General features: G+C 63.7%; 99 protein-coding genes and 1 tRNA gene (1 of these 100 running past the window's edge). 23 read left to right on the top strand and 77 right to left on the bottom strand.

The window, feature by feature from the left end:
• From BKG76_RS07600 to pafA, 3 genes are all read right to left on the bottom strand, one after another.
• Positions 1-624: the 5' portion of a helix-turn-helix transcriptional regulator gene (locus tag BKG76_RS07600; RefSeq protein WP_070937098.1), read on the bottom strand. 402 nt of this gene lie to the left of the window's left edge; 624 of the gene's 1,026 nt are visible here — the first part of the coding sequence; it begins with the start codon at positions 622-624; its stop codon lies beyond the left edge, outside the window.
• Positions 625-711: 87 nt separating this feature from the next.
• Positions 712-1,599, bottom strand: a complete 888-nt coding sequence (locus tag BKG76_RS07595; RefSeq protein ID WP_070937152.1) for a hypothetical protein — start codon at positions 1,597-1,599, stop codon at positions 712-714.
• Positions 1,600-1,734: 135 nt separating this feature from the next.
• Positions 1,735-3,093, bottom strand: coding sequence for a Pup--protein ligase (pafA, locus tag BKG76_RS07590; protein WP_109420644.1), 1,359 nt, complete (start codon positions 3,091-3,093; stop codon positions 1,735-1,737).
• A 166-nt stretch (positions 3,094-3,259) separates the two neighbouring features.
• Between pafA and BKG76_RS07585 the strand changes: the two genes are divergently transcribed.
• The 3 genes from BKG76_RS07585 to BKG76_RS07575 all read left to right on the top strand — a co-directional run bounded on the left by BKG76_RS07585 (position 3,260) and on the right by BKG76_RS07575 (position 7,373).
• Positions 3,260-4,504, top strand: a complete 1,245-nt coding sequence (locus BKG76_RS07585) for a glycosyltransferase (RefSeq protein WP_070937096.1) — start codon at positions 3,260-3,262, stop codon at positions 4,502-4,504.
• A gap of 27 nt (positions 4,505-4,531) precedes the next feature.
• Positions 4,532-6,007 (top strand): amidase, encoded by a 1,476-nt coding sequence (locus BKG76_RS07580; protein WP_070937095.1) that lies wholly within the window; start codon positions 4,532-4,534, stop codon positions 6,005-6,007.
• A 139-nt stretch (positions 6,008-6,146) separates the two neighbouring features.
• Positions 6,147-7,373, top strand: coding sequence for an ankyrin repeat domain-containing protein (locus BKG76_RS07575; RefSeq protein WP_070937094.1), 1,227 nt, complete (start codon positions 6,147-6,149; stop codon positions 7,371-7,373).
• Here the strand turns inward: BKG76_RS07575 and BKG76_RS07570 are convergent.
• The 10 genes from BKG76_RS07570 to dop form a co-directional block, all read right to left on the bottom strand.
• Positions 7,370-8,179, bottom strand: coding sequence for an ABC transporter ATP-binding protein (locus tag BKG76_RS07570; protein WP_070937093.1), 810 nt, complete (start codon positions 8,177-8,179; stop codon positions 7,370-7,372). The genes BKG76_RS07575 and BKG76_RS07570 overlap by 4 nt on opposite strands.
• On the bottom strand, positions 8,163-9,191 hold the full coding sequence (locus tag BKG76_RS07565) for a taurine ABC transporter substrate-binding protein (RefSeq protein WP_070937092.1): 1,029 nt from the start codon (positions 9,189-9,191) through the stop codon (positions 8,163-8,165). Before BKG76_RS07565 ends, BKG76_RS07570 begins: the two co-directional genes overlap by 17 nt.
• Complete coding sequence (locus BKG76_RS07560) at positions 9,188-10,045, bottom strand: ABC transporter permease (protein WP_070937091.1); 858 nt, start codon at positions 10,043-10,045, stop codon at positions 9,188-9,190. The genes BKG76_RS07565 and BKG76_RS07560 overlap by 4 nt, the downstream gene beginning before the upstream one ends.
• A 125-nt stretch (positions 10,046-10,170) precedes the next feature.
• Positions 10,171-11,358: a hypothetical protein gene (locus BKG76_RS07555; protein WP_070937090.1), complete on the bottom strand. Its 1,188-nt coding sequence runs from the start codon at positions 11,356-11,358 to the stop codon at positions 10,171-10,173.
• Positions 11,355-11,714, bottom strand: a complete 360-nt coding sequence (locus BKG76_RS07550) for a hypothetical protein (protein ID WP_070937089.1) — start codon at positions 11,712-11,714, stop codon at positions 11,355-11,357. The genes BKG76_RS07555 and BKG76_RS07550 overlap by 4 nt, the downstream gene beginning before the upstream one ends.
• Positions 11,715-11,790: 76 nt before the next feature.
• Positions 11,791-12,435, bottom strand: coding sequence for a phosphatase PAP2 family protein (locus BKG76_RS07545; protein ID WP_131815804.1), 645 nt, complete (start codon positions 12,433-12,435; stop codon positions 11,791-11,793).
• 5 nt (positions 12,436-12,440) lie between these two features.
• On the bottom strand, positions 12,441-13,265 hold the full coding sequence (prcA, locus tag BKG76_RS07540) for a proteasome subunit alpha (protein WP_070937087.1): 825 nt from the start codon (positions 13,263-13,265) through the stop codon (positions 12,441-12,443).
• Positions 13,262-14,131: a proteasome subunit beta gene (gene prcB, locus BKG76_RS07535; protein ID WP_070937086.1), complete on the bottom strand. Its 870-nt coding sequence runs from the start codon at positions 14,129-14,131 to the stop codon at positions 13,262-13,264. Before prcB ends, prcA begins: the two co-directional genes overlap by 4 nt.
• Entirely contained in the window at positions 14,128-14,322 is a 195-nt protein-coding gene (locus BKG76_RS07530; RefSeq protein WP_030095612.1) for a ubiquitin-like protein Pup, read from the bottom strand. The genes prcB and BKG76_RS07530 overlap by 4 nt, the downstream gene beginning before the upstream one ends.
• 90 nt (positions 14,323-14,412) lie before the next feature.
• The gene (dop, locus tag BKG76_RS07525) at positions 14,413-15,909 is read right to left on the bottom strand and encodes a depupylase/deamidase Dop (RefSeq protein WP_070937085.1); all 1,497 of its coding nucleotides are present in this window, start codon (positions 15,907-15,909) and stop codon (positions 14,413-14,415) included.
• A gap of 92 nt (positions 15,910-16,001) precedes the next feature.
• On the opposite strand from dop, the gene BKG76_RS07520 reads away from it, so the two are divergent.
• Complete coding sequence (locus BKG76_RS07520) at positions 16,002-16,826, top strand: class I SAM-dependent methyltransferase (protein ID WP_070937084.1); 825 nt, start codon at positions 16,002-16,004, stop codon at positions 16,824-16,826.
• Between the two features lie 98 nt (positions 16,827-16,924).
• Here BKG76_RS07520 and BKG76_RS07515 read toward each other — a convergent pair whose 3' ends face one another.
• The 6 genes from BKG76_RS07515 to BKG76_RS07490 all read right to left on the bottom strand — a co-directional run bounded on the left by BKG76_RS07515 (position 16,925) and on the right by BKG76_RS07490 (position 22,761).
• A complete protein-coding gene (locus BKG76_RS07515; protein WP_070937083.1) occupies positions 16,925-17,983 on the bottom strand; it encodes an aminotransferase class I/II-fold pyridoxal phosphate-dependent enzyme in 1,059 nt (352 codons plus the stop codon).
• Entirely contained in the window at positions 17,962-18,975 is a 1,014-nt protein-coding gene (locus BKG76_RS07510) for a 3-oxoacyl-ACP synthase III family protein (protein WP_070937082.1), read from the bottom strand. Before BKG76_RS07510 ends, BKG76_RS07515 begins: the two co-directional genes overlap by 22 nt.
• Complete coding sequence (locus BKG76_RS07505) at positions 18,972-19,631, bottom strand: SRPBCC family protein (protein ID WP_191987159.1); 660 nt, start codon at positions 19,629-19,631, stop codon at positions 18,972-18,974. The genes BKG76_RS07510 and BKG76_RS07505 overlap by 4 nt, the downstream gene beginning before the upstream one ends.
• On the bottom strand, positions 19,618-21,318 hold the full coding sequence (locus tag BKG76_RS07500) for a thiamine pyrophosphate-binding protein (RefSeq protein ID WP_070937151.1): 1,701 nt from the start codon (positions 21,316-21,318) through the stop codon (positions 19,618-19,620). The genes BKG76_RS07505 and BKG76_RS07500 overlap by 14 nt, the downstream gene beginning before the upstream one ends.
• 217 nt (positions 21,319-21,535) lie before the next feature.
• On the bottom strand, positions 21,536-22,282 hold the full coding sequence (locus BKG76_RS07495; RefSeq protein ID WP_070937080.1) for an anti-sigma factor family protein: 747 nt from the start codon (positions 22,280-22,282) through the stop codon (positions 21,536-21,538).
• Positions 22,279-22,761 (bottom strand): sigma-70 family RNA polymerase sigma factor, encoded by a 483-nt coding sequence (locus BKG76_RS07490; protein ID WP_005061267.1) that lies wholly within the window; start codon positions 22,759-22,761, stop codon positions 22,279-22,281. Before BKG76_RS07490 ends, BKG76_RS07495 begins: the two co-directional genes overlap by 4 nt.
• Before the next feature lie 282 nt (positions 22,762-23,043).
• On the opposite strand from BKG76_RS07490, the gene BKG76_RS07485 reads away from it, so the two are divergent.
• A complete protein-coding gene (locus BKG76_RS07485) occupies positions 23,044-24,192 on the top strand; it encodes a hypothetical protein (protein ID WP_070937150.1) in 1,149 nt (382 codons plus the stop codon).
• Here the strand turns inward: BKG76_RS07485 and BKG76_RS07480 are convergent.
• Complete coding sequence (locus tag BKG76_RS07480) at positions 24,189-24,794, bottom strand: maleylpyruvate isomerase family mycothiol-dependent enzyme (RefSeq protein WP_070937079.1); 606 nt, start codon at positions 24,792-24,794, stop codon at positions 24,189-24,191. The genes BKG76_RS07485 and BKG76_RS07480 overlap by 4 nt on opposite strands.
• Positions 24,795-24,924: 130 nt before the next feature.
• Between BKG76_RS07480 and BKG76_RS07475 the strand changes: the two genes are divergently transcribed.
• Positions 24,925-25,794 (top strand): class I SAM-dependent methyltransferase, encoded by an 870-nt coding sequence (locus BKG76_RS07475; RefSeq protein ID WP_070937078.1) that lies wholly within the window; start codon positions 24,925-24,927, stop codon positions 25,792-25,794.
• A gap of 4 nt (positions 25,795-25,798) precedes the next feature.
• Here BKG76_RS07475 and arc read toward each other — a convergent pair whose 3' ends face one another.
• A complete protein-coding gene (gene arc, locus BKG76_RS07470; RefSeq protein WP_070937149.1) occupies positions 25,799-27,607 on the bottom strand; it encodes a proteasome ATPase in 1,809 nt (602 codons plus the stop codon).
• 163 nt (positions 27,608-27,770) lie between these two features.
• Between arc and BKG76_RS07465 the strand changes: the two genes are divergently transcribed.
• Complete coding sequence (locus BKG76_RS07465) at positions 27,771-28,298, top strand: hypothetical protein (protein WP_109420651.1); 528 nt, start codon at positions 27,771-27,773, stop codon at positions 28,296-28,298.
• Positions 28,299-28,405: 107 nt separating this feature from the next.
• Positions 28,406-28,990, top strand: coding sequence for a hypothetical protein (locus BKG76_RS07460; RefSeq protein ID WP_070937076.1), 585 nt, complete (start codon positions 28,406-28,408; stop codon positions 28,988-28,990).
• Between the two features lie 11 nt (positions 28,991-29,001).
• Here the strand turns inward: BKG76_RS07460 and BKG76_RS07455 are convergent, their stop codons facing one another.
• Positions 29,002-29,838, bottom strand: coding sequence for a tRNA (adenine-N1)-methyltransferase (locus BKG76_RS07455; RefSeq protein WP_070937075.1), 837 nt, complete (start codon positions 29,836-29,838; stop codon positions 29,002-29,004).
• A gap of 303 nt (positions 29,839-30,141) precedes the next feature.
• Between BKG76_RS07455 and BKG76_RS07450 the strand changes: the two genes are divergently transcribed.
• The gene (locus BKG76_RS07450) at positions 30,142-31,485 is read left to right on the top strand and encodes a DEAD/DEAH box helicase (protein ID WP_070937074.1); all 1,344 of its coding nucleotides are present in this window, start codon (positions 30,142-30,144) and stop codon (positions 31,483-31,485) included.
• Positions 31,486-31,507: 22 nt separating this feature from the next.
• On the opposite strand, the gene BKG76_RS07445 is transcribed toward BKG76_RS07450, so the two are convergent.
• Both BKG76_RS07445 and BKG76_RS07440 read right to left on the bottom strand, forming a co-directional pair.
• Positions 31,508-32,428, bottom strand: coding sequence for an acyl-ACP desaturase (locus BKG76_RS07445; protein ID WP_070937148.1), 921 nt, complete (start codon positions 32,426-32,428; stop codon positions 31,508-31,510).
• A 95-nt stretch (positions 32,429-32,523) separates the two neighbouring features.
• Positions 32,524-34,491: a CocE/NonD family hydrolase gene (locus BKG76_RS07440; protein ID WP_070937073.1), complete on the bottom strand. Its 1,968-nt coding sequence runs from the start codon at positions 34,489-34,491 to the stop codon at positions 32,524-32,526.
• A gap of 171 nt (positions 34,492-34,662) precedes the next feature.
• On the opposite strand from BKG76_RS07440, the gene BKG76_RS07435 reads away from it, so the two are divergent.
• Together BKG76_RS07435 and BKG76_RS07430 are read left to right on the top strand one after the other, a co-directional pair.
• The gene (locus BKG76_RS07435; protein ID WP_070937072.1) at positions 34,663-35,544 is read left to right on the top strand and encodes a RecB family exonuclease; all 882 of its coding nucleotides are present in this window, start codon (positions 34,663-34,665) and stop codon (positions 35,542-35,544) included.
• Entirely contained in the window at positions 35,541-36,344 is an 804-nt protein-coding gene (locus tag BKG76_RS07430; RefSeq protein WP_070937071.1) for a thioesterase family protein, read from the top strand. The genes BKG76_RS07435 and BKG76_RS07430 overlap by 4 nt, the downstream gene beginning before the upstream one ends.
• Before the next feature lie 9 nt (positions 36,345-36,353).
• On the opposite strand, the gene BKG76_RS07425 is transcribed toward BKG76_RS07430, so the two are convergent.
• Both BKG76_RS07425 and BKG76_RS07420 read right to left on the bottom strand, forming a co-directional pair.
• Positions 36,354-37,004 carry an MOSC domain-containing protein gene (locus BKG76_RS07425; protein WP_109420642.1) on the bottom strand — a complete coding sequence of 217 codons (651 nt, stop codon included), beginning with the start codon at positions 37,002-37,004 and terminating at the stop codon, positions 36,354-36,356.
• A gap of 36 nt (positions 37,005-37,040) precedes the next feature.
• Positions 37,041-37,691: a TetR/AcrR family transcriptional regulator gene (locus tag BKG76_RS07420; RefSeq protein ID WP_070937069.1), complete on the bottom strand. Its 651-nt coding sequence runs from the start codon at positions 37,689-37,691 to the stop codon at positions 37,041-37,043.
• Positions 37,692-37,835: 144 nt separating this feature from the next.
• Between BKG76_RS07420 and BKG76_RS07415 the strand changes: the two genes are divergently transcribed.
• Both BKG76_RS07415 and BKG76_RS07410 read left to right on the top strand, forming a co-directional pair.
• Complete coding sequence (locus tag BKG76_RS07415; protein WP_070937068.1) at positions 37,836-39,236, top strand: cytochrome P450; 1,401 nt, start codon at positions 37,836-37,838, stop codon at positions 39,234-39,236.
• Positions 39,237-39,280: 44 nt separating this feature from the next.
• Positions 39,281-39,958: a nuclear transport factor 2 family protein gene (locus tag BKG76_RS07410; RefSeq protein WP_070937067.1), complete on the top strand. Its 678-nt coding sequence runs from the start codon at positions 39,281-39,283 to the stop codon at positions 39,956-39,958.
• A 10-nt stretch (positions 39,959-39,968) separates the two neighbouring features.
• Here BKG76_RS07410 and BKG76_RS07405 read toward each other — a convergent pair whose 3' ends face one another.
• The 21 genes from BKG76_RS07405 to metH form a co-directional block, all read right to left on the bottom strand.
• Positions 39,969-40,637, bottom strand: coding sequence for an ABC transporter permease (locus BKG76_RS07405; RefSeq protein ID WP_070937066.1), 669 nt, complete (start codon positions 40,635-40,637; stop codon positions 39,969-39,971).
• A 111-nt stretch (positions 40,638-40,748) separates the two neighbouring features.
• Entirely contained in the window at positions 40,749-41,993 is a 1,245-nt protein-coding gene (locus BKG76_RS07400) for a fatty acid desaturase family protein (RefSeq protein WP_070937065.1), read from the bottom strand.
• 185 nt (positions 41,994-42,178) lie between these two features.
• Positions 42,179-43,795, bottom strand: a complete 1,617-nt coding sequence (gene nuoN, locus BKG76_RS07395) for an NADH-quinone oxidoreductase subunit NuoN (RefSeq protein ID WP_070937064.1) — start codon at positions 43,793-43,795, stop codon at positions 42,179-42,181.
• Complete coding sequence (locus BKG76_RS07390) at positions 43,792-45,390, bottom strand: NADH-quinone oxidoreductase subunit M (RefSeq protein WP_207543754.1); 1,599 nt, start codon at positions 45,388-45,390, stop codon at positions 43,792-43,794. Before BKG76_RS07390 ends, nuoN begins: the two co-directional genes overlap by 4 nt.
• Positions 45,384-47,249: an NADH-quinone oxidoreductase subunit L gene (gene nuoL, locus BKG76_RS07385; protein ID WP_109420641.1), complete on the bottom strand. Its 1,866-nt coding sequence runs from the start codon at positions 47,247-47,249 to the stop codon at positions 45,384-45,386. The genes BKG76_RS07390 and nuoL overlap by 7 nt, the downstream gene beginning before the upstream one ends.
• Before the next feature lie 13 nt (positions 47,250-47,262).
• Positions 47,263-47,562, bottom strand: coding sequence for an NADH-quinone oxidoreductase subunit NuoK (nuoK, locus tag BKG76_RS07380; RefSeq protein ID WP_070937062.1), 300 nt, complete (start codon positions 47,560-47,562; stop codon positions 47,263-47,265).
• On the bottom strand, positions 47,559-48,287 hold the full coding sequence (locus BKG76_RS07375) for an NADH-quinone oxidoreductase subunit J (protein ID WP_070937146.1): 729 nt from the start codon (positions 48,285-48,287) through the stop codon (positions 47,559-47,561). Before BKG76_RS07375 ends, nuoK begins: the two co-directional genes overlap by 4 nt.
• Before the next feature lie 29 nt (positions 48,288-48,316).
• Positions 48,317-48,853, bottom strand: coding sequence for an NADH-quinone oxidoreductase subunit NuoI (nuoI, locus tag BKG76_RS07370; RefSeq protein WP_109420639.1), 537 nt, complete (start codon positions 48,851-48,853; stop codon positions 48,317-48,319).
• The gene (gene nuoH, locus BKG76_RS07365; protein ID WP_070937061.1) at positions 48,846-50,111 is read right to left on the bottom strand and encodes an NADH-quinone oxidoreductase subunit NuoH; all 1,266 of its coding nucleotides are present in this window, start codon (positions 50,109-50,111) and stop codon (positions 48,846-48,848) included. Before nuoH ends, nuoI begins: the two co-directional genes overlap by 8 nt.
• Positions 50,108-52,492 carry an NADH-quinone oxidoreductase subunit G gene (locus BKG76_RS07360; RefSeq protein ID WP_070937060.1) on the bottom strand — a complete coding sequence of 795 codons (2,385 nt, stop codon included), beginning with the start codon at positions 52,490-52,492 and terminating at the stop codon, positions 50,108-50,110. The genes nuoH and BKG76_RS07360 overlap by 4 nt, the downstream gene beginning before the upstream one ends.
• Entirely contained in the window at positions 52,489-53,802 is a 1,314-nt protein-coding gene (nuoF, locus tag BKG76_RS07355) for an NADH-quinone oxidoreductase subunit NuoF (RefSeq protein WP_070937059.1), read from the bottom strand. The genes BKG76_RS07360 and nuoF overlap by 4 nt, the downstream gene beginning before the upstream one ends.
• Entirely contained in the window at positions 53,799-54,542 is a 744-nt protein-coding gene (gene nuoE / locus BKG76_RS07350; protein WP_070937058.1) for an NADH-quinone oxidoreductase subunit NuoE, read from the bottom strand. The genes nuoF and nuoE overlap by 4 nt, the downstream gene beginning before the upstream one ends.
• Complete coding sequence (gene nuoD / locus BKG76_RS07345; protein ID WP_070937057.1) at positions 54,539-55,837, bottom strand: NADH dehydrogenase (quinone) subunit D; 1,299 nt, start codon at positions 55,835-55,837, stop codon at positions 54,539-54,541. The genes nuoE and nuoD overlap by 4 nt, the downstream gene beginning before the upstream one ends.
• Positions 55,837-56,523 (bottom strand): NADH-quinone oxidoreductase subunit C, encoded by a 687-nt coding sequence (locus BKG76_RS07340; protein WP_083337962.1) that lies wholly within the window; start codon positions 56,521-56,523, stop codon positions 55,837-55,839. The genes nuoD and BKG76_RS07340 overlap by 1 nt, the downstream gene beginning before the upstream one ends.
• Positions 56,520-57,074 (bottom strand): NuoB/complex I 20 kDa subunit family protein, encoded by a 555-nt coding sequence (locus BKG76_RS07335; protein WP_005061196.1) that lies wholly within the window; start codon positions 57,072-57,074, stop codon positions 56,520-56,522. The genes BKG76_RS07340 and BKG76_RS07335 overlap by 4 nt, the downstream gene beginning before the upstream one ends.
• A gap of 70 nt (positions 57,075-57,144) precedes the next feature.
• A complete protein-coding gene (locus BKG76_RS07330) occupies positions 57,145-57,531 on the bottom strand; it encodes an NADH-quinone oxidoreductase subunit A (protein WP_043077533.1) in 387 nt (128 codons plus the stop codon).
• 228 nt (positions 57,532-57,759) lie between these two features.
• Positions 57,760-58,155 carry a response regulator gene (locus BKG76_RS07325; protein WP_070937056.1) on the bottom strand — a complete coding sequence of 132 codons (396 nt, stop codon included), beginning with the start codon at positions 58,153-58,155 and terminating at the stop codon, positions 57,760-57,762.
• Between the two features lie 25 nt (positions 58,156-58,180).
• Positions 58,181-59,062: an ATP phosphoribosyltransferase gene (gene hisG, locus BKG76_RS07320; protein WP_070937055.1), complete on the bottom strand. Its 882-nt coding sequence runs from the start codon at positions 59,060-59,062 to the stop codon at positions 58,181-58,183.
• 1 nt (position 59,063) lies between these two features.
• Positions 59,064-59,345: a phosphoribosyl-ATP diphosphatase gene (locus BKG76_RS07315; RefSeq protein WP_176126497.1), complete on the bottom strand. Its 282-nt coding sequence runs from the start codon at positions 59,343-59,345 to the stop codon at positions 59,064-59,066.
• A 16-nt stretch (positions 59,346-59,361) separates the two neighbouring features.
• Positions 59,362-60,045, bottom strand: coding sequence for an HAD family hydrolase (locus tag BKG76_RS07310; RefSeq protein WP_070937053.1), 684 nt, complete (start codon positions 60,043-60,045; stop codon positions 59,362-59,364).
• Between the two features lie 46 nt (positions 60,046-60,091).
• A complete protein-coding gene (gene metH, locus BKG76_RS07305; protein ID WP_407937646.1) occupies positions 60,092-63,853 on the bottom strand; it encodes a methionine synthase in 3,762 nt (1,253 codons plus the stop codon).
• A gap of 243 nt (positions 63,854-64,096) precedes the next feature.
• Here metH and BKG76_RS07300 point away from each other — a divergent pair, with 243 nt between their 5' ends.
• Complete coding sequence (locus BKG76_RS07300) at positions 64,097-64,978, top strand: PAC2 family protein (RefSeq protein ID WP_070937052.1); 882 nt, start codon at positions 64,097-64,099, stop codon at positions 64,976-64,978.
• Positions 64,979-65,056: 78 nt separating this feature from the next.
• On the opposite strand, the gene BKG76_RS07295 is transcribed toward BKG76_RS07300, so the two are convergent.
• The 6 genes from BKG76_RS07295 to BKG76_RS07270 all read right to left on the bottom strand — a co-directional run bounded on the left by BKG76_RS07295 (position 65,057) and on the right by BKG76_RS07270 (position 80,559).
• Entirely contained in the window at positions 65,057-65,638 is a 582-nt protein-coding gene (locus BKG76_RS07295) for a hypothetical protein (RefSeq protein ID WP_070937051.1), read from the bottom strand.
• Positions 65,635-66,252: a hypothetical protein gene (locus BKG76_RS07290; protein ID WP_131815803.1), complete on the bottom strand. Its 618-nt coding sequence runs from the start codon at positions 66,250-66,252 to the stop codon at positions 65,635-65,637. Before BKG76_RS07290 ends, BKG76_RS07295 begins: the two co-directional genes overlap by 4 nt.
• A 29-nt stretch (positions 66,253-66,281) precedes the next feature.
• Complete coding sequence (locus BKG76_RS07285; protein WP_070937049.1) at positions 66,282-67,436, bottom strand: alpha-hydroxy-acid oxidizing protein; 1,155 nt, start codon at positions 67,434-67,436, stop codon at positions 66,282-66,284.
• A 70-nt stretch (positions 67,437-67,506) separates the two neighbouring features.
• The gene (locus BKG76_RS07280; RefSeq protein ID WP_070937048.1) at positions 67,507-71,004 is read right to left on the bottom strand and encodes a non-ribosomal peptide synthetase; all 3,498 of its coding nucleotides are present in this window, start codon (positions 71,002-71,004) and stop codon (positions 67,507-67,509) included.
• Between the two features lie 43 nt (positions 71,005-71,047).
• The gene (locus tag BKG76_RS07275) at positions 71,048-75,595 is read right to left on the bottom strand and encodes a non-ribosomal peptide synthetase (RefSeq protein ID WP_070937142.1); all 4,548 of its coding nucleotides are present in this window, start codon (positions 75,593-75,595) and stop codon (positions 71,048-71,050) included.
• On the bottom strand, positions 75,592-80,559 hold the full coding sequence (locus BKG76_RS07270) for a non-ribosomal peptide synthetase (protein WP_070937047.1): 4,968 nt from the start codon (positions 80,557-80,559) through the stop codon (positions 75,592-75,594). The genes BKG76_RS07275 and BKG76_RS07270 overlap by 4 nt, the downstream gene beginning before the upstream one ends.
• A gap of 229 nt (positions 80,560-80,788) precedes the next feature.
• Between BKG76_RS07270 and BKG76_RS07265 the strand changes: the two genes are divergently transcribed.
• Genes BKG76_RS07265 through nbtC form a run of 3 tightly spaced genes read left to right on the top strand, consistent with a single transcriptional unit; the run spans position 80,789 to position 85,960 of the window.
• Positions 80,789-81,553 (top strand): thioesterase II family protein, encoded by a 765-nt coding sequence (locus BKG76_RS07265; RefSeq protein WP_070937046.1) that lies wholly within the window; start codon positions 80,789-80,791, stop codon positions 81,551-81,553.
• A complete protein-coding gene (locus BKG76_RS07260; protein ID WP_070937045.1) occupies positions 81,550-82,875 on the top strand; it encodes a beta-ketoacyl [acyl carrier protein] synthase domain-containing protein in 1,326 nt (441 codons plus the stop codon). Before BKG76_RS07265 ends, BKG76_RS07260 begins: the two co-directional genes overlap by 4 nt.
• 31 nt (positions 82,876-82,906) lie before the next feature.
• Positions 82,907-85,960 carry a nocobactin polyketide synthase NbtC gene (gene nbtC / locus BKG76_RS07255; protein WP_070937044.1) on the top strand — a complete coding sequence of 1,018 codons (3,054 nt, stop codon included), beginning with the start codon at positions 82,907-82,909 and terminating at the stop codon, positions 85,958-85,960.
• Here the strand turns inward: nbtC and BKG76_RS07250 are convergent.
• The 7 genes from BKG76_RS07250 to BKG76_RS07220 form a co-directional block, all read right to left on the bottom strand.
• Positions 85,941-87,890, bottom strand: a complete 1,950-nt coding sequence (locus BKG76_RS07250) for a copper-translocating P-type ATPase (RefSeq protein ID WP_070937141.1) — start codon at positions 87,888-87,890, stop codon at positions 85,941-85,943. The genes nbtC and BKG76_RS07250 overlap by 20 nt on opposite strands.
• Before the next feature lie 169 nt (positions 87,891-88,059).
• Positions 88,060-88,395, bottom strand: a complete 336-nt coding sequence (locus BKG76_RS07245) for a hypothetical protein (RefSeq protein ID WP_070937140.1) — start codon at positions 88,393-88,395, stop codon at positions 88,060-88,062.
• Between the two features lie 8 nt (positions 88,396-88,403).
• Positions 88,404-88,760 carry a hypothetical protein gene (locus BKG76_RS07240; protein WP_407937647.1) on the bottom strand — a complete coding sequence of 119 codons (357 nt, stop codon included), beginning with the start codon at positions 88,758-88,760 and terminating at the stop codon, positions 88,404-88,406.
• 105 nt (positions 88,761-88,865) lie between these two features.
• The gene (locus BKG76_RS07235; protein ID WP_070937042.1) at positions 88,866-89,303 is read right to left on the bottom strand and encodes a hypothetical protein; all 438 of its coding nucleotides are present in this window, start codon (positions 89,301-89,303) and stop codon (positions 88,866-88,868) included.
• A 75-nt stretch (positions 89,304-89,378) separates the two neighbouring features.
• Positions 89,379-90,260: an SDR family oxidoreductase gene (locus tag BKG76_RS07230; protein ID WP_070937041.1), complete on the bottom strand. Its 882-nt coding sequence runs from the start codon at positions 90,258-90,260 to the stop codon at positions 89,379-89,381.
• Positions 90,261-90,269: 9 nt separating this feature from the next.
• Complete coding sequence (gene mshC / locus BKG76_RS07225) at positions 90,270-91,520, bottom strand: cysteine--1-D-myo-inosityl 2-amino-2-deoxy-alpha-D-glucopyranoside ligase (protein ID WP_070937040.1); 1,251 nt, start codon at positions 91,518-91,520, stop codon at positions 90,270-90,272.
• Between the two features lie 20 nt (positions 91,521-91,540).
• A complete protein-coding gene (locus tag BKG76_RS07220) occupies positions 91,541-92,317 on the bottom strand; it encodes a 3'(2'),5'-bisphosphate nucleotidase CysQ (protein ID WP_070937039.1) in 777 nt (258 codons plus the stop codon).
• Between the two features lie 55 nt (positions 92,318-92,372).
• On the opposite strand from BKG76_RS07220, the gene BKG76_RS07215 reads away from it, so the two are divergent.
• Positions 92,373-93,221 (top strand): LLM class flavin-dependent oxidoreductase, encoded by an 849-nt coding sequence (locus BKG76_RS07215; RefSeq protein ID WP_070937038.1) that lies wholly within the window; start codon positions 92,373-92,375, stop codon positions 93,219-93,221.
• 3 nt (positions 93,222-93,224) lie between these two features.
• Here BKG76_RS07215 and BKG76_RS07210 read toward each other — a convergent pair whose 3' ends face one another.
• From BKG76_RS07210 to BKG76_RS07180, 7 genes are all read right to left on the bottom strand, one after another.
• Entirely contained in the window at positions 93,225-93,557 is a 333-nt protein-coding gene (locus BKG76_RS07210) for a DUF732 domain-containing protein (RefSeq protein WP_070937037.1), read from the bottom strand.
• Between the two features lie 92 nt (positions 93,558-93,649).
• Positions 93,650-94,573: an LppU/SCO3897 family protein gene (locus BKG76_RS07205; protein ID WP_070937036.1), complete on the bottom strand. Its 924-nt coding sequence runs from the start codon at positions 94,571-94,573 to the stop codon at positions 93,650-93,652.
• Positions 94,574-94,645: 72 nt separating this feature from the next.
• On the bottom strand, positions 94,646-95,476 hold the full coding sequence (locus tag BKG76_RS07200; RefSeq protein ID WP_070937035.1) for an SCO1664 family protein: 831 nt from the start codon (positions 95,474-95,476) through the stop codon (positions 94,646-94,648).
• Positions 95,460-96,047, bottom strand: coding sequence for a DUF3090 domain-containing protein (locus BKG76_RS07195; RefSeq protein WP_070937034.1), 588 nt, complete (start codon positions 96,045-96,047; stop codon positions 95,460-95,462). Before BKG76_RS07195 ends, BKG76_RS07200 begins: the two co-directional genes overlap by 17 nt.
• A gap of 19 nt (positions 96,048-96,066) precedes the next feature.
• The gene (locus tag BKG76_RS07190; protein ID WP_070937032.1) at positions 96,067-96,759 is read right to left on the bottom strand and encodes a histidine phosphatase family protein; all 693 of its coding nucleotides are present in this window, start codon (positions 96,757-96,759) and stop codon (positions 96,067-96,069) included.
• Positions 96,756-97,586 (bottom strand): undecaprenyl-diphosphate phosphatase, encoded by an 831-nt coding sequence (locus BKG76_RS07185; protein WP_070937030.1) that lies wholly within the window; start codon positions 97,584-97,586, stop codon positions 96,756-96,758. The genes BKG76_RS07190 and BKG76_RS07185 overlap by 4 nt, the downstream gene beginning before the upstream one ends.
• 56 nt (positions 97,587-97,642) lie before the next feature.
• Positions 97,643-97,957: a hypothetical protein gene (locus tag BKG76_RS07180; protein ID WP_070937028.1), complete on the bottom strand. Its 315-nt coding sequence runs from the start codon at positions 97,955-97,957 to the stop codon at positions 97,643-97,645.
• Between the two features lie 89 nt (positions 97,958-98,046).
• On the opposite strand from BKG76_RS07180, the gene BKG76_RS07175 reads away from it, so the two are divergent.
• From BKG76_RS07175 to BKG76_RS07165, 3 genes are read left to right on the top strand one after another with little or no spacing between them, the layout of a single operon-like run.
• The gene (locus BKG76_RS07175; RefSeq protein ID WP_083337959.1) at positions 98,047-99,114 is read left to right on the top strand and encodes a YncE family protein; all 1,068 of its coding nucleotides are present in this window, start codon (positions 98,047-98,049) and stop codon (positions 99,112-99,114) included.
• Positions 99,111-99,371 (top strand): DUF5703 family protein, encoded by a 261-nt coding sequence (locus tag BKG76_RS07170; protein ID WP_070937026.1) that lies wholly within the window; start codon positions 99,111-99,113, stop codon positions 99,369-99,371. Before BKG76_RS07175 ends, BKG76_RS07170 begins: the two co-directional genes overlap by 4 nt.
• A complete protein-coding gene (locus BKG76_RS07165; RefSeq protein WP_070937025.1) occupies positions 99,371-100,432 on the top strand; it encodes a quinone-dependent dihydroorotate dehydrogenase in 1,062 nt (353 codons plus the stop codon). Before BKG76_RS07170 ends, BKG76_RS07165 begins: the two co-directional genes overlap by 1 nt.
• A gap of 13 nt (positions 100,433-100,445) precedes the next feature.
• On the opposite strand, the gene BKG76_RS07160 is transcribed toward BKG76_RS07165, so the two are convergent.
• Both BKG76_RS07160 and BKG76_RS07155 read right to left on the bottom strand, forming a co-directional pair.
• Positions 100,446-100,967 (bottom strand): YbhB/YbcL family Raf kinase inhibitor-like protein, encoded by a 522-nt coding sequence (locus tag BKG76_RS07160; RefSeq protein ID WP_070937023.1) that lies wholly within the window; start codon positions 100,965-100,967, stop codon positions 100,446-100,448.
• A gap of 21 nt (positions 100,968-100,988) precedes the next feature.
• Positions 100,989-102,317, bottom strand: a complete 1,329-nt coding sequence (locus BKG76_RS07155; RefSeq protein WP_207543756.1) for a M20/M25/M40 family metallo-hydrolase — start codon at positions 102,315-102,317, stop codon at positions 100,989-100,991.
• Positions 102,318-102,453: 136 nt separating this feature from the next.
• Between BKG76_RS07155 and BKG76_RS07150 the strand changes: the two genes are divergently transcribed.
• Positions 102,454-102,539: transfer RNA gene (locus BKG76_RS07150), tRNA-Leu, on the top strand.
• Positions 102,540-103,115: 576 nt separating this feature from the next.
• On the opposite strand, the gene BKG76_RS07145 is transcribed toward BKG76_RS07150, so the two are convergent.
• The 8 genes from BKG76_RS07145 to BKG76_RS07110 form a co-directional block, all read right to left on the bottom strand.
• Positions 103,116-103,427, bottom strand: coding sequence for a hypothetical protein (locus BKG76_RS07145; RefSeq protein ID WP_070937019.1), 312 nt, complete (start codon positions 103,425-103,427; stop codon positions 103,116-103,118).
• 287 nt (positions 103,428-103,714) lie between these two features.
• Complete coding sequence (locus tag BKG76_RS07140) at positions 103,715-105,076, bottom strand: flavin monoamine oxidase family protein (protein WP_070937018.1); 1,362 nt, start codon at positions 105,074-105,076, stop codon at positions 103,715-103,717.
• A gap of 757 nt (positions 105,077-105,833) precedes the next feature.
• Positions 105,834-107,444 carry a GMC oxidoreductase gene (locus tag BKG76_RS07135; protein WP_070937016.1) on the bottom strand — a complete coding sequence of 537 codons (1,611 nt, stop codon included), beginning with the start codon at positions 107,442-107,444 and terminating at the stop codon, positions 105,834-105,836.
• Between the two features lie 37 nt (positions 107,445-107,481).
• On the bottom strand, positions 107,482-108,531 hold the full coding sequence (locus tag BKG76_RS07130; RefSeq protein WP_236737544.1) for an alkane 1-monooxygenase: 1,050 nt from the start codon (positions 108,529-108,531) through the stop codon (positions 107,482-107,484).
• 1,135 nt (positions 108,532-109,666) lie between these two features.
• The gene (gene gdhA / locus BKG76_RS07125; protein WP_070937014.1) at positions 109,667-111,019 is read right to left on the bottom strand and encodes an NADP-specific glutamate dehydrogenase; all 1,353 of its coding nucleotides are present in this window, start codon (positions 111,017-111,019) and stop codon (positions 109,667-109,669) included.
• Between the two features lie 832 nt (positions 111,020-111,851).
• A complete protein-coding gene (locus BKG76_RS07120; protein WP_070937137.1) occupies positions 111,852-112,148 on the bottom strand; it encodes a hypothetical protein in 297 nt (98 codons plus the stop codon).
• A gap of 27 nt (positions 112,149-112,175) precedes the next feature.
• Positions 112,176-112,529, bottom strand: coding sequence for a heme-binding protein (locus BKG76_RS07115; RefSeq protein WP_070937013.1), 354 nt, complete (start codon positions 112,527-112,529; stop codon positions 112,176-112,178).
• 138 nt (positions 112,530-112,667) lie between these two features.
• Complete coding sequence (locus BKG76_RS07110) at positions 112,668-113,429, bottom strand: YoaK family protein (protein WP_070937136.1); 762 nt, start codon at positions 113,427-113,429, stop codon at positions 112,668-112,670.
• A 1,757-nt stretch (positions 113,430-115,186) separates the two neighbouring features.
• Between BKG76_RS07110 and BKG76_RS24290 the strand changes: the two genes are divergently transcribed.
• On the top strand, positions 115,187-115,343 hold a 157-nt coding region (locus BKG76_RS24290), incomplete at its 3' end, for an FAD-dependent oxidoreductase (RefSeq protein ID WP_131815802.1).

The raw sequence follows: 115,343 nt of genomic DNA, 5'->3' as shown, positions 1-115,343 counted from the left end.
GCGGGTGGCGTCGCGGTCCCGATCGTGTCCGACGAGATACCAGCGGCCACGATCGGTGACCACGCCCCATGGCTCGACGGTGCGCGTGACATACGGCTCGGTACGCGAAGGCCGGTGCCCGAACTGCACCGCCTGACCGGAATCGATGGCGGACAGCAGAATTCGCAGCACAGATTCCGATCCGCGCCCACCCGGCATGGCGGCCGGCGCTGCCACCGAAACGTTCTCGGCGGCCGGGTCGACGTCCACACCGGCGGCGCGCAGTTTCATCAGCGCGCCCTGCGCTGCGGTGACCAGCTCGGGTGACTGCCACAGCTGGGTGGCCACTGCCACGGCCGCGGACTCATCTGCGGTGAGGGTGATGTCGGGCAGCCCGTAGGCGTCGCGACGGATGCGGTAGCCCTCGGTGGCGTCGAAGGAGGACACCTTTCCCGTCTCCAGCGGGATGCCCAGGTCACGCAGCTCGTTCTTATCGCGCTCGAACATCCGACTGAAGGCCTCGTCGCTCGGCGAGTCCGAGTAACCGGCCACCGACGTGCGGATTCGTTCGGCGGTGACGTAGGTGCGGGTGGACAGCAGGCAGATCACCAGGTTCATCAACCGCTCGACTTTGGAGATCGCCACGGCGGAAAGCTTAGAGGACGGTGGGGTGTTTCCTGCCAGCACTTTAGGGGGTGTTGCGAAAGTTTGTTCGATGCTTCGAGATCTGCGTTATGCGGCGAAAGGCCGCGTGGGTCGCCGCATTTTGTCGATCTCGATTTGGCAGCCCCGGCTGCGCAGCGCCGCCGCCACCCGCGCGATCCACGCGTCGGGCGGTTCCTCGGCGATCACGCGGATGACAATCCAGCCGCGCTCCTCGAGCATTCGTAGCCGCGCCAGGTCCCTGACGTATTGGCGGCGATCCTTGCGGTGGCGGTCGCCGTCGTATTCGACGGCCACGTGATACCGCGGCCAGCCAATGTCCAGGAACGCGATGGGCGTGTATCCGTCGAGCACCGGAACCTGGGTCTGGGCGCGAGGCAGCCCAGCATCGTGCAACTGGAGACGGATCAGGCTCTCCCGGGGTGATTGGGCGCCAGCGTCGATCAATGGCAGCAGTTCTCGCAGCTGCCGCATGCCGCGCACCTTCGGATAGCGCTCGGCGAGCACTATCACGGCGTCACACGCGAAGTCTTGGTTTCGCATCAGCGCATCCAGGCACCCGAGGGCACGGGCACGAGGCTGGTAGCGGCCCAGGTCGAAGGCGGTGCGCACCCGGTTCGTCACCGGCAGCCCCGATATCCAGGTGATCTCGTCGGCGTCGACGCGCTCATTCCTGGTGATCAATCCGTCCTGCGGCCGCGATGTCACACCGACCAATTCGATGGACACATCGTGATCGACCCAGCCGACGCCGTGCAGGGCGGAGGCCGCCAATCCTGCGATCGCGCTCCTTCGTCCGGTCGCCAGCCATGCCGCCACAGTCCGGTCCCGCAGGGTCATCTCCGCAGATTTTGGAAGGTAGACACCGCGAAAAATGGGCCGGTAATAGCGCCGGAGCTCGTGGCGGCTGGGCCGACCTGTCGACACCGCCTCGCTACCGATGAACACCTCAGCCATGCGTGTCAGCCATGCGTGCATGCTGCACGCCCCCACCGACACCCATCGAGATCGACGTTTTGCCGCGAAAGTACGAGTAGACGCCGACAAAAAGCGGATCTCGACGAATGCGGAAGCACCGCGGGAAAGCGGCCGCTACATGCTGGCGATGAGGCGTTCCACCCGCTCGTCGACGGACCGGAACGGGTCCTTACACAGCACCGTGCGCTGCGCCTGGTCGTTGAGCTTGAGGTGCACCCAGTCGACCGTGAAATCACGGCCGGCCTCCTGGGCCGCGGTGATGAAGTCACCACGCAGCTTGGCGCGAGTGGTCTGCGGGGGCTGGTCGACGGCGGCCTTGATCTCCTCGTCGGTGGTGACCCGGGCAGCCAGACCCTTGCGCTGCAGCAGATCGAACACACCCCGGCCGCGCTTGATGTCGTGATAGGCCAAGTCCAGTTGGGCGATCTTCGGGTCGGACAGCTCCATGTTGTAGCGGTCCTGGTAGCGCTGGAACAGCTTGCGCTTGATCACCCAGTCGATCTCGGTGTCCACCTTCGAGAAATCTTGGCTCTCAACGGCATCGAGCGTGCGGCCCCATAGCTCGACGACCTGCTCGACCTGTTCGTTGGGTTCGCGGGTGTTCAGGTGCTCGACGGCGCGCGCGTGGTACTCGCGCTGAATGTCCAGCGCGCTGGCCTGACGGCCCCCGGCAAGCCGGACGGGACGACGTCCGGTGAGGTCGTGGCTGACCTCGCGGATCGCCCTGATCGGGTTGTCCAAGGAGAAGTCACGGAACGCGACGCCGCTTTCGATCATCTCCAGCACCAGCGCCGCGGTGCCCACCTTGAGCATGGTGGTTGCCTCGGACATGTTGGAGTCGCCGACGATGACGTGCAGGCGCCGGTACTTCTCGGCATCGGCATGCGGTTCGTCGCGGGTGTTGATGATGGGACGGCTGCGGGTGGTTGCCGAGGAGACACCCTCCCAAATATGTTCGGCGCGTTGCGATAAGCAGAAGGTCGCAGCTTTGGGGGTTTGCAACACTTTGCCCGCGCCACAGATCAGCTGGCGGGTGACCAGGAACGGCAGCAGCACATCGGAGATCCGGGAGAACTCCCCCGCCCGCACGATGAGGTAGTTCTCGTGGCAGCCGTACGAGTTGCCGGCGGAGTCGGTGTTGTTCTTGAACAGATAGATGTCGCCGCCAATGCCCTCGTCGGACAGGCGCTGCTCGGCATCGATGAGCAGGTCCTCCAGGACGCGCTCGCCGGCGCGGTCGTGGGTGACCAGCTGCACCAGACTGTCGCATTCGGCGGTGGCGTACTCCGGATGGCTGCCCACGTCGAGGTAGAGCCGGGCGCCGTTACGCAGGAAGACGTTGGAACTGCGGCCCCAGGACACCACGCGGCGGAACAGGTAACGCGCGACCTCATCCGGGCTCAGTCGTCGGTGGCCATGGAATGTGCACGTAACGCCGAACTCCGTCTCGATACCCATAATTCGACGTTGCACAGCATCGAGCCTACTTGGTGAGGCCACCGGCAGCGGGGAGGCTGGGCATTCTCGACACCTTCTGTCTGGGTATCTCAGCAGCATCAGCGGCGATCCGATACGGTTCGGGACGGGTTGGGCCCGGGTTTCCGCATGCCGTACTGGCACACAACGACAGGTTTCGACGATGCATATAGCGCTGTTCACCGATCTTCACCCCGAGAGCCTGGGTGGCGCGCAGATCTCGGTGGCCCGGCAGCGTCACGGCCTGGAGCGGCTGGGACACAAGGTGACGGTGTTCACCGCACCCCTGGCGCACACCGTCGATCCCGACCCGAATGTCGTGGAGGTCAAGCCGGTGCCCTTCGTCGCCGAGGCCATGCGCAAGCTCGGCAAGCACGACGACTTCACCTTCGTGTGGCCGGGCGCCGCGAACCGGGAGCTGATCGATCGGGAACTGCGTGCGCGCGGACCCATCGACATCATCCACAGCCAGGGCGACCTGGGCGTCTGCATCGCTGGCGTGGAGGCCGCGCGCCGCAACGGCATCCCGGTGGTACAGACCAAGCACACCCGCTATGACGTGTATTTCGAGAAGGCCAGCCCCAACCCCCTGCTGCTGGCCTGGATCTTCAGCCAGATGCAGGAGCGTCACCTGCCCAAGGATTTCCACCTGACGACGGTGCAGGAATCCGCCGCGTCGCGGCGGGCGTGGCAGCTGATGATGGCGCAGGCGCAGGCGGTGGACCACGAGATCACCCCGACGACGCATTTTGCGCAGGCTCTCACCGATCGCGGTCTGCGTCGGCCCATTTCCGTGGTGTCGAACGGTGTCGACGACGAGCTCGTCGACATCGCCCGTGAAGCCGCGGACGACAAGCCCACCGATGACGAGCCGCTGCGGCTCATCTGGTGCGGGCGCCTGTCCCCCGAAAAGCGGGTGCTGGAGGCCGTGAAGGCGGCCACGCAGGTCAAGAACTGCGTCATGGACATCTACGGTGACGGGCACCTCGAAGGCGCCATCAAGAAGTACGTGGATTCACACGGAGCCTCCAACCGGATCCGGCTGCGTGGCCGGGTCAGCCAGGACAGCTGCCTGGCGGCGATGGGAGCCAGCAGTGCGCTGCTGTTCACCTCATACGGTTTCGACACACAGGGATTGGTTCTGCTGGAGGCGATCTCGATGTCGACTCCGGTGATCTTCTGCGACGAGATCCTGGGTGAATCGGTACCCGAGGGCGGCGGCCTGGTTACCGAGAACGAATCCGTCGAGGCCATCGCGAAGGCCATCCGCGCCCTGGCCGATGACCGCGGCAAGCTGCGGCAGATGACCGAGGTTGTCGCCGCGCACCACGACGAGCCGCGGCAGTCGCTGCAGACCGAGAAGATCGTCGCGATCTACAACGATGTGTTGAAGAAGGCCAACGCCTGACCCCCTGATGCCGCATAGGCTGATCGGGTGGATTTCTCCGACTACTCCCAATACGACGCCACCGGCCTGGCCGAGCTGGTCGCCACCAAACAGGTCACCCCGGCCGAGCTGCTCGCCGCCGCCCGCGCCCGCGCGGTGGAGGTCAACGACAAGGTCAACGCGATAGTCCGAACCATCCCCGAGGCCGATCAGCGGGTCGAGGGCGAGCTGACCGGGCCGTTCGCCGGTGTGCCGTTTCTCATCAAGGATCTGGGCCAGGACTACCGGGGCCTGCCGACGGCCGGAGGATGTCGGGCGTTGTCCACGCTGCCCGCCGCGGAGCACTCCACCATCGTGCGGCGCTGGCTCGACGCCGGCCTGGTGATCTTCGGCAAGACCAACACTCCCGAGTTCGGAGCCAAGGGCATCACCGAGCCGGAACTGTTTGGGGCGAGCCGCAATCCGTGGGATCTTAGCCGCACCCCGGGCGGCTCCTCGGGCGGCTCCGCTGCCGCGGTCGCGGCCGGAATCGTGCCCGTCGCGGGCGCCAGCGATGGCGGCGGGTCGATCCGTATCCCCGCGGGATGCTGCGGCCTGGTCGGACTCAAGCCCGGTCGCGGTATCACCCCCATGGGCCCCACGGCCGGTGAACCCATGCATGGCGCGGCGGTCAACGGCACCGTCTCGCGAACCGTCCGCGATACGGCCGCCATGCTCGACATCATCGCCGGACCCGAGCCCACCTCGCCGTATTTGCCGGCGATACCGAAGGACTCGTACGCGTCCCAGGTGGGCCGCGATCCCGGCAAGCTCCGGATCGGGGTACGCGTCCCGACGGTCATCACCCCCAGCCCCGATCCCGCCGCAGTGGCCGCGGTCGATGCCGCGGTGCGCATCCTGACGCATCTGGGCCATGAGGTGGTAGAGGTGAGCGCCCCCTATGACGATGGCCAGCTGGCTCGCGATTTCCTGTTGACGTGGTTTGTGCATGCCGCCTACGAGGTGGATCACACCAAGAAGCTGACGGGTGCGGGTGATGAGGGATTCGAGCGCGACACCCTGCTCATCGCGGCACTGGGGCGCACCACCAGCGGGCCCGATTATGTTGCGGCCGTAGAACGCCGGCACGATTATGTGCGCGAGATGGCGACATTCTTCGGCGACTACGACCTGCTGCTCACGCCGACGCTCGCCAAGTCTCCGCCACGTATCGGCGAGTTCAACCTCCCCGCACCGCTGGCCGCCGTGTCAGATCTGCTGCTGCGCACCAAGACCGCCCGCGTGCTCAAATACGCGAACATCATCGACAGCATGATCAACGACAACCTCGGCTGGGTTCCCTATACCCAGTTGGCGAATCTGACTGGGCGCCCGGCGATTTCATTGCCGCTGCATCAAACCCCGAAGGGCCTGCCGCTCGGTGTGCAGTTCGTGGCCCCGCTCGGCGGCGAATCCCTGCTCATTCGGCTGGCCGCCCAGCTCGAAGCGACCGAACCGTGGGCACACCGGCGCCCGACCCTCTAGCGCGGTAGTGTGGGTGCCGGGCGTGCAGGAGCGCCCGGTGTCCGCCCGAAGAGGCTCAGCCTCCCTGCCTTCCTTGAACTGGTTACCGACCTCTTCTCGCCCGGCCTCGCGGACATCGGGTTCACGAGAGGAGGCCGTCATGGCCAGCACCCTTCCCACCAATCCGTCCCTTGATCGCATTCGCGATGACGCACGTGGACTGCAGCGCGCGCTACGCGCCGCGGATCCCGACGCGCTGGACATGGTGCGCCAACACCACCCGCGCCCCGATATCACCTTGGCGAGTGGACGGTTCGCGCTGCACGATGCCCAGCTGACGATGGCCCGCCGGTACGGATTCACCGGCTGGCCGGCACTTGTGCACTATCTGGAGCTGGCCGCCGACCTGAGCACCGATCCGAGTGCGGTGAACGAAGCCAACCTCGATTCGGCCGACCGGTTTTGTGCCCTCGCCTCGCTGCGGTACGACCACGACGATGAGCCGCCGCGCTGGCAGGCGGCGGCCGATCTCGTCGCCGCGGATCCGGCGCTGGTGGACAGGCACGTGTGGGCGGCGGCCACCGCCGCCGACCCCGCCGCGGTCGCGCGGCACCTGTCCGCGCAACCGGCGCTGGCAACGGCCAGTGGCGGTCCGTACCAATGGTTTCCGCTGATGTACCTGTGCTACAGCCGTGCACCGTTGGACCGCACCGTCGATGACACGTTGACCGCCGCCCGCCTGCTCCTGGACACCGGCGCCGACCCCAACTCGGGGTACCTGTGGTGCGGGATGTCCACCCCGTTCACCGCGTTGACGGGGGTGTTCGGCGAGGGAGAGCAGGGGCCGGGACGCCAGCCCCGCCACCCGTTCGCCGGGGCGCTGGCCGCCCTGCTGCTGCAGCGCGGTGCACACCCGGTGGATCAGCAGACCCTCTACAACCGGATGTTCCGCCCCGACGATTCACATCTGAAACTGCTGTTCGCCCACGGATTGGCCGATGCCGGCGTGAGCCCCTGGGAGCGCCGCCTGGGCGAGGCCATGGAGACCCGTGAGCAGATGTGGCGACGGCAGATCGATTGGGCGGCCGCCCATGGATTCTCCGATCGCCTGGAGCTGCTGGCCCGGCACGGAATCGACATCACGGGAGCAACTCTCGTGCCCCGCTCCTTCCCCACCGATGTCAATGCCCGCGACGAGGACGGCGCGACACCGCTGCACGAGGCGGCCTGGGCGGGCGATCTGGCGCTGATACGCCGATTGCTGGCGGCCGGAGCCGATCCCGCGATCACCGACACGCGTTTCGGGTCGACACCACTGGGGTGGGCAGAGCATGCCTATCAATCCGACGCTGCCGCGCTGCTGCGGACGTATCCGCACACGAGCTAGGCGGCCGCGGCCTTCACCGCCCGGCCCACCTCGGTACGCAGTTCGGCATATTCGGGAGAACGGCGTAGATCATCGGGGTCGATACCGGTCCTGGGGAGCTCCACCGGGATATCCAATGCCACCTGGCCGGGTCGACGAGTCAGCACCACGATGCGCGACCCGAGAAAGGCGGCTTCGTCCGCGCTGTGTGTGACGAACACCGTGGTGCGACCCGACTCGGCGCTGACCTGGCGGACGTCCTCCTGCAGACGCTCACGGGTGAGCGCGTCGAGCGCCGCGAACGGCTCGTCCAAGAGAAATAGCGGGGTCTCGGCAGCGAGTGCCCGAGCGATCGCCACCCGCTGCTGTTGACCGCCACTGATCTCCCAAATGCGCCGGCCCGCAGTGCCTTCCAGTCCGACACGGGCGAGCAATTGGTCTCGGCGTTGCGCCCACCGTTCGCGCGGCACTTTCGCGTATTTCAGGGCGAGCTCGACGTTGCCTCCCACCGTGCGCCAGGGAAACAGCCGTGGCTGCTGGAACACAACCCCCGACGTAATGCCCGGGGTCGGCGCTCCACCGGCCACCGACACAGCCCCTTCGCTCGGTGATTCGAATCCGGCCAGCAGCCGCAACAGGGTGCTCTTGCCGCATCCGGATGCCCCCACCAGCACCAGGAAGGTCCCCGGCTCGACGGTCAGGTCCACCGGGCCCAGCGCCGTCGTCCTCGCCGCACCGCTGCCGTAACTGTGGGTGACGCCACTGATCCGAATTGATCCGGTATCTCGTTCCTGGACAGCGGTTGTCACATCATCGACCGATGACATCGGGCAGGCCCTTCGTGTAGACAGCATTCTCGAACGTCGAAAGCGGCGCCGCGGCGGGGATCTGTTTCTGATCGGCCAAGAACTGCGAAGCGCTCCGCAGATCGACCGCGATATGCCCCGGCTTACCCTGCTCACCAAGCCATTTCGCCGAGGTGATCTCGGACGGACTCAGGTAGATCCCCTGCTTGAGCTGATCGGCGACCTCCGGCGGGGTGAGACCATTCTCGGCGCCTATCGACTTGGCGGCCGTGCTCGGATCGTCGTGGATGAGGTTCAACGCGCGCGCTTGCTGCCTGCGCCACACGTCGACCACCTCGGGATGGGCGTCGGCGAACGCATTGGACACCACCGCGAGGTCCAGGGTGGGCCTGCCGTCGGCGGCCAGCTGTCGGCTGGTGATCAGATCTCTGCCGTTCTTACGGACCTGGTCAACCGTGGGCAACCAGGTATAGACGGCATCCACGTCTCCGCGGTCGAACGCGGCCAACGCGGCCTGCGGTTGCAGGTCCACGAGCCGAACATCGTTCGCCGACAAACCGTTCTGCGCCAGCGCGGACAGCAGGCTGTAGTGCGCGGTGGAGGCGAACGGAGTTCCGACGCGCCTGCCCTTGAGACCGGCAATCGTGGTCACGCCACTGCGATTGCTGGCCACCAACGCCTCGTTGTCACCGGCGACGTCAAGGACGTAGGCCACCCGATACGGAATGTTCAAGGGCGCCGAGAGCCCCCGCGCGAAGGGGCTCGATCCCAGCGCCCCGAAATCGAGTTCCCTGGCGATGAAGGCGGTGTTGATATCGGCGCCCGAGTCGAACCGCGTCCATTTGATGTTGTAGTCGGGCAACGCCGTTTCCAGCCAACGGTTTTGCTTGACGACGAGATCACCGCTGGGGAAGTTCTGGTAACCGATCCGGATGGTCGGCTTGCTGCTGTCCAGACCGGAGTGATCGATCGCGCACCCCGACAACGCCGCGATCGCCACCGCGAGCGTGGCCGCGAGGTGGGCCAGCCTCATATCTTCCCCCGCCACGGCACCGCCCGGCGCTCGACGGCGCGCAGGGCGGCGTCGATCACCAGGCCCGAGATCCCTATCGAGAAGATCCCGACCAACACCACGGGCGTGTTGTTGTAGTTACTGGCGTCCTTCACCAGGCCACCGATACCGGGTATGCCGTTGAACAGTTCCGCGGCGACCACCGACGAATACGCCATACCGACCGCGAGCCGCACGCCGGTGAACGTCTCGGGCAGCGCTGCGGGGATCACCACGTCGCGGGTCACCTGCCATCGCGACGCACCCAGTGCGCGGGCCGCTTCCACCAGGCCCACGGGGGCCGCGACCACCGCCGCTGTGGTGGCGACGGCCGCCGGCGGCAGTGCCGCCAGCGCGAGCAGGGTGATCTTGGGGGCCTCGTCGATACCCAGCCAAATCACCAGCAGGAAGAAGTACGCCAGCGGCGGCAGTGTGCGCAGGAAAGTCAGCCAGGGTTCCAGGACGCTGCGCACCCACCCGACCGATCCCATCAACAGGCCGAGCAGCACCCCGGCCGTCACTCCGATGATGACGCCGAACAGCAAGCGGCGCAACGTCATATACAGGTGTTCGACCAGCAGGTAGCCGCCGTATCCATGCACTCCGTCGTGGTTGGTGGATACTTCGATGAAGGCGTGCCACACACTGCTCGGATACGGCACAAAGGTTTGGTTCCAGATCCCACTGACCGCGGCCAGCTGCCATATTCCGATGAACACGATCACCGACAGCAGCGGCAGGGCGGCGCGGGTCAGGCGAAGGCGCCATCGCGATGGGCGCGCGGCGGCTTCCGGGGCCGGTGACTGGCCGGGAACGACGTCGACAAAAACAGACACTATGCGAAGTACTTTCTGTGGCTAGGCGCTAGGAAACGGCGTCACGCAACAGCAGCAATCAGCGGATAGTGTCGAAGGCACTCGGTATTCATACCGGCGCAAACCCCGGCCCTCAAGGGTCTGACTCAGCGCGAACGAAACCCGCGCCGCGGCGACGGCCCCGACTCGTCGTCACCATCGCTGTCCCACAGCCCGATAACCGGGGCCGCTGCCCTGGGCAGATCCCCGAGCAGCTCTCGGGTGTTGTCGGCATTCACCAGATACGGCGGGCTGTAGTGCTCGTTCTCGTCGCCGCGGCGCTGGCTTGCGTGCGGTGGGTATGCACCCATCATCGGCATCATCGGGCCCCACGTCCGAGTTGCCGCACCACCACCGATACCGCCGGTGCTCGCCACAGTGGGTCCCGAACCGAATGCCGGCATCCGGTCGGCAGACAGCGGCCGACCGGTGCTGGGCACCGCCGATTCGAACCCCGCACTGCGGGTTGGGCTCTCACGCCAGAGCGGATCGTGCATCCAATCCTGACCCGCATAGACATCGTCTTCACCACGTTCGTCGACCCCGGATCCGGGTGTCGATCCCATTGCGGAACCCTTGCCCGGGAACGGATTACCCGGAACTCCCATCACCGTAAGCGGTACCTGCATCGGCGGGGGCGTCGTCTGCGACGGATTGGGATTGGGCTCGTGCTCGCCCAGGCCCCACCGGGCCAGGAACTCCGCGGCCCGCTCGGCTTGTTCGTCCGGTGACTGCCCGGGTACGGCGGCGCCGATATCCGGCCCGAAGCCGAAGCGAAGTCGTTCCTGTGGGCCGATCAGCGCGGCGACGGCGTTGCCGGCCTGGATCGCCGGGCCGCTGTACACGGTCCGCACCTGATTCAGGGCTTGCTCCCACAGGCCCAACTGCTCGGCGAACGACGTTCGCCAGCGAGGAATTTCACCCATTTTGTCCACCAGCACCGGTGTGGGCGGGGGCGCGATCTGCTGCTGCAGTTCGCCCGTGGCCCTTGCCAATACGTCCAGACCCGAGGACAGGGTCAATGCCTGTTCGAGTGCGATGCGCGAATTTTCGACGTACTCCCGCATGGTGCCCAGCGCCGCTCGCGCCCCGGAGCCGCTCCAGCCGTCCTGGATCGTCGCTGTCACATCCTCCAGGAAGGTGGTGAACAGCGAATCGAGCCCCCGCAGTGTGCTTTTCCATTCATCGGCGAAGCGCTTGATGTCCTCCGGCGCCATCCGTGCCTGCATATCCATGATCGACTCGTGGCTCCACTTGTCACCGTGCCATTCGTCGGGGCGTACGGTCACGGTCATCTCAGCGCCCTCCGGGCGCAGTCGGCCGAACCCGTGTCGACCTCCGCGTAGGCATCACCGATGCGCCGAAAGGTCTCGGCGAATTCGGTCAGCACGCAGCGATGCTGTTCGAGAACCGCGGCCAGCGAGCCCGTCGGCGCCTGGGCGGCGTCGTGAACGACCCGGCCCCACCCCCGCCCCTCCTCGCAGTCGCCGAAGATGACGTGGTTGGCGGGCGCGAAGGATTCCAGGCGCGCGATGATCCCGGCAAATGTGCTCCGGAGCAGCTCGCAGCGGGCGGCCAGCTCCTCGCACGCGCCGTCGGCGAGCCACAGCGTCGCCAGATTTATGTACGTGTCCTCTTCATCGTTGGACATGGCAGCTCCTACCTGGGGCTAAACGGGTTCGATAGCAGGTAGGACCACCGGCACCGGCGTATGGTTCCGCCGATTTTCAGGCTGTGGATAACTTCCGGGACGCGTATCGCCCGTACAGCGATCCGGCCACCACGATGATCAGGCCGCCCAGCAGCACGCCCCCGATGACATCGGAGAGCCAGTGCACACCCAGATACAGCCGCGTCAGGGCAACCGCGACCGTGCCGACGGCCACCGTCACCCACAACCAGATTCGGACGGTGCGGCTGCGCCCGTAGCCGAGGACCACCGCGAGCACGCCCAGTACCGAGATCGTCGTCAACGAATGCCCCGACGGATATGACGGGGAGTTCTCCACCACCAACCGGACGGCGTGCGGCGGGCGCTGGGTACCCACGATGTGTTTGGTCACCGGAATCACGATTCTGGTCGCGATCAGGGTTCCGAAGATTACCAGGGCGGGTAGCGGTGTCCGCCACCGCCACCCGAGCACCGCACCGACCACGATCCCAAGCGGCCACATGCCGTTGGGTCCCACCACATCGGTGACGAACACGGCGATGGGAGTCAGCCACTGTCGGCGCTGGGCCAGCATGAAGTCCAGCACCGCGTGGTCAACGCCGGTACCGGCATGCGCGGCGTGCGCGATGAACCCCAGTGCCACGAAGAGCGCAGCGAGGACCACGCCAACGGCCGCCGGCCATTGTCGAGACGAAAGCACGAAGCCTAGCTGTCCTTGGTTTTCTTGGAGTCCTTGGCATTCTTGGCGTCGGAATCCTTCGAATCGCCGGCTTCGGGCGCGGGATCGCCGCCGCCTTCCGTCTGCCCCGGTGAGAAGTCCTCGGGCAACAGCGCTTCCAGCGCGGCACCCTTGATCCGCCGGAACGCACGCCTCGGACGGCTCTGCTCCAATACCGCGACCTCAAGCCCGCCGAGCACCCTGCCCTCGGCCGAGCCGTTGGAGGTACCGGCACTGGCCCCGGCCTGCAACGCCTTCACCGCGAACCCCACCGCGTCCTTGAGCGTGGCGCCCTCGGCGTAGCTCTCCTTGAGCGAGTTGATCACCGGCTCGGTGTTGCCGCCCATGACCACCCAATGCGGTTCATCGGCGATCGACCCGTCGTACGTGATCCGGTACAGCACCGGGTCGGTGTCCCGACCGTAGTGAGCCACCTCGCCGACGCACAGCTCCACCTCGTAGGGCTTGGCCTGCTCATTGAAGATGGTGCCGAGTGCCTCGGCGTAGATGTTGGCCAGCTGCCGCCCGCTCACGTCACGGCGGTCGTAGGCATAGCCGCGCATATCGGCCCACTGAATGCCGCCACGGCGCAGCCGGTCGAATTCATTGAACTTTCCGACGGCCGCGAAGCCCACCCGGTCATAGACCTCGCTGACCTTCTGCAGCGAGTTCGACGGATTCTCGGCGACGAACAGCACCCCATCGGCGTACGTCAACGCCACCACCGAACGACCGCGGCTGATTCCCTTGCGCGCCAACTCCGAACGGTCGCGCATGAGCTGCTCGACCGACGCATAGTACGGAAAGGTCATGACCTACCTCCCGATTCACGCAATTCTGCTTCGGCACGTGCCGCTTCGGTCCGCTTCTCGATGACCTCACGCGCGATGCGTTCGATATCGGCCTCGGGTACCCGGATCGCTCCCCCGGAATCGATCCGAACGGCCGTCGGGAACACCCGGCGCACCAGATCCGGTCCACCCGTTGCCGAATCGTCGTCGGCCGCGTCGTAGAGCGACTCCACGGCCACCGCCAGCGCACCCAGCGCGTCGCCACCGGGCTTGTACAGCTTCTTGATCGAGGACTTGGCGAACATCGAGCCCGAACCCACCGCCTGGTATCCGTCGCTCTCCACGTGCCAGCCACCCGCGACATCGAAAGACACGATGCGCCCAGCGGTTTCACCGTTGGGGTCATCGATGTCATAACCCACCAACAGGGGCACCGCCACCAGTCCCTGCATGGCCGCCGCCAGATTGCCGCGGACCAGAGCCGAGAGCCGATTGGCCTTACCGTTGAAGGTCAGCGGCACACCTTCGAGCTTCTCGTAATGCTCCAGCTCGACGGCGTACAACCGTGCGAATTCGACGGCGATGGCTGCGGTTCCGGCGATACCGGTCGCGGAGTAGTTGTCGGTGATCTGCACCTTGTCGATATCGCGATTGGCGATGTAGTTGCCCTGAGTGGCGCGCCGATCACCCGCGATCAGGACCCCACCGCGGTACGTGAGTGCCACGATCGTGGTGCCGTGCGGCAAGTTCGCGATCACTTCGCTTGACGCCTTTCCGACCGCCGGAAGCAACTCCGGGGCCTGAATCCTCAGGTACTCGGAGAACGACGAAAGGTGCGAATGTCGGGTGAACTGCTGGGGCGCGATCGAGTCATCGCGCCAGATCACTGGCCACCCTTTTGGACGTACGCCCGCACGAAGTCCTCGGCGTTCTCTTCCAGCACGTCATCGATCTCGTCGAGCAGATCGTCAGTGTCCTCCGCCAGCTTTTCGCGGCGCTCCTGCCCGGCCGGTCCCCCAAGGTCGGTGACATCGTCCTCGTCACCGCCACCACCGCGCTTAGTCTGCTCCTGCGCCATCGCTGCCTCCTGACTGCTAGGTCGGTTCTGTTCAGCCTACCGGGCAGCGCCGACGACGTGACGTTTCGCGGGCGTGCGTCGCCGAACCCGTTACGTCGTGAGCTGATCGACCAGTTCAGCAGCCGAATCGACCGAGTCCAGCAGCGAGCCCACGTGGCTCTTGCTGCCACGCAGGGGCTCCAGCGTTGGAATCCGGACAAGCGAATCCCCGCCCAGGTCGAAGATCACCGAGTCCCAGCTGGCTGCGGCGATATCGGCGCCGAAACGGCGCAGGCACTCGCCACGGAAGTAGGCACGGGTGTCCGTCGGAGGCCTGGTCACCGCATCCAGTACCTGCTGCTCGGTGACCATCCGCTGCATGGAACCGCGGGCGACCAACCGGTTGTAGAGCCCCTTGTCGAGGCGCACATCGGAGTACTGCAGGTCGACCAGATGCAGGCGCGGCGCCGACCAGGTCAGGTTCTCGCGCTGGCGGAATCCCTCCAACAGCCGCAGCTTGGCGGGCCAGTCCAGCAGGTCCGCGCATTCCATCGGATCACGCTCCAAGAGATCCAGGACCTTGGCCCACACCTGAAGTACATGGTCAGCCTGCGGATCTGGGTCGCGAGAGGCGACCAGCTCGGCCACCCGCTCCAAGTAAATGCGCTGCAGCGCAAGCCCTGTCAGCTCTCGGCCGTCCGCCAGGGCCACGGTGGCCCGCAGCGACGGATCACGACTGATCACATGCACCGCGTGCACCGGCCGAGCCAGCGCCAGGTCCGACAGATCAGCCCCGGACTCGATCAGGTCGAGCACCAGCGAGGTGGTACCCACCTTGAGGAATGTCGAGGTCTCGGCAAGATTGGCGTCCCCGATGATGACGTGCAGCCGGCGATATTTGTCAGCATCGGCGTGCGGTTCGTCGCGGGTGTTGATGATGCCCCGCTTGAGGGTTGTTTCCAGACCCACCTCGACCTCGATGTAGTCGGCGCGCTGCGAGAGCTGGAAACCCGAGTCGTCGCCGGAGGGCCCGATGCCCACCCGACCGGAACCCGTCACGACCTGCCGCGATACGAAGAACGGGGTGAGGCCCGCGATGATCGCCGAGAACGGCGTCTGGCGGTCCATCAGGTAGTTCTCGTGCGTGCCGTAAGAGGCACCCTTTCCGTCAATGTTGTTCTTGTAGAGCTGCAGCCGGGCGGCACCGGGCACGCTGGCGACGTGCCGAGCGGCGGCCTCCATCACCCGCTCGCCGGCCTTGTCCCAGATGACGGCGTCCAACGGGTTGGTGCATTCCGGCGCCGAGTACTCCGGGTGTGCATGATCGACATACAGGCGGGCACCGTTGGTCAGGATCATGTTGGCCGCCCCCACCTCGTCGGCATCCACGATCGGAGCAGGACCCGTGGTGCGACCCAGGTCGAAGCCGCGGGCGTCGCGCAGTGGCGATTCGACCTCGTAGTCCCAGCGGGTGCGCTTGGCCCGCTGGATCCCCGAGGCCGCGGCGTAGGCCAGCACCGCCTGCGTGGAGGTGAGAATCGGATTGGCGGCGGGGTCCGTGGGCGACGAAATGCCGTACTCAACCTCGGTACCGATGATCCGTTGCATGGTGATCAGCCTAGAGAGGCTGGGCTGAACACCACGCCGGGGACTGTTCAGACTGCTCCGTGTGCCTCAAAATCGGCCTTAACGTCGGGTTCATGAGCCACTCCGAGAAGATTCATGTCGACCTCAGCGGGGCACCGCAGACCATGCTGGCGACGTTCTACGCCAAGGCTCTCGATGCGGATCTGCCCGAACCGATCCTGAACGACACCCACGCGCGCGACATCGTGGATCGGATCGACTACGACTGGTCCCGAACGATGATCACCGCCAAGCGGTCACCGGCAGTCACCACCCGGTCGGCACATTTCGACAGTTGGGCGCGCGCGTTCTTGGCTGAGCATCCACAGGCCGTCGTGCTGCATTTGGGCTGCGGGTTGGATAGCCGATTCCTGCGACTCAATCCCGGGCCGGGCGTCGAGTGGTACGACATCGACTATCCAGAGGTCGCGGGACTGCGCCGCAAGCTCTACCCCAAACATGATCACTATCATGTGATTTCGGCATCGGTCACCGATCCGGCCTGGATCGCCGACATCGCGGGTGACCGCCCGGTACTCGCGATAGGCGAGGGACTCACGATGTATCTGAAGCAGGATGAAGGCATTGCGTTGTTGCGCCGGATCGTCGACCACTTCCCTTCCGGGGAAATACAATTCGATGCGTTCAACACATTCGGCATCAAAACACAGTGGTCCAACGCGGTGGTGCGCCGCTCCGGCGCCACGTTGTACTGGGGTATCAACGGGCCCGATGACATCATCGGCGCGGTACCGGGGCTCCAACTGATCGAGTGGGTATCGGCCTTCGATTCGCTGAGCTTTCAGCGAGTACGCGGGGCATATCGAGTGGTCGCCACGCTGATGTCGCTATCGCGTACATCCCGGTTCATGGCGCAGTATCACCGCTACGCGTTCTGATCCGTACCTCGAGAGGGAGGAAGTTGGGGGTTGGCCGCGGCGGTCCTTGCCGTTTCGGGGCCGGCAATCGGGGGGACGGATCGCCGCGGCCAACCAGTCTATGACGCAGGTCTGCTCATTCGAGACACTGCGCTTTCACCTATCTCGTCGACTTCCAGAAGTCGCCGTGCCACGATCGCCATCTCGCGCGGATCGCCGACGGTGAGGCGAACACCGCCATCGGGATACTCCTTGGCCACGACATCGTCCGTCCCTAGGATTGACATCCAGGGATCGCCATCGCCGCGCGCCGGGAGATACACGAAGTTGGCGTGTGATTCCGGGATGTGGGCGCCCATCTGAGCCAGTCGCTCCCGCAGCCGGTCACGTTCGTAGACAATCGAATCCACACGCAACCGCAGCTCATCTTCGGCCGCGTACGACGCCGCCACCGCTACCGCGGCCGCGCGATTCATGCCGAACGGAAGCTGGTACCGGCGGATCACACCACAGACCGCGGGTGCGGCTAATCCGTAGCCGATACGCAGTCCGGCCAATCCGTACGCCTTCGAGAATGTACGCAGCACAACCAGATTGGGGTGCGCCGCGATCAGACGCGGGATGTCCAGATGCTCATCGGGATCCACGAATTCGATATAAGCCTCATCCAGTATCACAACACTGGTTGGCGGTGCCTGGCGGACAAACTCATAGACCTGTTCGGCAGGTATCAGCGTTCCCGTCGGATTATGGGGTCGGCACAGCACCACCGCGGCAGCGTCCGCGTCATACGCCGCTCCCAGCAGTTCGTCGAGATCGGTCATGCCGTTGTCCGCCAGCGGAATCGGAACCTGAATGAGCCCGGCGATATCGGCCAGTATCGGGTAGCCGTCGAATGTCGGGTGCGCGAAGACGAGCGAATCACCCGGCTGGCACAACGCCTGCAGCACCTGCAGCGCAACTCCGGTGGCTCCGACGCCGACGACTACTTCCTCCGGCGTCAGACCCACGCGTTCTGCAATCAGCCTCGGGAGCACAACCGGCAGGAACTCGGGGTAGCGATTAACCTCCGCGATGTCATGCCTGAGCGCATCGCGCACCGATGGCAGTGGACGATAGGGATTTTCGTTCAATGCCAACCGAAGCGGGCTCACCGTCACTGGCCCCTCCCTCCCCATCGCACCGCCGCCGCTGCCGCATAGTCGCCGGCATGGGCGAATCCGGCCAGCATCACCGTGTCGCCTGCCTGCACCTGCCCCTCGGAGATCGCCTGGTCGAGCGTGTGGGGAATACCCACCCCGAACAGGTTCCCGCACTCATCGAAGGTGTCCGGGTGCTTCTCCTTGGGCAACTGCAGGGCATCGCGCCAGTTCCGCAGGAATATCCGGTTGGGCTGATTGGTCACCAACGCATCGAGATCTGTTGAAGGAACTCCGATTCGGTCGCAGACCGCCAGCGCCACCTCCGGCACCATCCGGTTACCCCGGGCCAGCACCTTGCTGATCTTGTGCTCGGTGAAGGCCACCCGGCCCTGCCCCGATCCGGCCTCCCAATACTTGCGATGAGGCGTCACCGCGTAGGTCATGTCTCCGGCGTACTCACCGAAATTCCGGGTCTCGATGCCTAGGACCGGCGACCCCCCGTCACGGGTGATCAGCGCCGCGGTGGCACCGTCTCCCGGTATCGAGGCTTGAGCGGTTGAGCGCACCTGCTCCTGTACAAAGATCTGCCCCGCCGCGTTCTGCATGTTCACGATCAGTGCCGAGCGTGCGCTCGATGAGGCCATCATCTGTTGCACAAGCTTGAGCATCAGTACAAACGACACACAACCACCGTTGTGTACGTCCAGAATCCACTCCGGGCGGATCTGCAATCGGCTTGCCACCTCGCCACCGCAGCCCACGAACGGCAGATCCGGCAGCTGGGTGTGTGTCAGCAGAATGTCGACGTCATCGAGTACCGCTTCCCCGTGCCTTTCCCGGAGGCCGGCCACGGCGCGCTCAGCCATGTCCACCGCCGTCTCGTCGGCCGCCACATGATGCCGGTAGGCCGGACTGCGGAACATGACGTTCTCGGCCAGGTCGTCGTCCTTCGCGTACTGCGCGAAATAATCTGCGCTGACCCGATTCTGGGGAAGATAGCTGGAGATATCGAAGATACTGACGGTCATTTCATCCACTCCGGAACAATCGGCAGCCCATGGCTGTGGCGGTATTCGGCGATGGCCTTGAGATTCAGCAGCTCCAGGAGATGGCCCGCACCGAACATGTCCCAGAAGTCCCCTACCCACGGCTTCCGTTGTGGTGGAGCGGTTTCCGGATAGGGATTCTCGTCATAGAACGGGTGATGGCAGTTGGTCCACAGCACGACGGAGCCCGGCTTGTTGAGTACGATCTGCGCGTCGACCACCCGCATGAGGTAGATCATCCACAGGTGATCGCCCTGATCCCAGGCGCAGTGATAGTCGACGGTCCCGGAGTCGGCGTTCGACTCGGTACGGGTGTAGATCAGTGTGTCGGACCCCAACCGATCATGGGCAATCCACAGACCGGGCTCATCGGTCTCTTCGAAGCCACGCAGGCTGTAGGTCCACTCCTCCAGGCAACGGGTGTCGGACAGGTAACGGTGCAATTCGTCGGGCGGACAGTCCACGTACTCTTGGACCGTGCAGAACGGGCCGAACACCTGATCGTGCGGATACACCGACCGCATCATGTCCATGATGACCGGCGTCGCCTTCTCACGGGGCGAGGTCTCGATGCGGTGTACGCCGGGAAGCGCGTCCTCGGTACCAGCGTCGGCGGCGATATCGCTAAGCGCGGGCAAAGCTTTCAGGCCGGGCTTGGATGTTTCGGTGATCGTGTCGGTCATGCGTTTTCTCCTTAGCGATTTCGGATGACAAGAACGGGGCAAACGGGGGTATCTCGTCGGTGGAGCAGACGACCTCCACCACGGACGGACCGCTGTGGGTCATCGCCTCGTGCATGGCGGCCTCCAAATCGGCTACCGTGTCGGCAGAATGACACACCAGGCCGGGGAACATCGCGGCCAGTCCGGACGCGATGTGTGAGGGCGCGAACCGGTTGAAGCTGTAGCCTCCGCCGTAGTAGAGCTGCTCGCGCGTGACGCACATGGCGTGCGCATTGTTGTTGACGATGACGAAAGTCACCGGCAGTCTGTGCTCGATGGCCGTATGAATCTCCATGCCGTGCATGAAGAATGCGCCATCGCCTGCAATCACCACGGTGCGGCCGGCCCGCGCGAACGCGCAGCCGATACCGGCGCCGAAGGCATATCCCATGCCACCCATTCCAAGGGCGACAACGTAGCGGCCGTTGTGCCGAGCACCTAGGTAGTGAACCGCAGCGGCTCCGGTATTGCCCGCGTCCACGAAGATATCGGCACCGGCAGGAATCGCCTGGTCCAGCACATGCATGGCGTCGTGGTATCGCACGCCATCACCCTCATGCACCGGCGGTTCAAGATGAGCTGGGGCGTAGAGTGTTTCACTATCCGATGCGTCCGAGCGCGCGGGCAGTGCCGCGGCAAGGCCGGTCAGCGTCGAGGACAGATCCTCGGTCTGTAAGTGCCGGGACGCGATATGCGGCGTCACGGAGCCAATAGACAGCACCGGGGTTGTGGTGAAGTCGACACCTCCCCGGGTCATCACGGGCATGGTCGTGCCGATACATATGCAGGTGACGCCGTGACGCAACACCCGTTCGACGGCCGGGTGCCCCATCACGCCAATGACGCCCAGCAGTCGCGGGTTCTCGCTGTCCACAGCATCTTTGGCATCGGGAGAGATCGCCACGAAGGCATCCAGACGGTCAATGAGAAGCGATAGCTCGTCGCGAGCGTCGTGTCGGGCGACCTCCGGCCCCGCCACCACCAGGATTCTTCCGGGCGTTTCGGCCAGATGCTGTGCGAAATCGGCGAGCTGCGCGGGCACCGCCCCCATCCGCTGATGCGGCTCCCGTATCTGCGGCACGACCGCCAGCTGCGCCTGCTGAACATCCTTAGGAATCAACAGAACCGCAGGCAGGCCGTCGCGGACCGCCGTAAGGGCATGGGTCAGCGCCTCGGCGATCTCCTCGGGGCGTTCCACACGGGCGCAGTATCCGGAGATGGGCCGGAAGACTGACTGCAGATCCATGCTGCCGGCGCGCCCACTGCCGTCCTGAAATGCGCCATTGCCCTCCAACGGGCGCGGCGGCTGTCCCACGATCGCCAGCACCGGAACCCCACTTGCATATGATTCAGCAAGCGCCGGAACAAGATTGACGGCACCACCACCGGATGTCGTGGCCACCACGCTCATGCGTGAGGTGGCACGCGCATAACCGTCGGCCATGGCCCCCGCCGAGAACTCATGTTTGGCAACGATCGCCTCGATACCTGGCGTGTAGTGCACCGCATCGTAGAGATCCTCGATATTGGCACCGTCGACACCGAAGACGAAATCGACGGCGTGGCGACGCAGCTCGGAGGCGAGCCAGTCAACCACTCGTATGTTCCCGTTGCGGAGCGGAAGGTCGCCTGCCGCGTAGCTCCGAGCACATATCGGGGTGGTCATGATTAGTACACGACTGCCACACGTGACCGGTTCAACAATACGAAAGAAAAAGTGATTGAGTTATCTCAATCATGTGATGGCACAACATGAATCGGGTTTCAGGTTCGCCGAAGATAGGCACGTCAAAGCATCACGAGCCGGGTGCGCGAAACCCTCAGCGGCGCAATTCGAGGAACACGAGCGGTGAGGCGTCGCCGTGATTGTCGATGACCTGAACGCTCTCGATCTGGTCCTGTGCCATAGGGACGGTCGTCGATGTCATCATCGTCGAGCCGGGCTTGGCAGTCCACGAGCTGGCGATGATGTTCCCGCCTGCCCGGGTGCCGATCCGCAGCGCGTACGGCGCTGCCGAATCATCGGGGTCGTCGCCATACGCCGGATAACTGCACCACATTTCGATGCGGGTGCCGGTGCCGTCTCGCACGAGTGCCACCTGCGCGCTCATCGGCGAAGGTGTCACCTGGCGCATCGGTTGCCAATGCTCACCCGACGGTAGCGAGCCCGCCGCCACGTTCATCGGTGCGGGCCGGTGGTACCACGGCGGCGGCACCAGCGAAACAGTCAGCGCTACGGTCGCGGCTACCGCGACCGCGCCCACATAAGCCAGTCGACGCACCGCGCTCTGCCGCCGCCACCGGGCCTGCAGCTTGGGCCACAGCGCCTGCACCGGGCAGCTGGTGACCGGCTTCGCGAGCGCAGGCGGGTCTTCGAGTTCCATCTTCTCGGCATAGCCGCGATCGACCTTGGACAGCAGACCGGGCATCGCGGTCACCTCGGACAGCGCACGCTGGCAGCTGGCGCAATCGACCAGGTGCTGTTCATACTCACGCCGTTCGGTCGACGACAACGCACCCAGTACGTAGGCAGCGTCCCAGTCGGCGTAGACATGTTCGATAGTCATCGCGTGACCCCCATTTCCTGCAGCGACAACCGGAGTGCGCGCACACCGTAGTGAAGGCGTGATTTGACGGTACCCTCGGGCACCCCGAGCTCAGCGGATATGTCGGCGACCGAGCTCCCGCGGTAGTACGCGCGCAGGATGACGGCTCGGTGATCGGTGGACAGCGTGCGCAGCGCCTCGGCGACCAGCCACGCGTCCAGCGTCGCGTCCACCTGATCCGGGGACGCGAACTCCGGCGTCTCCGCGGTGGCGATCTCACTGCGAAAACGTGAGCTCCGCGCGTTATCGCGCACCAGATTGTGGGCAACGGTGAACAGCCAGGCGCGGGCGGAGCCTTCTGTCTGGTTCACCAGCGTCGGATGCCGCCAGGCACGCAACAGCACCTCCTGCACGATGTCTTCCGCGAGCGCCGAGTCGTGTGTCAGATGCATGACGTACCGGTGCAACGGGCCCGCGTACTCGTCGTAAAAGGCTCTCATCAGCGACGATGAGCCGCTTGCGCGAAGAGCAGTGGGCTCCGATGAGCCGTCCGCGCGCAGACCATCACGCCCCGACGAGCCACTTACGCTCGTTCGGTCAGGCCCAGCCTGCCCATCCGCCATGGAACACCTCCGACGGTTACACGATCCGACCGCCCGATTGGTTCAAAATACGCCCGAATATCCGCCCGTACCAGGGGCAACTTGAGGGCCTGCCCATGATGCACCGAACACGCCGGGGTGGTCCTCGGGTTTCGTTTGAAGACCGGCAATCATGACGTAGTGCGAAATCTCGAGGACGTCCACGAGTGGTTCCTGGCGCGGGGGCTGCCCGTCGTGCTGGACCGTCGAGTGCGTTCACGCGAGCTCCTCGACCGCGCCGCACCCATGATCGGAATCACAGGCGCGGGCGTCGCGCTGTACGAGCTTCTCTCCACTGATAACGAGACGCGCTCGGTCGTGCTGATGATCCTGCTGGGCGTGGTGGCCCTGTTGATGGCGGCGCAACCGTTGGTGCTGATCGCACTGCAGCGTGCGGGAACCATCCGCGCCGACGTGGTGCGCCGCACCTTGTCGTGGCTGGTGATCGCGATCTTCCTGATCGCGCTGCCCGTCGCCGATACCGGCACGTGGGCGGCCGCAGCGGCACGGATGCCCGCCCATCTCCTGGCCGCACTGGCGCTGATCTGGCTTACCTACCTCGGCGCCGGGTCCATCGGGCTGTGGGCACTGCGTTATTCCTCAACACAATTCGGCGCCCTCGGCACACTCATGTCCCGTGCGCTGCCGCTGCTCATGCTGACCGTGGTGGTGTTCTTCACCGGAGAGCTCTGGCAGCTCTCGGCCCGTATCACCCGCGAGAGGCTTTGGCAGACAATTGGTTTCCTGGCCGTCACGGCGGTCGCGTTCATGGTGGTGACCGTGCGCGACGAGCTCGCCAACCTGCGCGAGAGCCGCGCCGAGTCGGCGGGGGCGGCGGTACTGCTGGCCGATACTCCGCTGGCCGATCTCCTTGATGACGAGGTGCCGAGGCCCGCGTTGCGGTGGCCGGAGCGGATCAATGTGCTGCTGGTCATGGTGGTTTCGCAGGCCATCCAGGTCATCTTCTTCACCACGGGCGTGTTCGCCTTCTTCCTGCTGCTCGGCATCGTCGCGGTGCCGCACGACGTGATGGTCCTGTGGTCCAACGAGGCCGCATGTCCGTCCGGGGCGGCACCTCCCTGCGCCGGAACGTGGTTCGGCATCCGGATCGGCTTGCCGCAGACCCTCATTCACATGGCGCTGCTGGTCGCGGTGCTGTCCGGGCTGTACTTCACGGTGAACAGCAGCGTCGACCCGCAGTACCGCAGCCGGTTCTTCGAGCCACTGATCGCCGACGTCGCGGTGAGCCTGGCCGGACGCGACGCCTACCTCGCTGCCTCGCGCAACTAGCCCATCCGAGCAGCCAGGGTCGGTACGCCATCACCTTCCAGCTCGCTCAGCACAGCGGGACGACCCGCCATTGCCAGCACCAGCGCTTCGCCGGCACCCCGCACTTCCGGCCCGCTGCCCCTGGCCCAGTCCACATCGGTGGCGACGAAACGCAGGCCCTTGGTGTATCGGCGTGGATTGGCGCCGAAATCCGGATGCGCCAGCGCGTAGTACAACCGATCCTCGGGAATGAGGCGCGGCCGGCCCAGTGGCCGCCGGATGTCTTGCTGATGCACCATCGCGTCGGTATGCAGGGCCGACGGCATGAGATGGCCCCATGGCCCCGGCCGGATGCCCGATTCGACATGGTGCAATAGGTCCGGGATGGACATTTCGCTGGCCTCGTGGACGAAGTGGTTGTTCAGCTTGTCGATTGATCGGGCTCGTGCCGCGGCGCCGAGGTAGACGCCGAGCGGTATGGCATCGAGGGCCATGTGTGCCGCGACATCGCGCACCCGCCAACCCTCGCAGAGCGACGGGGCCAACCAGTCCTCATCGGAGAGCGTGTACAGGAACTCGGCCAGGCTTGCGCGCTCGGTCGCAAGCATTTCTTTGGGTTTCATGGAACCTCCTGTGGGCTGTACCGGCCATGCTAGGAACGCCACGCTGACCAGCAGCGCCGTCGCCTGCCAGGCACTGCCATTCGCTGCCAGTGCACCCTTTTCGGTGCGCCGAGGTTTCTATTCTCGGCGTATGTCTTTACGCCGGCTCGACCAAACCGCAAGCCTGACCGCACAATTCAACGCTTGGCAGCGCGCCGCCGAGTCGCTGCAAACCGGGGCACTGCTGGATGACCCGCAATCCGGATGGTTCGTGACACACCCGGCATTTCGCCTCGGTCTGGCCTCACCGACCGTCGCCCGGTGGGGCCTGCGACTGCTCGACCGATGGTGCCCCGGCCTGCACGCGCACATTGTGTTGCGGCGGCGGGTCTCCGACGACGAGCTGCATGCGGCGGCAGCATCCGGCATTTCCCAGGTTGTGATCCTTGGCGCGGGGTTTGACACCAGCAGTCAGCACCTTGGGTCGCTGCCCGTCACCGTGTTCGAGGTCGACGCGCCCTCGACGCAGCACGACAAGAGGCGTCTGCTGGAACGTCACGGATTCCAGCCTCGCTGGGTGCCCTGCGATTTCGAGCGGGACGACGTGACCACCAGTCTGTGCAATGCCGGGTTCGATTCGGCCAGATCGGCACTGGTGGTGTGGCTGGGCGTCACCTACTACCTGACGCCCCCCGTGCTGGAATCGACACTGGCGCAGCTCAAGAACCTCTGCGCCCCGGACAGCCGACTGATCATGGACTACGGCGATCCGGACATCGTGGGTCATCGCAGCCCGCGCCCGGACGTGCGTCGGGTATCACGCTATGTCAGCCGGAAGGGTGAGCCGTACCGCACGGGCATGACCGCCGCGCAGGTGGACGAACTCCTTGCCCAACACGGATTTCAGGCGATCACCCACCAACGAGTGCCGACGCTCGTAGATCACTACGACCCGGCGAACAGCCGCCGACTCGCACGGGGCGACTGGAATGCCGTGGTGACGGCACACCGAGTGCGGTGAGGCCTTACAGGTACTGGCCCAGGCTCGATTCGGTGTCGATGGCGCGGCTGGCACTCGAGCTCTTACCGGTGACCAGCGTGCGGATGTAGACGATGCGCTCGCCCTTCTTGCCCGAGATCCTGGCCCAGTCATCCGGATTGGTGGTGTTGGGCAGGTCCTCGTTCTCGGCGAACTCGTCCACGATCGAGTCGAGCAGATGCTGGATCCGCAGACCCTTCTGGCCCGTCTCCAACACCGCCTTGATGGCGTTCTTCTTCGCGCGGTCCACGACGTTCTGGATCATGGCACCGGAGTTGAAGTCCTTGAAGTACATGACTTCCTTGTCACCGTTGGCATAGGTGACCTCCAGGAACCGGTTGTCGTCGATCTCGGCGTACATGCGGTCCACGACCTTCTCGATCATGGCCTTGATGGTGAGCCCGCGATCGCCACCGAACTCGGCGAGATCGTCCTCGTTGACCGGCAGCTTCTCGGTGAGGTACTTGGAGAAGATGTCCTGCGCCGACTCGGCATCCGGCCGCTCGATCTTGATCTTGACGTCCAGGCGGCCGGGCCGCAGGATCGCCGGATCAATCATGTCTTCGCGGTTGGAGGCGCCGATGACGATGACGTTCTCCAGGCCTTCGACACCGTCGATCTCCGAGAGCAGCTGGGGCACCACGGTCGTCTCCACATCGGAGCTGACACCGGTACCACGGGTGCGGAAGATGGAGTCCATCTCGTCGAAGAACACGATGACTGGCGTTCCGTCGGAAGCCTTTTCGCGGGCGCGCTGGAAGATCAACCGGATATGCCGCTCGGTCTCACCGACGAACTTGTTGAGCAGCTCGGGGCCCTTGATGTTCAGGAAGTAGGACTTGGCCTCGCGGGAGTCGTCGCCCCGCAGCTCTGCCATCTTCTTGGCCAGCGAGTTGGCAACGGCCTTGGCGATGAGCGTCTTTCCGCACCCGGGCGGGCCGTACAACAACACACCCTTGGGTGGGCGCAGTGCGTACTCACGGTAGAGATCCTTGTGCAAGAACGGAAGCTCCACCGCGTCGCGGATCTGCTCGATCTGGCGGGTGAGGCCACCGATGTCGCTGTAGCTGACGTCCGGCACCTCCTCCAGCACCAAGTCCTCGACCTCGGCCTTGGGGATGCGCTCGAAGGCGTACCCCGCCTTGGTATCGACCAGCAACGAATCACCCGGCCGCAGTTTCCGGGGCTTGAGATCAGCTCCGTCGGCGTCCTCGGACACGTCGGAAAGGTCGGGCGCGATCAGCGGGTCGGCCAGCCACACGATGCGCTCTTCGTCTGCATGCCCCACCACGAGCGCGCGATGTCCGTCGTCGAGCACCTCCCGCAGGGTGCTGATCTCGCCCACTGACTCGAAGTGACCGGCCTCGACCACAGTGAGTGCCTCATTGAGGCGCACGGTCTGACCACGCCGCAGCTCACTGGTCTCGATGTTGGGAGAGCAGGTCACCCGCATCTTGCGGCCCGAGGTGAACACATCGACCGTCTCGTCGGTCTGCACCGCCAGCAGCACGCCGTAACCACTCGGCGGTTGCCCCAGCCGGTCGACCTCCTCACGCAGCGCCAGGAGCTGCTGACGGGCCTCTTTGAGGGTGTCCATCAGCTTGGCGTTCCGCGCGTTCAGGGAATCGATGCGAGCCTCGAGCTGGTTCAGGTCACGCAGGCGAGCGGAATCCCCGGGCCCGTGAGTAGGACTGTCTTCCAGCTGTTCGCGAAGCGCGGCAACCTCTCGGCGTAGCCGCTCCACTTCGGCGGCATCCGGTGTGCCGAACGCCTCTGAACGCTCCGACTCACTCATGATGTCCTCCTTTCCCACACCGAGAATTGGTGCGGTGGATACTTCAACGCTACCGGCGATTGGCGAGCCGTGCGGGGTCTACCCGTTGGCTGGGACGTCTACGCTGTTAGCGTTCGTCACATTCAGGTCGATTGAAAGGACAACGGTGAGCTCACGAACCGGTATTCCGGGGGTCGCCATGCTGGGTTTACTCACCGCGGCAGCGATCGGCTCGGCAGTGCCAATGAGCGAGCCGAGAGCCAGCTCTCCTAGCCCGACAGCAACGATCGTGACGACCTCCGGCATCGTCCCCGCGTCCTGGGATGCCCCCCTGGATGTGCCGGCCGATCCTGCTGACGCGGCACCCACATCCGACGAACTGAGCGGTTTGCTGTATTCGCTCGCCGACCCGGGCGTGTCGGCCCTCGCCAAGGGCGGTCTCGTCGAGGGCGGCATCGGCGCCGGGGAGGCCATCTACGCCGACCGCGCCTTCAAGAACGCCAACCGTGACGGCTTCCTACCCCTGGCCTTCACGGTGTCCGACGTCAAACCCACCGGACCTGGCCTGGCCACAGCCGCTGTCACCATCACCGGCCCCAAAACCCAGGCGTACACGACGAAAATCAACTTCGTGAACCAGGACGGCTGGAAAATCAGCAAGGCGTCCGCCGTTTCGCTGATTCAGGCAGCATCCGGTAAGTCTGGAAGGTAGACGTAAACGAGGAGGGTTGGACGATCTCCAACACCTCACTCGCCGATATCGTCACCACACTTGGCCGAATGACTAAGCCGATACGCCGAATGGGAGTCTCCTAGATCATGGTCCGTCACCGCCTCGCCGCCCGCCTTGTCGTGCTCGCCGCCGGTGCAGCCGTTCTCACGCTGAGTGCCTGCAGCAGCTCAAGCGACAAGGCCAGCCCCACCAGCTCATCGGCGACGCAGCCCGCCGCGTCTTCCGCGGCCGCCGCGGCCACCCCCGACCATCCACTGCCGGATCCGGCAGTCCTGAACGATGTCCTCAATCGGCTCGCGGATCCGAATCTGCCGGGAGCCGAGAAGGTGACCGCGGTTCAGGGTGCGACCCCCGAGCAACTCGACAAGTTCACCAAGGCGATCGGCGACGCCGGGTTCTCGCCGTTGTCGTTCACGGTGAAGGACCCGAAGTGGTCGACCGAGACCCCCGGTGACGTCGAGGCCGTCGTCACCATCAACAGCCCCAGCCCCAAGATGGGCGGGTTCGCGGTCCCCATGTCGTTCTCGCCCGAGGGCGTGGGCTGGAAGTTGTCGAAGCGGACTTCCGATCTGCTGTTGAAGACCGGGACATCGCTCGCGGGTACCGGCACGCCGCATGAGACACCTCCCGCCGGAGCCCCCGCGCCGCAGGTGCCGACACCCACCCCGTAGCTAAAGAAGCTCTAGGTCGGCAGACGCTTGCGCCGCAACGGTGTCGGGGTGATCGTGCCCGGCGCCAGGCGGCGCGCGCTGACCAGGAATGCCGTGTGCCCTCGCATGCTGTGCTCTGGGCGCACCGCCAGCCCCACCACATTCCAGCCGCGCTGCAGCGACTCCCAGGACCGTGGCTCGGTCCAGCATTGCTGCTCGCGCATCGCCTCGACCACGCGGGACAACTGGGTCACGGTCGCGACATAGACGATGAGCACACCACCGGGCACCAGCGATTCGGCGACCGCGGGCAAAGTCTCCCAAGGCGCCAGCATGTCGAGCACCACCCGGTCGACTTCACCCGCGTCCGCGGACCGCTCCGCAAGGTCACCGATAACCAGTTCCCAGTTATCGGGTTGCTCCCCGAAGAACGTTGTGACGTTACGCACAGCGTGTTCGGCGTGATCCTCACGAATCTCGTAAGAGATCACCGATCCCTGTGGCCCCACCGCCCGCAGCAGCGAGCAGGTGAGCGCACCGGATCCGACGCCCGCCTCGAGCACCCGCGCTCCGGGGAAGATATCTCCGTCGTGCACGATCTGGGCGGCGTCCTTCGGGTAGATCACCTGCGCCCCGCGCGGCATCGACAGCACGTAGTCGATCAGCAGCGGACGGAGCACCAGGAACTGGTCGCCATTGGTGGACTTGACCACACTGCCCTCGGGAAGGCCGATGACGCCGTCGTGCACGATGGCCCCACGGTGGGTGTGGAACTCCTTACCGGGCTCGAGCACCATCGTGTAGTGCCGCCCCTTGGGGTCGGTGAGTTGCACGCGGTCGCCGACGACGAATGGTCCGGTTCGAGACATGCGCTCACCTTGCCAGGTACGCACCGCCCGACGCGAATGGGTCGGGTTTCGCAGGTGAGCGGGGCCGAAGAGGACGAATATCCCATGTGTTTCGGCACACACGAATTAGCTCTTCGGCGGCGCGACCCGTACTGTCGTAGGTAAGCGCCACTGTGCGCCGCGTCGTAGATCATTCTTTCGTCAGCTCCGCTGATCTCAGGCTTTTCTCACGGCGATCGATTTTGCCCATTGGCAATCTCGCCATTTCAGAGCCTTGAAAGGCATCAATTCTTCATGTCTTCAACAACATTCGCGTCCCTCGGCGTGCCCTCAGCCCTCGTCGACGTCCTTGCCCAGGGCGGTATCGACGCACCCTTCCCGATCCAGGCGGCCTCCCTGCCGGACACCCTCAACGGCCGCGATGTGCTGGCCCGCGGCAAGACCGGCAGTGGCAAGACCCTTGGTTTCTCCATTCCCGTTGTCGCACGTATCGCCCAAGGCAAGCGAGTGCCGGGCCGGCCCCGGGCACTTGTGCTGGCGCCCACTCGCGAATTGGCCACGCAGATCAGCGCCGTCATCGAACCGCTGGCGGCCGCCTACCGCATGAAGGTCACCACCATCTTCGGTGGAGTCTCGCAGCACCGACAGGTCCAGGCACTCAAGGCCGGTGTGGACATCGTGGTTGCCTGCCCGGGCCGCCTGGATGACCTCCTCAAGCAGCGTCACCTGACGCTGGACGGTATCGAGATCACCGTGCTGGACGAAGCCGATCACATGGCCGATCTCGGATTCCTGCCGGTCGTTACCCGCCTATTGGCCGCGACACCGAGTTCCGGTCAGCGCCTGCTGTTCTCGGCGACGCTGGACAACGATGTCGATAAGTTGGTCAAGCGATTCCTGCACTCCCCCGCCGAGCATTCGGTCGACTCCGCCGACTCCCCCGTCGCGGCGATGACGCACCACGTCTTCACCGTCGCGGGACCTGACGCCAAGCGCGAGCTCATCAACACGTTGGCTTCGGGATCCGGGCGCCGGATCTTGTTCATGCGTACCAAACATCACGCAAAGCGGCTGGCGCATCAGCTCACCCAGTCGGGCATTCCGTCAGTTGACTTGCACGGCAACCTGTCCCAGGGCGCCCGCGATCGCAACCTGGCGGCGTTCTCCAACGGCGACGCACGAGTCTTGGTGGCTACCGACGTCGCCGCTCGCGGGGTCCACGTCGATGATGTGGCGTTGGTCGTACATGTCGATCCGCCCGCCGAGCACAAGGCCTACCTGCACCGGTCCGGCCGAACCGCTCGCGCCGGTGGCTCCGGCGATGTCGTGACACTGGTCCTGCCCGAACAGCGCCGCGACGTCGACGCACTGCTGCGCAAGGCCGCCATCAAGGCCACTCCACGCCAGGTGACCGCCGACTCGGCCGAGGTCACCAACTTGGTGGGTGAGATTGCTCCGTATGTGAAACCCGCTCCGGCGCAAAAGCCCAACGGCTCCTCCGCGGCGAACGGCCAGCGGTCCCAGCGGCCCCGCGGCGGCGCCGAGGGACGCCCGGCACGTACGCCACGGCGCGGCGGGCAGGGTCAAGGTCGCCAGGGTCAGAGTCAGGGACGTCAGGGCCAAGGCCAGCGATCCGCCCGTAGGGCCGGCAACAGCGCCTCCCGGTAAACCGGTCGGCGCGGGCCATCACCTACACCCGCGCCGCGGCGCGCATCGCTGCCTTCTCCTCGTAGAACTTTGCGCGTTCATCCACGGCGGCAAGGAATCTCGCGAGGGACTCGCGAGCCTGCTCACCCTCGGGTCCGATGTCGGCGCGTTCGAACACACGCCAGAAACGCAGGATGGGTTGCAGGACGTCGTCATGATGGATGCGCAGGTCATAGATTCCGGCCTTGGCAATGGCTATCGCGTTCTGCGCGAAGCCTTCCATTCCCATGCCCGGCATCGCGAAACCGACGATCTCTTTGCAGATAGCCTGCATCGCGGCATCGGGCTCGATATCGAACGCGGCCGCCATGAGGTTGCGATAGAAGACCATATGTAGGTTCTCGTCCAGCGCGACCCGGGCCAGCAGCTGGTCGGCGATCGGGCAACCCGAGGCCTTTCCCGTGTTGCGATGGGATATCCGCGTGGCGAGCTCCTGGAACGACACGTAGGCCAGTGCCTCCAGGGGCGTCTTGTCCCCGGAGTCGTAGCCGGCCACCGTGTGCGCCATGCGCATCGCTTCGAGATTGGCCGGATCGACACCGCGCGTCACGACCAGGTAGTCGCGAAGCGCGATGCTGTGCCGGCCTTCTTCGGCGGTCCATTGCCCCACCCATGTTCCCCATGCCCCGTCCCGACCGAACCGCGTGGCGATTTCACGGTGATATGACGGCAGGTTGTCTTCGGTGAGCAAGTTGACCACCAGAGCCGCCTGGGCAATCGGATCGAGTGGGCTGTCCTCCGGTTTCCAATCCTCGCCCCCCAGGAAGGCAAAGTCCCTGCCCCGGCTCCAGGGCACGTAATCGTGTGGGGCCCATGGCTTCGCGACACCGAGGTGCCGTTCGAGATTCGCCTCGACGACGGGCTCCAGCTCGGTGAGTAGTCGTGTTTGCAGTCCAGTCACCATCTCGTCCACCTCTCTCTGCGGCATGACCGCTACCCCTAACCTACGGTACCGTAAGTTACGCAAAAGTAGGTTAGAGATAGGTGAATTTGTGAGGACTACGCGGCCCCGAAATGAGCCCCCTCGACTACCGGCGCCACCAGGTAGCTCGGTGCGCCGGGGTCGAGAATTACCGACTGGCCGTGACGACTCGCCCACAGCTCGGGAATCGACGGAATGTACCGCGGCAGACTGGCCGCCGAGATGACGACCCGTAGCCGATGCCCCGTCTCTATCACCGCATCAACCTCGGTCAGATCGATATCGAGAATTATCGGCACGCCGGGCTCAACCGGAAGCTTGTGCCCCTTGGCGGTGGGGTGCCAGGGCGACAGATAGTCACCGTCGGCGCTCCGCAGACTCTTGCCCTCGTCCACGCCACGTCGCGATGCCAGTAGGGCACCTTCGGCAAGCATCCGGGAAAACCCATCGGGAGCCACATCCGTCACTGAAACAACCCAAAATGCCTCTGTACCCACCGCTTTGGTGCACAGATGAAGATTGAGCGGACCGGAAATGACCCATGGTTCCGCAGCAACGGTACTGGTGAAGGTCAGCGCACCGCGCTCGAAGTACCGCGAGTCCTTGAGCCCCGGGGTGCCCAGTGCCGCGGTCATACCGGCCGTCAGCCGGGAGGTCGTGGGCGACTTCAGCAGACCCAGCCGCCGGTGCAGCAGGTGCTCGGTCCGACCCCGCGGCGCGGCCCCACCCAGCGACCCGTCAAAGGCAGTGTGCGCCGCGAACCCGGAAGGTTCCGCGTCCAGGTAGAACCGCTGCGACACCGCCTCGGGCCGCGGATAGGTGTCCAGAGTGTGCCAGCCGCCGTTCTGCTGTTGCAATGTAACCGGGCCGTAGCCCTCGATTCCGTTGTCAATACCCTTGAGCCACTTGTCAAACCACGCACGCTGCAAAACATCGAGCCGGGGCGGGCCGCCCGGGCGCCCGAGCTGCGCGCCGGGAGAACCGTGATACCCCTCGTTGATGACGACCTGGAACTTGCCGCCCGGCAACGAGGTTCGACGATGGATACGCAGTGCCGCAGGACCGAAGATGTCGTCCCACGCCCCGTACACGAAGGTCGGGATCTCGATGTCCTCGAATCGGGGGCTGACTTGCTGGAAGTATTCGTCGTTGTCGATCAGTGCGCCCCGGCCACGCAACCCCTCGAAGATGTACCGGATCACACGATTGAGCGGCGCTCGCAACCGCGCGGCGAGCCAGGCCGGCCCGATGCCTCCACGTGCCACATCAGAAGGCGACGGCAGCCATTTGGCCAGGGCCACCGCCAGCATCCAGAATGGCATGAAGAATGTCTGCGCCCCACCGGTTTTCATGAGGTCCCGGGAGATATCACTCACTGGCTCCACCGCGAATACCGCGCCAAGCCCCGGAACCCGATTGCCCGCGGCCTGTAGAGAATTGATCGAGCAGTACGAGATCCCGTACATGCCGACCGAGCCATCGCACCAGGGCTGCGCCTGCGCCCACGCGACCACCTCGTTGGTGTCGCGCTGCTCGACATCGTTGAGCATCCCCCAATCCCCCGTGGAGGCGCCGGTGCCGCGGACATCGACGACCACCTGTGCGTATCCGCTGCGGATGAGTGCGTCGTTCACCCCGAACGTAGCGAGGCCGCCGCCGGGAATGGCTCGCGCGAGTTCCGCGAGCTCGAACAATCGCGGATTCCTCGGCGGCGTGACCGGCACGGTGACACCGAACCGCCGCAGCCCGCTCAGCAGCCAGGCAGCCAGGTGGGTGACCGACTTGTTGTATGGGGTCAGGTTGAACAGCACGGGTACCCGATCGGTCACCGGGGTGCCGTCGGCGTGCGCCGGACGAAACACCTGAGCCTTGAGCACCGTGCCGTCGGCGAGCGGTATCGACACATTGGGGGTGAACGCGACGCGCGGATATCGGCTGGGGCCGTCGGCCACCGCCGTCCATTGTTCGGCCAGGCCGTCACCGGCCAGTGAGGTATCGGCTGCCGATAGGACAACCTGGGCGCTTCGACGCTTTGCCGTGGTCACTGCGGGTCCTCCCGAACGGGGGCATCGTTGCCCTTGCTCACTTGGAGGTGCACGTTACTGGCAGTACGGATATTTTGGGGACGACTTGTGACATGTGTTGAACAACGCCCACCGGTTTTGTGCGCGGCGTGGCGTCGGCAGCTGTCGGACTCCGTGCCTAGGCTGCCAGCTATGAGTGACTCCGCGCAGGACCGGCCGACGCGCCGTCCGGCGCTGTCTCCCTCGCGGGCGAGTGACTTCAAACAGTGCCCACTGTTGTACCGCTTCCGTGCGATCGATCGGCTCCCCGAACCACCCTCGACGGCGCAGGTCCGCGGCAGCCTCGTACACGCGGCCCTGGAGGATTTGTACGCGCGACCTGCCGCCGAACGCGAGTACGCCACCGCCGCAGGCCTGGTGGAGCCGGCCTGGGACCGCCTGGTGGAATCGAATCCCGAGCTGGCCGAGGTGGTCGAGGCCGAGCGCCTTCCCGGCTTCTTCGACGAGGCACGGGACCTGTTGTCTGGCTACTACCGACTCGAAGACCCCACCCGGTTCGATCCCGACAGCTGTGAGGAACGCGTTGAGGTGGAGCTGGCCGACGGGACGATGCTGCGCGGTTTCATCGACCGCATCGACATCGCACCCGGCGGCGCGATGCGACTCGTCGACTACAAGACGGGGCGCGCACCCCGTGCCTTGTTCGAGGCCAAGGCGCTGTTTCAAATGAAGTTCTACGCCGTCGCCCTGTACCGCACTCGCGGCGTGGCGCCCCGGCGGTTGCGGCTGCTGTACCTGTCCGATGGCGAGGTTCTCGACTACTCACCGGACGAAGCCGAGTTGCTCAAGTTCGAGAAGACCCTGATGGCCATCTGGCGGACGATTCAAAACATCGGCGCCACAGGCGACTTTCGCCCCAATCCATCCAGGCTGTGCGCCTGGTGCGCCCACCAGTCGCTGTGCCCAGCATTCGGCGGCACGCCGCCGCCCTACCCGGGGTGGCCCGCCGATTACGGTGTCTCCGAAGCGGATATCGAGGACGCCGCGACCGCCATTCCGGGAGATGCCGCATGACGAAGGACCTGACGGGCTGTTACTACCAGCGCCTGGACGCCGACGGCGAGTTCCAGATATTCGAGTCCACCGAACTCACTGCCAGCGGCTGGGGTCCGAACCTGCAGCATGGCTCGCCCCCGATGGCATTGCTGCTCAAGGCCATCGAAGAATTGCCCGAGGCACGCGAGAGCCTGCGGATCGGCCGTGTCGCACTCGATATCCTGGGCCCGGTGCCGCTGGAGCCGGTGCGGGTACGGGCATGGATCGAGCGTCCGGGCCGCCGGATCGCACTCGCGGTTGCCGAGATGGAGGCGTACACCGGTGGCGGATACCGCGCGGTCGCCCGGGCCAGCGCGTGGTTGTTGGCGACCTCGGTGACGGCCGACAAGGCAAGTGACCGATACCCGCCGTTGCCCGACTATCCCGCAGCCCCGAAGCCACTCGGATTCGATGGCTCCGGATACGCTAAATCTGTTGATTTTCAGTGGTTTTCGGTACCCGACGGTGAAGCACAGGTGGCCTGGATGCGGCCGCACGTGCATATCGTCGACACCGAACCCACCACGCCGTGGCAACGCCTGGCGTCGGTGATCGACTCCGCCAACGGGATCGGAGCGGTGCTGAACCCGCTGCGATTCGTGTACATGAACACCGACACCGTCATGCACGTACACCGAATCCCCCAGGGCGACGAGTTCGGCGTACGGGCCCGCATGTCCGTAGGGCCCGACGGCGTCGGTGTGACCACCGCGGAAATCTTTGACCGCCGGGGCTACATCGGCTCCAGCGCGCAAACGGTGCTGGTTCAGCGGCGATAAGTGCCTGCGTTACGCACCGCTCCTGCGACGCACGGTTTCCTTGATGTGCTCCGGAAGCGCGGGCACATCCAAAAGTTGCGGAAGTAGGGCGGGTTCACGAGTCAGCGCGCGGAATGCCAATCCAACGGTTACCTCGTGATCCGGGCTGTTCCGTACGGTGATGGAGTCGCCCTGACGCACCACCCCGGGAGATATCACCCGCAGATATGCACCCGGAACCGCTTGTACGGTAAAGGTTTTAACCCAACCCTGCTGGTCGAGCCAGGCCGCGAACGTCCGGCATGGTATCCGCGGTGACGAAACTTCCAACACGAGCCCGTCGGCACCGATGTGCCATTGCTCGCCGATCCGTGCGCCGGTCACGTCAATATCGCGGGTGGTGAGGTTTTCACCGAACTGCCCGTTACCCAGGTCGCGGCCCAGTTCGCCTTGCCACCAGTCGAGATCTTCCCGGGCATAGGCATATACGGCCTGATCGTCACCGCCGTGCACGCCGTGGTCACCGATGGCGTCACCCGCCAGTCCGCTGCCCACACCCTCGAGAGGTGCGCGCACCGCGATCGTCGAGTCCATTGGACGCTTGTCGATCCCGGTCGGTACCGGCCCGCCCGTCGGATTCGACCGCAGCTCCCCCACATTCACCGTCAAGACTGTTGCCACCCGTACAGGATACGAAAGTGTCCCCGTCATGAAACGCTAGCGGGCCGCGCGCATGAGCGGCAGCAGGTACCTGATCGCGAACTCCCGGGTGTTCTCGTCGGTGTCGGTCGGCAGCAGGGCCGAGGGATTGATCAAGAAGGTCGAGGTCAGCCGAAGGGCCAGGTCCAGTGCCCGTTTCACTGCCGCAACCGGATAGTCGTCGTCGGCCAACAGTTCGGCGATGACCGTCAGCAGGCCTTGATATCCGGCCGCATTCACATCGAAGACGTTGCGCGAGAAGGATTCGGCGTCGAATTCCTTCAGCGCCATGACCAACGGATGGTCGCGCGCCTCACGCATTCCCATGACGAACGCCTCGACCATCCTGTCTTCCGCGTTCGACAACGGCATGAGCACCGCCTGCGCCCGGACAAAGAATTCCGTTGTCTCCCGGACCAATACGGCCGCGACAATGTCTTCCTTGTCGCCACATTTGCGGTACAGCGTCGGACGTGACACGCCCGCACGCCGCGCGATATCGCCGACCGCGGTGCGGGCTATGCCGTGGGCGACGAATTCCTCGCGCGCGGCGTCCAACAAGCGGGACGTCGCCACATTCGTCTCCGACAGAGTTCCCGTGGTCAGCTGCCGCAGCAATGAGTCGAGCTCTACCACGGAGCCGATAGTAGCTGCGGAGGTCGTTGCCATGTCGATGCGACTCACGACCGCTCCCTTCGAGGCATCTACCTGGGGTTTGAATCAATGAACTAATTTTGATTCAGTATTGCATACCCCTCGAATCCGCCATACACTTCGCCACCAGAACCGTGACCGACCGAAGAGGACAGGCGCATGCAAGTCATCGACATCAACGTCCACCCCGAGGAACTACCGTCGCCTCAGGGGCCCCGGCTTCCGCCACGGCTACCGATCCGTCGAGCGGCGCTCCTGGGGCTCAGCTGCATGGGCGACCCGTCCCGCCTGCCCTATCTGCTGCTACCCAAGATCGCGAACCAGTACGGCGACATCGTCCGGCTGTTCACCGGACCCACGCCGGCTCTCACCCTGACCCTGATCAACCATCCCGACTACGTCGACCACGTCTTCACCCGGCACCACGACCGCTATGTCAAGCACGAGGCCACCATCGAGCTAGTCTCCGGTGAGCCCGTCGCGCTTCCCTTGCTGGAGGGACAGGAGTGGAAACGAGTCCGTTCCGCCTTCAACCCATACTTCGGCGAGCGCGCGCTGGCAGCTGCGACTCCCCTGATGATGGAGGGAATCACCGACCGGGTCGATGCCTGGTCGCCGCATGTGAACAGCGGCGACGTGGTGGACCTCGAACACGAACTCGGCGCGGTCGTGATGGACGGACTGATGCGTTCGATGTTCAAGGTTCGGCTCAGCCCCACCGAGATCGATCATGCCGTCGACGGCGCGCGCCGCTACGGCGTCTACGTCATCAGCCGGGTGGCCCTGCACTTCCTGCCGGGGTGGATACCGAATCCCTTGCGCCGCCGCGGCGAAGAGGCCAAGGAGGAGCTCTTCGGCATCCTCGACCGCTTCGTCGACGAGCGAAAAGGATGCCCGGCGTCCGAGACACCAGACCTGGTGGATGCCTTGGTGGGGCTGGAGTTCGACGGCTGCCCCCAGATGCAGGAGCGGCGACGACGCTCCGAGGCCGCAGGCCTGGTGTTCGCCGGATTCGAGACGACCGCCGCCGCACTTGCGTGGACCATCGCCCTGCTCTGCCGCAACCCGATCGCACTGGGTAAGGCGTACGCGGAGATCGACGCGCTCGGCGGCAAAACGCTGGAGTACGACGACCTGGAGAACCTGAAGTATCTGAGGGCTTGTTTTGATGAGGCGCAACGCTTTCAGGCCGCACCCGCCAATGTCCGAACCGCCGTCGAGGACGACGAGATCGGTGGCTACTTCATCCCGCGGGGCTCACAGGTCATCATCACGCAGTACGCGCTACAACGCGATCCGCGGTTCTGGACAGAACCCGAGAAGTTCAATCCCGACAGGTTCTTGACCGACAAGATCAACCGAAATGCATTCCTGCCGTTCAGTATCGGGCCCCGCAAGTGCATGGGAACCCGGATGGCCTATATCGAAGGAACCCTGGTCCTGGGGGCCATCCTGCAGCGCTACGCATTCGAAATCCGCGACGGCTGGACACCGAGACACCGCGTACGGGTATCCACCGGCCTTGCCGGCGGCCTCCCGACACGGCTGTTCGCTCGTTGAAATCTGGCCCGAGTCAACATATTTCTCACCACGAAAGGAACACGATGAGCCGATTGGAAAAGTTGGGCCCTTCTCCGGAGCACGCGAAGCACCAGGCACTGATGCCCGAGTTCTGGAAAAAGGTTCAGCAACAAGAAAACAACGATATCGAGCGCGGGCTGCCCGCTCGGGGCCGCACCGAGTTCGCCCACACCTGGTTCGACGCCTGGGCCGAACAGGACATCAAGAAGATAGATTACTGCCTTGCCGAAGACTGTAGCTACATCGACAGCTCGACGTTCCAGGAGAACCGGCTCGGACGCCAGTTCACAATCGACAACTGCGAGGCCGCCTTTGACGTCTTTCCCGATTTCGCCTTCTACCCACAGGACGGGACCAACCGATCACTGCCCTATTGGGACTACTTCGACGGCCAGTGGCGGGTGACCATTCCGTGGCGCGGCATCGGCCGCATGATCGGCCAGACCATCGAGCCCAACACCGGAGCCAAACTCAAGGGAACGGGCCGCTGCCTGGATTTCATTGGCATCGACCGCTATACATTGACCGAGGACTTCAAGATCACCCACATCGATACCGACTGGGACATGCTTTATGGCGCCGCGCAGCTTGCCGGGTTCGGGCCCCTGGTACGCAGCCGCAGCCTGCAGAGGTTCGGACTACGCGCCGCAAGCCTGGTCGTACCCGCATTTCGGCTGGCGACCCTGCTGACCACGCGGTAATCGCGGGTGCCTATGCGGCGGGCCCGCTGTCCGCCGTGGCACCTCGGTAGCAGCCGATGAGCCCCGCGATGAGACCCAGAGTCGCAGCCTCGATAACCACGATCAGGACATTCACTGGGCTCATGAGCTGCATCAAGTTCCCGATGAAGAGACTCAACGGGGTGTGCTTACCGAAGGCTGAAAAGAAGTAAACACCCGCCGCCCCAACGGCTATGAATGCCAACGGCACCGCGGCGACCGCGGTGGCGAGGACACGCGGGACAACGTATCCATGGGTGATATCGATACCTCTGCCGCGCATGGCATCAATGTCCTGTTGTATTCGCGCGGAGTCGGCCTCCGCGAAGACCACTGTCGCAGCGGTGGCCGCGGCCACCAAGATCGCGTGCGTCGGGAATCCTGTCGGACCGAACACCAATGCCTCCAGGACGAGGACAATCACCACCGCCAGCGGTATCGCCACCATGCACATGGGCAACACCGACACTCGGGCTATCGCCGCCCCCTGCCGGAAGAACTCGCGCACTGCGGGTGGGCGAGTCAGCATGGCAACGAACGCATCCCGCGCCATCGTCAGGAAGCCGACAAACGAGCGGGTGGGCCTGTCCACGGGGGGCACGATCGGGCCATTCCCCGGGCCCGCCTGAGTCACTATCGGGGCCGCTACATACGTGGTCACACATCTCTACATATCGCGTTCCGCCCGTCTCCGCGGGGGAATCATCAAGATCGACGAATGCGGCGCGACCGGTAGATTTAGCTAGGATCTCACCACGACAGGGCTGGCGGGCTAGACCGCAACCTTGGCGCGACGGCGTTCCCGAACCATGGCGATGGCGGTCTTGAGCCCACGCCGTGGCACCGAATCCGACTCGGCAGCCGAGGGCTGCTCCAGGACCACGAACATCCGCTCACTGCGGGTTTCCGGCGCATTGTCCGCCGTGGCACGCAGGAATCGGTCCGGCAGTGACAGTTTGGCGATCGTGCGCCACGTCTTGGCGTACTGGAACAACATCGAACCGGTCGTATAGGGCAGGTCGTAGCGCTCGCAAATCTCTCGCACCCGCAACGAGATCTCGTGTAACCGGTTGCTCGGCAGATCCGGGTAGATATGGTGCTCGATCTGGTGACACAGGTTGCCGCTCATCAGCCTCATGGTGGGCCCTGCATTGAAATTCGCGCTGCCCAGCAGCTGGCGCAGATACCACTGGCCCCGCGTCTCGTTCTCCATGTCGGTCACGGAGAACTTCTCGGCCCCGTCGGGAAAATGCCCGCAGAAAATGACGGCGTTGGACCAGAAGTTTCGGATCAGGTTGGCCGTGGCCGTCGCGGTGAGCGTCGACCGATAGCTCGCGCCCGGCGAAAGTGCGGTGAGCGCCGGGAATGCGGCGTAGTCCTTGAAGACCTGAGAGCCCGCCGACGTGACCAGTTCGCGCACTCGCTGAATGGTCGACGCACGCGTTTCCTTTGTCCAGATCTTCCGGAACTCCAGGTGCTGCAGGGCGATTCCCCACTCGAACCCCGCCGCAAGGATGAAATTGAGCGGCATGTTCAGGAGGTTGCGCACCTTCCACGGCTCATCGCGCGTGACTCGGAGGATCCCGTAGCCGACGTCGTCGTCCATGTCGAGGATGTTGGTGTACTTGTGGTGCTCGACGTTATGCGTGAAACGCCAGTGCTTGGAGGCTCCGGCCATATCCCACTCCCACGTCGAGGAGTGAATCTCGGGATCGTTCATCCAGTCCCACTGGCCGTGCATGACGTTGTGGCCGATCTCCATGTTCTCGATGATCTTGGCGACAGCCAATGTCAGTGTTCCGGCCCACCACGCGGAGCGCTTCTTGCTCGCGGCCAACAGCACACGGCCGGTCAGCTCAAGGGCACGCTGCGCTGCGATGGTGCGGCGGATATACCGAGCGTCGCGTGCACCGCGCGACTCCTCGATCTCACGTCGCAGCTCATCGAGCTCGACGGCCAGGTTCTCGACGTCCTCGCTGGTGAGATGCGCGAATGCCGAGATGTCCGTGATTGCCATCGGCCTCCTTTCGCGCCCACGATACCTTCACCCTACGGTCCCGTAGGTTACTCGTCGGTAAATGGACACGCCACAGGTGGTGACATCCCGGCCACGGCATGCGCTGACACGCCGTATTCCCCCCAAATCGGAGGCGTGTCGGCACCCAACACGGCGTGTCGAACACCGACCGACGGTGACCGGACTCACTTGGCGAAGTCGGCGAGATTCCCCACGAGATCAAGCAGCGGCTGGGGCACCACACCGAGCAAAACGGTGACGAGCGCGCTGACTCCGATCGATATGGTCACCGCGGGGCCGGGGAAGCGAAGTATCCCCGAGTCCTCGACCGGATCGGCGAAGAACATCACCACGATGACGCGCACATAGAAATACGCCGCGATGGCACTGCACATCACACCCACCACCACCAGCGGCACGGCACCTCCGGATGCGGCGGCCTCGAACACCGCGAACTTGCTGACGAATCCGCTCGTCAGCGGAATCCCCGCGAATGCCAGCAGGAACAACGCGAACACGATGCCCAGCACCGGTGAACGGCGACCGATTCCGGCCCATCGACTCAGCTCGGTGACCTCGTCGTCATCCTTGAAGTCGCCGTCAGCGCCGTCATCTGCGTTACCCGAGCGCACCAGACCGGCGATGGTGAACGCCCCCACGGTACTGAAACCGTATGCGGCCAAATAGAACAACGTCGATGACACGCCCCGCTCATTGGCTGCGGCCACCCCGGTGAGCAGGAATCCGGTATGTGCCACTGCCGAATAGGCCAGCATGCGCTTGACGTCGGTCTGCGTGACCGCACCGATCGATCCGATCAGCATGGTGGCAATCGCGACCGCCCACAGCACCGGCCGCCAATCGGCAGTGATTCCCGGCAACGCGACGTACAGAACCCGCAGCAGCGCGCCGAAGGCCGCGATCTTGGTGGTGGCCGCCATGAATGCGGTCACCGGCGTCGGCGCTCCCTGGTACACGTCGGGCACCCAGAAATGGAACGGTACCGCCCCCACCTTGAACAGCAGCCCCACCGACAGCATGGCCACACCAAGCAGCAGGAAGGACCGCTCCCCCGCATCGGCGTTGATGGCTCGCGCGACGGCGCCGAGTTCGACCGTTCCGGCGTATCCGTATATGAAGGCCGACCCGAACAGGAAGAAGGCCGAGGAAAATGCGCCCAGCAGAAAGTATTTGAGCGCCGATTCCTGGGACAGCAGCCGGCGGCGCCGCGCCAGTGCGCACATCACATAGAGCGGAAGCGAAAACACCTCCAGCGCGACGAACATCGTCAGCAGGTCATTGCAGGCGGGAAAGAGCATCATGCCGGCGATCGCGAACAACGTCAGCGGGAAGATCTCCGTTTGCGTGATACCGGTGCGGTTGAGCACCCGCTCCGACTCGCTGCCGGGAACGCTCGATGCCTGCGCGGCGAAGGCATCCAGTCCGCTGCTGGCCCCGGCGGAAACCGTGCTCGGGACAACCGCGATCGTCCTGCGCTGTGCCATGACCGTCAGCGCCAGTCCGGACGCCACCAGGATGAGTCCCTGCAGAAAGAGTGTGGGGCCGTCGATCGCCACCGCACCGTTCATGACGACCTGATGCGAACCGCCCAGGGCCACCACGGCCACCAGGGCACCCAGGATTCCGCCTGTCGTCAGCATCAGTTGAGTGGTGAGCCGGTACCGCCGCGAAACGAATGCCTCCACGAGCACCGATACCACCGCGACCCCGAACATGATCAGCATCGGCGACAGCGCGCCGTACGCAACCGGCGGGGCCGGGAGAATCCCGATATCGGTCATCGTTGCTCGCCTTCACCGTGTCGGAGGGCAATATCGGCCACGACGGGCGGCGGATCCTTTTCGTTGACGGTCCGCAGCGTCTGCTCGACGGCCGGATTCACAATGTCCAGCAGCGGTTTGGGATAGATGCCCAATACCAGCAGGAGCGCGACCAACGGCGCTACCACCACAAGCTCACGGCGCTTCAGATCGCCGATGGTCTCATTACCCGGCGCCAACGGCCCGGTCATCATCCGCTGGTACATCCACAACACGTAGATCGCCGCCAGCACCAATGCGATGACCGCGCACGCCGCGGCTACCGGGTAGCGCGTGAAAGTACCCACCAATACCAGGAATTCGCTGATGAACGGCGCCAGGCCCGGCAACGACAAGGTGGCCAGACCCGCCACCAAGAACGATCCGGCAAGGACCGGCGCCACCTTCTGCACCCCGCCGTACTCAGCGATGAGTCGAGATCCCTTGCGGGAAACCAGAAATCCTGCCACCAGCATCAGCGCCGCGGTGGAGATGCCGTGGTTGACCATGTACAGCGTCGAACCGGACTGACCCTGGCTGGTCATGGCGAAGATACCCAGGATGATGAACCCGAAATGCGATATCGATGTATAGGCGATCAAACGCATCACGTCGGTCTGACCGATCGCCACGACGGCACCGTAGATGATGCCGATGACCGCCAGCGTGATGATCAGCGGCGTGAAATATCTACTGGCATCGGGGAACAGCTGGATGCAATACCGGAGCATCGCGAACGTGCCCACCTTGTCGACGATCGCCATCATGAGCACCGCGCTGGCGGGTGTCGCGTGCACAGCCGCATCGGGCAGCCAGGTGTGAAGCGGCCACAGCGGAGCCTTCACGGCGAACGCGAACATGAACCCCAGGAAAAGCGCCTTCGCCACACCCGGATCGATACCCAACGTGCCGGTCGCGACCATTTCGGTGATATCCCGCAGATCGAACGTGCCGGCCTGGCCCCGCGCGGTCACGACATACAGCCCGATCACGGCCGCCAGCATGATCAGACCACCGAACAGGTTGTACATCAAGAACTTCACCGCCGCACGCGACCGCTGTTTCGCATCGGAATGTGTACTCCCGAATCCTCCTATCAAGAAGTACATCGGGATGAGCATGGCCTCGAAGAATATGTAGAACAGCAGCACATCCAGCGCAGAGAAGGACAGCAGCACCATGGATTCCACGATCAGGATCAACGCCACATAGCGTTGCGCCAGGGGGCGATTCCCGTACCCCGGGGCTCCTGCTCCGTCATCCCATCCGGCCACCAGCAGCACGGGAAGAAGCCCCGCGGTCAGCAGCACCAGCGCGAGGCCGATCCCGTCGAGACCCACCGCATACTTCATTCCGAATGCCGGTATCCAGGAAGCCGATTCGACGAACTGGTACTGCGGGCCCGTGGGATCGAACGCAACCGCCAGCCCGATCGCGGCGATCAGCACGAGTAGTGAGGCGCCCAGTGCGACATACTTCGCCAACACCCGCCGTTGGGTCGGCATCACCAATACGACGGCGGCGCCCACCAATGGAATGAGCCACAGCGCTGTCACGGCACCCACGACACTCACCACCTCACTGCCATCAACACCGCGACCACCAGTGCCGCACCGGCACACATGGACAACGCGTAGGAGCGGACGTGACCCGTCTGCATATGCCGCACCCACCCCGATACAGCGCCGAGCGTGGAGGCCACACCATTGACCAGGCCGTCGACCGCCCGGTCGTCGGCCAGCACCAGGCCACGGGTAAGCCGCTGACCGGGACGCATGAACACCACCTCGTTGAACGCGTCACCGTAAAGATCCCGGCGCGCGGCGACGGTGAGCACGGAACCCTGCGGCGCAGCCTCGTCGACCTCGCCGCGGTACATCCGGTAGGCGATACCGACACCGCAGAGCACCACCGCGACGGTGACGACACTGATGACCCAAGCCGGGACAGGCATCTCGCCATGATGGGCGCCGACGACCGGCTCCAGCCAATTCTGCAGGGCGCCACCGAAGCTGAGTGCAAATCCGGCCCCCACCGACCCGACCGCAAGCACCATCATCGGCCAGGTCATCACCGACGGCGACTCATGTGGATGCGCGTTCTCGTGCCAACGTCTCGCCCCGAAGAAGGTCAACAGCATGACCCGGGTCATGTAGAACGCGGTGATCCCTGCCCCCAACAGTGCCGCCGATCCCAGCAGGAATCCGCCCGCACCGCCGTGGCCGAACGCCACCTCGATGATCTTGTCCTTCGAGTAGAAGCCCGCGAATGGTGGAACACCAATGATGGCAAGGTATCCCAGCCCAAAGGTGACAAAGGTGATCGGCATGACGGTGCGCAGCCCGCCATAGCGCCGCATATCGGTTTCCTCATTCATGCCATGCATGACCGAACCGGCTCCGAGGAATAGCCCGGCCTTGAAGAATCCGTGCGTGAGCAGATGCATGATCGCCACCGCATAGCCCGCGGGCCCGAGCCCCGCCGCCAGCACCATGTACCCGATCTGAGACATCGTGCTCGCGGCGAGCGCCTTCTTGATGTCATCCTTGGCGCAACCGATGATTGCCCCGAAGAGCAGCGTGACGGCACCGACGAGCACCACCGCGATCTGGGCGTACGGAGCATGTTCGAAGATCGGCCCCGATCTGGTGATCAGGTAGACACCCGCGGTCACCATGGTGGCCGCGTGGATGAGCGCGGAGACCGGAGTGGGGCCTTCCATCGCATCGCCGAGCCAGGACTGCAGCGGCACTTGGGCCGACTTTCCGCATGCTGCCAGCAGCAGTGCCAATCCGATTGCGGTATTGCGACTCTCGCCGGCCGCGCTCGCCGAGCCCAGCACCTGTATGAAGCCGACAGAGCCGAATGTCGCGAACATGAGCATCATGGCCAGCGCCAGCCCCATGTCACCGACCCGGTTGACGATGAAGGCCTTCTTGGCCGCGGCGGCGGCCGACGGCTTCTGGTACCAGAAGCCGATCAACAGGTAGGACGCCAGGCCGACGCCCTCCCAGCCCACATACAACCCAAGGAAGTTATCGGCCAGCACCAACAGCAGCATCGCCGCCAGAAACAGATTCAAGTAGCCGAAAAACCGTCGACGGTCCGCGTCGTGCGCCATGTAGCCGATCGAGTAGATATGGATCAGTGAACCGACCCCGGTGATCAACAGTGCGAAGCACACGGACAGCTGATCGAGGGTCAACCCGAAATCGACGTGCAGCGTCCCGACCGGAACCCAGCTGAAAAGTGTTTCGTGCACCACGCGCTCGTCGCCGGTTCGGCCGAGCATGCCGAGGAAGGCGACGCCGGCCACCAGGAAGGATCCGAGGGCCATCGCACAGCCCAGTAGGTGCCCCCAGGCGTCGCCCCGGCGGCCGATGAGTAAGAGGACGGCCGCACCCACGAGGGGCAGCGCCGGCATGAGCCACGTCACGGGTACTCCCCTCCTAGAACTTCAACAAATCGGCGTCGTCGACCGAAGCCGACCTACGGGTACGGAAGATGGTCATGATGATCCCCAGTCCCACAACCACTTCCGTGGCCGCGACCACCATGGTGAAGAATGCGATGACCTGGCCGTCCAGGTTTCCGTGCATGCGGGCGAAGGTGACAAATGCCAGGTTGGCGGCATTGAGCATGAGCTCCACACTCATGAAGACCACGATTGCGTTGCGGCGCAACATCACGCCGGCGGCCCCGATCGTGAAGATGAGCGCGGCCAAATAGAGATAGTTCCCGGGGTTCATCGCGCCCCCATATCCCGCGGCGTCAATACACCGCTGACAGACAGCTCCGAGAACGACCCGTCGGGAAGTAGCGCGGGCACGTCGACCGCGTTATGCCGGGCATACACACCGGGGTTCGGCAACGGCGTGGCACGGTCTCCGTGCTGGAACCGTCGAATGACCAGTTCGCGCTGGCCGCCGCTCTGCCCCAGTTTCTCGCGGTGCGCCAGCACCATCGCCCCGATCGTGGCGGTGATCAACAGCGCACCGGTCAGTTCGAACGCCCACAGGTAATCGATGAAGATACGCTCCGCCAGACCTTCCACGTTTCCGCGGCTGTTGGCTTGGTCGAGCCCCACAAAGGCTGTGGTGGAAGCATTTCCGATGCCCGCGAGGGCAAGGATTCCGAATCCCAGTCCCGCCGCGATGGCACCGACCCGCTGCCCCGGCAGGGTCTCCACCAGAGAGTCCGAGGAGTCCACTCCCACGAACATCAGGACGAACAGGAACAGCATCATGACGGCGCCGGTGTACACCACCACCTGAGCGACACCCAGAAACAGCGCCCCCTGGGCAACGAAGAACACCGCAAGAATGACCATCGTCATGGCAAGGAAGATCGCCGAATACACCGCTTTCGGCGCGGCGATCACCCCAAGCGCACCCAGCACCGCGATGGCGCCGAGCACCCAAAACGTCACCCCCTCCCATGTGGGGGTACGAGAGAGCCCCTCAGCCACAAGCACTGTCAGCTGGCCGGCCGCGAGATCGAGACTCACCTGATGTCCTCCCCTGCCTTCGGCAGGTTGCCCAGGTAGTAGTCGGTATCGGTGGTGCCCGGGTACATCGCGTGCGGCGGTAACGCCATTCCTGGCTGTAGCGGTGCCAGCAGCTTGTCCTTGCCGTAGATGAGGTCGGCCCGGTTGTCATCGGCCATCTCGTAGTCGTTCGTCATGGTGAGCGCCCGTGTGGGGCACGCCTCGATGCACAGCCCACAACCGATGCACCGCAGATAGTTGATCTGATACACCCGGCCATACCGCTCGCCCGGAGAGAATCGTTCCTCCTCGGAATTGTCAGCGCCCTCGACGAATATCGCGTCGGCCGGACAAGCCCAGGCACACAGCTCACAGCCAATGCATTTCTCCAGCCCATCGGCGTAGCGGTTGAGCTGATGGCGCCCGTGATAGCGGGCTGCGGTGGGCTGCTTGTTCTCGGGGTACTGCTCGGTGAGCCGCTTTTTGAACATGGACGAGAAGGTCACCCAGAACCCCGCCAGGGCGTCGACCGAGCGTCGCAGCAGATCAGGCATGTGCGTCCTCCTTTGTGGAGCGCGGGTTGGTGTCCAGACGCTGTCCGGGCAGCGGCGGCACCGGGAATCCTCCGGCCATCGGATCGAAGCGTTTGGGCAGCGAGGGTTTTGCCGGCTGTGTGCGTCGGGAGAGAACGCCCACCAAGGCGATGCTGCCGACCGAAACCACCACCCCGGTGATCCCGAGGATGATCGATGGGTTTCCGTATCCGTACAGCGCCATGGCCTTCACCGCACCCACAACGACGATCCACACCAGCGCGACCGGAATCAGTACCTCCCAGCCCAACCGCATGAACTGGTCGTAGCGCAGTCGCGGCAATGTGGCCCGCAGCCACATGAACAGGAACATGAATCCCCAGATCTTCGCCACGAACCACAGCACCGGCCACCAGGCCGTGTTCGCGCCGTCGATCACACTCAGCGGCCAGGGCGCATGCCAGCCGCCCAGGAACATGGTGGCCGCCAACCCGGAAACCGTTGCCATGTTGATGTATTCGGCGAGCATGAACATGGCAAAGCGCAGCGAGGAGTACTCGGTATGGAAGCCACCCACCAGCTCGCCCTCGGCCTCCGGCAGGTCGAACGGCGCCCTGTTCGTCTCGCCGACCATCGCCGTGACGTAGACGAGAAATGATGGCAAGAGCAGGAAGACATACCAGCGTCCAGCCTGCGCCGCCACGATCCCGGACGTCGACATGGTTCCGGCCAGTAGGAACACCGCCGCGAATGTCAGGCCCATCGCGATCTCGTATGAGATCACCTGCGCGGAGGACCGCAATCCACCCAGCAGCGGGTAGGTAGATCCGGATGCCCAACCCCCCAACACGATCCCGTACACACCGATCGAGGTGACCGCCAGTACGAACAGGATCGCCACCGGCAGGTCGGTCAGTTGCAGGGGCGTGCGATGGCCGAAAACCGAGACGACAGGCCCGAAGGGGATGACCGCGTAGGCGACGATCGCCGGGACCACCGAGATGATGGGCGCCAGGAGGTAGATGGGCTTGTCGACCCCGGCCGGAGTCAAGCCCTCCTTGAGTGCCAGTTTCACACCGTCGGCAAGGCTCTGCAGCAGGCCGAACGGGCCCACCCGGTTGGGGCCTATGCGGCGCTGCATCCAGGCCAATACCCTGCGCTCGACCAGGATGGCGACAAGCACCGTGAGAACCAGGAAGGCAAATACCGCAACGCATTTCACGACAACGAGCCACAGCGGGTCGATCCCGAACTGCGACAAGTCTGTTTTGCCCGTCACGGCGCGACCTCGATCCGCACCACGTGCCCGAGTGCCGGACCGAGCTGCTGATGAACCTCCGAACCTGCCGAGCGCATGGGCACCCACACCACCCTGTCCGGCATTTCGGTTATCAGCAACGGCAACGTGATCGACCCCGGGATCGACTCCGACATACTGCGCACGGTCACCAATTCGCCTTCGGTAGCCCCGATTTCATTGGCAGTCGCCTCCGAGAGCCGGACCTGCGCCGGATGCGCGGTACCGGCGAGGTACTGCTCGCCATCCTGAAGACGGCCCGTATCGAGCAGCATCCGCCACGAGGCCAGCACCGCCTCACCCGCCTCTGGCTGGGGCCTGGCGGTCGCGTGGACCGGCCGCAGCGAGTCCCGGGCGCCCTCCCACGGACCGATGTCCGCGAGCTCGGCAAGCGCCTGGTTTTCATGGTTCAGGCCGATCGGGCGATCCATCCGCTCAGAGAGCGCGGTAAGAACTCTGAGATCGTCCAGGGCGTCGCTGACGTCGAGAGTGGTGGGGAAAGTCCTCAGCCGGCCTTCCCAATTCAGGAAACTGCCGGACTTCTCCGCAACCGCCGCTACCGGGAGGACGACATCGGCGAGTTCCGTGACGGCGCCGTGGCGCATCTCCAGGCTCACCACAAATGCCGTCTTGAGCGCACCGACGGCGGCGGCCGGGTACGGCAGATCAGCCAGCTCGACGCCGCCGACGAGAAACGCGTCGAGCCCCCTGCCGGGGTCCAGCATGCCGGCCGCATCGAGTCCGGGCACATCGGGCAACGCGATGACACCCCACTTTTCGGCGATGACGCGGCGCGCCGCGCTATCGGCCACGGGGTGCGCGCCCGGCAACAGCCGCGGCAGCGCCCCGGCCTCCAACGCCCCACGCTCACCCGCCCGGCGCGGAATCCATACCAGGGTGGCGCCGGTAGTGGTGGCCAATTCGGCTGCCGCCGAGAGCCCCCCGGGTATCGACGCCAGCCGCTCTCCCACCATGATCACGGCGCCCGGTTCGCGCAGCAGCTCTGAATCGGCCAGGCCCGCGAGGGTTTCCGGCTCGGTACCGGGAACGGTGGCAATAACGTCGGCGGAAAGCTTCGCCGATCCCCGGCTCGCGAAGGGTGCGACGGTGAGCACTTTGAGTCCCCGCCGGCGCATTGCCTTGCGCAGCCGCAGGAAGACGATGGGAGATTCCTCCTCCGGCTCGAATCCCGCCAGCAGGACCACCGGCGCGGACTCCAGCGCCGCATACGTCTGTGTCATCCCGTGCCCGGCGACCGCCGAGCCGAGGAACGCCGCTTCTTCAGCGCTATGCGCGCGGGCGCGGAAGTCGATGTTGTTGGTGCCCAGCACCATACGTGCGAACTTGACATAGGCGTAGGCGTCTTCGACCGTCAACCGTCCGCCGGTGAGTACCCCGGCGTTGGCGCCCGCAGCCGCCAAACCCTTTGCCGCGGTTTCCAACGCCTGCGGCCACGACACCGCCACCAGGTTTCCGGACTCGTCGCGAATCATCGGGTTGGTAATGCGGTCAGCGGCCGTGACATAGGTGAACGCCCAGCGTCCCTTGTCGCAGTTCCATTCCTCGTTCACCTCGGGATCGTCGCCCGCCAGGCGCCTGAGTATCTTTCCCCGCCGATGGTCGGTGCGCTGTGCGCATCCACTGGCGCAGTGCTCGCACACACTGGGTGTGGACACCAGATCGAAGGGGCGGGCGCGGAACCTGTACGCGGCACCGGTGAGCGCCCCCACCGGACAGATCTGCACGGTGTTGCCGGAGAAATAGGACTCGAAGGGTTCATCACTGGCGATGCCAACCTGTTGTAGCGCACCACGTTCCAGCAGCTCGATGAATGGATCACCGGCGATCTGCTGAGAGAACCTGGTGCAGCGAGCACACAGGACACAACGCTCTCGGTCCAGTAACACCTCGGTGGACAGCGGAATCGGCTTGGGGAAGGTGCGTTTGGCCTCGGTGAATCTGGTTTCGGTACGCCCAGTGGACATCGCCTGGTTCTGCAGCGGACACTCCCCGCCCTTGTCACAGACGGGACAGTCGAGTGGATGGTTGATCAACAGCAGTTCCATCACACCGCTCTGCGCCTTCTGCGCCGCCTCGGAGGTGACCTGGGTGTGCACCACCATCTCGTCGGTGACCGTGGTGGTGCACGACGCGAGCGGCTTGCGCTGCCCCTCCACCTCGACGAGGCATTGACGGCACGCTCCCACGGGTTCCAGCAGCGGGTGGTCGCAGAATCGGGGAATCTGCACACCGATGAGCTCAGCGGCGCGGATCACCAACGTGCCCTTGGGAACCGAAACACTGCTGCCGTCGATGTTGACGGTGACCATCTCCGTCGCGGTCCCTGGTTCCGTGGCTGTCATCGGTTCCCCTCTCCGAAGACGGTGCTGGCCACCGAATCAAACGGACACCCATGCTCCAGGTGCGCTTCATACTCTCCGCGGAAATACTTGAGCGAGGACATGATCGGGCTCGCCGCACCGTCACCGAGAGCGCAGAAGGATTTGCCCAACACGATGTCCGAGATATCGAGGAGTTTGTCCAGATCCTCGGCGGCGCCCTCGCCGGCCTCGAGTCGTTGCAGGATGCGCACCAGCCAGTAGGTGCCCTCACGGCATGGCGTGCACTTGCCACAGGACTCGTGCGCATAGAACTCGGTCCAGCGCAGTACCGCGCGCACCACGCAGGTGGTGTCATCGAATATCTGTAATGCCTTGGTGCCCAACATTGATCCGGCGGCGCTCACCCCCTCGTAGTCAAGCGGGACGTCCAACTGTTCGGTGGTGAACAGCGGCGTCGACGAGCCACCGGGCGTCCAGAACTTGAGCCCGTGCCCGTCGCGCACACCCCCGGCCAACTCCAGGAGCTGTCGCAACGTCACACCCAGCGGGGCCTCGTATTGGCCCGGAGTACGCACATGCCCGGATAAGGAATACAGCGTGAATCCCGGTGACTTCTCCGAGCCCATCGTGCGGAACCACTCCGCTCCGCGCCGCAGGATTACCGGGACACTGGCGATGGACTCGACGTTGTTGACCACGGTCGGGCTGGCATACAGACCGGCAACGGCCGGGAACGGAGGCCGCAATCGCGGCTGCCCGCGCCGTCCTTCCAGCGAGTCCAACAGCGCGGTCTCTTCCCCGCAGATGTAGGCGCCCGCGCCGGCGTGCACCACCAACTCCAAATCGAAGCCGCTATCAAGGATGTTGCGGCCCAGGTATCCGGCCTCGTAGGCCTCGGCCACCGCCGCCTGCAACCGCCTGATCACCGAAATTACCTCGCCGCGCACATAGATGAAGGCGTGCGAGGCGCGGATCGCATAGGCCGCGATGACGATGCCCTCGATCAGGGTGTGCGGCGTCGCCAGCATCAGCGGAATGTCTTTACAGGTGCCGGGTTCGGACTCGTCGGCGTTCACCACCAGGTAATGCGGCTTGGCACCAGCTTCACCGCCTTGCGGGATGAAGGACCATTTGGTGCCTGTCGGAAATCCGGCGCCTCCGCGCCCGCGCAGCCCCGCCTCCTTGACCAACGCGATGACCGCATCCGGCTCCATGCTCAGTGCGGTGCGCAGTCCCTGATAGCCGTCATGACGCAGATACCCGTCGAGTGTCCAGGCGTCGGCCTCGTCCCAATGTTCGGACAGGACCGGGGTGAGGATCGTGGATGTCACAGCGCAGTCCCCCCTGTCTCCTGCTGATCGTTCCGTTGCACATCCCGCGCCAGTCGCAACCCCGCGAGCGTCGGGTCACCCGGCCGCGCCGCCGCCACGGCCTCGGGCCGCTCATCGGCGAACCCGGCCAAGATCCGGGCGGTCTCTTTGAACGTGCAGGGCGGCGCGCCTCGCCGGGGCTGGGGAACGCGGCCGCCGCGCAGCCCTTCCACCAGATCTACCGCCCCATCCGGGGTTTGATTGTCAAAGAACTCCCAATTGACCATCAGGACGGGCGCATAGTCACACGCGGCATTGCACTCGACGTGTTCGAGCGTCACCTTGCCGTCCTCGGTCGTGCCACCGGGCCGCACACCGAGTTCGTCGGCCAATCGAGCCAGGATCGCGTCACCGCCGAGCACCGCACACAGCGTGTTGGTGCAGACACCGACCAAATAGTCGCCGGTGGGTTCGCGGCGGTACATCGAGTAGAAGCTCGCCACCGCGGTCACCTCGGCGGACGTCAATCCCACCTGCCCGGCGCAGAATTCGATTCCCGCCATGGTCACGTACCCGTCCTCGGACTGGACCAGATGCAGCAGCGGTAGCAACGCCGACCGACGGCTCGGGTAGCGGTCGAGGATATCCTTGGCGTCGATGGACAACCGTGAAACCACCTCCGCCGGATAGCTTTTTCGCCCCGCGAAGCGACCCTCGTCCTCGGGCGGACGATGACCGAGCTCGACGAATATCTCCGTCACCTGTCCACCCCTCCCATTACCGGATCGATGCTCGCCACCGCGGCGATCAGATCGGCCACCATCCCGCCCTCACACATCGCCGAAACGGACTGCAGATTCGTGAAAGAGGGATCCCGGAAATGCACGCGGTAGGGGCGGGTTCCGCCGTCGCTGACCATGTGCACTCCCAGCTCGCCGCGCGGCGACTCGACGGCGACGTACACCTGCCCGGCGGGAACCCTGATCCCCTCGGTGACCAGTTTGAAGTGATGGATCAGTCCCTCCATCGAGGTACCCATGATCTTGGCGATGTGCTTGGGCGAGTTACCCAAACCGTCTGGCCCCGAGGCGAGGTCGGCGGGCCAGGCAATCTTCTTGTCGTCCACCATGACCGGTCCCGGCCGCAGCCGGTCCAGGCACTGCTGAGCGATCTTGATGGACTCGTGCATCTCCTTGACTCGGATGAGATAGCGGCCGTACGAGTCGCAGTCCTCGTGAGTGACGACATCAAAATCGTAGGAGTCGTATCCACAGTACGGTTGTGCGCGCCGTAGGTCGTGTGCCAGACCGGTCGCACGCAGCACCGGACCGGTGATGCCCAACGCCATACACCCGGTCAGATCCAGGTATCCGACGCCCTGGGTGCGCGCCTTCCAGATGTAGTTCTCGTTCAACAGGTTTTCCATATCGCGCAACCTGCCGGGGAGGATTTTGAGCAGGTCCCGGACTTCCTGCTCGGCGCCTTCGGGCAGATCCTGCGCGAGCCCGCCGGGCCGCACGTACGCGTGGTTCATGCGCAGTCCGGTGATCGCCTCGAAGACCTTCAGGATCATTTCGCGTTCGCGGAAACCGAGGAACATCGCGGTCATCGCGCCCAGCTCCATGCCTCCGGTCGCCAGCGCCACCAGATGCGAGGAGATGCGATTGAGCTCCATCAACAACACCCGAATCACGTTGGCACGATCCGGGATTTCGTCGGTGATGTCGAGCAGTCTTTCGACGCCCAGACAGTAGGCGGTCTCGTTGAAGAACGGGGACAGATAGTCCATTCGGGTGACGAAGGTGACGCCCTGCGTCCAGGTTCGGTATTCCAGATTCTTCTCGATACCGGTGTGCAGGTATCCGATACCGCAGCGCACATCGGTGACGGTCTCCCCCTCGATCTCCAGGATCAGCCGCAACACGCCATGCGTGGATGGGTGCTGAGGACCCATGTTCACAACGATCCGCTCGTCGGTGGCTTGCGCTGCGGCGGTGACGATCTCGTCCCAATCCTGGCCACCCGCCATGAGATGGAGCTCGGGCTGCGCTGTCATCAGTTGTAAGACCTCCGCTGATCGGGCGGCGCGATGGTCGCCCCGTGATACTCGACCGGCACACCGCCGAGCGGGTAGTCCTTCCGTTGCGGATGTCCCTCCCAGTCGTCGGGCATCTCTATTCGGGTCAGCGCGGGGTGATCGTCGAAGACGATGCCGAAGAAGTCGTAGGTCTCTCGTTCATGCCAGTCCGTGGTCGGATAGACGGCATTCAGCGACGGGATATGCGGATTACTTTCCGGCACAGCTACTTCGAGCATGATCCGGCGGTTCCAGGTGATCGACATGAGCGGATAGACGGCATGCAGTTCCCGCGCAGTGTCATCGGGATAGTGCACGCCACTGACGCCCAGGCTGAGCTCGAAGCGCAACTGCGGGTCGTCGCGCAGGGACTGGGCGACCTGCACCAGATGCGCAGCCTTGACATGAATCGTCAGTTGATCACGGTAGACGACCACACTCTCGATGGCATCCTCGTACGTGACATGCTCTTGCTCGGCGAGAACCGATTCCAGCCGGTCGACGACCTGGTCGAAGTACCCGCCGTAGGGACGGTTCGAGCTCGCCGGCAAGGAGATTGACTGGACCAGTCCGCCGTAGCCGGAGGTATCGCCACTGCCACGTACCCCGAACAGCCCGCGCCGCACCCCGATGACCTCACTCGGCTTCTGCTCGCTGTCGCTCACCGCAGCAGCCCCTTCATCTCGATGGTGGGCGTCGCGGCAAGTGCGGCCGCTTCTGTCTCGCGGATGACTTCCTCGCGGTTCGCCCCGAGCGGCATGTGCGCGATCTTCTCGTGCAGCTTCAAGATCGCATGCAGCAGCATTTCCGGTCGCGGCGGGCAACCGGGAAGATAGATATCCACGGGGACAACGTGATCGACCCCCTGGACGATGGCGTAGTTGTTGAACATGCCGCCCGAAGACGCACAGACCCCCATGGCCAGCACCCATTTCGGCTCGGCCATCTGGTCGTAGATCTGGCGCAACACCGGAGCCATCTTCTGGCTCACCCGGCCCGCCACGATCATCAGGTCGGCCTGTCGCGGTGTCGCCGAAAAACGTTCCATGCCAAAGCGCGCGATGTCGAATCGCGGGCCTGCCGTCGACATCATCTCGATGGCACAACACGCCAGCCCAAAGGTGGCGGGCCACAACGAACCTTTGCGCACATACCCCGCCAGCGTCTCGACGGTGCTCAGCAGAAATCCGCTCGGCAGTTTTTCCTCAAGACCCATGGCTCTCCCGACAGGCGTGCATATTCGTGATGTTGCAAGGACTTCCAGCTGCCCCATCAATCGCGCGGGGCTAATCCCAGCTCAGGCCACCGCGCCTCCATTCGTACGCGTACGCCACCGACACGTTGACGATGAACAGGGCCATTGCCAGTAGTCCGAACACTCCGAGGGCGTCGAAGTGCACGGCCCACGGATACAAGAAGACGATCTCGATATCGAAGATGATGAACAACATCGCGGTGAGGTAGTACTTCACGGGCACCCGGTGCCCACCCGCGGCGGCACCGTGATGATCGCGCCCCATCGAGTGTTGGGTTGCCTCGATGCCACACTCATACGCCTCGAGCTTGGCCCGGTTGTATCTGCGCGGACCGACGAACGACGAAATCCCAACGGAGAAAACGGCAAAAGCCACCGCAATGGCGCCGAGTACCAAGATCGGTACATATGCATCCATGGCAGAACAGCCTCCCGAATAGATCCATCGGGTCCCTGTGCTGGATCGGCAACATTGCCGTGTCAGTGCTGTTTGTGGTCGAGGGCTGCCGACCAGTACAGATGTGACCTAACAAACACACTATCGGTTGGCGCCTGATCCATGCCACCGTTTGACGGTGTTTTGCACAATTAAGTACCGAGCGGAAAGGTCTGTGAAAGCTGAAGTCAGCGGAATGTTGCGGCAGTGTCAGCGGCGGGTTGCGGCCGCCGCGCCCAGCAGATCGATCACCGTGGCGGTCAACCGCATCGGGTCGATCGGCCGCGGCACCACAGCCTCCGCACGTGACCAGCTCGCCAGCCAGTTGTCCTGCGGCCGACCGGTCAGGACCACGATCGGCGGCGGCGCTTCGACCTCGTCCTTGACCTGCTTGGCCACACCCATCCCACCGAAGGGTGTCGCCTCGCCGTCCAGGATCGCCAGGTCGATACCGGCGGCCGCGAGACGCTCGATGACCATGGGCCCGGTGGCGACCTCGACGAACTCCAGCGGCGGCAGGGCGGAATCCGGCCGCGTGCCGATTCCCTGAATTACCTTGCGCCGGACCGTGATGTCATCGCTGTAGACGAGGACGTGCAGCGCCATACGGCCATGCTAGGCCATGGGGGGACTACGCGCGGAAGAACCGGACCTCGGAGGCCAGGATGGCCTTCGCCCCGATGGCAGCCAGTGCGTCCATGGTGGTGTTGACACCCTTGCGTGGCGCCAGGGCGCGGACCGCGACCCACGCCTCGTCGGCCAATGGCGCCAGCGTCGGGGATTCCAGACCGGGCGTCACCTTGAGCGCCTCGTCCAGCACCTCGCGCGGGCAGTCATAGTCGAGCATCAGGTACTGCTGGCCGAACACCACACCCTGGATGCGCGTGGTCAGTTGCGTGCGCGCCGTTTCCGTTGCCGGATCGGCGTTCTCCCGCTCGATCAACACAGCCTCGGAATCGCACAGCGATTCGCCGAACGCGACCAGGCCGTGCTGGCGGAGGGTACGACCGGTGCCGACGATATCGGCGATCACATCGGCCACGCCAAGCTGGATGGAGATCTCCACGGCACCGTCCAGCCGAATGACGTCGGCTTCGATCCCCTTGGTGGCCAGGTCCTTTCGAACCAAATTGGGGTACGCGGTGGCAATTCTCTTGCCCGCGATGTCGTAAATGCTCCAGTCGCGCCCGGCGGGTGCGGCATACCGAAAGGTCGACCCGCCGAATCCCAGCGCGAGCCGCTCGACGACCGGCGCATCGGAGTCCATCATCAGATCGCGCCCGGTGATGCCGAGATCCAGTTCGCCCGAGCCCACATAGATCGCGATGTCCTTGGGCCTCAGGAAGAAGAACTCGACATCGTTCTGCGGGTCCAGCACCGTGAGATCTTTGGCGTCGCCGCGCCGCCGATAGCCGGCCTCGGACAGAATCTCCGACGCGGCCTCGCTGAGCGCACCTTTGTTGGGGACGGCAACCCGCAGGGGCACTTTTGTGCCCGCGTGTGACTCAGTCATGTCAGAGCTTCCGGTAGACGTCATCGAGGGTGAGCCCACGGGCGATCAGCAGTACCTGCGCCCAATACAGCAGCTGGCTGACCTCTTCGGCAAGTGACTCGTCGCTCTCGTGCTCGGCCGCCAGCCAGACTTCGCCCGCCTCTTCGAGCAGCTTCTTACCCAGGGTATGTACACCCGCATCGAGGGCGGCAACGGTCCCACTGCCCTCGGGCCGGGTTCTGGCGCGGTCACTGAGCTCGGCGAACAGCTCCTCGAAGGTCTTCACGGGTGGCGATTCTGTCACGACCTGGCCCGGCGAGTCATATGGGTTTGCAGGTCGTGGCCGTCAGCACGTCGGCATGCGCAAGCCGCAGGTCGTCCGCCGTCAGCCCCAACAAGCTGGCGACATGCCTGCGGCGATCATTGGCGGGCACCTCGACATGGTTGGGCACCACCAGCACGGCGCACCCCGCGGCCTCGGCGGCGGCGGCGCCGGTTGCCGAATCCTCGATGGCCAGACAGTCGCGTGGCTCGACGCCCAACAGTTCGGCGGCGCGCAGGTACGGATCGGGGGCAGGCTTGCCCGCCGGCACCTCGTCACCGCAGACCGATTCGGTAAACCAGTGCGTGCCAATGGTCTTGAGTGCCTGGTCGGTGAGCGACCTGATGGTGTTGGTCACCAGTGCCATGGGCACCTGAGCGGCGGCAAGCTGCGCCAGCATCTCCTGGGCGCCATCGCACCAGATGAGACCGGTCTGGAAGAGCTCACCGGTGTATTCGTGCAGCCAATCGTTCTCACTGGCCATCCGCTCGGGATCTGGTTCCAGTTCCAGCGCGGCGAAGATCATCCGCATGGTGGCGTCCGCGGCTCCGCCGACGAGCGCGGTACGCAGCTCGGGAGTCATCTCGCCGCCGAGCTTGCGGCACAGCTCTCCCATCGAGATATCCCAGAGCTTCTCTGATTCGATGAGGGTGCCGTCCATGTCCCACAGCACCGCACGCATGCGAGCAATTCTGTCAGAGGTCGCCCGCTGCGCACGACGCTGGTGCTCAGTCCTCAGGGTTGTAGCCGAGGTTCGGGCCGAGCCAGCGCTCGGCTTCCTGCAGCGTCCAGCCCTTGCGCTTGGCATAGTCGGCGGTCTGGTCCTGGGCGATCCGGCCGACCACGAAGTACTGCGACTGCGGGTGCGAGAAGTACCAGCCGCTGACGGCGGCGCCGGGCCACATCGCCATGGATTCCGTCAGCTCGATGCCGGTGCGCTTCGTGACGTCCATCAGGTCGAACAGCGTCACCTTCTCGGTGTGCTCCGGGCAGGCCGGGTAACCGGGCGCCGGACGGATTCCCCGGTACTTCTCGCCGATGAGCGCCTCGTTGTCCAGCTGCTCGTCGGGCTGGAAACCCCAGAACTCCTTGCGGACCCGTTGGTGCATCCGTTCGGCGAACGCCTCCGCCAACCGGTCGGCGACCGACTCCAGCAGGATCGCGCTGTAGTCGTCCAGATCCGCCTTGAACTCCATGATCTTGTCCTGGCCGCCGAGTCCCGAGGTGACGGCGAAGGCGCCGATGTAGTCAGCCAGGCCGGTGTCCTTGGGGGCGATGTAGTCGCCCAGCGACCGGTTCGGGATGCCATCGCGGTGCTCGCCCTGTTGGCGCAGATTGTGCAGCGTGGTCAGCACTTCGGTGCGGGTGTCGTCGGTGTAGACCTCGATGTCGTCTCCGACCGCGTTGGCCGGGAAGAAGCCGATCACCCCGTTGGCCGTCAGCCACTTCTCCTCGATCACGGAGTCGAGCATCTGTTGGGCGTCGTTGTACAGCTTGCGGGCGGTCTCGCCTGTCGCAGGGTTGTTCAGGATGTCGGGGAAACGACCTTTCATCTCCCAGGCGTTGAAAAAGGGCTGCCAGTCGATGTACTCGCGCAACTCGGCGATGTCGTAGTCAAGAAATTCCCGCACTCCGACACCCTGCGCGGGTACCGGTGGCGTGTAACCGTCCCAATCGATGGGGGTTCGGTTCGCCCGGGCCTTCTCCAAGGTCAGCATTGGGCGCTCATTTTTCTGAGCGTGCCGTTCCCGTAGCGCCGCGTAGTCGGCAGACGTCGCCTCCAACAACCCAGGGCGCTGCTTGTCGTCGAGCAGCGCCGCGGCGACCGGGACCGAGCGGGACGCGTCCTTGACCCACACGACCGGACCGCTGCGACGCGGCGCCACCTTCACCGCCGTGTGGGCGCGAGAGGTGGTCGCGCCACCGATCAGCAGCGGGATCTGCAGCCCCCTACGCTCCATCTCGACGGCGAAGTTGACCATCTCGTCCAGCGACGGGGTGATCAGGCCGGACAACCCAATGATGTCTGCGTCGTATTCCTCGGCCGCAGCCAGGATCTTCTCGGCGGGCACCATGACCCCGAGGTCGATTACCTCGAAGTTGTTGCACTGCAACACAACCCCGACGATGTTCTTACCGATATCGTGAACGTCGCCCTTCACCGTCGCCATGATGATGGTGCCGTTGGTGTCCTTGGACTTGGAAGACCCAGCGACACCGTTCGCTGTGTTTTCGGCCTTCTCCTCCTCGATGAACGGCAGCAGGTACGCCACGGCCTTCTTCATCACCCGGGCCGACTTCACGACCTGGGGCAGGAACATCTTGCCCGCGCCGAAGAGATCACCGACAACGTTCATGCCGTCCATCAGCGGGCCCTCGATCACCTCGATCGGGCGACCCCCGGCGGCGGCGATCTCGGCCCGCAATTCCTCGGTATCGGTCTCGACATCGGCGTCGATACCCTTGACCAGGGCGTGCGTGATCCGCTCCCGGACCGGCAGGCTCCGCCACTCCTGAACAGCCGAGGGACCGGTCTCCTCCCCCTTGGTGTTGAACCGTTCTGCGATCTCCAGCAGCCTCTCGGCCGCGTCCGCGCGCCGGTTCAGCACGACGTCCTCGATCCTTTCCCGCAGGTCGGGGTCGATCGAGTCATATGGCACCAGCGCACCGGCGTTGACGATGCCCATATCCAGGCCTGCCTTGATGGCGTGGAACAGGAACACCGCGTGAATCGCCTCGCGGACGGGGTTGTTACCGCGGAACGAGAACGACACGTTCGAGATACCGCCGGAGATATGCACCCCTGGCAGGTTCTCCTTGATCCAGGCGCATGCCTCGATGAAGTCGATCCCGTACGTCGCGTGCTCCTCGATACCGGTCGCCAGCGCGAAGCAGTTGGGGTCGAAGATGATGTCCTCGGCCGGGAAGCCGACCTCTTCGGTCAGAATCCGGTAGGCGCGTCCACAGATCTCCTTGCGCCGTTCCAGATTGTCGGCCTGGCCCTTCTCATCGAAGGCCATCACCACGACGGCGGCACCGTACTTGTGGCACAGCCGCGCCTCGCGGATGAACTTCTCCTCGCCTTCCTTCATGGAGATCGAGTTGACGATCGGCTTGCCCTGCACGTTCTTCAGGCCTGCCTCGATGACCTCCCACTTGGAGGAGTCGATCATCACCGGGATGCGACTGATGTCGGGCTCGGCCGCGATCAGTTTGGTGAACCGGTCCATCGCGGCGACGCCGTCGATCATGCCCTCGTCCATGTTGATGTCGATGACCTGCGCACCGACCTCGACCTGCTGAAGTGCGACCGACAGCGCGGTGTCGTAGTCCTCGGCCTTGATCAGGTTGCGGAACCGGGCCGAACCGGTGATGTTGGTGCGCTCACCGATGTTCACGAACAGGGAGTCGTCGGTGATGTTGAGGGGCTCCAGCCCGGAGAGGCGAGTCGCCAGTGGGATCTCCGGCAATGCGCGCGGCGGTCTGCCTTCGACAACCTTGGCGATCTCCGCGATATGCGCGGGCGCGGTCCCACAGCACCCACCGACCAGGTTGACCAGGCCTGCCTCGGCGAACTCGGCAAGGTAGCCGGCCTGGTGCTCAGGGGACTCGTCGTACTCGCCGAAGGCGTTGGGCAGGCCCGCGTTCGGATAGCAAGAGACAAAGGTGTCGGCAATGCGTGACATCTCCGCGATGTACGGCCGCATCTCCGGGGCACCCAGGGCACAGTTGAGACCAACCGCGATGGGCTTGGCGTGCCGGATCGCGTTCCAGAATGCCTCGGTGACCTGGCCGGACAACGTCCGTCCGGACGCGTCGGTGATGGTGCCCGAGATGATGATCGGCCAGCGCCGCCCGCGCTGCTCGAACAGCGTCTCCACGGCGAACACCGCCGCCTTGGCGTTCAGCGAGTCGAAGATCGTCTCGATGAGGATGATGTCGGCACCGCCGTCGACCAGGCCGTTGGCTGCTTCGAGATAGGCGGCGACCAGCTGGTCGTAGGAGACATTGCGGGCTCCGGGATCATTGACGTCCGGCGAAATCGACGCGGTCCGGGTGGTCGGCCCCAGCGCTCCGGCGACATAACGGGGCTTGGCAGGGGTGCTGTACTCGTCGGCAGCCGCCCGCGCCAGCGCGGCACCGGCGTGATTCAGCTCGTAGCTCAGCTCTTCCATACCGTAGTCGGAGAGCGACACCGCATTCGCGTTGAACGTGTTGGTCTCGAGGATGTCCGCGCCTGCCTCGAGGTACTCACGGTGGATGCCCTCGATGATGTGCGGTTGCGTCAGAGTGAGCAGATCGTTGTTGCCGACGAGGTCGCTCGGCCAGTCGGCGAACCGTTCGCCGCGGTATCCGGCCTCATCTGGCCTATCGCGCTGGATCGCCGTGCCCATCGCTCCGTCGATCACCAGGATGCGCTGCCCGAGAGCAGTTGTCAGCGGGTCCGTGCAGTCGGGGCGGATATTCGGCTGCAGATTGGCCACGTGCATTCCTTCCAGAGCGGAAGGCGTCCTTAACTCTGCCGAGCGTGGCGGTCACGGGGTGTGATCCGGAACCGTTGCAACGCCTCTCGACCAGATGAAGTCTACGTCGTCACCCGACAGTCGTGCGAACGCCTAATGTGTCGTGCGGTTTTCTCTTAGGGCGGTCATATCAACAATGTGATCCGGCTATCCAATCCATTCTCCGCCCGCCGCGGCTCGTCCCCGTCACGCAGGGCTTACGCTGGCACCGTGACGCTGTCGGATAACGCCCAGAACGGCCTACCCGTGCTGCGCGACCCGATAGTGGTTGCCGCGTTCGAGGGCTGGAATGACGCCGGCGATGCGGCCAGCGCCGCGCTGGAGCACCTGGACACCACCTGGCAGGCCACTCCCTTGATGACCATCGACGATGAGGATTACTACGACTACCAGGTCAATCGCCCCATCGTGCGGTTGGTCGAAGGCGTCACCCGCGAGCTGGAATGGCCGGGGATGCACATCTCCTACTGCTCGCCTCCCGGCTCGCAGCGCGATGTGGTCCTCATGCACGGCGCCGAGCCGAACATGCGCTGGCGCACCTTCTGCAACCGCTTGCTGGCCATCGCGGACCGCCTCAACGTGTCAACGGTGGTGATCCTGGGAGCGCTGCTGGCCGATACTCCACACACTCGGCCGGTGCCGGTCAGCGGCACCGCGTACTCCCCCGACGCTGCCAAGTTCTTCGGCTTGGAAGAGACCCGATACGAGGGGCCCACCGGTATCGCCGGGGTGTTCCAGGACGCCTGCGTGAACGCCGGAATACCGGCTGTCGCGTTCTGGGCCGCGGTACCGCACTACGTGTCACAACCCCCTAATCCGAAGGCAACCGTCGCGCTGCTGCAGCGCGTCGAGGATGTGCTCGACGTGGAGGTCCCCCTCGGGGATCTACCCGAGCAAGCCGAGGAGTGGGAGCAGGCGGTCAGCGAGATGACCACCGAGGACGAAGAGATTTCCGAATACGTGCAGTCTCTCGAGGAGCGTGGCGACGCCGAGGTGGACACCACCGAGATTCTCAGCAAGATCGACGGTGACGCGCTGGCCGCCGAGTTCGAGCGGTATCTGCGCCGTCGTGGGCCGCGTTTCGGGGGCTAGCCCCCGAGGCGCACTCAACAGCTCGCACCAGCACCGCACCGGTGGCCCCGGTAAAGCACTGCTGTGAGAACCGACCGCCTAGATGAATTCGAGCTTGCTCGCCAGCCAGTGCCCATCGACCAGTTCCATGGTCATTTTCATGCGGGACTTGTCGATCCGCGGATCCGGGCGTGTGTTGTTGGCAATCGACTGATCCACCATGAGCAGCACGACCACCTTCTGCTCGGGTTCACCGACGGTGTCGGACTGCACCGCCGAGGCGACCACCTTGCCCACCGCGGTCGCCCGATTGTCAATCATCAACTGCCGCAGTTGCACTGAGTTCTTCGCGAACTGATCCTTGAGTTCGCCGGTGCTGTGCTCCAGGATCTGCGCGAAGCTCTGGTCGAGACGTCCCGAATCAATTGAGGTCATCAAGACGGCTATCGCCTCGGCGGCCTCGCGCGCCTCGCCGCGAGATTCGCGAACACGCCGATCACGGTCGAACTCTGCCCGTTCCTGTACGACGGTGTCGCGCTGCGCGGCCAGAATGGGACCGTCGTGGGCCAGCTTCCACCCCAAGAATCCACATACACACAGCGCGACCAGCGCTAGACCAACCAGCACACTCGCGAAGACAATTCGCAGTTGCGCACCGTGCGGTGCCGGATAGCCGGTCATATCAGCTCCACATCGCTTGCGAGCCAACGACCATCGACCTTCTCCATGGTGATCTTCACCCGCGATTTATCCTGGCGGGGATCCGGAACCGCGACGTTGCTCACGCTCTGATCGACGAAGAGCAACACGACAACCTTGTCCACCGATTCGGATTGAATCGCCGAGGCCGTCACCTTGCCCTCGGCCTTCGACTTGTTCTCGGCCAAGACCTGTCTCAGTTGGGCGCTGGAGTTCTCATAGGTCTTCTTGAATTGGCCGGTGGACTTCTCGAGTACCGCGGACCGTTGTCGATCGAGATCTCGGTAGTCCACGTTCGTCAATGCGAGGATGAAGTCGGCAGACGCGTCTTGCGCTTGCCTGCCGGCCTCGTGCACCTCGCGATCCCGAATCAGTGTGGTGCGCCATTCTCCCGACAAGTCGTGTGTTGCCCGCCGATCCGCCACCAACTTCCATCCCAGGAGACCGCACCCGGCCACGGCGAACGCGGTCACCACCGCGGCCACGATGATCGTGACCGTTGCCCACCGGGCCGCCCTGGGCGCGGGTGGTGGGTACGGCGAATACGATGGGTACTGCGGATACGGAACGGGCTCTTGAGGCCACTGCTGAATCATCAGACCCCCCGACTGAAGTTATCGCGCGCTCAGGAAAGCCGCTGCACCGCCAACTCGTTCAGCGAAAGGTAGCAGTTCACGGCCATCGTCAGGTCGGCTTCGGCGAGCAGCGACTGAATGACATGTTTGACGCCGTTGGTTCCGTCAAGCGCGAGCCCGTAGACGTACGGACGGGCGATGCCCACCAGACTGGCGCCGAGTGCCACGGCCCGCAAGATATCGATACCGTCGCGAACCCCGGAATCGAACGTCACGGGAACAGACCCGGCCGCCTCGACGGCAGCGGCAAGTCCGTCGATCGCGGGCACTCCCCCATTCGCTTGCCGCCCACCATGATTGGAGTAGGCGATGGCGTCGATGCCGCGGTCCGCCGCCTCCCGCACATCCGCGACATCGCAGATGCCCTTCAGGATGATCGGAAGTTTGGTGATCGACCGGTAGTGGTCGATGTCCGCCCAGGTAAGCCCGGGATGGCTGAACAACGACGCCCACACCAATCCGGCATGCATCGGCGTCAGTTCCCCGGCGGAGCGCACCCCCGCTATCTCCAGGAATCGAGGATCGGAAGTGTAGTTCGCCAGGCATTGCCCGTGCAGCATCGGCAGATATCCATGTTTGAGATCACGCGGACGCCAGCCGAGTGTGCCGGTGTCGAGCGTCACCGCGAGGGCGTCGTATCCCGCTGCCTCGGCGCGCCGAATGAAGTTATCGGTCAGCTCGGAATCCGACGACGGGTACAGCTGGAAGATCCCGTAGGAATCGCCACGCTCGGCGGCAACCTCTTCAAGGGTGGCCGCCGACAGTGTCGAATACATGGCGGGCATATCCAGCTCACGAGCGGCGGCCGCCGTCAGCAGGTCGCCACGGTCGCGGACCGCGCCCAGCACACCCACCGGACAGATGAAGGCCGGGCTGGTGAACGTGCGCCCCAGAAATGACGTCGACATGTCCCGATTCGTACGGTCGCGCAGCATCCGGGGCACCAACCCGTAACGGCGTAACGCGGTGGCATTCGAGTCCTGGGTGTGCTCATCGCCGGCGCCGCCGCGCACATAGCCGAAGATCCCCTCGCCCAGCACCTGTTCGGCACGGCTTTCCAGCTCGGCAAAGGTGAACGGAAGGGTTGAGACCTTGCCGAGCACGCCCGCCGCATAGAACTGGAGCTGGAAATCGCCGAAGTTCATCGTGCACCCTCACCGTCCGGATTTTCGCTGGATGTTCAGCGTACTGGGCATGCCGGCCGCACCCGACCGATCAAGTGGTACCGGCCAGGATCTCCTCATCGCTCATCGCCGCGATCTCCAGATAGTGTCCCGCGACGACGATCAGGCGATCCGGAGTACCAAGCTCTGCCTCCCGCTGCTTGAGTCTGTCGGCCAGTCCGGCAACAGTCCGGGTGGCGAACAAATCTCCGACCAGCGCATGATCCGCGGACAGCCAGTCACGCACCCGCGCAATCACCGCCGTCGCCAGCACCGAGTCGCCGCCCTGTGCGAAGAAATCATCATGCACCCCAATGGATTCCACGGCCAACACTGCTGACACCAGATCCACCAGGGCAGCATCCAGATCATCTCGGGGTGTGGCATCGACGCTGGCAGTACTCATCTGCTCAAGCAGAGCTGTGACGGCGCCCCGGTCGATCTTCCCGTTCGGCGTCAACGGCATCTGGTCGAGAACATCAACCCGATTCGGGACCATGTAGCTGGGAACCAGGTCGGCGAGCTGCGTCGAAAAGCCCAAGGCGCGATCAGGTGTACCCGACACCGCCGCAACCAGAATGGGCGCGTCACCGCCGACGATGGCGGCGACGGCGTGGCGCACCCCGGGCACCATCCGCAAGGCACTTTCCACCTCACCCAGCTCAACTCGGTATCCACGAATCTGGACCTGATGGTCCGCGCGGCCGAGAAACTCGATGGTTCCGTCCGGCCAGTACCTGGCCATATCACCCGTCCGGTACCACCGCAGTCCGTCGTACTCGACAAATCTCTCCGCCGTGCGCTCGGCATCATTGCGATATCCGGCTGCGACATTGGCACCACCCACCCAGAATTCACCGGCTACCCAGTCCGGGCAATCGCGGCCCGCCGGTGACACCACCCGGCATCGGACGTTGCGCAATGGCACACCGAAAGGGACCGTCGCCCAATGTGCGGGCGGAGTACCCACCACCTCACAGATGGTGTTGTGAATGGACGTCTCTGTGGCTCCACCCAATCCGGAGAACCGGCATCCCGGCACCTGCTCGGCCAGGCGGGTGGCCAAGTCGGCACCCACCCAGTCACCCCCGAGGGTGACGGCCCGCAGCGAATCACCCAGGCCATGCCCGCCGATCTCCAGAATCATGTCCAACATGCTCGGCACACAGTTCAAGATCGAAACCTTGTGGCGCCGTAGTAGATCCACCCACGTTGTGGCCTCAGCGCGCTGTTCGGCATCGACGGCCACCACCGATCCACCGACCGAGAACATTCCGAACATGTCGTAGACAGAGGCGTCGAATTCCAGGGCCGACAGCGCGAGCACCCGGTCAGTGGACCCGACATCGAACCAATCGTTGACGGCATCGATAGTGTTCATTGCCCCGCGGTGGAGCACGTCCACACCCTTGGGCGTGCCGGTGGATCCGGAGGTGAAGATGACATACGCGACGGTGTCGGTCAGCGGAATCACCGGCGCTGCCAACGGTTCCGGGTGTTCAACGGCACCGTTTATCGACAACGAAGGCACCGGAATATCCGTGCCTTCGACAGTGATCGCGATGGTCACAGCACCGGTCTCCAGGATGCTGGCCCGTCGAACGGCAGGCTGATCGAAGCCTATCGGGATGTAGGTCGCTCCGGCGGCGAGCACCCCCAGGACCGCGAGAATCTGATCACGCCCCTTGGGCAGCTGCACTGCCACCGCATCGCCGGGCCGAACGCCTCTGGCCTGCAGGGCACCGGCCACCGTCAGTGCCTGCGCGGCTAGATCACCGTACGTCCACACGCCGTCGTCATCACCGAATCCCCAGACCACCGCAGGCGCCTCAGGATGGGCGGCCGCGGTGTCGAAGAAGCCTTCGTGCAGGCAACGGCCACTGACCGGACCGTCCGTCGCGTTGACAGTTCTTCGAACCTCCGCCTGCGAGGCAGGAATCCTTACGGTCGCATCAGCATTCCAGCCCTCGTCACCGTCGCACAGCGCGGCGACGGCGTCGATATAGTGGTTGAACATCGCGTCGACCATGCCCTGCGGGAAGGCGGCTTCGCGTACATCCCAGTTCAGCAGCAGCCCGCCACGGACCTCGGTCACCTGAGCGTCGAGCAGCACCTGGGGCCCCTGGGAAATGATCCAGACCGGTTCGCCGAACGTTTCCCTGACAGTCTCGGCAAACAGTTCTCCCAAATTCAGTGCGCTGGTGTACACAACGGGCGCCAGCACCGGCTCGCCGCGATGCCTACCAAGATCACGCAGCACATTCAGTCCCGGATACGACGAATGTGCCCCGCTCTCATACATGTTGTGCTGCAAAGCCCGGGCACGATCGGCCACCGACATGTCATCGGTCAGGTCAACCTCGAGCATGATCGATGAGGTGAAGTCACCGATGACCCGATCGATATCGGGGTGCGTCGATTCGCGTTGAAACAGAGGAATGTTCAGTAAGAAACGGCTCTGCGCCGACCATCCGCCGATGGTCTCCGCGAACACGGCTGCCATCGCCATCGCGGGGGTGATGCCCCGCCGATGGGTGGCCGTCAACAGCTGTTCCTTCGCCTGAGGCTCAAGCCAATGGTCATATCGGACAGTGCGATGCGGTTCAGCACGTTCACTGACCGGCACGGTGGGCAGCTCGGGCGCACCCGGCAAATCGTCCAGCCGCTCATTCCACCATCGCCTGTCACGCTCATAGACCGACGTGTCACTCTGATTCTCTGTGCGGTATCGCCGGTAGGTGTATTGCAACTCCGGTTGTGCAGCACCGTGATACAGCGCCGCCAGATCTGATACCAGAACCCGGTAGCTCATCGCGTCACCTGCCAGCATGTCAACGTCTAGATGCAGCCGGCTGCTCTTCTCGTCGCGCAGGGTCAGGGTGACGTCGAGTACCTGGCCATCCTCGATCGCCAAGCGCTGATGCGTCTTGCGCTCGCGGAGCTCGGCCAGCGCCTCGTCGATCGCGTCGGCCGTACGTCCGCGCAGATCCACCACATTGAATACATCGCGCCCCGGGGCCGCCAGGGTCTGCTGGGTGCCGTCGGGCAGAAACCTGGTGCGTAGCATGGGATGTGCCGCTACCAATCGATCAACGGCCAGCCGCAGGCGCGCGGGATCGATTACTCCGCCGTCGAACTCGACGTACAGGTGCGCCGCAACCCCACCGAGTTCCTGGTCCTCCGATCGGCCGATCCAGTACGCGTGCTGCATGGTGGCCAGTGGGTAAGGCTCATCCTCGCGGGAATCTGTGCCGTCGATTCCGGCTGCGGGAGCCGACGGTTCGGTGACACCTGTACCGCTGAGCAGGGCATGCCACGATTCGACAGACGGGGCGGCGGCAAGCTCTGCGAAGGTAATGCGGCTGCCACGCTTACGCCAGCCACCGGCCAGTGTCATCATTCGGATCGAGTCGAGTCCGAGGGCGATGAGGTCGGCCCCGTCCTCGATCTGCTCCAGCCTGATACCCACCAAATCTGCGATCGTGGCCTTGATCTCGTCCTTACTCAAGACCACACCGCTGATGTCCTGGCCGGCCGTTTCTGAATTCATTACGTCGCTTCTTTCGTCTTCTGCAAGTAATACGAGAATGCCGCTATCGGGCTGCCACGGCCGCAAGCGTGGTCACGCTGCGCTGCCACAATTCCGTCAGCCGTTCGGCATCTGATGTACTGAAAAGGGCCGAACTCCACAGCCAATTCGCGACGAGTTGCGCGCCATCGGCGGTGCCAGTCACGGCGACAGAGATGTTGATGCCGAATCGCAGCGGAAGGTCGGGCTCCGAGTTGGTGGGCACCGCGAGATTTCGCGAATCTGTGATGACCGACCAGGGCTGATCGGAGATCCCGCTCATATCCATGCGCCCCAGATAGTTGAATTGGATCTGCGGGTCCGCAGCGGAGATCAGCGTCTCCCAACCCTCGACATAACGCAGCAATCCGTAATCCAGGCCCTCGTAGGGTATTCCGGCCAGATGATCGGCGACCGAATCGAGAAGTACGCGGGCCAACTCCGGGTGTTGCTCGATGTGATCGATCCCGTAGGCAAGCTCGCCTGCGCCGATCCGGGCCGGGAAGATGTTATTGAACCAGCCGACGGTGCCGGTGGTGTCGGTGTCCGACACACCGTTGACGCGACCGTGTCCCTCCATCGACACCAATGTGCCCGCTCCCGGATCTTGCCCACGCTCCTGGCGCCAGCTTGCCACCGTGACCGACAAGGCGGCCAACAAGAATCCACGCACACCGTCCCGGTTACTCAATGAGGAAAGGAGCTGGCCGGTCACCTCCACCGGCGTGGCAACTCTGGTCGTTCGCAGCGTGTCCCAGGTATCGCATGCCGGATCGACACTGCGGGCCCCTAGCACCGGGTCCGGCCCGGAAACCTGCGCGGCCCAGTACGCACGTTGGGCATCTACCTCATCGGTGCTTGCGCGCTGCACCATCAACTGGCTCCAGTGTCGATACGACGTGAACTCCACGGACGCCTTGGGCACTCCCCCTGCCTCGACGGTCTGCCAGCCCTCGGCCAAGTCGGCGAGCGCGATATGCCAGGACACGACATCGATGGCGAGATGGTGAACGGACAGCAGCAGCATGTCCTCCTGGCCAGGACTCGCCAACCACACCGCCTGAACCATGGCACCGGCGCGCGGGTCCAACCGGTCAAAGTTTTCACGCGCGGTAGCGGTGACAACCTCGCCGGCCTTGTCCGCGTCGGGTAATTCCACACGCGTCAAAATGGATCCGGCACGCACCGTTCCCGGTTCGCGCGTCACCACACGAGGGCCGTCGGGGGTGTCCACCAGCGTCGAGCGCAGCATGTCGTGCCCATCAAGCAGCGTCTGCAACTGTAGTTCGAGATCCCCGCGGCCGATCCCGTCGGGGAGTCTCAGCAATACCGACAACGCAAATCGCCGGTAACTACCGCCTTCGAACATCCACGACACCACCGGGAGCGGCGGCACTTCACCGTAGTCGGCCTCTTCCGCAAGGGAATCCACCTGACCGCGGTTGGCCCTATCGTCGATCAAGGCGGCAAGCTGCCGGATGGTCGGCGCGGCCAGCACCATACGCGGGGTGATCATCAGATCGCGCTTGCGGGCCTTGTTGACCAACGAAATCGCGACAATGCTGTCCACCCCAAGCGAGAAGAAGTCCTCGTCGATACCCGGCGCCGCGCCGTCGAACAGTTCGGCGCAGCATTCACACAGCGCACATTCGGTGGCGCTGCTCGGTTGTGCCGCCTCGCCCTCGGCGGCGCCCCCGGACAACGCCTTCAGTGCGAGTCGCTCCAGCGCGGCCCCATCCAGCTTGCCGTTGACCGTGACAGGCAGCCGCGGAAGCGCGACCAGACGCGAGGGCATCATGTACGACGGCAACCGTTCGGCCAGCCTCACCAATGTGCGAACCGGGTCGGAGTCCGATACACCCTGTTGGGAGACAACAAAACCCACGAGGCTCGCGCCACCCGCACGACGAACCACCGATACCGCCGCGGTGTGCACACCCGGCTGGATCCGCAGCGCCGATTCGATCTCGCCGACCTCGACCCGGTAGCCACGGATCTTGACTTGAGAGTCGGCCCTGCCCAGATACGCGAAGCCGCCGTGCGGTAGCCGGCGCACCAAGTCCCCCGTGCGGTACATCCTATGGCCCGGCCGCTGCGGATCGGCCACGAAGGCGCCCGCCGTCACGGCAGGCCGGCCCGCGTAGCCGCGCGCCAATTGAGCGCCGGCGAGATACAGCTCGCCCACGGCGCCGTCCGGTACCGGACGCAGTCGCGAATCCAGCACGTACCCCGCCATGCCCTGATTCGGCGTGCCGATGGTGGGTGTCGCATAGTCCTTGACCGTCGCCACCACGGCCTCGACCGTCGTTTCGGTGGGACCGTAGCAGTTGTAGACGGCGGTACCGCCCAACGATCGCAGCCGGTCCCACAACGCGGTTTCGATCGCCTCGCCGCCGAGCGCCAGCACGGCGAGCTCGCGATCGAGCAGTCCCGCAGCGGACAACTGCGCCAGCATCGAGGGCGTGGTATCGATCATGTCGACACCGTGCTCGGCCATGTCCCGCACCAGTCGGCTCGCATCCCGCATGGCCTCGGCATCGAACAGGTGCACCGTGTGCCCGTCCAACAGGCCGATCATCGGCTGCCAGGACGCGTCGAAGCTCAGCGACCAGGCGTGCGCGATCCGTAGCGTGCGTCCCAGTCGCGCGGTGGCCGGTCGATACACCCGATCGCGATGGTCCGCAAAGTAACTCATCAGCGCACCGTGGGTTCCGATGACGCCCTTCGGCTCACCCGTCGACCCGGACGTGAAGATCAGATACGCACTCTGATCGCGATGTACGCCGATTCCGGGGGGCACCGCGGCACGCCCGGCGATCCGCTCAATGGTTTCCGGATCATCGAGTACCAGGGCCCGATAATCCCGATCACCGATCTCGCGATGTCTGTCGAGCGTGATGACAATCTTCGGATTAGATTGCCGCAGAATCGATTCGATTCGCGCGGCGGGCAGATCGATATCCACCGGGACATAGGCGGCGCCCGCGGCCAGCACCGCGAGGATGGCGATGATCGAATCAGCCGAGCGCGGAAGCGCCAGCGCCACTGTTGTTTCCGGAGTCACCCCGCCGTCGATCAGTTCCGCGCACAGCCGCGACGCCTCGGCATACAACTGTGCATACGTGTAGCGCGACTCCGCACCCGCCACGAGCGCGAGTGTCTCCGGGTGGGCCTGCGCCTCTCGTTCGAACAGGTCCCATACCGAGGTGACGGATTGATCGGCAGCCGAGGCCGTCACGACGATCTCGGCCCGCTCATGCGCGGTCAAAACGTCGAGCGCATCCGGTGTCCGGTCGCCGATCTCCGGCATCTGACGCAGCACCGAGAGCAGACGCTCACCGATGCTGGCACCCGAAATATGGGGCAATGCCTCGGGAATCGCTTCGATAAGGACCAACAACGCGTCGCCGTGCATATGCGAGACCACCGTCACCGGATAGTGGGCCAGACTATCCATCTCGACCGGGCGGAAACGCGTCCCGTCGGCCAGCTGCACTTCTTGGGCCGCGTCGCCGATGGGCGCGTTCTCGAAGACGAACAGGGTGTCGAACAACGCGGCGCTGCCCTCGGCCCGCTGCAGTGCCGACAGGCTCAGGTATCCGATATCACGCATCGCGGCCGCTTCGCGCTGCATCTGCGCACACTGCTCGACCACCGAGGCCGAGTAGTCGATGTGATGCACCATCGGCACCGAGTTGATGAAAAGCCCGACCATCCGCTCGACATCGGGCAATTCCTTGGGTCGCCCGGACACGATGGTGCCGAAGACAACGTCGGTACGATCGGTCAACCTGCCGAGAACAAGCGCCCAGGCGAACGTCGTCACGGTGTTGAGGGTGAGTCCGTTGGTTGCCGCCCACTGCCGAAGTCGTACGGTTTCCTCTGGCGTCAAAAGGAATTGCGACTTCTCGGGCACACTGTCGTGCGCGGCGACGGCGCCCTCGGCGAGCATCAGTGGCCCGGACACGGTGCCCAGGTAGCGCGTCCACCGGGCGGTCGCCGCGGTGGTGTCCTGCGCGTTGAGCCATGCGATGTAGTCGCGGTACGGACGCACCGCGGGCAGCCCGTCGACCGATCCGCCCGCCTGGTAGGCAGCAAGCAACTCGCTGAAGAAGATCGCGATCGCCCAACCGTCCATCAGGATGTGGTGGCTGGTGACGATCATTCGGTGCCGTGATTCTCCGGGGACCGTGAGCAACACAATACGGATCACCGGGCCCTTGCCCAGATCGAACGGGCGAAGCCGCTCGCCCAACGCGATCTCGCCGAATTCCGTTGGCTGTGCGTGGCGTTCTTCCCAGGGGATGTCCGCGTGTGTCGGGACGATCTGCACGGGTTTGGGCAGCCCGCGGTCCCAGAAGGCGGCACGCAAATTGGGATGGCGCGTCAGCAGCGCCTGTGCACTGCGGTGCAACAGGTCGACGTCCAGCCCGCCGTCGATATCCGCGACGAACTGCATGCTGTACAGATCGACGCTCTCGTCGGCAAGCTGGGATAGCGCGAAAAACCCCTCCTGCAGCGGGCTCAGCGCCAGCACATCCTCGATCTGGGGCTGCTGCTCCGTCCCCGTCACGACTGTGCCTGCCATGATGCGGTGAGCTCGGCCAGCGCGTCGGCACTCAGACCCGAAGCACTCATCGGAGCACTCTGCTCTGCCGGCGCGGCGGCATCCAAGTTCTCCTCTGCCACAATCTGGTCAGCAGCATCCACCGCTCCCGCCAGCTGCGATATCGTCGCGCATTCGAACACCATTTGTGGAGTCATCGCCAATCCCCGTTCGGCCGCGCGCGTGGACCATTGGATGGAGATGACGCTGTCGCCACCGAGCGCGAAGAAATTGTCCTCGGGATCGACATCGCTGATCTCCAGCAATTCCTCCAAAATCGCGACAAGCGCGCGCGTGGTCTCCTGCGAGCCCTCGACCGCCGGCGCCACGACGCGTTCGACCGCGGCCGCCGGTGGGGCCAGCAGCCGCTGCATGGCCTCGGCCGGAGCCAGCACAACGTCGGAAACCCTTGCGTCCTGGTCGTTCACGAACGCATCGAATGCCGCATCCAGAGCCCGCGCGATCAGCACAGTGGTCTCCGCGTCGTACAGGTCGGCGTTGGTAACCACGGTGACATCGAGCCCACCCGCCGGAGTCACGTTCAGCGCAAAGTTCAGATCCAGGTAGGAGACATCCACCTCCATGGGCAAGGGCGACAGCCACGTCTGGCCGGAGCCCGTCAGATCCCGCGTCTCCGCTCCCCAATCCGCACCACGGAAATTGATCATGGTCTGGAACAGGGGGTTCCACGACAGGGAACGGGCAGGGTTGATGGCCTCCACCAATTTCTCGATGGGCAACTCTTGGTGCGCGTGCGCGTTCAGCGTCGCGTCGCGACTCCGCTCCAGCGCGGTGCGCAACGTCGGATCGTCCGACAGGTCATTGCGTAGCGCGACCATATTGGCGAACAACCCGACGAGATGCGCGACATCTGGATGCACACGTGCCGCGACCGGGCTGCCGATCACAATGTCGGTGCCACCGCCACATCGATGCAATACCATGGCCAAAGCCGCCTGGTACAACATGAACTCGGTCACACCGCGCTGCTCGGCCATGCGGGTCAGTGCCTGCCTGCGCTCCGGCGACACGGTGAATCTTTCGACCTCACCGCGCTTTCCGAGGATCTGCGGACGGACACGATCATGTGCCACCGCGATCTCACCGGGTATTCCGGCCAGCGCCTCGCGCCAGTAGGTCACCTCGGTCTGCCCGAACTCGCTGTCGGGACCGAAGGCATCGCGTTGCCACATCACGTAGTCGGCGTACTGCACCGGTTGCGAATCCCATTGCGGGACTTCCCCGGCGATGCGCGCGCGGTAAGCGGTGACGAGGTCGTCCACGACCACGGTGAACGACGCGTGGTCCGCCACGATGTGGTGCACCACCAGCGACAGCACGTGTTCCTCCGAACCCAGTTCGACGATGGTCGGGCGGATGAGCGACTCCGATTCCAGCCTGAACACGTGGTGGCGTAGCTCGGCAAGAGTGTCGCGGAGATTATCCGGCGCGGCACGCACGATCGGCACTTCCAGCTCTCGTGACGGCCGCACAAACTGGTACGGCGCACCCTCGTGGATCGCGAAACTGGTGCGCAGCGACTCGTGACGAGCCACCACATCGTTGATGGCCGCGGCGAGTGCGGATGTCTGCAGCGGGCCGTCGAAACGCAAGGCCAGCCACATGTTCGCGATATCGGTAACGCCTTCCATCTGGCATTCGAACCAGACGGAAAGCTGCGATGAGGACAAGGGCAAGCGCTCGGGGCGCACGGCCACCACGAGATCCGGTCGGTCGTCCCGGGGTGCTTGTGCGGTGACGAGCTGCTGGGTCAGTCCCGCCGGGGTGGGACTGTCGAACACCGCGCGCACCGTCAGGTCAGCGCCGAACTGCGCACGGATCTGCGTGACAAGCTTGGCCGCGAGCAGCGAGTGTCCGCCCAGTTCGAAGAACGAATCATCCAGGCCGACTTCCTCCCGCCCGAACAGCTCCGAATAGATCGCGCACATCCGGTGCTCGGTGGGGGTGGTCGGCGCCCGAAATACCCTCTCCGCCATCGGGTTGGGGGCGGGCAACGCGCGCTTGTCCAGCTTGCCGCTTGTGGTCAGCGGAATCTCGGGGATGACCGCGAATGCGGTGGGCACCATGTACCCGGGCAGCATCTCCTGGGCCCGGGCGCGCAGTTCGTCCAGATCGATTTCAGGGGTACTGCCCGCGGCAGGTACCACGTAGGCGGCCAGCATCGGCCCGACCTGTGGATCCTCCACGACGGCGACCACGCAGTGCCCGACCCGCGGGTCGGCACCGATGACAGCCTCGACCTCACCGAGCTCGATGCGATATCCGCGCACCTTGACCTGCTCGTCGGCCCGACCGACGAATTCGAGCTGGCCCGACGCGTTGCGGCGCACCAGATCACCGGTGCGGTACAGCCGACCTCCGGGGCTGAACGGGTCCGCGACAAACCGCTCCGCGGTGAGCGTGGGCCGGTCCCGATAGCCGCGGGCCAGCTGTGCACCACCGAGATACAACTCCCCGACGACGCCGTCCGGCACCAGCGCGAGCGCCTGGTCCAGCACGTACGCGTAGACGTTCCGGTTGGGGATACCGATCGGCACAATCGCATTGCCCTGGGGCCCGTCGACGGGCATATGTGTCGAACAGACAACAGCCTCGGTGGGCCCGTAGTGGTTTCGCAATTCGGCGTCGAACACTGTCGCGAACTTGTCGGCCACCTCGCCCGGCAGCGCTTCACCGCCGACGGGAACATGCCGCAGCCCACGCAGCTCACGGGCCTCGGGGAACAGCAGCACCGAACCGAGCAGCGCCGGCACCATGTGCAGCACGGTCACACCGCGGCGCCGCACCAGATCGATCACATATCCGATATCGGAGAACGGATTCGACTTCGGTACGACGAGTTGGGCCCCCAAGGTCAGCGGGCACAGGATGTCCGCGAGGGAGGCATCGAAGCTGACGGAGGTCGACTGGAGCATCCGGTCCTGCGCGGTCATGCTCCACTCGGCGGTGAAGGACACCACATGTTCGGCGATCGCCGCGTGTGCCACGGCAACGCCCTTCGGCCGCCCGGTGGATCCCGAGGTGTAGATCACGTATGCCAGGTTCTCGGGCAATAGCGGGCGCAACCGATCCGCATCGATGATCCGGGCGCCATCAAGATCTGTGGCCTGCGCCTCGGCGGCCCGGAAATCCTTCGGGCTCAACACCATCCGTGGGCCGGCGTCGGTGATCAGGTACTCGATGCGTTCCTCGGGCAATGCGGGATCGATGGGCATGTAGGCCGCGCCCGACTTGAGAACCCCGAGCATCGCGACGATGAACTCGACCGATGTCGACATCCGCAGGGCGATGACATCTTCGGTACCGACGTCCTGGGCGATGAGCCAGCGCGCGAAGCTGTTCGAGCGCCGGTGCAACTCTCGGTAGGTGAGCTCCTCGTCGTCGGCCACCACCGCCAACGCGTCGGGTGTCGCCTCGGCAGCCACGTCCAGCACATCCACCAGGGTGGTGCACGGAGCCTCGGCCAACACTCCGTGCGAATGCTCCAGTACCGCTGAACGCTCCTCGACACCAAGGAGATCCAACCGGGCGAGGACTTCTCCCGGACGGCTCAAACCGTCCTCGAGCAGCCGTCGGTAGTGCGTAAGAAGCTGGTCGACAAGCCATTCCGGCAGCACATCGGTCTGGTACTCGATTTCGATGAGCGTGCCATCGGATTCGGCGGCGATCGCCAGGGCCAACGGAACCTGCGCGCTGACCGCACCGAGGTCGAGTTGGGTTGCCTGAACACCGTCCAGCCGATATCCGTTGGCGTCCTTGCGCATGCTGAAGCCCAGCTGGACCAGCTCGTCCATTCCGTCGTGGCCGTTGGTGCGGCTCGGATTGACCGCGCGCACCACCTCGTCGATCCCGACGTTCTGGTGACCGAAGGCGCCCAGGCACACCTCGCGCACCTCTGCCAGGTACGAGGCGAAGGTATCGTGTGAGCCCACCGCGGTGCGCAGCAGCAAGGTGTTGCCGAAGTAGCCAATTGCCTTTTCCACATTGGCCTTTCGTTCCGCAACCGGAATCGCGATCACAAAATCGGAGGCCGCCGTGTACCGATGGATGAGGGCCCCGAACGCCGCCAGCAGCACCATGAACGGCGTCCCCGAGTGTTCACGGGCGAATTCCTCGATCCGGATTACGGTCTCGGCGGGCATCGGCACGGCACGGCGCCTGGCTCCCCGGGAGGAATACGTGCTCGCAGGCCCCGGAAGCTCCAAGGGGCCCGGGAGCGGGGTCAGGGATTCGCGCCAGTACTCGAGGTCCGCGCCGGAGGGCGGATCGCCGACCTCCGCTACCACCATGAACTGCGGCGCATCACCCTCGATCGAACGACCGTTGTAATACTGGCTCAGCTCGGTGAAGAAGATCTCCCAAGAGTTGTCATCGAAACAGATGTGATGCACCACCAACAGCACGACGAAGTCGTCGGCACCCACCCGCAGCAACGTGACCCGCAGCGGCAGGTCGGCAGCAAGGTCAAACGGCCTTCCGAACTCCCGGTCGGCCGACGCCCGAATCTCCCGATCCTGAGCATCACCGGTCAAGTCCGATAAATCTATTGCAGCCCAGGGAACCTCGACGTCATCGGCAAAGACCTGATAAGGCTCACCGGCGGCGTCAACACCATAGGTGGTCCGCAGTACATCGTGGCGCCGGATTACCGTCGCAAGGGCATCGCGCAAACGCGCCTCGTCGAGTGCACCCCGCATGCGGTGCGCGAGACAGACATTGAGCGAGGTATCCGCTGGATCTTTGGTTTGCATAAACCACATGCGCCGCTGCCCGGGCGCGAGTTCACGCCGTTCACCGGCCTGGACCCGGGGCGCCCGGTCGGCGGGTTGCGCCGCTACGCCGCTGTCGGCAAGTCGTCTGCGTAACAGCTCGCGCCGACGATCCATCGCAGACAGCTGGTCGCCGGTCACCGAGCGTCTCCGCTCATGACAAAAGCCTGGAATCCGAACGGCTCCGCGCGCATGAAATGAACCACCTCAATCTGGAAACTATGCCTAGCCTTACCTTAATATCTGCCGGGCACGCCGCGTGACGCCCCATCGGTGCCGTGCATCACCCCGCCCAGAGTGCGAGCCGCGTGCCCTATCGCGAGTTACGTTAGGCTAATCTAACTATCTGCAAGTTGGAAGGAAGCTCGACGTGGATCGCAAACTCAGATGGATCAGGCAGTTCCACAAGCCGGAGTCACCCGACGCACCATTACTGCTGATCTTTCCGCATGCCGGTGCCGGCGCTTCGGCGTATCGCACGCTCTCCAAAGCATCCGCAGCGAATTTCAATGTCCTTATCTTCCAATACCCGGGAAGGCAGGATCGCGCGGGAGAACCGACCCTACCGACTCTCTCCGATATCGCCGCGGGAGCCTTCGCCGAATTTCAGTCGTCGGAGCACAATCGCCGCGCTCCCCTCCACACCTTCGGCCACAGCATGGGAGCGGTGGTCTCGTTCGAGTTCGCCCGGCTGACCGAGGCTGCCGGTCTGGACGTGCAGCAGCTGACCGTTTCCGCGTCGGTGGCGCCGTGCAATATCGCCGAGAAACCAGCCCTGCCCACCGATGACGACGCGGTGCTCGCATATGTAGGCGCCCTCGAAGGCACGAACTCCTCGGTCATGGGCAATGTCGATGTGATGCGAATGGCGCTGCCCGTCATGAAGGGCGACTATCAAGCCTTCAACGCATACGAATGCGCCGACAGCGTCAAGATCGCGGCCCCTATCCACGCGATCGGCGGCGACCAGGACCCCATGATCACGATGCGCGATTTGTACGGCTGGGGCAAGCACACCGACGAACTGGAGGTGACGTTGTTCGACGGCGGACATTTCTTCCTGAACGCGCAGACGGAGGCCCTGGCCGAACTGCTCACCGCGAACACCGCCCGCGCGGCCACGCCGCAACGATGAGCGGCATCGACGCCGATCCTGTCGTCATCTCCGGTATGGCGATCGAGGCTCCCGGTGGAATAGACACCCCAACGGCGTTCTGGAACGCACTGGCCGACGGCCGCGAGCTCATCGGCCCGTTCCCCCGCGATCGGGACTGGCCCATCGAAGAGCTGCTGTCGCTGTCCGATCTCGAGGGCTGGGGCCGTGTTTCCGATGCTGGCGGATTCCTCACCGATGCAACCGCTTTCGATCCTGCCTTCTACGGCATTACCCAGCGTGAAGCGGTCGCCATGGACCCACAGCAACGGTTGGCCATGCGCGTGGCCTGGAAAGCCCTGGAAAACACCGGCCTCAATCCCGGTGCGCTCGATGGCTCCGAAGCGGGCTGCTTCATCGGCATATCGCCCAACGAATACGGGCCGCCGACTGGTGAGATCAACGCGCACAACGGAATGCGAGTGGTCGGCCGTGGACAGCTGGGTGCCGCCGGTCGAATCTCGCATGGGCTGGGTCTGATCGGGCCATCGGTGTGTGTCGACTCGGCGTGTGCGTCCTCATTGGCGGCACTGCATATCGCGGCCGCCGCGGTGCGCGCCGAGGAATGCGAATGGGCTATCACGGGTGGCGTCTGCGTTATGGGCTCACCCGGTGGGTTTTACGAGTTCTCACGTATGCACGCACTCGACCCCGACGGACACTGCCGCTCATACTCCGACGAGGCCAATGGCACCCTCTGGGGCGAGGCCGTGGGAATGGTTGTGCTGGAACGTGAATCACGTGCACGCGCCCTCAGACACCGGGTGTATGGACGCATCATGGCGGTGCGCACCAACCACAATGGCAGCGGTAAGCCCATCCTCGTGCCCCGGGGACGCGCGCAGGCCAAGCTGGTCGCGGCGACCATCGCAGCGTCCGGCGTCAACCCCGCCGATATCGGGATGCTCGAGGGACACGGCACCGGCACGCGTGCCGGTGATCCGCTGGAGATCATGGCGCTGCAGAGCACATACGGCGCGGGCGGCTCGAACGCGCTGCTCGGATCGGCGAAATCCAATGCCGGACATGCACAATCCGCCGCGGGAATAGTGGGCCTGATCAAGCTTCTGCTGTCCGGACAGCACGGGCACATCCCGCCAACACTCTTCGCGGACAACCCCACCACCAAGATCGACTGGTCGATGACCGGGATTCGACTGGCCACCAAACTGCACCCGTGGGAGCCCAGGAACGGCGTCCGATACGGCGCCGTCTCATCCTTCGGAGCCGGGGGCGCCAACGCACACGCCATCATCGCCATGCCCGTCATGGACAACGAGGGAGAGGACGGCGACAATTTCTAGCCACCGCTTACCGAACGGGACCATCCCCGTCCTGCTTTCCGCGGACACCCCGGAGGCGCTTCGCCGCGAGGCGTCGGCGCTTCTCGCCTACGTTGTCGATCACCCGCGAATCGCGCCACATCGCATCGCGGGCATGCTCTTTCGGACTCGTGTCGCACGCCGGTACCGGGCGCTGGCCACCGTCGAGAATCACGATCAACTCGTCGCCGCGCTGCGTGCCGTGGTCACCGGCGCCGAACATCCGGTGGTGGTCCGCAATACCGAACCCGCGACAGCGCGCCGGCACGGATTCGTGTTCCCAGGGCATGGCGGACAGCGCGCCGGAATGGGACGACTCTTCTACAATGCCTTCCCCGACTTCCGCGCCGAGGTAGACCGCTGCGCAGAATTGTTCGATACGCAATTCGGCCGTTCACCGTTGAGTTATCTGCTCGACGAAAGTCTGCCCAGCGACGACAGTGCGCGCGTCATCCAGCCCGCCATGTTCACCCAGATGGTGGGCCTGGCCGCGCTATGGCGCTCGATGGGCGTCACCCCGCACGCAACCGTCGGGCACAGCTTGGGCGAGATCGCCGCGGCGTACGTATCAGGCATCATCTCTCTCAGCGATGCAGTGGCAGTTATCGGCACCCGAGCCCGAATCGCCGACGAGTTCCCCGCGGACGACTACGCCGTGGCGGTCATCGCGGCCGACCGCGATACCTGCGAGGATCTTCTTGCCCGGCAATCCGGTTGGGCCGAACTGTCGGTGATCAACTCCCCCGCGATGGTAGGGATCTCCGGCCAACATGGCACCGTTCACCAGATCATCGAACGTCTCACCGAGGACGGGGTCTTCGCCCGTATAGTGCCCATGCGATTCCCCGCACATACCAGCATGATCGCCTCGATCGGTACCGGGATTCGCAAGGCACTTGTCGGGTGCCTCGGCGCCGGCGAGTTCGCCGCCTCGGACATCGATTGCATCGGAGCGACACTCGGCACCGCAATCAGCTGCGACATGCCTGTCGACCAGTACTGGTTCTGGAACCTGCGCAATGTCGTGCGCTTCGACCGCGCTATCGCGACCGCAGCGACGGCTCACATCGATTCCTTTGTGGAGCTGGCCGAGCACCCCACGCTGCAGCTGGCCATCCGGGAGAACCTTGGGGCGCTGGGCTCCGAACGCACCTCCTGCGTGGTCGGTACATCCAACCGGAACGCAACAGATCTATCCGAGCTCACCGCCAACCTCTCCAACCTCGCCGTGCACGATCTCGGCTACAACTGGGATGCACTACGCACCGAGACATCCCCGCCCGTTTCGCTGCCGCTGCACGATTTCCCGAACGTGCAGAACAACGACATTCCGCTGTGGCTGTCGTACCGCTCGGCGGGCAGTGCGGTTTCGGTGCCGAACCAACCCGCGACCGCGCCGAAGCCTGAACCCGCGCCAGACAATATCGACTCGCGGGCTTACCCGCGGCTCCTGCGCGAGGCATGGACCAAGGTGACCCGGCGCTCCATGATGCCTCCCAGGTCCTATGCATTCATCGACGCCACCGGCGAGGCTGGACCCCTGGTCGATGCCCTCCGTGACGGTGCGCCAGATTTCGGCTCGTCGGCCCAGATCGTCACCGAGCCCCGTGAATCCGGTACCGGTGACGGCGACACCGTGGTCATCGTGCTGCCCACGTCGGCTCAGCATGGTGATCACGAGGCCGCCGATGCGGTGGCACAGTTCTTCGGCAACCGCACGTGGTGGCCCGAGCTGTCGAGCTCTGTGACCGGATGCTGGCTCGTCACGGTCGGCGGCGAGCAGGTCATCGCCGATGACGCGCCATCGCATCCCGTACCCGCCGCCATCGCCGCCGCGTTCCGCAGCATGGGTACCGAGCATCCCGGAGTCACCTTCCGGCATCTAGACATCGCGCCCGATATCGCACACCCGGACAGCGCCGAAACCATCCTCGCCGCACTGCAATCGGCCGGAGAATCGGAGCTGGCATTGCGCGCGGACGGCATGTACGCCAAGCGCATCCAGGACGCAGACCACGACAGTGACGCCAAGACCGCCAGCCCGGTACCTGAGCACGTCGTGATCACCGGGGGCACCGGGAAACTCGGCCAAGAATTCTGCGAGCACTATGCCCGCCTGGGCACCCGTCAGATCACGTTGATCAGCCGTTCCGGTGAGACCGACACGGTGACCGAACGCCTCGATGCCATCCGGCGCAGCACCGGCGCCACGGTTCGTGCACTCCGCTGCGATGTGACCGATCCGGGCGCCGTCGCCGAGCTCGCCGTTCAGCTGGCCGAAGCACCCGCGGACCTCATCATCCATGCCGCGGTGGACTATTCGGATATCCCGCTCGCCGAGGTCACTGCCGACAAGTTCCAGGAGGCGTTGCGCGCCAAGGTCGGCGGCATCGTGAATGTGCTCGACGCCGTACCCCGCACCGATTCCTGCCGTGTCATGTTGTGTTCCTCACTGGCCGCGACGATCGGCGGTAAGGGCCAGCTGATGTATGCGGCCGGCAACCGGATGCTGGACGTGCTCGCTTCTCGCCGTCGTGCCGCCGGACTGGATTGCGTTTCTGTGCAATGGGGACAGTGGACCGTGCACCTCGATCTCGATGACACAGGTATCGCGAAACTGGCCGCCGCAGGGGTGCATCCGATGCGCCCCGCCGATGCCCTTGCCGTCGGCATGGGACACCACACCGACAACGCTCTTGTCGGCGCGTTCGACCTGACCCAGGCCCGCGCGATGCTGGGCGTGTTCGGCTACGGACCGTTGCTCTCCGAGCTCGAGGAAATCAGCACGCCCGCGGCTCCCGCCGAGACCATTCGCCCCGCCGTGGCGGTGCCCGAGAACCGATCCGGACATCTGGTGCAACTACTCGCCGAGGTCATCGGCGCCGATCACGCCGACTCCATCGACACCGCCATGCCTATGGTCGCGATGGGCCTGGATTCATTGCAGGCACTGGAATTTCGCCGGCGTGTGCAGGCCGAGCTTGACTTCGAGCTGCCCGTGCAAGATCTACTCGGCGGCGCCTCGGTGGATCATGTGATCGACGCGCTCACCGCCCAGACGCGGTGAGGATTCGCCGCACGGATTTTTCCGGGCGGATATCCAAGCGGCGCAACAGTTGTGCGTTGAGCGCGACGACCACGGTGGACGCGGACATGAGGATGGCTCCCACGCTCATCGGGAGCACGAATCCGATCGGGGCGAGGACCCCGGCTGCCAACGGAACCGAGATCAGGTTGTACCCCGCTGCCCACCAAAGGTTTTGCTTCATCTTGCGATAGCTGGCGCGCGACAACTCGATGACCGAGAGCACCGACCGCGGGTCCGAGCTGCCCAGGATGACACCCGCCGAGGCGATGGCGACATCGGTTCCCGCACCGATGGCAATGCCCACGTCGGCCTGCGCCAGTGCGGGAGCGTCGTTGACACCGTCGCCGACCATCGCCACGATATGTCCCTCGGACTGCAGCTGCGCCACCGCCGCCACCTTGTCTTCGGGACGTACCTCGGCGAACACTCGGTCCACACCGAGCTCGGCCGCCACCGTGTTCGCCACGGCATGCGCATCGCCCGTGATCATGACGACCGATACGCCCAGCCGGTGCAACGCATCCACGGTATCCCGGGACTCCGGCCGGATGTCATCGGCCAACCGCAGCGCGCCAGCAACCCGCCCATCGGTGAGCACATGCAGAATAATGGCGCCCTCGCCGCGCCATCTCTGTGCGATCGGCAGCTCTGGTATCCCATGTCTTTTCAGTAAGGCGGGGCCACCGACCGCGACCTGCACCCCATCAACATCAGCGGTGACACCCAGCGCCGGCTCGGAGGAAAAGCCAGCTGCCGCAGCGATGCGCAATCCCCGGCCACCGGCGGCCTCCACGATGGCGCGCGCCAGCGGATGCTCGCTATCGGTTTCCGCCGCGGCCGCAAGCGTCAACACGGTATCGGCGTCGCGCCCGGCGACGGGTTCGACACCCGTCACCGTGGGGGCGCCCTTGGTCAGCGTGCCCGTCTTGTCGAACAGCACGACGTCCACGGTGCGCATCTGCTCCAGGGCAAGACGGTCTTTCACCAAGACTCCGCCCCGGGCCGCGCGTTCGGTGGCGATGGAAACGACGAGCGGAATGGCCAGGCCCAACGCGTGCGGGCAGGCAATCACCAGCACCGTGATCACACGGACCACCGCGGTATCGGGCTCCCCCAGGATCGTCCAGGCCACGGCCGTCAGCACGGCCGCGCCGAGCGCGAACCAGAACAACCAGCCCGCGGCCGTATCGGCGATCCGCTGCGCGCGTGAGCTGGATGCCTGAGCATCCGCGACCAGCCGCTGAATTCCAGCCAGTGTGGTGTCCGCGCCCACCGCCGTGACTTCCACGCGCAGACCGGAATCGGTGGCCACCGTGCCCGCGACCACCTGATCGCCGACCGCGCGCCGCACCGGGCGAGACTCCCCCGTCACCATCGATTCGTCCAGATGCGCACTGCCCTCGGTGATCCGGCCATCGGCGGGCACCGAACCGCCCGGGCGCACGACGACGATGTCGCCCGCCCGCAGATCGGCAGGTGACACCGGCACCACCGTGTCTCCGTCGACCCGCTCGGCGGTATCCGGTAGCAGTGCCGCCAAGGAATCGAGCGCGGACGTGGTCTGCGCCAGCGACCGCATCTCAATCCAGTGCCCCAGCAACATGATCACCACGAGAAGCGCCAGTTCCCACCAGAAATTGAGTTGGTGATCCAGGAAACCGAGACTGGCACCCCATGACGCGGTGAAGGCCACGGTGATCGCCAGCCCGATCAGCAGCATCATTCCGGGCTTACGACTGCGGACCTCGGCGACCGCGCCTTCCAGGAAGGGTTTGCCGCCCCAGAAATAGATGACGGTGCCCAGGACCGGCGATACCCACGGAACCCATCCGGTGGCCGGCAGCCGATATCCGATGACCATCGCGAACATGTCATTGAACGCCACCACCGGTACCGAGAGCACCAGCATGATCCAGAACAGCCGACGGAACTGCCCGACATGATCACCGTGTCCGGCATGGCCGTGATGTTCGTGTGAAGCATCGTGCCCGGTCGGATGTTCCGGGTGATCCGAATGCGAGCTCATACCGCCATTAAATACCCCCTAGGGGTACCCGTCAACGGATCGCCCACCTCGGTCAACATTGAACGTCGACGTCCATGGTGCGGTACATCAATTGGGACCCGACTCCGTTGGCGCGTTTTTTGGGACTGGGGTCCGCTACCCGAGGAGAGGTCCACCAGTACTCGGACTTGCCTTCGCGCACCGACGTCACGGAACACATCTGCAACGGCTTGCCGCCGGTTCTATGGACGGTGACCTTGTCGCCTTGGCGTTGCAACTGCGTGATCACTTGCAGTGCATTGGGAGCCGCGGGGCCTGCCGACGCCGCAGGAGGTGTGACGACGACCAGCGCCGCCACCAGGCACGCCGCCGCCAGACCTGCACGGCATGGAAACTGTGTGCGGTACACGAGGATCCCTAGCACTGCACCATGAGGTACATGACGTGCGAGTCCAGCGATCTGGTCGGCGGCCCCTTGCGTTGCGGCACTTGTTTGTAGATATGTCGACCGACACGTATCGACGTGGCCCGGCATTGGGACATCGGTTTGGCGGGCCCGCTGCGATTGATGATGACCTGGTCCCCGCGCCCCTTCAGTTCGGCGACCATGGCCTGGGCGTTGCCCGGGGCTTGCGGCCCGGGTTGTGCCGGACCCGCGGCGGCCGGAGCAGAAAATACGACGGCGGCGAGCCCCGCCGCCAAGGCCAGGCCGCCGATGGATCCGGCAGCTCGGGAACGAGGCAAAGATGATGGAGATGATGAAGTCACGATGATCGTGTCCTTGAGTGGAAGGTGTTGAAGCCATGACTGATTGGCGGCCGACAGCGCAGAGCGACTATCGGGCCGGTGCCATGTCGAAAAGGCACAAGCGAATGCCAGTCAGCGCCGCATCACACAGAAACGCAGAAGATGGTCACGGCCGGAGCTCAACAACCAATGGGGGCGTTGCCGGGGTGGGCCACGCTTGCGCGGACTCCATGCCACCCACAGAGCGAGTGCGACGAACGACATCATCGCCAGCGCGATGACCCAGCCATGCGGGGCGCTGCCCACGGCGGCAATTGCCGCGGTTACCGGCGGCGTACGGCACTCGTGATGATTTCCCCCGTCAACGGCGGCAGCGAGCACGTGCGGAATTTCGGCGATGTGCGTCGACACGGTCGCCGTACCGCCAGCGATTCCAGTGGTCGCGTCGCCGGTCTGCGGGCATTTCAGCACCGGTACCAGCAAGACCGCGAGGATCAGCAGCGCCCTCAGCAATGCCGACACGGTGATGGGGGCCCCACGCCCCACCACACGATCACCATTGAGCGCCATGGGGCCACCCTACACTCACACCCCATACCCGTAGTGGGTATTAAAGGTGGGTCTCCAGGCGGGGGAAAAGCTTCGCTATCCGCGATCGGCGCCGTCGCGTGCGGCGCGTTGCATGGCGGCGACCTCGGCGTCTATCCGTGGCAGGAATTCGGGAGCGATGCCCCGCAGCGGGATCTCGCCAAGCGACGTCGACATCACCGGCTTGATCCAGCGCGTCACACCCACCCACGCGGGACAGTTGATGCGCCTACGTCGCTTTTCAATACCCTTCACGAACGCCTTGCCACATGCCTCGACCGAGGTCACCCTGTCCAGCGGCGGTGGCAGCCGGGTCAACATCTCCGAGAACGCCGACAGATTGGCCTTCTGGTCATTCACCATCGAGGTATCGATCCACGACATGTGCGCCGATCCGACGTCGACACCGTGATGTGCCACCTCCAGGCGCAGGGCGTTGGCGAAGTGCTCGGCGGCCGCCTTGGATGCGTTGTACGCGGTCACCGCCGGCGCGGCGGCATACGCCGCCAGCGAGGACACGATGAGCACGTACCCCTGCCGTTCGATCACCGACGGCAGGGCGGCGCGCACCGTGTGAAACACCCCGAGCACGTTGACATCAATCAACTTCTTGAAGGTGGCCGGATCGATCTGCAGCACCGAACCGAACGTCAACAGTCCCGCGTTGGCCAACAGCACATCTATCCCGCCGAACCGCTCAACCGCCTGTGCGACGGCCTTCTCCATGGCGGTCAGATCACACACATCGGCGACCGCCACCAGCACGCGATCGCGGCCCAGGTCGTCGGCGATCGCGTCGAGTTTGGTCTCGTCCAGATCGGTCAGCACAAGGCTCGCCCCCTTGGCATGCAGCCTGTGTGCGACCTCCACACCGATACCGCCGGCACCGCCGGTGATCATCACGGTCTTGCCTGCGATGTTGTTCGCCGTTGAACCCATGCGACGACGCTACAGCTGCACTCCCAGCAGGGCATCCACCGCATCGCGCACCTGGGTGCCCGCCGCGGCATCGTGGCCACCGTAAGCCAGGGCGTCGGTCACCCAGTTATCCAGGGCAGCAAGCGCTTTCGGTGTATCAAGATCGTCGGCCAGGTAGCGCCGGACCCGTGACACCACATCGCGGGCACTCGGTGCGGTCGGGAGCGCCACCGCATGGCGCCAACGGGCCAGCCGGCTCTGGGCATCGCCGAGTACGGCATCGCTCCACGAGCGATCGGCACGGTAGTGGCCGGCCAACAACCCAAGCCTGATCGCGGCGGGATCCACCCCCTGGGCCGTCAGTCCCGATACCTTCACCAGGTTTCCCCGGCTCTTGGACATTTTGTGCCCATCCCAGCCGATCATTCCGGCATGCACGTAGTGCCGCGCGAATCGGCGTTGTGCGGTAACGGCTTCGGCGTGTGCGGCGCTGTATTCGTGGTGCGGGAAGATCAGATCGCTGCCACCGCCCTGGATGTCGATACCGGCGCCGAGCTCACGCAGCACGATCGCCGAACATTCGACATGCCAGCCGGGACGACCCGGCCCGAATGACGCCTCCCAGCTCGGCTCCCCTGGCCTCGCGGCCCGCCACAGCAGGGCATCGAGCTCATTGGCCTTACCGGGGCGATCCGGGTCGCCGCCGCGCTCGGCGAAAAGCCGCGACATGGTCTCGATGTCATAGCCCGACTCGTAGCCGAACTGTTCGGTGGCATCGACACGGAAGTACACGTCGGGATACTCAGGATCGTCCACCACATACGCGGCCCCCGACGCGAGCATCTTCTCGACGAGTTCGATGATGCAGGCGATCGACTCGGTGGCACGCACGTACTCTCGCGGCGCCAGCACCCGCAGCGCGGTCATATCGCTGCGGAACAGGTCGGTTTCCCGGTCCCCCAGCTCGCGCCAATCGATTCCGTCGCGATCGGCCCTTTCGAAGAGTGGGTCGTCGATATCGGTGACGTTCTGCACGTAGTGCACATCCAGGCCCGCGTCGAGCCACTGCCGATAGATCAGGTCAAACGTGAGATACGTTGCGGCATGGCCCAGGTGGGTGGCGTCATACGGGGTGATCCCGCATACATACATGGTCGCGGCCGCCCCCGGACCCGATGAGGGCGTTACCGGCCGTACCTGACGGTCGGCGGTGTCGTACAGCCGCAATTGCGGACCACGACCGTCGAGTTCAGGAACCGGCGCCGACGCCCACGACTGCATACCCACACCTTATTGGGTGGTTAGGCGCGCCCGGCGACCGCGTCCAGCAGCAGCGGCGCCAAGTCCGGACGGCACATGATCAGGTCCGGCAGGTACGGATGCGGTTCGTTGTACCGCAGCGCAGAGCCATCGAGCCGTGAGGCATGCAGCCCGGCAGCCAGCACCACCCCGGCCGGAGCTGCCGAATCCCATTCCCATTGCCCGCCGCCGTGCAGATAGGCGTCGGCCTCACCGCGCACCACCGCCATGGCCTTGGCGCCGGCCGAACCCATCGGGATGAGCTCGATGTTGAGTCGCTCGGCCATATCGGTCAGGAATTTGGGTGCGCGGCTGGCACTGGCCACGATCCGGATCGGGTCCGATTCAGCACGCGCCGAAGGCACCACCCGGGTCTCGTCGGTACGAAAAACGGTGCCCAAACCGGGTAGCGCCACGGCGGCGTCGGTGATCGAACCACCGCTGTGTTGTCCTTCGGAGCCCGCCTGCCACAGGGCCACATGCACCGCCCAATCATTGCGGCCCTCGATCCCGAATTCGCGGGTGCCATCGAGCGGGTCGATGATCCACACGCGCTGTGCGCCAAGGCGTGCCTTGTCGTCCACGGCCTCTTCCGAGAGCACCGCATCCGTGGGACGCTCCGCCGCCAGCCGCTCCAGCAGCAGCGTGTTCGCCCGCTTGTCACCGGCCGCACCGAGCGCCTTGGGGTCGTCGAACCCGATCTCGGCACGCACCTGCAACAACAGCTGTCCGGCTTCGTGGGCGAGTTCTGCGGCAAGTGCGGCATCGGAAAGAGTCACCCGGTCAGTATTACCCGATCAGGATTTGTCACACCCCGTCGGCATACTCGCGCCCATGACCGCAGGCATCCAATACGGAATCGTCCTGACAACGGGAGATGCCGCCGACGTCGCCGAGCTGGCGCCCCTCGCCGAAGAAGCGGGATGGGATGCGATCTTCGGCTGGGAACCGGTCTGGGGGGTCGACGCCTGGGTCGCATTAACCGCCGCGGCCATGCGCACCAGCCGGATCAAGCTCGGCACCATGCTCACTCCCCTGTCGCGCCGCAAACCGTGGGACCTGGCATCGACCACCGCGACGCTGGATCGACTCTCCGGCGGACGAGTCATCCTGTCCGTGGGAATGGGTGCACTGCACGACAATTGGCTGGCCTTCGAGCGCGACCAGGGCCGCAAGACCCGCGCCGAGCTACTCGATGAGGGCCTCGACGTCCTGTTCGGGTTGTGGGAGGGCCAACCCTTCAGCTATCAGGGCAAGCATTACCAGGTCACCCCGACAACGCATCTGGTGCCCGATCCCCCGGCCCAGCGACCACGCATCACCACCTGGTGTGTGGGTCTGCTCGGAGCGAATAGATCCATGGCTCGCGCCGCCCGCTGTGACGGACTGCTGCCCAACATCACCACTGCCGACGGACAGTTCGACTTCCATCCACCACTGGACCGCTGGCTCGGGGCCGCACGCGAAATTCATTCACTGCGAAGCGAATTGGGGTACGACAACAACTACGACGTGGTGTACGAGACGACCACCGATTGGAACGATCTCGCGGTCACCCGCGAGCAGGTCGCGACCCTGCGCGATGTCGGCTACACCTGGTACCTGGACTCGGACTGGCACACCGAACATCAGAATCCGCTCGCCGCGTTGCGCGCCCGCGTCGAGAACGGGCCACCGCGCTAGGCGTCAGTGTTTGACGTCAGGGCACAGGGTTTTCGGGGCGATATCCACAATTGAGGCCACTTCCCATCGAGCCTGAATGCCCGGAAACACAGTGGCGGCGGCAATCGCGTCGTCTTTGGACGCCCCTGACCTCAACGCATCGCACGCCCGGTAGCCGCTGGCCAGGTAGCGGGCAGAGGCGCCGCCAAAGATCGCGGTACCCGGCGTGGTGTCGTTCAACATCTGCAGAAACTCAACCTCCCCGTCGGCATGCGCCGGTGCGGCAAGGCCGATCCCCACAGCGACCGAAGCAGCAAGAAAACCGGCAGCCGAAAGCCGGCGGAAATGTGTGATCATGGTGTCCCCTCTGATGAGGAGACGATTTTATGGTTTCGTTCGCCCTGGTGGGAAGCGATTTCCCTAGAGTCGACTAATCCCAGATTTCAAGATCACGGCGCGAATTCGCCCGTACAGATCGCCATGGGCGGATCCGGGAACGCGAAGGAATGAACAACACCGGGCTTGCCCTTGCATTGCGCCGCTTCCTTCGTCCCCTGGATCACGAACAACACGGGGAAAGCCTTCGGTGACTGGCAGGAATCGGCCGCCACGAACACGGTGCTTCCCATCACCACGGCCGTCTGATAGCAGGAGCCGACCCGCAGTTGCGGGGCAATGCAGTAGGAGAAATCACCAGCGGTAAACCCCGTGTACGTCGCCCGGCATTTGCCGCCCGGAACCACTTCGATCACGCGCCATGCCGCCTTGGGGTCGGTACACGCCACCGCCTTGTAGTCCGAGGGGGCAGCCAGCGCGATGCAGTCACCGACGGCGGCCACCTGCCCGGCAGCCTTGGGCGGACCCGTCGGTGCCGGAGGCGGGACGGGCATCTGCGGCGAAATCGGCGCGGCGGGCGGCTGCACGGTCGGTGTCAGATATGTGGGCGCGCCACTGGCTGTCGGCAATTCGGGGTTCGCATACGACACCGTGGTGCTGGTCGGCGAGCTGGCCGACTGCCTCGGATCGCTATCCCTGCTCATGATCAGCACCAGGACCAACGCCAGCACGACGACGACAGCCCCCGCGATCGAGGCGATCAGAATCCACGGTTTGGACTGTTTCTGCTGCCCGTAGGGGGCCTGCCCAGGAAGCCCCGGATACATCGGCGGGACCGGATAGCCCTGCGGGACTCCGTCGTACAGACGGCCGATCGAATCATCCGGGTAGTCCGCGGGCGCGTGGCCGAACTGCTGCTGCGCATATCCGAACTGGTCCGGCGGCGGCGCTGCCTGCCAGTGGTCCTGAGTCGGCTGCTCGGGGGCACCCCACTGTCCGGCTCCCCCGTACTGGTACGGGTCGTTCGGTCCTGTCATGTCTGCACCCCCGCTAACCCGATCCGCACCGACGCGGTGCGCGCTTTGCCGACCAGGCTAGACGATCGGCAATCAAAAGGCGGGCCACGGTATGGGCCTGTTGCGATCGGGCATCGGCATCACCGGTTCGTCCAGCATCATCGCAGCGCGTTGGCGCAATGCGGTCACTTCGTCCACAGTGACGTGGGCCGCCAGGGCAGCACCGAATTCCCCGCGCAATGCCTCCTCGAGGTGAACCACATCGGCGAGTAGCTCGGGTTCGACGGGCTTGCCTGCCCAACCCCACAGGACGGTCCGCAGCTTGCCCTCGGCGTGCAGGCAGATGCCGTGATCGACGCCGTAGACGCCGCCCTCGGCGCCCCGCAAGATGTGACCGCCCTTGCGGTCGGCGTTGTTCACCAAGGTGTCGAACACCGCCATCCGGCGCAGCAGCGCGTCATCGGCGTGCACCAACACGATTTCGGCACCATCGGCATCCAGCGCCCGCAAGATCGGCAGGTAACCCGGGGGCAGGGCATCGGGCAGACAGATGTCGACCAGGTCCGGAACACCGTCGGGCAACTCCGGCTCGTGGATCCACCGCTGCACCATGCCAACCCCGGCCGGGCCGTCGCGAAATGCCGTGTACGGCACCACATTCCAGCCCAATTCGGCCGAGATCAGATATGCCGCCACCTCGCGGCCGGCCAGGGTGCCGTCCGGGAAGTCCCAGAGCGGCTGCTCCCCCCGGACCGGTTTGTAGACACAGTGCACGCTGTCTCCCGACTCGGCCTGCGTCTCGCACAGAAACGTGGCGTTACTCGCCGATCGGATGCGCCCGATGACGGTGAGCTCACCCTCACGGATCGCAACGTGATCCTCGGCGCCGCCGCTGGGACCCAAGTCGTCAGGACTCGGTGTCATCTGCCGCCCCGGGCACCGTTCCGCGGCGGTAGCCATTGGTACGCACGCAGATGTGTCCGGCCGGATCGAGCGGCTCCTCGCACAGTGGGCACGGGGGCCGGCCCGCGGAAACCACCCTGGTGGAGCGGGTTGCGAACTGTCGCGCCGCTTCCAGCGACAGGAACACCCGAACGGCGTCCGGGCCGTCCTCGGAGTCGTCCAGCACCACCGAGGCATCAAATTCCTGCTCGCTGACGGCAAGCAGTTCGACAACCACCGAATTGGCCTCGGCGTCCCAGCCCAGTCCCATGGTCCCGACCCGGAACTCCGCGTCCACGGGCATCACCAGTGGGTTGAGGTCATCAACCACCTCCGGCTCCGGCGGAATCGGGGTTCCGAATCGGCGATGAACCTCCGAGAGCAGCGTTCCGATGCGTTCGGCGAGCACCGACACCTGTTGCTTCTCCAGCATCACGCTGACGATCCGGGTTTCGTGGACAGCCTGCAGGTAGAACGTACGGTTCCCCGGCTCCCCGACTGTTCCGGCGACGAAACGGTCCGGGCTGCGGAATACGTGAATCGATCGCGGCATGATGCCTCCAAAAATACCGCTAGTCGGTGGTACCGCCGACTGTCGCGTCGGAAGCACCCCCGGCGGGCTTCTCGGGCGGCCGGGCGCTCAGCGCGCTGGACAGGTCTGGGCCGGTGTGGTTCATGTGCACGACGAAGGGCCGCAGCTCGGTGTAGCGCACCACACTCATCGATGCCGGATCGGCCACGATGCGCTGGAAGGCGTCCAGGTGGGTGCCGAGCGCATCGGCCAACACCGACTTGATGACATCTCCGTGAGTACAAGCCACCCAGACGCAGTCACCACCATGTTCCTCGGACAGCGTGCGATCGTGCTCGCGCACGGCAGCCACCGCCCGCGCCTGAACCTCCGCGAGGCCCTCCCCGTCCGGGAACCGCGCCGCGCTGGGCTGCTGCTGGACGACCTTCCACAGAGGTTCGGACAGCAACTCGGCGATCTGACGGCCCGTCCACTGCCCGTAGTCCACTTCCGCGAGCCGATCCTCGACGATCGGTGTCAGGTTCAACGCCGCCGCCAACGGAGCCACGGTCTGCTCGCACCGCAGCAGCGGCGATGTGACGATCGCCTGGACCGTCACCGCGCCGAGGCGCTCGACCACGCCACGGGCCTGGATCTGCCCCTTCTCGTCGAGCTCGACACCGGGGCTTCGGCCGGCCAGGGTGTGGGCGACATTCGAGGTGGATCGGCCATGGCGCAACAGGACTACCGTCATGACGCGCTCACCACGCCGGTAGCCAGCAGGCCCATCACCGTCAGACCCAGGACCACGCGGTACCCCACGAACCAGTACATGCTGTGGTTACTGATGAACCTCAGTAACCAGGCGACGGCCGCATAGCCGATGACGAATGCGATCAGTGTGGCCACCAGCAGCTGCGGGCCCGTCGCGCTCATGCCCTCGGTGACCGGATGGAAGGCGTCGGGTAGCGAGAACAGACCAGAAGCCAGCACCGCGGGGATCGCCAGCAGAAATCCGAATCGGGCGGAGGCGGCACGATCCAGCCCGAGGAACAACCCCGCGCTAATGGTGGCGCCCGACCGGGACACGCCCGGAATGAGCGCCAAAGCCTGTGCACTGCCCACAATCACAGCGTCCTTCATGGTCAGTTGTTCGGTGTGGCGCACCTGACGCCCGTAGTACTCGGCGGCAGCGATGACCAGCGCGAAGATAACTAGAGAGGCCGAGATCAACCACAAATTCCTTGCACCGGAACGGATTTGATCTTTGAACGCCAGACCCAGAATCCCGATGGGCAGGGTGCCGACAATGACGTACCAACCCATCCAGTAGTCAAAGTTTCTGTGCGCCTTGACGAACAGCCCGTCAAACCAGGCACGAAGGATGCGCCAAATATCCTTGGCGAAATAGAGCAACACCGCCGCCTCGGTACCCAGTTGACTGACCGCGGTGAAGGACGCACCGGCATCCTCGTGGAAGAACACCCGCGACACGATGGCCAGGTGACCCGACGACGAGACCGGCAGGAACTCGGTTAGCCCCTGGACCACCGCCAGCACGATCACTTGCAACCAGGACATTGCCGCTGCTGCCGAATCCACGACAGCGACCGTACTGGACGCGCCGGCAGATCGCCCTAGCCGGCCAGCAGCCGGGCGAGCCGGCTGGTGCTCACCGGCTGCGCGTCGGCAACCAGATCGCGAACGGCGGCAACAATGCTGCGTTCATCGGTGACGTCGATATCGGTGATCGGCCGGGTTCCCACCGCCACCACATCGCTGTAGTCGGGAACCAGCTCGGTAAGGAAGGCTCGGTAGATCTCGACACGCAGCAACGAGTCCTCGATGCGGAAAGCGAAGCTACGACCATCGCCTACCTCACCAAACCCATTCGCGTGCACGCCCGTTACCAGGACCTCAACGGTGAAGACCGGACTGTCGGCAAGCGTCATGGTCCTTACGATAGCCCTCAGCTACCGATTGCTAGCACCGAACGCGCCGAGAAAGTCATCTCCTGCTCGGCAATCCCAGGTCAATTGCGATGATGGACACGATGAACCGTTTACGGGGCCGCGATGTGCGCGGTATAAGGGGCACAGTCGTCGCGCTAGCAGCCGTCATGGCGGTGGTCTCGGGCGCCTCATCGGGGTGCTCATCCGGCAGCGATAGCGAAAATTCCACCGATCCGCGCGTCATCACCCCGGCCTCGGCGGCACAGTCTCCTCCGGTGACGACAGTTCCGGCCGGGGCAGTGCACCGATTCGCCGGCTCAGCCGGCACCGTGTTGTTCGACACCTCCACCCGCGGGGTGTCGATTCTGACCCATGACGGCCACACAGTGACGCTGCTCACGTCGGAGAACCTCGATGTGCCACGTCACACGGTCGCGCTGCCCTCGCCGGCCACCGCGGCCATCGACGACGGGCGCGGCACGCTGTATCTGTCCACGAAGGGTGGCTACTACACCCTCGATATCGCCTCCGGGCGCGCCGACAAGGTCAACATCTCGGGCCATGAACAGATCGAATTCTCGGCCATCGCCCGTCGCACGGACGGCCGAATCGTGTTGGGAGGCGGCGACGGAACCGTCTTCACCCTCGACGCCCAGAACCAGGTCACCGCGCACGCCACAGGTTTCGCCCATGTTGATTCCCTTGCCTACCAAGGTAATACCGTCGCCGTGCTGGATCGTGCGCAAAGCTCGGTGACCACGCTGACGAACGCGGGCGACGGCACCGCACACGCGTTGCGGGCCGGCGACGGCGCCACCACCATGCTCGCCGACGACAAGGGGCGTCTACTGGTGGCCGATACCCGCGGCGGCGCCCTGCTGGTCTTCGGGCTCGCGGATTCACTCATCCTGCGCCAGCGTTACCCCGTACCCGCGGCCCCGTACGGGCTCACGTACTCGACCACGCTGATCTGGGTGTCACAGACGGCGTCAAACACAGTTATTGGCTACGATTTGTCTACCGGCATCCCCGAGGAAAGGGCACGATTCGCAACTGTGCGGCAACCTAATTCACTGGTCAGCGACGGATCCACGTTGTTTGTGGCGTCCGGCGCGGGTGACGGGATACAGGCGATCGACATCAGGGGCATCGGATGAGCCGCGCCGCGCGCAGTAGCTTTCCGGCGGGCTGGGAAAGCGAATCCGATGACGACTACGACTATTACCCGTTGCGGCTGCCACCGGAAATCACCCGGATCACGGCGTCGCTACGGTTGTCGATTCAGGCCGAGTTCGGCGGCTGGGAACTCACCCGGGTCCGGCTCTACACCGATGGCAGTCGCCGGATTCTGTTGCGCCGCAAGAAGTTACGCGGCGCCATGGCCGGCGCTCCGATGACGGCGCCGGTGTTGTGATGCTGTACACCATCCTGCTGCGGCTGCTCTTCCTGGTGCCGCCCGAACGCGTGCACACCCTGACCTTCGCGGTGCTGCGCGCCGCTGCCGCCTTCGCACCGACCCGGTGGCTGATCGATCGGCTGTGCGCCCCGACCGATCCCATCTTGGCCAGCGAAGTATTCGGGGTGCCCTTCCCCGCTCCCCTGGGACTGGCCGCCGGATTCGACAAGAACGGGGAAGGCCTGAAGGTGTGGGGCCCACTGGGATTCGGCTATGCCGAGGTGGGCACGGTGACGGCCATCGCCCAACCCGGTAACCCGAAACCCCGGCTGTTCCGGCTCAAGGCCGACCGCGGCCTGCTCAACCGGATGGGCTTCAACAACCACGGCGCGGCGGCGCTAGCACCCCGGCTGGCGACACGCAAGGTCACGGTGCCCATCGGGGCCAACATCGGCAAGTCGAAGATCGTCGAAGCTGCCTTCGCCTCGTCGGACTACCGGGTGAGCGCCCGGCTGGTGGGGCCCACCGCCGACTTCTTGGTCGTCAACGTGAGCTCCCCCAACACCCCCGGGCTACGCGATCTGCAAGCCATCGGGGAACTACGCAAGATCCTCTCCGCGGTTTTGGAGGAGACCACCGCGCCGGTGCTGGTGAAGATCGCCCCGGATCTCTCCGACGCCGATATCGACGAGATCGCGGATTTGGCAGCAGAACTCGGCCTTGCGGGCATCGTCGCCACCAATACCACCATCAGCCGCGCCGGATTGAAGACGCCGGAGGTGGCAGACCTAGGCGCGGGAGGGGTTTCCGGAGCGCCGGTGGCCGCACGCTCGCTTGAGGTGCTGCAACGGCTGTACCGCCGGGTGGGAGATCGCCTGGTGCTCATCAGCGTCGGCGGCATCGAGGACGCCGACGACGCCTGGGCACGGATCACCGCCGGGGCATCACTGCTGCAGGGTTACACCGGCTTCATCTATCGGGGTGGCTTCTACGCCAAACGAATTCACGACGGCATCGCCCAGCGGCTGCGTGCGAACGGATTCCGCAGCCTTCAGGAAGCCGTCGGCACGGCCTCCTGAAGGCGCGAACACCTCAGTGCTGCTCGTAGGTGCCGACGATGACGGCGCGGGCGATCGCATGCCCGAGCAGGTTGAAATTCAGGAATGCCGGAGTGGCGTTTTCAGGAATCTCCAGCTTGGGGACGTCGACAGCATGCGCGGCGATGTAGTAGCGGTGTGGGCCGTGCCCGGCCGGCGGGGCGGCGCCGAGGAAGCGCTTGAGGCTGGCGTCATTGGCCAAGGTGATTGCGTCACCGGGCAATCCACTGCCATCTCCGACTCCCGCGGGCAGCTGCGTCGTCGTCGCGGGCAGGTTCACCACCGCCCAGTGCCAGAAACCCGAAACGGTCGGCGCATCCGGGTCATACACCGTGACGGCGAAGCTCTGGGTCTCCTCCGGGAATCCGGACCAGCTGAGCTCGGGTGATTCGTCCTGGCCGCCGGCACCGAAGATTCCGCTGACCTGAGCATTCGCGAGTGGCTGTCCATCGGTGACACTCTCGGAGGTCAGGGTGAAGGTCGGCAGCGGTGGCAGGGCATCGTACGGAGAGGGCATGGAGATCCTTTCGGGGCGTGATCAGTGATTGAGCAGGAAATGCTGGAGAACCTTGGTGCCGAACGTCAACGCGTCGACCGGCACCCGCTCGTCCACGCCATGGAACAGCGAGGCGAAATCGAGCTCCGGCGGCAACTTGAGCGGCGCGAAGCCGAAGCAACGAATACCCAATCGGGCGAACGCTTTTGCGTCGGTGCCGCCGGAAAGCATGTACGGCACCGTGCGCGCCTCGGGATCGAATTCGAGTACCGCGGCGTTCATCGCGTCGACCAGATCGCCGTCGAACGTGGTCTCGTAGGCCGGGAGCAGCTGCACCCATTCCCGTTCGACATCGGGTCCGATGATCTCGTCGACCTCACGCTCGAAGGCCGCCAACCGGCCGGGCAGCACGCGACAGTCGATGACAGCCTCGGCGGTCGCCGGAATGACGTTGGCCTTGTATCCGGCCTTGAGCATGGTGGGGTTGGCGGTATCGCGCAGGGTGGCACCGACAATCTTGCCGATCGAGCCCAGCTTGGCGACCGTGCCTTCCAAATCCGGTGAGTCCGCGTCGAAGTCGTAGCCCGTCTCCTCGGCCACCGCGGTCAGGAATTGGGTGACCGCCTCGGTCAAGACCAGCGGGAACTTGTGCCGGCCCAGCTTGGCGACGGCTTCGGCGACGGCGGTGACCGCGTTGTCCTCATGCACCATCGAGCCGTGACCGGCCCGGGCCTTGGCGGTCAGTCTCATCCAGGCGATGCCCTTCTCCGCCGTCTCGAGCAGATACAGGCGCCGTTCTCCGCCCTCCTTGCGGGGCACGGTGAGCGAGAAACCACCCACCTCACCGATCGCCTCGGTGACACCCTCGAACAGGTCGGGCCGGTTGTCCACGAGCCACTGAGAGCCCCACTTGCCGCCGTTCTCCTCGTCGGAGACGAACGCCCAGACGAGATCGCGCGGCGGGACCGTCCCCGATCTCTTGAAGTACCGGGCGATGGCGACCATCATGCCGACCATGTCCTTCATGTCGACGGCGCCGCGGCCCCACACGTAGCCGTCGGTGACCGCCCCCGAGAAAGGATGCACGCTCCAGTCGGCAGCCTCGGCGGGAACTACATCCAGATGGCCGTGGATGAGCAGGGCACCGCGATCGACGTTCGCCCCGGGCAGCCGCGCGAACAGATTTCCACGCCCGGGCGCACCCGCCTCGACGTACTCACAGGTGTATCCGACCTCCTCCAGCTGCTGCTGGATCCACCGCGCGCATTCGGCTTCGCCCTTGGTGGTCTCCAGCTCTCCGGTGTTGGAGGTATCGAAACGGATCAGCGTGCTGACCAGATCGACGACCTCGTCCTCGGGCGCCGGTTTCACAGAAGTCACAACTACCTTTCCTACCATCGTCGGTCGCGACGCACCGGGCTCCGATGACCGGTTTGGGCTCTGAGCGGGGTTTCCGCTAGCCTATGACGGCGGCCACGGGTCATCAGACCCAGCATGGTTGAGCAATGTCCGAGTGGCGGAATGGCAGACGCGCTAGCTTGAGGTGCTAGTGCCCTATTAACGGGCGTGGGGGTTCAAGTCCCCCCTCGGACACAAGACTGAGGCGAGCGAAGTGAACGCTCGCGTTCATTTCCGAGCCGATGGAGTGTGTTGAGCGGCGAAGCCGCGATCACACCAACCTGCGACACGACTCAGGTCGGCAGTCGCCGTGACTCGCTGCTTAAGCGAGTCGTAATCGAGACGCAGGCCCAGGCTTGCGTAAAACCTCAGCACGTTCTGCCCCAGTTGCCTCCCCAAGTACCGCCGCCAACCCACCCAGCTCCTCGGTCATTCACAGATCTGTGCGGTGGACATGACGGAGGGTTGCTTGACGCGCCTTCAGTTCGTCACGCTCGGCGATACGACGACGCAACACAGCGGTCAACCCGTACCGAATTCTCGTTTCGAGAAGGGCCACAATGGAATACACCATCGATGAAACCACATGTGACTATTGGCTCTGGAACAGTTCCGATCGGATGACTTCCGATTCATTCAATCTCCATCCCGCCAAATTAAACGAGCGATCTGGCTGCCTCGTCCCCGCCAGGCTGGAGCGTGCTCCATCATTGAATTCACACCACGATGACCGTGCTCTCGACTTACTCGTGTCTAGGTTGTGCTGCGTGTTCAGCAGCTCAGTGTGACGCGCGCGACCTTGCTGTCCATGGTCGGCGCCGACGTCGGTTTGTTTTTCGCGTCCCGTGCCGGCTGCACATCACCGACCGGTGACCCCTGAGTGACCGACTGAACAGTGCAGTTGCTCAGATCACCGCTGCCGACCTTAGAGACGATCACTCGGTATCCGTTGGATTGCAAGTCGTTGATGACAGCGTTGGCGTCGCCAGATCCAGATGGTGCGGCGAGCGCGACACTCGCCCCGCCCAGCGACGCGCCGATCACGCCAGCTGAGGCAATGCCTGCAAATAGCAACTTATTCACCTTTTTGCTCCTCGCACTCCGCTTCTTACACTGGCCCGTTACAGGGGTGTCTTGTAGGTCGCACCAACGACCGCCACCCGGACCGCATTATCTTTACTAACCGCACCTGTCCAAGTCCGCTACTCGCTCAATCCCGACGGTCATCGCGGCCTCGGCAACCTGTTCGTCGCTTCCTTCGCCGCAGCGGCGGCGTCTCGTTCGAACGAACGAGATACAAACTTCCAATCTTCACGATATTCGAATTTTGTTAATGCCTTCGCGAATCTTCGTTCACCTAAACTAATAAGTTACCCGACATTACGGAACTCCGCGATTAAGGCCCGCGCCGACGTAATTCCAGACTCGATAGCCCCATCGACAACGACACCGTTCCAACCGCTGGCGTAGTCTGCTCCCGCAAACCTGAGACGTGTACCAGAGTGCTGAAACACGCTCCAGCCGTTGAAAAACTGGCCAGACCTCAAAGTCGCCCAGGTCTGTCCAGACCAACTGTCAGCGACCCAATCATGACCCGTACAACCTGTCACCGTTAGATCACGCCGCCAAACGTCAACTGCGTTCTGCACGGAAGCCGTATCATTCAACGATATCGCGTTGTGATCAGAACCGAAACCGACCAGGATTGTGGCATCTTCGTCATCAAGGAACTTCTCGCTTCGCATCAGCGATATCGGGTTGTTTCCCGGGGCACCCGCGATAATGGCATGCCGCCCTTTTACTTTGATCCAAACCTTAAACCCTACTGAGTTCGTTCCTTCACTAAGAACTCGCCTCTGCCTCGCAGACAGGTCGGGGGAAAACTTAAGATTCCTCAAGGCGCCGATTGGAGCGGTAACTATCACAGCATCGGCCGACTGCCTGAAACCATTCGCAAGGGTGACACGTACGCCCGCGTCACTATGTTCAACACCGCTCACAGCCGTCTTGAGGTGAACCGGACACCGCAGGTCAGCCGCAATTGAATCGTAAAGTCCCCGCATCCCGCGAACCAGTTTGAAACGCATTGTTTGCTCATCCATGAGCGCGCTCCGATGATCGCTCAAAGCCGCCCAGTGCTTAGCCATCAACGGCGAAGCCGATGCGGTGGGCCCCTGATACCCAGCCGACCAGTACGAATCAGCTAGATCTATCTGCTCCTGACTGAACTCACCATTGCGCAAGCAATCCAGGACACTACCGTTGTCCGCTTCAAGGAAGCGCGCACGTAGGTCTGCATCAGTTGATTCATCGTTCAAGATCGCAAACGGATCGTGAGGGTAAGGAAAAAACTCTCGTGATCCCTCAAAAATCTTATCTTGCAGAGGAGTTAACGCATCGTCGAGGTCACGCTCAGTGCCTTCAAACAGCTGCTCACCGCTCAACCAATATGCCCAATCAACATCCGGGCTTGGGTAGATTTCCTGCCCATAACGTGTGATTTCCGTCCATACGAAGGGCTGCATCCAATGCACCCAGGTAGCACCCATTTCCAGCGCAAGTCCACCTAGCCGTTCGTCGGTCCAGGCTCTTCCACCGATCCGGTCGCGAGCTTCAAAGATAGTGACGTCGAACCCTGCCGCCTCCAACTCGCGAGCAGCGACTAAACCCGCAAAGCCAGCGCCAACCACAATGACGGAACGAGACGGGGAACGATCTAAAGATTTCTGCATTGGCTACCGCCTGGATTAGAGGTCAAACTTACTACAGTATCTAGGATCTGCCCTCGCCAGCGTACCGCGTTAATCGCTACAAGGTCATACCGAACTCCGAGTCCGAGACTAATCCCACGAGTGCCAACCATAGTGAAGAAGAACACTAATGAGAGCGCGTTCGAGTTCCCTGCTTCGCAGTCGACTACTACTCAACAATACCTGTCTCGCTTGCAGGCTCGCCGCCGCCGAGCGCATGATGTGACTCAATTCCAGACAGCCATGAAGGACCCCAAGAGAACTGCCAACAACTACGCGCACCAATAATCTGACATTACCGACAGGTGGTGAGACCGATAGCAAGACCCTCAATGCACTCGGCGCCGCCACCAAGTGCAACCAGCACACACTGACTCCGGCAGCGCTCAAACCTGCCATATTACCAATGATAACCGATAGCATGGGGCACACCTGACCGCGATCGCCAACGGGACAATTGACCGCAAAGGTGACAGGAGCCGCATGGTGGGACGGTAAACGCCTCGGAGAAAATGAATTTCAAATCCATCCATATCGACGCGACTCGAAAGATCTTCACGCGGTTAAATTGTAGGAGAATCGCAGTAACGTCGAGCATGAAGAACGCCCCGGATAGCGACATTTAATGGAATGATCCGTCACCACGCACTCGCTATCGGCTGATCATTTCCATCAACATCAGTCCACAGTATTTTGAATCTCAGGTGTGCGCGGTGAACCGATGATCTCACATGGCCCGTTAAGCGGCCGTAATATCTGACAGTACCCGCTCAATATTGCGTTCAGCGAGCGCTGCGATCGTCAGGAATGGATTTACGCCCAGATATCCGGGGATTAGTGAGGCATCATTAACGTAAAGTCGGCGATACCCCTTGACACGCCCGTTTTCATCGGTTGCATGTGCTCGTACGCATCCACCCAGCGGGTGGACGGTATTGGCCCGGTAGGGGCTCCCCTCAAATAGATCGTCTCGGTAGTCAACCCGGTTACCGTGGACTACCTTGTTGAAGGTGGTTCTTGCGCGATCCCAGAGATGGTCGGTGTATGCCTGGGGCCATCGTATGGAGATCTCGTCATTGCCGATGTCGTAGGTAATATCGCTACGGTCTTCAGTTCGTGTCATTGCGTAGTAGGCAAGCGCATGCGTTTCCACCGGCAGTGGTATCGAGAATATATTTGCGTACAATGGATCGGCTGGGTCATTTCGGTTGTCGAGACTGATCATTCCCATCAACGATTGCTGCGTACCAGCAGGATCTCTGGCCGATAGGTTGTGAGAGACCATTATATCGCCGTTGTTACCGTAGTCCTGCCCAATCTCTTCACCCAGATTTTGCAGGTCTCCGGTCTCGCGAGCGCGTAGTAGTAATTTGACTGTACCAAGGACTCCGGCAGCCAGAAATAGGCTCCGGCAGCTAATTTCCGTTGTCGATAGTTCAGTTCCCCATCGATCAATCTGGCGGATAGTGACGACATATTCGTCCGCTGATTCTTGTCGAATACTGACTGCCTCGGTCAACGGCCGTAGCGTGACATGTCCTGTCTGCAACGCTGCGGCAATATAGGTCCGGTCAACGCTGCCGAATCTGCCAAAGTTATTACCGTACTGTTGTTCTAGCGCCAAGGCTGAGCGTGGAACTATTCCGGCCGCCTCACGCTGCATGTAACCAAAAGAATAGGAGCTACCATTGTAGTCGATATCAAACCCAGCGGCACCTGCATATCTACGGCCAACCCGGGCATACTGAAACCAGGGAGTTTTCTCGAACCAGCCAGTCGGTCGGTAGTTTATTCGGAGCATTGATTTGGCGCGTTCAAGATATGTTCGGCGGAATTCCACGGGGTCTATATCAGGAAAAGCCGCGCGTACTTGATTGAATGTCGGTATCGCCGCTATTCCGGCGTTAATGAGCGAGCCTCCGCCTACTGCAATTCCCCGAAAGACGTCGTGTGCACCGTGCGTTTCTTTCGCGCAGATGCCTGCCTGCAATGGTTGTTTTGCGATTCCAGGTAATTTGTTAAGTGAGATGCCGTTGTACGAGGGCACAAGCGACGGCGCACCGGAAGCGAACCAGCTGCTACGGCTATCGACTGGAAGTACTGGAGTGAATCGACGTCCGTCCGAGTCCGGCGTGTCCCACAAACGCCCCTTCTCCAGGACGAGAGTATCAATTCCTGCCTGGCCCAATCTTAGCGCCGAAACACCTCCGCCGTAACCGGTGCCAACGACAATTGCTGTGTAATGCTGTCGATCGTGCCGGCGCCGATCGCCCAACGTGTTATAGGCAGCGAACGACAACGCCCCTGCTGCGGCTGCGCCGAAAAGCTGACGCCGGGATACCAATGTCATGACAAACCTCGATCATGAGTACCTGGCACGGGCTTTTTCATTCGTGAGTCCTTGTGCGGTTGAAGCGAGTATTACGGGCGGCCAAGGTTAGATCACCGCCGTAGTGGTCACTTACCCTGGGATCCATGACTCGACGCCACAATGGTGGGACCAATGCCAAGAGGATCATTCCCGCGTAGCCCGTCGGTAACTGCGGAGCTTCATCGTGATGTAGTAGCGTCTGATAGCGCCGGACCGGATGTGCGTGATGGTCTGAGTGTCGCTGTAGGTGGAACAATAGAATGTTGGACACGACATTGTTGCTATTCCAGCTGTGAGCCGGGCGCACACGCTCATATCTACCATTTGGTCGCAGACTCCGACGCAAGCCATAGTGCTCAAGATAGTTTACAACCTCCAGCAGGCTAAACCCTATGACAGCCTGAGCAGCCATGTAGGGCAGTACGACTCTGCCGAACCAAATACCTAGGGTTGTAAATAATACGAGACTCATAAGCCACCCCGACAGAACGTCATTTTTCAATGACCATATGCGGTAGCCAGTTTTGCGCAGTCGCTCTGCCTCGAGCTTGCAGGCCGACCGGACGCCGCCAATCACAGAGCGCGGAATGAATTGGAATACGCTCTCACCCAGTAGCGAGCTGGCCGGGTCTTCGGGCGTGGCGACACGTACGTGATGGCCGCGATTATGCTCGACATAAAAGTGTCCATACCCCGTCTGCATAAGCGCGACCCTGCTCAAAACCCTTTCGACGCGCTCACGTCTGTGCCCCAATTCATGTGCGGTATTGATCGCAATTCCGCCAACGATGCCCAGTGTCACGGTTAAGCCACACTTATCTAGCAGGCTCATTGTCTGCCAGCCACCGCCACTAAGTAGCCAGCACGCCAGAACCAGCGAAAGCAGCTGACCGGGGAGGTAAGCAAACGTTGCCCAGCGGTAGTACTTATCGTTCTGCAGCGACTTTAGCGCGGACTCTGGCGCATTTGCCGAGTCTGCGCCGACAACCCAATCCAACACAGGAATAATGCCGAAAACAAGGATTACGCCCCACCACCAAAAGAGAGTCCATTCCGTTACTTTCACCAGAATCCACGACCATGGCACAAGGACCGGTATCACGAGCCCTAACAACCAGGCGTGGCGCTTAGGGTCACGCCAATGCCGCGTAGAACCAATGGAAATGCCGATCTTAGAGTTAGCCGAGATTGTAGCAGCGCCCCTCTGACTGGGCAGATTGGCACACACATGTGCAACACGAAAAGCCATCATAAACCCCTCTACAGTTAGAACTGCCGACCCGGGTTCGACGGTACAGCAAACTTATATACGTCGCGCACCAAACTTCTGTGCAATGTGCCACGATTCGATGCTTTCACGCAGAAGGTCACGGGAACTTTCCTGCATCGTGCTCACGACGGCACTGAGTCACAGCCAAAGCTGAACGCAACATTCGACGATGGCAAATCTAGAGGAGATCAGTTTCCATCTTGCTGATATGCAGATAGCTTGATGATTATTGATGCTGACCAGCATATATACACATATATGATCATAATAATAGGTTAACTGTGTACATCTTACTTTTGAATATTGAAATATTCAGCAAGTATTTATTCGGCTTAGCTTACGGAGGGCGTTCAACCTACCTTGGACGGGTTACGTGTATCGCACGTAGCGCCACCTGGGTCGTATGGGCAAGATTGATTCGCTGGGCGCGCGATCAGATTTTCAGGATTGAGCTGTCTAGCAAGGTATGGGCTGAGAGCCGAGCGCACACTACATGTTGCATCCCTGCTGGGACTCACACGCAATTCAGCTACTATCGGTTTGAAGCTCTGCTGCCAGAGGCCTTGCAAGATAAGCGGTAGCTGAGACTCCAGACGGCGTAGTCAACTCAGACTGATCGACCGCTACACGAGGAATGTGCGTCCGGCAACGGGACACTTCTCCATGAAGGTTTCAGCGAAGTGCGCGGTCGCCGTCGGACAACAGCACCCATCAGGCTCCTGCGCTTTAACCTGCTCCTCCTCGATACGGCTGGCCCTGATTGCCGTAGACACACCGAGGCCCATCTCGATCATGGGGTTTCAACTGGGTGACACGGTCCCACCCGAGCCTCCACCAACGCAGCGTCAGCAAAACCTATTTGGACACGCATCCCTGTCGATAGACACTAGAGCTTAAGGCCGCACAAAGGGTTACATGGCACGCTTTAGCGTCAGATGACGCCGAGGGCGACCATCGCATCGGCCACCCGGGTGTATCCGGCGAGGTTGGCGCCGGTCACGTAGTTTCCGGGGTCCCCGTAGTGGTCGGCGGTTTCGACACAAGTGGTGTGGATGGACCGCATGATCGACCGCAGCCGGGTCTCGGTCTGCTCGAAAGACCACGAGTCGCGGCTCGCGTTCTGTTGCATTTCCAGCGCACTGGTCGCCACCCCGCCGGCATTCGACGCCTTGCCCGGCGCATAGAGCACGCCCGCGTCCTGGAAGTACTTCACCGCTTCGGGGGTGCACGGCATGTTGGCACCCTCGGCGACGAGTTGCACACCGTTTTCGATGAGCTTGCGGGCATCCTTGCCGTCGAGTTCGTTCTGCGTGGCGCACGGCAACGCGACCTGGCAGGGCACGTCCCAGAGGCTCCCGTCGGTGACCTGACGCGCTCCCCCGCCGTGCTCCTCGACATACTCCGAAAGTCGGCCCCTGCGAACCTCCTTGATCTCCTTGAGGAGTTCGAGATTCAGACCGCGTTCGTCGACGATGTACCCCTCGCTGTCCGAACAGGCGATAACGGTCGCGCCCAGCTGCTGCGCCTTCTCCACCGCATAGATTGCGACGTTGCCCGCGCCGGAGACCACGACTGTCTTCCCGTCCAGCGACTGCGCGCGCGTCGCGAGCATCTCCTGGGCGAAGAGCACGACACCGTATCCGGTGGCTTCGGTACGTACCTGGGATCCGCCCCATGGCAAGCCCTTACCCGTCAACACCCCGGATTCGTAGCGATTGGTGATGCGCTTGTACTGCCCGAAGAGATACCCGATCTCGCGCTGCCCCACGCCGATATCACCGGCGGGTACGTCGGTGTACTCGCCGATGTGCCGGTACAGCTCGGTCATGAAGGACTGACAGAAGCGCATGATCTCGGCGTCCGAACGGCCCTTGGGGTCAAAGTCGGATCCGCCCTTGCCGCCGCCGATCGGGAGTCCGGTGAGCGCGTTCTTGAACATCTGCTCGAAGCCGAGGAACTTCACGATCGACAGGCTCACGCTCGGATGGAAGCGCAGACCGCCCTTGTACGGCCCCAGCGCGGAGTTGAACTCCACCCGGTAACCACGATTGATCTCGACGGCGCCGTCGTCCTTGATCCACGGGACACGAAAGATGATCTGCCGCTCTGGTTCACAGATCCGTTCCAGGATCGACCAGCGGTCGTAGTCGGGCGTACTGCCAACCAGAGGAGTCAGACTGGCCATCACCTCCAGGACGGCCTGATGAAATTCCGCCTCCCCCGGGTTACGTGCGAGAACGGTCTCAAAACGTGGCTGGAAGACGGGATGCAAAGCCTCTGGCATACCTACAAATATTACGCAGCTCCACACGATTCTGGAGTGCTCCGTACGTCACATATTCATGCCTTTCCGCCGACCGTTGGAACGACGCACCACCTATGTGGTCAGGATGACATTGCCCAAAACCCTTAGCTGCCAGGGTTTTCCGGGTTACATTCCGTTGCCTGATGCGCTAGCCCGGTGACGTACGAAATTACAGAGGACCATTTTCGAAATGCTGAACACCAAGGAAATTCCATGAATTCTGTTGTCAGATAACATAATCAGCACGGCGCCACCAACGGCGAAGAGTATGGCCCTCATAGGCGTTCACAACCGCGCAGTCTTGAGTCAACGCCGTCTAGCCTAGGCACCGCTCCGCCGAAGCGCGTGGGAGTCCGCCTAATCTCGACCAGACTCTCCAGGCCGGAGTTGAGTGCGACTTAAACAACACCTCTCTCCGCTTCCAAACCAAGCCTAGTGTTCCAGCACCAATGACTGTCAGCGGCGGTTGGCAGCGTCGGCGGCACATGGTTGGCGCCAACGCCCAATTAACAGCCCAGTTCAAACCGAACTAGGTCTCGCGCATCCACCAGTCCAGCAGAACTCCTGTTCGATGAAGCTCGGAGTCAGTTCAACATCGTAGATATGTCCGAACTATCAGATGAGCGTCCTTCTGCCTATCTCATCTGATATCAACCATAAATATCGACGGGTACTGAAGCTCAAGTGTCAGGGCCACAGCTGACTCGCGATTTGCAGGCCTTGCTCCTGCGTAAGCCAGTACCCTGGCCCAGAATATATGGACCCGATCCACGTCTTTGTCTTTCCTGCTCACCCGTTGGGACGCATTGGTTCACCTGCATTGCACTCCCGGGTTGTTGCAGTGCGCTCCGACGCCACCGCTATTTTGGCCACCACCGATATTTTGAGGCTGGCCGTTGATCTGTTGGGAATCGGGCGTATAAATGTTCATTGCGTCGTTTCCGGTAAGGGACTCGACCTCGTCATCCCAGGGGTCCGCGCTGTAGGTAACAGTAGGCCCCTTTCCGTTCTTATTTTTTGCGCAGTCCGCGAGGTTCACACCAACGGTGGCGGTCACGCCGAAGAAGGCAAATATCAGTACCCGCGCGAAGGCGGACTGTGTACACATCGTGATCGCACCCACTTCCTTCTGAATTTAATCGATGTGACTTAAGTCAACACCGCAACGCTCCTTGAAGTCCGTCACTGGCTGCCGGATGCCATCGAGATCAGCCTTTACGTCGGGGTTCGCCGCCATGTATCGGTCAATCGCGGAGCGTATTTCGCTTCTCGATTTGCCCTTGAAGCCGTTGAAGAACTCATTTACCTCCGGATGCGTGTGGAGATAGACCGACTCCGAGGCCGCTACACCAGAGACCACGCCCAGCAGATCCGCTGGCGTACAACTGGGGGGATCCTCTGCTGCGGCTATCGGCGCGCCGAGGGCGGATATACCCACGGCGGCGAGGGAAATTCCTGTATAAACCACAAATCTTGGTACGGACGACATGCCTACTCCTATTCGTGAATAATAGACCACACATTTGGCGATAATGCCTTACATAGCGAATGATTGGCCCATTGGTATTCGCTGTAGAAAATGATATTTATGGCGACGATCTAGCAGCTCTTGAACCCTTGACTTAACCTATCCAAGGATATTTTTCCTGTCAGAATAGAAGAATGTCACGAGCGTTGTCGCACCACAGATCAATGCAGCTATTAATATCATGTAAGGCCCGCTATAGAGAGAGGCGACCACGCCTCCAGCAGCTGCCCCTAAAACAAACGATCCGTAAAGTAACGCGTATCCCAACCATTCGTAAATGGACCCGTTCCCGCAAAGGTGACGCTCGATGCCTTGGCCGAGCTTCACGACCGTGCCCGTAACGTAGCTCAACGGAATAGCAGTCTCGCCATTCTTCACAAAAGACGTGTTAAGCGCACCGATAGAAAACGCTAGTAAGAGAATAGGCGCAAAATGTACCTCTAAATTCGCATGTAAACCACGATCATGAATAAAGTCGATCGTAGCCGCAGCAAAAAGACCGAAGGTCGTCAGTGCAGTCGCCCCATGCGGGTGGCTTCTCCAGAATTTTCGGCGGCAATAAGAAGCAACGATGACTCCGAGTAAAAATGCACCTATCATCGAGATCGCAGCTACCGGCCCAGCGCCCGCAACTCGCTGCCCATCGGACACTTCAAACCAAGCCAAAACAGCGCGCTCGGTGTTGCCTGTCATAAAAGTCACAAAGTATCCCGCGCTGTGCAGGAAGGCGACTGCACCTAGCATCCCAGCCAGCCCCGCCAAAAGCCAAGAAAGTCGGGCCTCGCTGCCGATTGCGGCCGTGCGGACTGCAACAGACTGCCCGGCATCTGATGACGTCTCAGCGCCGTTTTCCATCCCCATGAGCCCCGCCTCGTCTCTCAAAAGAGCGTCTGAACGCCCGTTCAATTCATTATCTCCAAGTTGGGAGTTATCGATGTCGCCGAAATCAGCTGCTAGTCAACCTGACTGCACCTGACCTCCAGACTACCCTACGGGGGTAGGGGCAAGCGAGGTAGGGGACAGTTACGTGACGCCTCACACATCACAAGAAGAAGGCCCGAAAGACATCCGGGAGAGTGATTTCGACAGGTCGGTTGCCAGCCCCATTTGCTCACCGGTGCTATCGCGATCTATCCCGAAGAGCTCGATGTTCCGCGAACGGCCGGGCTCCGTGCCGGCTCATAATGCCAAAGGGCTCAACCGCGACGGGCGTCTCGAGGCGATGTCAATCTACTCGCTACCAACCAGATTGCGCAGGAACTGGCCGCCGCAAGGGTGACCTTGGGCCTCTTCGCGCTGCATCTTATCGTGGTCAATTTCAAAGTTTTCGAGAAGCAACCGATGAGAGATCCCCCGGTATAAGAAATGCTATATTGTCCAGGGCAACAAGTACTTTCGCACATATTGACTCTTCCCGATTCACCCACCTTGATGCTAGGGCGTGAACAGTGGAGACAGGTCAGCTCTTTCATGGCAGCAACCGCTTGTAGAATCAGCGTCGATACTATTCGTCGGATGCCACGGCTCTGATCGGCTGGCGCACAAATAATTTGGGTACCCACGCCTTCAATTGAGCCTAGCCTAGGTGGAATTCAGCCTAGCTGCCAAAGTCGATGATGGTAAGCATGACTCAGCCGACTTGAAACTGGGAGCACTGCACTGGCCCCAGTACCAGAACAAACACAGAGTTGGACCGGCAGCAACGGCTCTCTTCCGCGCGTTGGCTTGTATCGAGCTTTGCCTACCCTGGCAGAGAAATTGAGGCCTAGTCGCAACGATGCGAGCACGCCGGCCGATTGGCGGAGTCCCCTGGTTCAAACACGCTCGGAGCGAAGCTAATCGGTGCCGATTCCACCGACACCAAGCGCCTGGAGACGGATCTGCCACCCGTCACCGTGCCTGATCGACAGAGCGATCAATCGCGAAACTTCGCGGCACAGTACTATTAGCCGACGCTCTCGTAGCGATAGGCAGTCGCTTGTCGCAGTCGCGACATGGCCGTACTCGCCCATCACGCGCATCAGCACGACCGACCTTGCATACCTATCGAAGACACTTGCCGTCCACTCGAGGTGTTGCGAACATCTCAGCCGCCGCCCTGCCTAGTTGTGTCTTGAACAACGAAAGCCAAGAGAGACCAAGTGGTTCACCGGTGCGCACCTACACAGAATGATTCCTCGAATCGCTACCAAATTTTGCGGGAACTACCGCCCCCGTCATGATCGAAGATCTTGACGGCGCAGCTAGGAAACGGTCGGTACAGAACGTCGCATCGACAGCAGGACACGCTGGTTTCGGCGGAATGTCGGTACGACAGTATCTGCGGGGTTCGACATAGCGAGACCAAACTTCAGCGCCGAACGGACGCGCCGGATGGATGTGTCCTCCAAAAACACTCAACGGCAACGGACTAGCCAACCGACTCGCTTTCATTACTGTGTCTGTCGTCATACACGATCCCTCACCCCATGCGATATGATGACCGTACCCTTACCCCCATGCGGTATAATTGCTGTATCAGAACTCGCTGAAATGTGGGGATGCATGGGGCTTTAGATCGGCTATGGAACGGCTTGCATGCGGCCGATGCAATCAACTCGTAAGAGAAAGTTGTTGGAATGGATGCAGACCAGTTAAGAGCCCCCACTTACGATCTCGTCGTCATCGGTTCCGGCCCCGGAGGCCAGAAGGCCGCTATTGCCGCGGCCAAGCTGGGTAAGTCGGTGGCGGTCGTCGAACGCGACAACATGCTCGGTGGTGTCTGCACCAACACCG

Origin of the sequence: Mycobacteroides franklinii, assembly GCF_001853795.1 — a bacterium.
GTDB lineage: Bacteria > Actinomycetota > Actinomycetes > Mycobacteriales > Mycobacteriaceae > Mycobacterium > Mycobacterium franklinii.
Note: the sequence above shows the minus strand (reverse complement) of the source record. Positions and strands in the feature narration are given on the sequence as shown.

Bases quoted from the DNA above. Each gene is read 5' to 3' on its own strand.
- BKG76_RS07595 (WP_070937152.1), bottom strand. From the start codon at position 1,599: ATGGCTGAGGTGTTCATCGGTAGCGAGGCGGTGTCGACAGGTCGGCCC.
- BKG76_RS07585 (WP_070937096.1), top strand. From the start codon at position 3,260: ATGCATATAGCGCTGTTCACCGATCTTCACCCCGAGAGCCTGGGTGGC.
- BKG76_RS07575 (WP_070937094.1), top strand. From the start codon at position 6,147: ATGGCCAGCACCCTTCCCACCAATCCGTCCCTTGATCGCATTCGCGAT.
- BKG76_RS07570 (WP_070937093.1), bottom strand. From the start codon at position 8,179: ATGTCATCGGTCGATGATGTGACAACCGCTGTCCAGGAACGAGATACC.
- BKG76_RS07565 (WP_070937092.1), bottom strand. From the start codon at position 9,191: ATGAGGCTGGCCCACCTCGCGGCCACGCTCGCGGTGGCGATCGCGGCG.
- BKG76_RS07555 (WP_070937090.1), bottom strand. From the start codon at position 11,358: ATGACCGTGACCGTACGCCCCGACGAATGGCACGGTGACAAGTGGAGC.
- BKG76_RS07550 (WP_070937089.1), bottom strand. From the start codon at position 11,714: ATGTCCAACGATGAAGAGGACACGTACATAAATCTGGCGACGCTGTGG.
- prcA (WP_070937087.1), bottom strand. From the start codon at position 13,265: ATGACCTTTCCGTACTATGCGTCGGTCGAGCAGCTCATGCGCGACCGT.
- BKG76_RS07530 (WP_030095612.1), bottom strand. From the start codon at position 14,322: ATGGCGCAGGAGCAGACTAAGCGCGGTGGTGGCGGTGACGAGGACGAT.
- dop (WP_070937085.1), bottom strand. From the start codon at position 15,909: ATGCAACGGATCATCGGTACCGAGGTTGAGTACGGCATTTCGTCGCCC.
- BKG76_RS07520 (WP_070937084.1), top strand. From the start codon at position 16,002: ATGAGCCACTCCGAGAAGATTCATGTCGACCTCAGCGGGGCACCGCAG.
- BKG76_RS07515 (WP_070937083.1), bottom strand. From the start codon at position 17,983: ATGGGGAGGGAGGGGCCAGTGACGGTGAGCCCGCTTCGGTTGGCATTG.
- BKG76_RS07510 (WP_070937082.1), bottom strand. From the start codon at position 18,975: ATGACCGTCAGTATCTTCGATATCTCCAGCTATCTTCCCCAGAATCGG.
- BKG76_RS07495 (WP_070937080.1), bottom strand. From the start codon at position 22,282: ATGACTATCGAACATGTCTACGCCGACTGGGACGCTGCCTACGTACTG.
- BKG76_RS07490 (WP_005061267.1), bottom strand. From the start codon at position 22,761: ATGAGAGCCTTTTACGACGAGTACGCGGGCCCGTTGCACCGGTACGTC.
- BKG76_RS07480 (WP_070937079.1), bottom strand. From the start codon at position 24,794: ATGAAACCCAAAGAAATGCTTGCGACCGAGCGCGCAAGCCTGGCCGAG.
- BKG76_RS07475 (WP_070937078.1), top strand. From the start codon at position 24,925: ATGTCTTTACGCCGGCTCGACCAAACCGCAAGCCTGACCGCACAATTC.
- arc (WP_070937149.1), bottom strand. From the start codon at position 27,607: ATGAGTGAGTCGGAGCGTTCAGAGGCGTTCGGCACACCGGATGCCGCC.
- BKG76_RS07460 (WP_070937076.1), top strand. From the start codon at position 28,406: ATGGTCCGTCACCGCCTCGCCGCCCGCCTTGTCGTGCTCGCCGCCGGT.
- BKG76_RS07455 (WP_070937075.1), bottom strand. From the start codon at position 29,838: ATGTCTCGAACCGGACCATTCGTCGTCGGCGACCGCGTGCAACTCACC.
- BKG76_RS07445 (WP_070937148.1), bottom strand. From the start codon at position 32,428: ATGGTGACTGGACTGCAAACACGACTACTCACCGAGCTGGAGCCCGTC.
- BKG76_RS07435 (WP_070937072.1), top strand. From the start codon at position 34,663: ATGAGTGACTCCGCGCAGGACCGGCCGACGCGCCGTCCGGCGCTGTCT.
- BKG76_RS07430 (WP_070937071.1), top strand. From the start codon at position 35,541: ATGACGAAGGACCTGACGGGCTGTTACTACCAGCGCCTGGACGCCGAC.
- BKG76_RS07420 (WP_070937069.1), bottom strand. From the start codon at position 37,691: ATGGCAACGACCTCCGCAGCTACTATCGGCTCCGTGGTAGAGCTCGAC.
- BKG76_RS07415 (WP_070937068.1), top strand. From the start codon at position 37,836: ATGCAAGTCATCGACATCAACGTCCACCCCGAGGAACTACCGTCGCCT.
- BKG76_RS07410 (WP_070937067.1), top strand. From the start codon at position 39,281: ATGAGCCGATTGGAAAAGTTGGGCCCTTCTCCGGAGCACGCGAAGCAC.
- BKG76_RS07400 (WP_070937065.1), bottom strand. From the start codon at position 41,993: ATGGCAATCACGGACATCTCGGCATTCGCGCATCTCACCAGCGAGGAC.
- nuoN (WP_070937064.1), bottom strand. From the start codon at position 43,795: ATGACCGATATCGGGATTCTCCCGGCCCCGCCGGTTGCGTACGGCGCG.
- nuoK (WP_070937062.1), bottom strand. From the start codon at position 47,562: ATGAACCCCGGGAACTATCTCTATTTGGCCGCGCTCATCTTCACGATC.
- nuoI (WP_109420639.1), bottom strand. From the start codon at position 48,853: ATGCCTGATCTGCTGCGACGCTCGGTCGACGCCCTGGCGGGGTTCTGG.
- BKG76_RS07360 (WP_070937060.1), bottom strand. From the start codon at position 52,492: ATGACAGCCACGGAACCAGGGACCGCGACGGAGATGGTCACCGTCAAC.
- nuoD (WP_070937057.1), bottom strand. From the start codon at position 55,837: ATGACAGCGCAGCCCGAGCTCCATCTCATGGCGGGTGGCCAGGATTGG.
- BKG76_RS07335 (WP_005061196.1), bottom strand. From the start codon at position 57,074: ATGGGTCTTGAGGAAAAACTGCCGAGCGGATTTCTGCTGAGCACCGTC.
- BKG76_RS07330 (WP_043077533.1), bottom strand. From the start codon at position 57,531: ATGGATGCATATGTACCGATCTTGGTACTCGGCGCCATTGCGGTGGCT.
- BKG76_RS07325 (WP_070937056.1), bottom strand. From the start codon at position 58,155: ATGGCGCTGCACGTCCTCGTCTACAGCGATGACATCACGGTCCGGCGC.
- hisG (WP_070937055.1), bottom strand. From the start codon at position 59,062: ATGACTGAGTCACACGCGGGCACAAAAGTGCCCCTGCGGGTTGCCGTC.
- BKG76_RS07310 (WP_070937053.1), bottom strand. From the start codon at position 60,045: ATGCGTGCGGTGCTGTGGGACATGGACGGCACCCTCATCGAATCAGAG.
- metH (WP_407937646.1), bottom strand. From the start codon at position 63,853: ATGCACGTGGCCAATCTGCAGCCGAATATCCGCCCCGACTGCACGGAC.
- BKG76_RS07295 (WP_070937051.1), bottom strand. From the start codon at position 65,638: ATGACCGGCTATCCGGCACCGCACGGTGCGCAACTGCGAATTGTCTTC.
- BKG76_RS07290 (WP_131815803.1), bottom strand. From the start codon at position 66,252: ATGATTCAGCAGTGGCCTCAAGAGCCCGTTCCGTATCCGCAGTACCCA.
- BKG76_RS07285 (WP_070937049.1), bottom strand. From the start codon at position 67,436: ATGAACTTCGGCGATTTCCAGCTCCAGTTCTATGCGGCGGGCGTGCTC.
- BKG76_RS07280 (WP_070937048.1), bottom strand. From the start codon at position 71,004: ATGAATTCAGAAACGGCCGGCCAGGACATCAGCGGTGTGGTCTTGAGT.
- BKG76_RS07260 (WP_070937045.1), top strand. From the start codon at position 81,550: ATGAGCGGCATCGACGCCGATCCTGTCGTCATCTCCGGTATGGCGATC.
- BKG76_RS07250 (WP_070937141.1), bottom strand. From the start codon at position 87,890: ATGCTGGTGCTCTCGGTACCGGTGGTGGCGTTCAATGACATGTTCGCG.
- BKG76_RS07235 (WP_070937042.1), bottom strand. From the start codon at position 89,303: ATGGCGCTCAATGGTGATCGTGTGGTGGGGCGTGGGGCCCCCATCACC.
- BKG76_RS07230 (WP_070937041.1), bottom strand. From the start codon at position 90,260: ATGGGTTCAACGGCGAACAACATCGCAGGCAAGACCGTGATGATCACC.
- mshC (WP_070937040.1), bottom strand. From the start codon at position 91,520: ATGCAGTCGTGGGCGTCGGCGCCGGTTCCTGAACTCGACGGTCGTGGT.
- BKG76_RS07215 (WP_070937038.1), top strand. From the start codon at position 92,373: ATGACCGCAGGCATCCAATACGGAATCGTCCTGACAACGGGAGATGCC.
- BKG76_RS07210 (WP_070937037.1), bottom strand. From the start codon at position 93,557: ATGATCACACATTTCCGCCGGCTTTCGGCTGCCGGTTTTCTTGCTGCT.
- BKG76_RS07205 (WP_070937036.1), bottom strand. From the start codon at position 94,573: ATGACAGGACCGAACGACCCGTACCAGTACGGGGGAGCCGGACAGTGG.
- BKG76_RS07200 (WP_070937035.1), bottom strand. From the start codon at position 95,476: ATGACACCGAGTCCTGACGACTTGGGTCCCAGCGGCGGCGCCGAGGAT.
- BKG76_RS07195 (WP_070937034.1), bottom strand. From the start codon at position 96,047: ATGCCGCGATCGATTCACGTATTCCGCAGCCCGGACCGTTTCGTCGCC.
- BKG76_RS07190 (WP_070937032.1), bottom strand. From the start codon at position 96,759: ATGACGGTAGTCCTGTTGCGCCATGGCCGATCCACCTCGAATGTCGCC.
- BKG76_RS07185 (WP_070937030.1), bottom strand. From the start codon at position 97,586: ATGTCCTGGTTGCAAGTGATCGTGCTGGCGGTGGTCCAGGGGCTAACC.
- BKG76_RS07180 (WP_070937028.1), bottom strand. From the start codon at position 97,957: ATGACGCTTGCCGACAGTCCGGTCTTCACCGTTGAGGTCCTGGTAACG.
- BKG76_RS07175 (WP_083337959.1), top strand. From the start codon at position 98,047: ATGATGGACACGATGAACCGTTTACGGGGCCGCGATGTGCGCGGTATA.
- BKG76_RS07170 (WP_070937026.1), top strand. From the start codon at position 99,111: ATGAGCCGCGCCGCGCGCAGTAGCTTTCCGGCGGGCTGGGAAAGCGAA.
- BKG76_RS07165 (WP_070937025.1), top strand. From the start codon at position 99,371: ATGCTGTACACCATCCTGCTGCGGCTGCTCTTCCTGGTGCCGCCCGAA.
- BKG76_RS07160 (WP_070937023.1), bottom strand. From the start codon at position 100,967: ATGCCCTCTCCGTACGATGCCCTGCCACCGCTGCCGACCTTCACCCTG.
- BKG76_RS07140 (WP_070937018.1), bottom strand. From the start codon at position 105,076: ATGCAGAAATCTTTAGATCGTTCCCCGTCTCGTTCCGTCATTGTGGTT.
- BKG76_RS07135 (WP_070937016.1), bottom strand. From the start codon at position 107,444: ATGACATTGGTATCCCGGCGTCAGCTTTTCGGCGCAGCCGCAGCAGGG.
- gdhA (WP_070937014.1), bottom strand. From the start codon at position 111,019: ATGCCAGAGGCTTTGCATCCCGTCTTCCAGCCACGTTTTGAGACCGTT.
- BKG76_RS07120 (WP_070937137.1), bottom strand. From the start codon at position 112,148: ATGTGTACACAGTCCGCCTTCGCGCGGGTACTGATATTTGCCTTCTTC.
- BKG76_RS07115 (WP_070937013.1), bottom strand. From the start codon at position 112,529: ATGTCGTCCGTACCAAGATTTGTGGTTTATACAGGAATTTCCCTCGCC.
- BKG76_RS07110 (WP_070937136.1), bottom strand. From the start codon at position 113,429: ATGGGGATGGAAAACGGCGCTGAGACGTCATCAGATGCCGGGCAGTCT.